This is a genomic window from Bacillus sp. TH17 (genome assembly GCF_016651125.1).
In the GTDB taxonomy this organism is placed as follows: Bacteria; Bacillota; Bacilli; order Bacillales; family Bacillaceae_G; genus Bacillus_A; species Bacillus_A mycoides.
In genome coordinates, this window is the sequence record NZ_JAEKEN010000003.1 from 115,344 (window position 1) to 230,686 (window position 115,343).

The 115,343-nt window shown below is 33.9% G+C and carries 70 protein-coding genes, 14 pseudogenes and 3 riboswitches (2 of these 87 cut by a window edge); of the genes and pseudogenes, 18 read left to right on the forward strand and 66 right to left on the reverse strand.

The annotated features are described in order from the left end of the window. Positions 1-654 carry the 5' portion of a WD40/YVTN/BNR-like repeat-containing protein gene (locus tag JFT95_RS27305; protein ID WP_307838417.1) on the reverse strand. It extends 831 nt beyond the left edge of the window, so only the first 654 of its 1,485 coding nucleotides appear in the window; the start codon lies at positions 652-654; its stop codon lies off the left edge, out of view. Between the two features lie 262 nt (positions 655-916). Here JFT95_RS27305 and JFT95_RS30175 point away from each other — a divergent pair. Further along, positions 917-1,003, forward strand: a pseudogene (locus tag JFT95_RS30175) (DUF4878 domain-containing protein); the annotation flags it as partial. Between the two features lie 181 nt (positions 1,004-1,184). On the opposite strand, the gene JFT95_RS27310 reads toward JFT95_RS30175, so the two are convergent. The 3 genes and pseudogenes from JFT95_RS27310 to mgtE form a co-directional block, all read right to left on the reverse strand. Further along, positions 1,185-2,078, reverse strand: coding sequence for a cation diffusion facilitator family transporter (locus JFT95_RS27310; RefSeq protein WP_078204001.1), 894 nt, complete (start codon positions 2,076-2,078; stop codon positions 1,185-1,187). A gap of 823 nt (positions 2,079-2,901) precedes the next feature. Further along, positions 2,902-3,998: pseudogene (locus JFT95_RS27315) on the reverse strand (phosphodiester glycosidase family protein). Between the two features lie 159 nt (positions 3,999-4,157). Next, positions 4,158-5,486: a magnesium transporter gene (gene mgtE, locus JFT95_RS27320; RefSeq protein WP_201053790.1), complete on the reverse strand. Its 1,329-nt coding sequence runs from the start codon at positions 5,484-5,486 to the stop codon at positions 4,158-4,160. 277 nt (positions 5,487-5,763) lie between these two features. Continuing rightward, a riboswitch (M-box (ykoK) riboswitch) is annotated at positions 5,764-5,931 on the reverse strand. Between the two features lie 520 nt (positions 5,932-6,451). After that, positions 6,452-6,628, forward strand: a riboswitch (M-box (ykoK) riboswitch). A 188-nt stretch (positions 6,629-6,816) separates the two neighbouring features. Between mgtE and JFT95_RS27325 the strand changes: the two are divergent. Continuing rightward, positions 6,817-7,943: pseudogene (locus JFT95_RS27325) on the forward strand (FtsW/RodA/SpoVE family cell cycle protein). Between the two features lie 242 nt (positions 7,944-8,185). Here JFT95_RS27325 and JFT95_RS27330 read toward each other — a convergent pair. The 6 genes from JFT95_RS27330 to JFT95_RS27355 form a co-directional block, all read right to left on the reverse strand. Next, complete coding sequence (locus JFT95_RS27330; protein ID WP_201053792.1) at positions 8,186-9,223, reverse strand: serine hydrolase domain-containing protein; 1,038 nt, start codon at positions 9,221-9,223, stop codon at positions 8,186-8,188. A 171-nt stretch (positions 9,224-9,394) separates the two neighbouring features. Continuing rightward, a complete protein-coding gene (locus JFT95_RS27335; RefSeq protein ID WP_201053795.1) occupies positions 9,395-10,381 on the reverse strand; it encodes a choloylglycine hydrolase family protein in 987 nt (328 codons plus the stop codon). 107 nt (positions 10,382-10,488) lie between these two features. After that, positions 10,489-12,021, reverse strand: coding sequence for an alpha/beta hydrolase (locus JFT95_RS27340; RefSeq protein ID WP_201053796.1), 1,533 nt, complete (start codon positions 12,019-12,021; stop codon positions 10,489-10,491). 973 nt (positions 12,022-12,994) lie between these two features. Further along, the gene (locus JFT95_RS27345) at positions 12,995-13,774 is read right to left on the reverse strand and encodes an alpha/beta fold hydrolase (protein ID WP_061675668.1); all 780 of its coding nucleotides are present in this window, start codon (positions 13,772-13,774) and stop codon (positions 12,995-12,997) included. 432 nt (positions 13,775-14,206) lie between these two features. Beyond that, entirely contained in the window at positions 14,207-14,698 is a 492-nt protein-coding gene (locus JFT95_RS27350; protein WP_016127973.1) for an MgtC/SapB family protein, read from the reverse strand. A 25-nt stretch (positions 14,699-14,723) separates the two neighbouring features. Continuing rightward, on the reverse strand, positions 14,724-16,220 hold the full coding sequence (locus JFT95_RS27355; protein WP_080448148.1) for an amino acid permease: 1,497 nt from the start codon (positions 16,218-16,220) through the stop codon (positions 14,724-14,726). 89 nt (positions 16,221-16,309) lie between these two features. After that, positions 16,310-16,455, reverse strand: a riboswitch (cyclic di-AMP (ydaO/yuaA leader). A 197-nt stretch (positions 16,456-16,652) separates the two neighbouring features. Here JFT95_RS27355 and JFT95_RS27360 point away from each other — a divergent pair. The 4 genes and pseudogenes from JFT95_RS27360 to JFT95_RS27370 form a co-directional block, all read left to right on the forward strand. Then, positions 16,653-17,102 (forward strand): annotated as a pseudogene (locus tag JFT95_RS27360) (LysE/ArgO family amino acid transporter); the annotation flags it as partial. Positions 17,103-17,243: 141 nt separating this feature from the next. Beyond that, positions 17,244-17,540 (forward strand): hypothetical protein, encoded by a 297-nt coding sequence (locus tag JFT95_RS30260; RefSeq protein ID WP_061675669.1) that lies wholly within the window; start codon positions 17,244-17,246, stop codon positions 17,538-17,540. A gap of 172 nt (positions 17,541-17,712) precedes the next feature. After that, positions 17,713-17,925: a DUF1093 domain-containing protein gene (locus JFT95_RS27365; protein WP_201053797.1), complete on the forward strand. Its 213-nt coding sequence runs from the start codon at positions 17,713-17,715 to the stop codon at positions 17,923-17,925. Between the two features lie 4 nt (positions 17,926-17,929). Next, positions 17,930-18,079 carry a hypothetical protein gene (locus JFT95_RS27370; RefSeq protein ID WP_201053798.1) on the forward strand — a complete coding sequence of 50 codons (150 nt, stop codon included), beginning with the start codon at positions 17,930-17,932 and terminating at the stop codon, positions 18,077-18,079. A 124-nt stretch (positions 18,080-18,203) separates the two neighbouring features. Here JFT95_RS27370 and JFT95_RS27375 read toward each other — a convergent pair whose 3' ends face one another. From JFT95_RS27375 to JFT95_RS27390, 4 genes are all read right to left on the reverse strand, one after another. Then, entirely contained in the window at positions 18,204-18,701 is a 498-nt protein-coding gene (locus JFT95_RS27375; protein ID WP_201053799.1) for a DM13 domain-containing protein, read from the reverse strand. Between the two features lie 76 nt (positions 18,702-18,777). Further along, positions 18,778-19,857, reverse strand: coding sequence for a sensor histidine kinase (locus JFT95_RS27380; protein ID WP_033728918.1), 1,080 nt, complete (start codon positions 19,855-19,857; stop codon positions 18,778-18,780). Then, positions 19,854-20,567, reverse strand: a complete 714-nt coding sequence (locus JFT95_RS27385; RefSeq protein ID WP_033728919.1) for a response regulator transcription factor — start codon at positions 20,565-20,567, stop codon at positions 19,854-19,856. The genes JFT95_RS27380 and JFT95_RS27385 overlap by 4 nt, the downstream gene beginning before the upstream one ends. A 533-nt stretch (positions 20,568-21,100) precedes the next feature. Further along, a complete protein-coding gene (locus JFT95_RS27390; protein ID WP_201053800.1) occupies positions 21,101-23,305 on the reverse strand; it encodes an N-acetylmuramoyl-L-alanine amidase family protein in 2,205 nt (734 codons plus the stop codon). 874 nt (positions 23,306-24,179) lie between these two features. Between JFT95_RS27390 and JFT95_RS27395 the strand changes: the two genes are divergently transcribed. Then, on the forward strand, positions 24,180-24,773 hold the full coding sequence (locus tag JFT95_RS27395) for a TasA family protein (protein WP_033707526.1): 594 nt from the start codon (positions 24,180-24,182) through the stop codon (positions 24,771-24,773). Between the two features lie 341 nt (positions 24,774-25,114). Here JFT95_RS27395 and JFT95_RS30055 read toward each other — a convergent pair whose 3' ends face one another. From JFT95_RS30055 to JFT95_RS27425, 7 genes and pseudogenes are all read right to left on the reverse strand, one after another. Beyond that, a complete protein-coding gene (locus JFT95_RS30055; protein WP_033728921.1) occupies positions 25,115-25,369 on the reverse strand; it encodes a SunI/YnzG family protein in 255 nt (84 codons plus the stop codon). Between the two features lie 501 nt (positions 25,370-25,870). Further along, positions 25,871-26,017: a hypothetical protein gene (locus tag JFT95_RS27400; protein ID WP_002144117.1), complete on the reverse strand. Its 147-nt coding sequence runs from the start codon at positions 26,015-26,017 to the stop codon at positions 25,871-25,873. Between the two features lie 283 nt (positions 26,018-26,300). Further along, positions 26,301-27,143 carry an arylamine N-acetyltransferase family protein gene (locus JFT95_RS27405; protein WP_061676092.1) on the reverse strand — a complete coding sequence of 281 codons (843 nt, stop codon included), beginning with the start codon at positions 27,141-27,143 and terminating at the stop codon, positions 26,301-26,303. Positions 27,144-27,412: 269 nt separating this feature from the next. Continuing rightward, the gene (locus JFT95_RS27410) at positions 27,413-29,143 is read right to left on the reverse strand and encodes a methyl-accepting chemotaxis protein (RefSeq protein ID WP_078204014.1); all 1,731 of its coding nucleotides are present in this window, start codon (positions 29,141-29,143) and stop codon (positions 27,413-27,415) included. 437 nt (positions 29,144-29,580) lie between these two features. Continuing rightward, on the reverse strand, positions 29,581-30,402 hold the full coding sequence (locus JFT95_RS27415) for a peptidoglycan-N-acetylglucosamine deacetylase (protein ID WP_078204015.1): 822 nt from the start codon (positions 30,400-30,402) through the stop codon (positions 29,581-29,583). 73 nt (positions 30,403-30,475) lie between these two features. Then, a complete protein-coding gene (locus JFT95_RS27420) occupies positions 30,476-30,982 on the reverse strand; it encodes a DUF3902 family protein (RefSeq protein ID WP_061676089.1) in 507 nt (168 codons plus the stop codon). 54 nt (positions 30,983-31,036) lie between these two features. Further along, a pseudogene (locus tag JFT95_RS27425) lies at positions 31,037-31,712 on the reverse strand (D-serine ammonia-lyase); the annotation flags it as partial. Positions 31,713-31,909: 197 nt separating this feature from the next. Between JFT95_RS27425 and JFT95_RS27430 the strand changes: the two are divergent. Then, the gene (locus tag JFT95_RS27430) at positions 31,910-32,464 is read left to right on the forward strand and encodes a helix-turn-helix domain-containing protein (RefSeq protein ID WP_061676088.1); all 555 of its coding nucleotides are present in this window, start codon (positions 31,910-31,912) and stop codon (positions 32,462-32,464) included. A 149-nt stretch (positions 32,465-32,613) separates the two neighbouring features. Here the strand turns inward: JFT95_RS27430 and JFT95_RS27435 are convergent, their stop codons facing one another. Further along, positions 32,614-34,041: an S-layer homology domain-containing protein gene (locus tag JFT95_RS27435; RefSeq protein WP_201053810.1), complete on the reverse strand. Its 1,428-nt coding sequence runs from the start codon at positions 34,039-34,041 to the stop codon at positions 32,614-32,616. Between the two features lie 637 nt (positions 34,042-34,678). Here JFT95_RS27435 and JFT95_RS27440 point away from each other — a divergent pair. Beyond that, positions 34,679-35,788, forward strand: a pseudogene (locus JFT95_RS27440) (S-layer homology domain-containing protein); the annotation flags it as partial. A gap of 552 nt (positions 35,789-36,340) precedes the next feature. Here the strand turns inward: JFT95_RS27440 and JFT95_RS30185 are convergent. Together JFT95_RS30185 and JFT95_RS27445 are read right to left on the reverse strand one after the other, a co-directional pair. Then, positions 36,341-36,549: pseudogene (locus tag JFT95_RS30185) on the reverse strand (hypothetical protein). Positions 36,550-37,530: 981 nt separating this feature from the next. Then, positions 37,531-37,830, reverse strand: a complete 300-nt coding sequence (locus JFT95_RS27445) for an ArsR/SmtB family transcription factor (protein ID WP_078204203.1) — start codon at positions 37,828-37,830, stop codon at positions 37,531-37,533. Between the two features lie 569 nt (positions 37,831-38,399). On the opposite strand from JFT95_RS27445, the gene JFT95_RS27450 reads away from it, so the two are divergent. Continuing rightward, positions 38,400-38,780 carry a DUF4878 domain-containing protein gene (locus JFT95_RS27450; protein ID WP_201053812.1) on the forward strand — a complete coding sequence of 127 codons (381 nt, stop codon included), beginning with the start codon at positions 38,400-38,402 and terminating at the stop codon, positions 38,778-38,780. A gap of 38 nt (positions 38,781-38,818) precedes the next feature. Here the strand turns inward: JFT95_RS27450 and JFT95_RS27455 are convergent, their stop codons facing one another. From JFT95_RS27455 to JFT95_RS27470, 4 genes and pseudogenes are all read right to left on the reverse strand, one after another. Further along, positions 38,819-39,271, reverse strand: coding sequence for an SMI1/KNR4 family protein (locus JFT95_RS27455; RefSeq protein WP_201053814.1), 453 nt, complete (start codon positions 39,269-39,271; stop codon positions 38,819-38,821). A gap of 14 nt (positions 39,272-39,285) precedes the next feature. Further along, positions 39,286-39,477 (reverse strand): annotated as a pseudogene (locus JFT95_RS27460) (HNH endonuclease); the annotation flags it as partial. A 535-nt stretch (positions 39,478-40,012) separates the two neighbouring features. Further along, entirely contained in the window at positions 40,013-40,525 is a 513-nt protein-coding gene (locus JFT95_RS27465) for a helix-turn-helix domain-containing protein (protein ID WP_078205078.1), read from the reverse strand. 21 nt (positions 40,526-40,546) lie between these two features. Beyond that, positions 40,547-40,897, reverse strand: coding sequence for a zinc-finger domain-containing protein (locus tag JFT95_RS27470; protein ID WP_033707514.1), 351 nt, complete (start codon positions 40,895-40,897; stop codon positions 40,547-40,549). A 230-nt stretch (positions 40,898-41,127) separates the two neighbouring features. Between JFT95_RS27470 and JFT95_RS27475 the strand changes: the two genes are divergently transcribed. Beyond that, on the forward strand, positions 41,128-42,171 hold the full coding sequence (locus tag JFT95_RS27475) for a tyrosine-type recombinase/integrase (RefSeq protein WP_016119246.1): 1,044 nt from the start codon (positions 41,128-41,130) through the stop codon (positions 42,169-42,171). A gap of 219 nt (positions 42,172-42,390) precedes the next feature. On the opposite strand, the gene JFT95_RS27480 is transcribed toward JFT95_RS27475, so the two are convergent. The 6 genes and pseudogenes from JFT95_RS27480 to JFT95_RS27505 all read right to left on the reverse strand — a co-directional run bounded on the left by JFT95_RS27480 (position 42,391) and on the right by JFT95_RS27505 (position 45,522). Next, entirely contained in the window at positions 42,391-42,678 is a 288-nt protein-coding gene (locus JFT95_RS27480) for a transposase (protein WP_201053816.1), read from the reverse strand. Between the two features lie 124 nt (positions 42,679-42,802). Further along, positions 42,803-43,081, reverse strand: coding sequence for an AbrB/MazE/SpoVT family DNA-binding domain-containing protein (locus tag JFT95_RS27485; protein ID WP_201053817.1), 279 nt, complete (start codon positions 43,079-43,081; stop codon positions 42,803-42,805). Between the two features lie 262 nt (positions 43,082-43,343). Beyond that, positions 43,344-43,783 (reverse strand): annotated as a pseudogene (locus JFT95_RS27490) (hypothetical protein). 146 nt (positions 43,784-43,929) lie between these two features. After that, positions 43,930-44,166: a hypothetical protein gene (locus JFT95_RS27495; RefSeq protein WP_016119241.1), complete on the reverse strand. Its 237-nt coding sequence runs from the start codon at positions 44,164-44,166 to the stop codon at positions 43,930-43,932. Continuing rightward, the gene (locus JFT95_RS27500; protein ID WP_201053818.1) at positions 44,141-45,277 is read right to left on the reverse strand and encodes a homing endonuclease associated repeat-containing protein; all 1,137 of its coding nucleotides are present in this window, start codon (positions 45,275-45,277) and stop codon (positions 44,141-44,143) included. The genes JFT95_RS27495 and JFT95_RS27500 overlap by 26 nt, the downstream gene beginning before the upstream one ends. Before the next feature lie 74 nt (positions 45,278-45,351). After that, positions 45,352-45,522, reverse strand: coding sequence for a hypothetical protein (locus tag JFT95_RS27505; protein WP_201053819.1), 171 nt, complete (start codon positions 45,520-45,522; stop codon positions 45,352-45,354). Between the two features lie 472 nt (positions 45,523-45,994). Between JFT95_RS27505 and JFT95_RS27510 the strand changes: the two are divergent. Both JFT95_RS27510 and JFT95_RS27515 read left to right on the forward strand, forming a co-directional pair. Next, positions 45,995-46,264: pseudogene (locus tag JFT95_RS27510) on the forward strand (Y-family DNA polymerase); the annotation flags it as partial. A 1,744-nt stretch (positions 46,265-48,008) separates the two neighbouring features. Then, complete coding sequence (locus tag JFT95_RS27515) at positions 48,009-48,338, forward strand: Lrp/AsnC family transcriptional regulator (RefSeq protein WP_201053820.1); 330 nt, start codon at positions 48,009-48,011, stop codon at positions 48,336-48,338. 176 nt (positions 48,339-48,514) lie between these two features. Here JFT95_RS27515 and JFT95_RS27520 read toward each other — a convergent pair. The 10 genes and pseudogenes from JFT95_RS27520 to JFT95_RS27565 all read right to left on the reverse strand — a co-directional run. Then, positions 48,515-48,686: pseudogene (locus JFT95_RS27520) on the reverse strand (RNA-guided endonuclease TnpB family protein); the annotation flags it as partial. 536 nt (positions 48,687-49,222) lie between these two features. After that, positions 49,223-50,440: an MFS transporter gene (locus tag JFT95_RS27525; protein WP_002191540.1), complete on the reverse strand. Its 1,218-nt coding sequence runs from the start codon at positions 50,438-50,440 to the stop codon at positions 49,223-49,225. A 144-nt stretch (positions 50,441-50,584) separates the two neighbouring features. Continuing rightward, a complete protein-coding gene (locus JFT95_RS27530; protein ID WP_201053821.1) occupies positions 50,585-51,040 on the reverse strand; it encodes a GNAT family N-acetyltransferase in 456 nt (151 codons plus the stop codon). A 14-nt stretch (positions 51,041-51,054) separates the two neighbouring features. Further along, a complete protein-coding gene (locus JFT95_RS27535; RefSeq protein ID WP_307838420.1) occupies positions 51,055-52,116 on the reverse strand; it encodes an NAD(P)/FAD-dependent oxidoreductase in 1,062 nt (353 codons plus the stop codon). Further along, on the reverse strand, positions 52,094-53,002 hold the full coding sequence (locus JFT95_RS27540) for a branched-chain amino acid ABC transporter substrate-binding protein (RefSeq protein ID WP_201053822.1): 909 nt from the start codon (positions 53,000-53,002) through the stop codon (positions 52,094-52,096). The genes JFT95_RS27535 and JFT95_RS27540 overlap by 23 nt, the downstream gene beginning before the upstream one ends. A 66-nt stretch (positions 53,003-53,068) precedes the next feature. Beyond that, entirely contained in the window at positions 53,069-55,084 is a 2,016-nt protein-coding gene (locus tag JFT95_RS27545) for a class I tRNA ligase family protein (protein WP_201053824.1), read from the reverse strand. Between the two features lie 16 nt (positions 55,085-55,100). After that, positions 55,101-56,390, reverse strand: coding sequence for a lysine N(6)-hydroxylase/L-ornithine N(5)-oxygenase family protein (locus JFT95_RS27550; protein WP_201053825.1), 1,290 nt, complete (start codon positions 56,388-56,390; stop codon positions 55,101-55,103). A gap of 82 nt (positions 56,391-56,472) precedes the next feature. Further along, entirely contained in the window at positions 56,473-57,381 is a 909-nt protein-coding gene (gene rocF / locus JFT95_RS27555) for an arginase (RefSeq protein WP_016102640.1), read from the reverse strand. Between the two features lie 142 nt (positions 57,382-57,523). Further along, positions 57,524-58,798 carry an ATP-grasp domain-containing protein gene (locus tag JFT95_RS27560; RefSeq protein ID WP_201053826.1) on the reverse strand — a complete coding sequence of 425 codons (1,275 nt, stop codon included), beginning with the start codon at positions 58,796-58,798 and terminating at the stop codon, positions 57,524-57,526. A 395-nt stretch (positions 58,799-59,193) separates the two neighbouring features. Beyond that, positions 59,194-59,541, reverse strand: a complete 348-nt coding sequence (locus JFT95_RS27565) for a cupin domain-containing protein (protein WP_078205060.1) — start codon at positions 59,539-59,541, stop codon at positions 59,194-59,196. Positions 59,542-60,349: 808 nt separating this feature from the next. On the opposite strand from JFT95_RS27565, the gene JFT95_RS27570 reads away from it, so the two are divergent. After that, positions 60,350-60,946: an SCO family protein gene (locus JFT95_RS27570; RefSeq protein WP_201053827.1), complete on the forward strand. Its 597-nt coding sequence runs from the start codon at positions 60,350-60,352 to the stop codon at positions 60,944-60,946. Positions 60,947-61,190: 244 nt separating this feature from the next. Here the strand turns inward: JFT95_RS27570 and JFT95_RS29720 are convergent. The 11 genes and pseudogenes from JFT95_RS29720 to JFT95_RS30190 form a co-directional block, all read right to left on the reverse strand. After that, positions 61,191-61,328: pseudogene (locus JFT95_RS29720) on the reverse strand (RNA-guided endonuclease TnpB family protein); the annotation flags it as partial. 224 nt (positions 61,329-61,552) lie between these two features. Next, complete coding sequence (locus JFT95_RS27575) at positions 61,553-63,916, reverse strand: putative mucin/carbohydrate-binding domain-containing protein (RefSeq protein WP_201053828.1); 2,364 nt, start codon at positions 63,914-63,916, stop codon at positions 61,553-61,555. Between the two features lie 498 nt (positions 63,917-64,414). After that, complete coding sequence (locus JFT95_RS27580) at positions 64,415-64,900, reverse strand: DUF4879 domain-containing protein (protein ID WP_201053829.1); 486 nt, start codon at positions 64,898-64,900, stop codon at positions 64,415-64,417. 258 nt (positions 64,901-65,158) lie between these two features. Then, a pseudogene (locus JFT95_RS27585) lies at positions 65,159-65,779 on the reverse strand (SDR family oxidoreductase); the annotation flags it as partial. 535 nt (positions 65,780-66,314) lie between these two features. Next, positions 66,315-67,037, reverse strand: coding sequence for a thioesterase II family protein (locus JFT95_RS27590; protein WP_201053831.1), 723 nt, complete (start codon positions 67,035-67,037; stop codon positions 66,315-66,317). A gap of 16 nt (positions 67,038-67,053) precedes the next feature. Further along, positions 67,054-67,728, reverse strand: a complete 675-nt coding sequence (locus tag JFT95_RS27595) for a 4'-phosphopantetheinyl transferase family protein (protein WP_043314397.1) — start codon at positions 67,726-67,728, stop codon at positions 67,054-67,056. Between the two features lie 422 nt (positions 67,729-68,150). After that, complete coding sequence (locus JFT95_RS27600; RefSeq protein ID WP_201053833.1) at positions 68,151-83,060, reverse strand: non-ribosomal peptide synthetase; 14,910 nt, start codon at positions 83,058-83,060, stop codon at positions 68,151-68,153. Next, positions 83,057-89,527 (reverse strand): non-ribosomal peptide synthetase, encoded by a 6,471-nt coding sequence (locus JFT95_RS27605; RefSeq protein WP_201053834.1) that lies wholly within the window; start codon positions 89,525-89,527, stop codon positions 83,057-83,059. The genes JFT95_RS27600 and JFT95_RS27605 overlap by 4 nt, the downstream gene beginning before the upstream one ends. 2 nt (positions 89,528-89,529) lie before the next feature. Further along, positions 89,530-94,086: a non-ribosomal peptide synthetase gene (locus JFT95_RS27610; protein WP_201053835.1), complete on the reverse strand. Its 4,557-nt coding sequence runs from the start codon at positions 94,084-94,086 to the stop codon at positions 89,530-89,532. A 14-nt stretch (positions 94,087-94,100) separates the two neighbouring features. Beyond that, a complete protein-coding gene (locus tag JFT95_RS27615) occupies positions 94,101-95,363 on the reverse strand; it encodes an MFS transporter (RefSeq protein WP_078205050.1) in 1,263 nt (420 codons plus the stop codon). A 22-nt stretch (positions 95,364-95,385) separates the two neighbouring features. Beyond that, positions 95,386-95,517, reverse strand: coding sequence for a DnaB-like helicase N-terminal domain-containing protein (locus JFT95_RS30190; protein ID WP_374101555.1), 132 nt, complete (start codon positions 95,515-95,517; stop codon positions 95,386-95,388). 550 nt (positions 95,518-96,067) lie between these two features. On the opposite strand from JFT95_RS30190, the gene JFT95_RS27625 reads away from it, so the two are divergent. Further along, a complete protein-coding gene (locus JFT95_RS27625) occupies positions 96,068-97,240 on the forward strand; it encodes a serine hydrolase domain-containing protein (protein WP_061675370.1) in 1,173 nt (390 codons plus the stop codon). Positions 97,241-98,078: 838 nt separating this feature from the next. Here JFT95_RS27625 and JFT95_RS27630 read toward each other — a convergent pair. Both JFT95_RS27630 and JFT95_RS29725 read right to left on the reverse strand, forming a co-directional pair. Further along, positions 98,079-98,771, reverse strand: coding sequence for an IS6 family transposase (locus tag JFT95_RS27630; RefSeq protein ID WP_201053837.1), 693 nt, complete (start codon positions 98,769-98,771; stop codon positions 98,079-98,081). A gap of 184 nt (positions 98,772-98,955) precedes the next feature. Beyond that, positions 98,956-99,159 carry a hypothetical protein gene (locus JFT95_RS29725; RefSeq protein ID WP_080448057.1) on the reverse strand — a complete coding sequence of 68 codons (204 nt, stop codon included), beginning with the start codon at positions 99,157-99,159 and terminating at the stop codon, positions 98,956-98,958. A gap of 798 nt (positions 99,160-99,957) precedes the next feature. On the opposite strand from JFT95_RS29725, the gene JFT95_RS27635 reads away from it, so the two are divergent. Continuing rightward, positions 99,958-100,296 (forward strand): hypothetical protein, encoded by a 339-nt coding sequence (locus JFT95_RS27635; protein ID WP_078205932.1) that lies wholly within the window; start codon positions 99,958-99,960, stop codon positions 100,294-100,296. A 227-nt stretch (positions 100,297-100,523) separates the two neighbouring features. Here JFT95_RS27635 and JFT95_RS27640 read toward each other — a convergent pair whose 3' ends face one another. The 8 genes from JFT95_RS27640 to JFT95_RS27675 all read right to left on the reverse strand — a co-directional run bounded on the left by JFT95_RS27640 (position 100,524) and on the right by JFT95_RS27675 (position 112,263). Continuing rightward, positions 100,524-102,770, reverse strand: coding sequence for a putative mucin/carbohydrate-binding domain-containing protein (locus tag JFT95_RS27640; protein ID WP_201053838.1), 2,247 nt, complete (start codon positions 102,768-102,770; stop codon positions 100,524-100,526). Positions 102,771-103,008: 238 nt separating this feature from the next. Then, positions 103,009-105,000 carry a DUF3472 domain-containing protein gene (locus JFT95_RS27645; protein ID WP_201053840.1) on the reverse strand — a complete coding sequence of 664 codons (1,992 nt, stop codon included), beginning with the start codon at positions 104,998-105,000 and terminating at the stop codon, positions 103,009-103,011. Between the two features lie 140 nt (positions 105,001-105,140). Next, positions 105,141-107,387 carry a M60 family metallopeptidase gene (locus JFT95_RS27650; protein WP_201053842.1) on the reverse strand — a complete coding sequence of 749 codons (2,247 nt, stop codon included), beginning with the start codon at positions 107,385-107,387 and terminating at the stop codon, positions 105,141-105,143. Positions 107,388-108,163: 776 nt separating this feature from the next. Continuing rightward, positions 108,164-108,352 (reverse strand): RNA chaperone Hfq, encoded by a 189-nt coding sequence (gene hfq, locus JFT95_RS27655; RefSeq protein WP_002203963.1) that lies wholly within the window; start codon positions 108,350-108,352, stop codon positions 108,164-108,166. Positions 108,353-108,391: 39 nt separating this feature from the next. After that, positions 108,392-108,715 (reverse strand): hypothetical protein, encoded by a 324-nt coding sequence (locus JFT95_RS27660; RefSeq protein ID WP_002069661.1) that lies wholly within the window; start codon positions 108,713-108,715, stop codon positions 108,392-108,394. Between the two features lie 248 nt (positions 108,716-108,963). Further along, the gene (locus JFT95_RS27665; protein WP_002069660.1) at positions 108,964-109,242 is read right to left on the reverse strand and encodes an AbrB/MazE/SpoVT family DNA-binding domain-containing protein; all 279 of its coding nucleotides are present in this window, start codon (positions 109,240-109,242) and stop codon (positions 108,964-108,966) included. Positions 109,243-109,574: 332 nt separating this feature from the next. Beyond that, on the reverse strand, positions 109,575-110,996 hold the full coding sequence (locus JFT95_RS27670; RefSeq protein WP_201038269.1) for an MBL fold metallo-hydrolase: 1,422 nt from the start codon (positions 110,994-110,996) through the stop codon (positions 109,575-109,577). Between the two features lie 67 nt (positions 110,997-111,063). Next, positions 111,064-112,263, reverse strand: coding sequence for an FAD/NAD(P)-binding oxidoreductase (locus tag JFT95_RS27675; RefSeq protein ID WP_000849944.1), 1,200 nt, complete (start codon positions 112,261-112,263; stop codon positions 111,064-111,066). A 675-nt stretch (positions 112,264-112,938) separates the two neighbouring features. Here JFT95_RS27675 and JFT95_RS27680 point away from each other — a divergent pair. Further along, the gene (locus JFT95_RS27680; protein WP_201053844.1) at positions 112,939-113,424 is read left to right on the forward strand and encodes a transposase; all 486 of its coding nucleotides are present in this window, start codon (positions 112,939-112,941) and stop codon (positions 113,422-113,424) included. Positions 113,425-113,968: 544 nt separating this feature from the next. Here JFT95_RS27680 and JFT95_RS30265 read toward each other — a convergent pair. Continuing rightward, positions 113,969-114,076 (reverse strand): annotated as a pseudogene (locus tag JFT95_RS30265) (DUF2306 domain-containing protein); the annotation flags it as partial. 177 nt (positions 114,077-114,253) lie between these two features. On the opposite strand from JFT95_RS30265, the gene JFT95_RS27685 reads away from it, so the two are divergent. Continuing rightward, positions 114,254-115,343: the 5' portion of a spore germination protein gene (locus JFT95_RS27685; RefSeq protein WP_201053846.1), read on the forward strand. Its footprint extends 419 nt past the window's final position; 1,090 of the gene's 1,509 nt are visible here — the first part of the coding sequence; the start codon lies at positions 114,254-114,256; its stop codon lies beyond the right edge, outside the window.

Here is a 115,343-nt window from a genome sequence, read left to right on the forward strand (position 1 = left end):
ATCATCATCATAATCAGGCTTTGCATATCCGTCTCGTATTATAGTAATATCTTCTGATTTCTTCTCATTATAAGAGATTAAATAAGTTTCTTCTTTCCCATCAACATTTTTCCCATAAACAAATGTATCAAACGCTGTGATTGTTCCATCTGAATGAAATGTAAGATCAAAATCAGTTGCCATATACAATTTCTTTGGCAAAGGATATTTTTTATTTATATCTTCAAAAATACCTTCTACTCCAGATTCATATATATTATTATGTTTAAGTTTAACTGACCTTTCATGTTTTAACCTTTCTATAAACCATGCCAATTTGCCATTGTAATTTATTGCACTTTTATAAATCTGCATCCCATAAAATGATGTAATTGCAACAATAATGATAATAGAAATGGATCTCCATGCTATTGAATTAGTTAATTTTTTAGTTTCATATTCTCTATTTTTTATCACCCGCATTGTAGTAAATGTAGTCATGGATATAAAAAGTACTATACATAATAACAAAATATAAATATTATAATTCATCCTTCCGTACTTACAGTATAAGGCTAACTCATAACAAAAAATCCCGTATACAATTATTAGTATTGGATTTGTTACTAATGACAGAAGTATCCTTTTTGCATTTTCCTTAAATATAGAAATCACTCCTAATTACATGAATTACTGATATTAAGTATACTTTATTGTAAAGTAACAAAAAGCTATTTAATCTTGCCGCCAAAAATACAATAGACATCTGTCTATGTAAATGGCAGATGTCTATTAAAGCCGTTTAAAAATCTAGTTGTTTCATAGACAATGGATTTTTGAGTGAATACTAAAGTTGCTTCATTTGAGAGACAAATATTGAAAATGAACCCTCATATATTAATTCATTCCACTCAATGATATTTATCTTTCAGATTTTGTTGATGCTTTGTATAAAAAAGATTCAAAGGTAATTGTAATTGAATTAGAGAAAATACGCGAAGGTTGGGAAATTAGTAAATCATAGATAAAAGCGTCCTATATTTTAATAGGACGTTTTTTCTTCTATAAATAATGTATTTGAGATGTATTGTACTCATAACTATAAATGTTTTTTAATTATGGACATTATACAAGTCGACCAATTCTCCAATATCTAAAAAGGACGGTTTAACTACTTACTTATATCTATCTATAATTCAATAAACCTACTTCTCCTCATACCATGGGTTTAAATGAATTAGTACTTCATATATTTCTGGGTTCTGATTTATAATAGTAGTTTTTATATCCCTACAAATATCATGTCCTTGCTGGATGCTTAAATGTGCCGGAACACTAATTCTAATATCAATTAATACATAGTGACCATGATCACGTGCGCGCATTCTATCAATTCTTTTTACAAAAGGATGGGCCTGAATTATTCTCTTATATTCACTACATTTCTCGGTAGGAATACCACCTTCCATTAATATATATATTGATTCTTTCCCCATACTAATCGCTAACTTTAATACGAAAAAGGAAACGATAATACCAGCTAAAGGATCCCCATATGCTGCATATGGAATGGAATAGATATTGTTTATCAAAGCAATACCAATTCCAATTACAGCTGCAATTGAGGCATAAACATCAGCAAGATGATCATAAGCAGTTGCTATAAGCCCTTTGCTGCTTGTTTTTCGACCAATTCGTATTGTGTATACATATAAAATTTGCTTCCATATTAATGAAATAATCGCTGCTATAAAAGCAATTATATGGGGTTCTGTCGCTGGTTCAAATAATGACTTTATTGATTCATAAGCCATAAATAAAGCCGCTAAAATTAAAATCACAGCTACAATTCCTGATGATATAACTTCTGCTTTACCATGTCCATAAGGATGATCTTCATCAGCTGGCTGGTTTGAAATTTTCATTGATCCCAATGAGGTTACGGATGCTACAACATCGGCAGCATTATGAATCCCGTCGGCTAATAATACCTGACTTTTGAAAAGTAAACCGACTATAATTTTGATGAGAGTCAGAAATATATTGCTAATTACACTAATCCATGCTGCCAATAAGGACGTTTTTTGGTTAGCATTCATAGTTATCCCCACCTTAACTTTACTCTTGTTTCAAAATATTATTGTTTAATTCAATTGTGTAGTTATAAGTCTATGTCTCATCATTTTAATTTCTTTCATACATTACCCAATAATAAGTGTGTGGGTCTATACAAACATTTTCTCCTATCAGTAAAGGTTTAAAGCATAACTTACTTTGTTCTTTTATCCTTATTTGTTATGAAGTGTAAAAAGAGTGACACAAAATGCCATGCTTTTTTATTCCTTTTACGTTTAGTATTGGAGTTACTTTAACATCCTTAAAATAGTAATTATGATTGAATAAAAAGACGAGAGTTGGAAATTAGGAAATCATAGAAAAAACGATCTATAAGATGTAATACTGAACCTAAAATAATTAAAGATAAATAAGATATACTACACGACGACGCATGTTGTTTAACAATGTAGTTTTAAGGTGTATTATCCCTTTGCTTGATACACCTATTGTTTATGTTTTTTATCACCCTTTTATCATTACAAACATCAAAGCGACTAATGTGTTGCTTTGATGTTTGATGAAATGTTTTCAGGTATGATTACTAATTCATTCTGCGCATTAATCTTTACTCATCTGATCACAACAATTATTTTTACAGGTTGTCCATTTCACATAGCTGTAGCAAATACTATAAGATTAAAAGCATATAATTGAATATGAGTGTAAACTGTATACATTATTTATCCTTCTTTTAACTTCTTGGAGATTTTCCATATGATTGAGTATCTCTTTACGCTTTTCTTTAATTACACTCTTTGTATGTTAGTTTTTAAACTTTAATTAATCCTTCATTTATTTAAGAATTCATAAATCAGTTGAAATATTTGCATCAAATTCAACTGATTTTTTAGTATCTATTTTTTCCCATCTATTGTCACCCTTATTTCTTGTTTTTGGTTTGCTGTTACCATCCAAGCATTCGGTAAATAACGATCTTCATGGGATAATGTAGAAGGTGAATTTATAACCTTTCCTCCTAAATATAGCGTAGCAGAAGAACCTCCATCCATAGCCATCGCATTTATTGCTCCTTTTTCATATAGAATATCTTGACACTCTTTTAACGTAGCTCCTATGCTATGTGTCTGCCTACCGTCAATCACTAGAAACATTATTGTGCCATCTTCTTTTTGTGCCATAATACTTCGCGGAGCAGAGCCCCAACCACCGTCTCCTTCTGTAATCATTTTTTCTCCATTAACAATTAACTGTGGCATAAATCCTGCTGCTGAAACGACTTGTTTATCCAAAAGTTGTTGGGTAGAATAATTCCCTGTTATCATTTGTCCAAACTTTGTTAAGCCCGTAATAATTGTAGGGGTATTTTTATCTATATTTGTATCAATTGCTTTCCCATTTTCTATTACTATTCCAGTTGCAATATTTCCTCCACCCCTTCCTGTTTCATCAGCAAATCCACTTGCATTCACAGCAACAAGTGCATGATTACGTTTTGCCATTACACTAATTTTTTCTCCCCTGTTAGCTCCTTGTGTTCCTTGATGGCTAACAAGTTTAACACTAAAGGGATTGCTAATGGTAACTAACTTTCCTTCGAAAAGAAAACGACTATCTTTATTACTTTTAATTGTTTCTACATCAATTTCTAATGGCTGATTTTTTAATTCTTCTAATCTTTTTCCTGCTATTTTTTTATAAATATGCTCATCACTGTTTGACCATTTCGGATGATTAATTCTATCTTGCAGTTTATCTAGTTCCTTTTGGGATAGAAATGTATATTTCGCATATTGTGGATGCTGAGAAGTTAGTATACTCCCAGCCATTGTTATACGAAGCTCTCGGCCATAGCTAGTACCAAATAATATTCCTATGCCAATAAGCATGAATATAGACAACAGAAGCAAAATTCGTTTGAAGATTTTTCTTAGATGTTTCATAGTTTATCCTCCAGCATTAATTACATTTAATAAATCCATTAAAATATTATTTATCTAAAGACATAGGTGTTTGATTTCCTCATTCCTGAATTCTCCACTAGATTTTAGCAATCAAGGCAAAATACTTATTCCACATTTCGCTTTTACTTCAGTGTATATTTACAAATTTAATAACGTTTTTGCAACCATGAAATAAATTACTAATCCTGTTCCGTCAACAAATGTTGTAATAAACGGACCAGAAACAACTGCAGGATCTAATTTTAATTTTCTCAGAATCAAGGGTAAAACAGCTGCAACAAGAGAGGCCCAAATAACAATAAATAATAAAGTAATTGCTACAACTTGTGCAACTTCTGTTCCAACCCCTAACATATAAGCACGAGTGAGCCCAGCTACCCCAAGTGCAAGTCCGAGAAGCATGCCAATTGCAAACTCCTTTTTCATTACACGGAAAATGTCTTTAAATTTCACCTCTCCAATACCAATTGCACGAGTAATTGTTGCTACAACCTGTGTTCCTGTATTTCCTCCAGTACCTACTAATAACGGTACAAAGAAAGCTAAGGCAACTACTGTTTCGATTTCGTCTTCAAAATACTTTAGTACTGTACCTGTATATGCTTCAGCAACAAAAAGAAGCAATAACCATGGTAGACGTTTGAAGAAAATGCTCCAAATACTAGATTCAAAGTAAGATTGATTTAACGGTTCACTTCCGCCTAACTTTTGGATATCTTCTGTAGCTTCTGCTTCCATAACATTCATTACGTCATCAAATGTTATAATACCAATCATTTCATTATTTGCTGTTATTACGGGTAATGCTGCTAAATTATAATTCAGTAGCTTTTTTACAACTTCTTGCTGATCAACTTCAGCGTGTACTGAAATTACCTCTTGAATCATGATAGTAGATAATATCTCTTCATCTGCTGCTAGTAATAACTCATGTATGGAAACGATTCCCTTAAGATAACCATGACTATCAAGAACATAGATATAAGATATTGATTCTACATTTTCAGAATGCTCCCTAATGTACTTCAATGTCATTTTTACTGACCAATTCCCACTAACTGCAACAAAATCACTTGTGACAAGACTTCCTGCCGTTTCAGGTTTGAAAGCCATTAATTTTTTTACATTATGTTTTGTAATTTTATTTAAATACGCCATTAATTTAGCTTGTTTTTCCGGATGAACCTCTAAAAGTAGATTTACTGTTTTATCAATCGGTTGTAAATCTAGTAACTTTTTAGCTTTGTTTTCAGATAAGTGAATTAAGATATTATATTTTTCTTCTGTACTCAAATGTTGAAGAATTTTTGAGCTTTTTAATACAGGAATCTTATCTAGTAATATGACTTGATCTTCAATTGAAAACCGTTTTACTTCTTGCGCAACATCATACGACGGATGACGTAAAACTTTCTCTGCATCCAAATTATTTTGGGTTACAAGTAATTCATTTAATAATTTCTTCATGTTAACTCCTCCTTATATTGCTAAGGGAGACTCTAGAGTTTCATGAGTGGTTTTGTGTTATTTTATCTGTCTAAAATTTTTATTAGAGCATTAATAGTTACATTGCAATCAATTTATTATTTAGAACTACCTCCTTTTTGAATATAGACAAGATAAAAATAAATAACATTAAACAAAAAAACCTTTACTCAAAAAGGAGTAAAGGTTTTTTACAATACAAATAAATGATTATTAAGACAGCTCTGCAAAAATCCCAGAGGTGCCTTTCTATCAAATCGTATACCACTCCCTCGTTGAGTTTTAGCACTGTATAGCATAGGTTTTTATAACCAGCTACATTAAAAAGGGCCTTAATCCGACCGTTCCTGTTGACCCATTGGCGTCTCTCGACATTTTTGGGCAGCAGCGTTTCTCTATACAGGAGCCTCACCTAACAAAGATTATTGAATTACTTCAAAATTTAAACCAGAATTTAATATTTGTCAACTAACTTTCGATTCGATTCATAATAAATTCTTTTTTAGAGAAATGTAATTCGACTCTATTGTAAATTTGAAATTCAACTTAAAAGATATAAAATTTATATACAATTAGTTCGAAGAAACGTTATAAAATATATGAAATTTCGTATAGGAAACTTATTGTTTATGATTAATTTGTAACTTTATAGCAGGAGTTGAATTATTAGTCATACCGTACTTCAAAAGAACATTCTTCAAAAATCTTATTTTATGATTAAAATCTTCGTTACTGTTTATCAAATTTATATGGTTAAACTACTTAATCAAATTATACACTACAGGCCGAAAATAAGTATCTATATGAGATGATTAAATACATTTTCTTGCATTATTTCTCAAAATTCATAAAACAATAAAGAATATAAAATTAGCAATATGCTTACTTGACAAGCAAAAAAAAAGTATTTATGCTGGCTACACGAAACAAATACATAAAATTTATATTGCTAAACCTGTTAGGTGAGGCTCCTATACAAACACAGGCTATTGCCCAAAAATGTCGAAAGACGCCAATGGGTAGAACAGGAATTGTCGGATTAAGGCTCTTCTTAAGATAGCTAAGTAATCAATTTCCATTACTTTACGTTGTATAGTGCCAAAGCTCTACTAGGGGGAGGAAAGCTTTATTTAGTCATGCCAATTTAAATCCCCCCTAGTATGTAACTAGGGGGGATTTTTGCGTAAGAAAACAGGGGGTAAGCTATAGAATCTTTCAAAACAAAAATACTATTTAGTAGTTGATGAGAACAAGATTCTACTCATTAGCAAATGTAATATTAAGTGTTAATGTAAATCAGGAGGATATTAAAATGAAAAAAATATTAAAACTCGATTATCTATTGCTCCTCCCTCTATTCATAACATGTACTTTAGGTATTATCATGATGTATAGCGCGAGCTCCATTGTTGCTGTTCAACATTACGGTTATAACAGTAGGCATTTTGTTGATTCTCAATTAACAAAGCTATTTTTAGGAACAATAGGGTTAATAGTTTGCGCTATTCTCCCATATGAAATATGGAAAAAACGAATAGTCTCTATCTGTATTATGGTTGGGGGAATTTTTTTATTAATTATGGTTTTGTGGAAAGGAAAAGTGGTAAATAATGCTCAATCATGGATCTTTGGAATACAGCCAGCTGAATTTCTTAAATTAGGAACAATACTTGTAACAGCCCGTTTTTTTGCATTACGACAAGAACAAGCTAAAAATATTTGGAGTGGTAGCGGAAAACTTTTATTTTTTTAGCTGCAATTTTTTTCCTAATCTATAAACAGCCAAACTTAGGATCTGCACTTTTAATATTAGGTATAGGTTTTAGCATATTTCTTTGCTCAGGAATAAATATAAATCTATTAATCAAAAGAACTATAATCGGTTCTATTTTGTGGTTACCTATTTTATATCTTTTGATTCAATATAGTTTGTCAGAAGTTCAAAAGACACGTATTACTACAATTTTCAATCCCTTTGTTGATGCGCAAGGAAATGGATACCAGCTTGTAAATTCTTTTATTGCCATTGGCTCTGGAGGAATTACTGGTCGTGGATTCGGAAATAGTATTCAAAAAACCGGTTATCTTCCAGAACCACATACTGATTTTATAATGGCAATAGTTTCTGAAGAACTAGGATTTTTTGGTGTATTTATAATACTGGCTGGAGTTGCGACTATAGTACTTCGCTCCTTAAAAATTGCACAATTATGTGAAGATCCATTCGGCAGTTTTATAGCAATTGGTATAGGTTGTATGATTGGTATGCAATCTGTTGTTAATTTAGGGGGTATTACAGGACTATTTCCTCTTACAGGTACACCATTTCCATTTGTGAGTTTTGGAGGAAGTTCTTTAATGGTTAACTTAATAGCAATAGGAATATTACTTAATATTTCAATTTTCAATAAAATAAAGTTTATTAATTATAATATATAATTTTTCATATGTAATTCTATTTTTTATAATTATTTTTTAAAAATTATAAAATTCAACCTCATTGAGCAATCTATATTCAAAGAATTTCTAATTAAGTTTTTAATTGTATGAATATTCATATTCATTTTAATATAAAAAAAGGCAGGCATTAATATGTGCTTGCCTTCCGTTCTCAAAATCAATTACACCTACAACAACGTGGGGTAAACCAAATCCAAATACTGACTTCTACGCTCTATTTTTTACTTTTCTAAAACAATTTCTGCTATTTCATTAGCATATTTTTTAGAGTCAAATGCATCATAATTACTTAGTACCACAACAGAAAAATATTCTTTTGGAAACCGCATGAAGTGTGAACGATAACCTGCCCAGCTTCCTGAATGTTCCAAGTATCGATAGTTAAAGTCTTCTGCAAGCCTTAGCCCAAAAGCATAATCTTCATTGTGAATAATCGTTTCCCCAGTTGGAGAAATTTTCGGACCTATTTCGTTCATTCTTGTAACAAGTTCTTTTCCACCAACGGTACCTGTAGTTAAATTCTCTCCCCACTTTACCAGGTCTTCAACTGTTGAATGCACTGCCCCATCCCCTGTATGTTCCCAAGGGCTTTCATAGATTTTAAATGTTCCTTGCTCATTCTTCGAATATCCACTAGTAATTGGTATAGTAGTTGGGTAGTAATCTACAATTGTTGTGTCCCTCATATTTAAAGGGTCAAAAATGCGCTCCTTTGTAAACTGACGTAGAGACTTGCCACTTACCTTCTCTACCACTTGTGATAATAAAAAATACCCTGTATTGCTATACTCAAATTTTGTTCCAACTGGGAACCTTGCAATTTGATGACCACTAAGGTGTTCTAGCGATTCTTCCACAGTTAATGTATCAGTAAATTTAATATTTGCTGCTTCAGCCAATTCTATATAATCAACTAGTCCACCAGTGTGGTGAATTAGGTGTCTCAATGTTACAGGTTCAGCATATGCTCCTATAGAAGGGACAAACTTTACAATTGAATCATCTAAACTCAATTTCTCCTCTTGTTCTAAGAGTAATATAGAAAACGCTGTAAATTGTTTAGAAACCGAGGCAATATTAAAAACATTTTTAGTGGTTATGGTTATATTTTCCTCTATAGAAGCTATGCCAACTGCACCTTTATAAGTTACTCCGCTATCGAAACTAGCGATATATGCAAAGCCAGGGGCTTTTGATGAAAATTTGTTAAATAATTGTTTAATGGATATATGTGTCTTTTCATTATATGTATTATTCATCTCAATCACGTACCCTTCGCTTAAAATGATTAGAAATATAATAAAAAATACTATATATAAAAAAATATCAGCGTGAATATAAGTGTTTAAAAGTCATAGCATGAGTCGTATCGTCTATTATAAAAAGCAAACTTAATTAAGTTTGCTTTTTTAATGTTATTCCAAATCTAATTAGTTTTGATAAAATATCTTTTGTTTACGCTGAAATGGATATGTTTTAATTTCATCTGTATCTAAATTTTCATGAAATAGATGTATGGCTATAATTTTTCTACAATCATAGGTATGGTAATAATATGTACCAGACTCCATACACATTGCGCTCGTATAAATGGTATTATCTAATGTACCTTCTTCCGTTATTACTCCACCTTTTGGAACCTCACAATTTGATAAGATATGAAAAATGGCCGATATACCCTCTTCTTCGTTATCTATACCTTGAATATTTTGTTTGCCATATGCTGCCCGAACAAACCTTGATGGTGGGGTGAAATCCCCAGGGAGTCCCATCGAACCTGAACCTTGTCCAAAAGCACTTAATGGTACATCCCCCCATTGGGTTAGCGCATATGGCTGCGATTTAAGACCTATATATTGTCTTAAATTTTGTAAATGCCAGTTAAACTCAGGACTATTGGTCATTACCCCAAGAGGATTATCATATATTTTTAGTCCTTCAGTTGTCGGCTCTAATACAATACATTCTCCCCATTTATCCGCTAAAATCCAATGTAGCGGTGGAGTAACTCCTAAAACAGGTAATGGTACATCCAAAAAGGAAATACTATCTACAGATTTCTTTAACTCTTCGACAGAATTGAATTGTGTGAGACTCCATGCCACAAAATCAAATGGAGCCAGATTCGTTTTATTGTCGTCTATACTGTTACTATAAGTAGCGAATCCTGGAAAATAGAGTGTTGCACATGTCATACCTGATTCATTTACTCCGTCCGCCAGAATAATCCTTCCTTGATGGTTAATCCCCATCCCGACAACAGCTTGTTTCGTCTCGATGGTTTCATCAGTTATATTGTTCCATTGATAACTTCGAGGAACTATTATTACTTCTTGATTGAAATCTAATGTAAAATCCATCGTTCTTGCAAAAAGATGCTGACCGTTTTTTGTCTGTAATGTCAAACTAGTACACATAAAGAACACCCCTTTATTTAGTTTATTTAAACAAAAACCCATTTAATTTCTATCCTTAAGTTGATAGGCATGTATGATGACCTCTATAAAAAATATGGTTGCTAATTTTATTTTGATCTTCCTTGCACCCAAGCAGCAATATCATTTATAACATACTCAGGGATATTAGCAGGACTATAATATTCATCCGGTTTACTTATTTCCCCATCACCTTCTGTAAAGAAGTGATTTAACTTTGGATATAGTCGATAATCAACGTTATCTCGTTCTTTTAATTGTTCTTTCCAAAGAGGAATTTCGATTTTTGATTGAACTTGATAGTCTCTTTCTCCTTGAATAATAAGAAGCGGTGTCTTTTGTTCTTTTGACATTTCTGCTGCTTTAATTTTACGAATAGAATCCCAAAATACTGCTGATCCTAAATAAAAATCTTTTGGAGGATTCTGACTAGAGAAATTGGGATCATTTAATAATTCAAATTGCGATTTGTAAAATTTATATTCATCCGATTTCATTGCTCCAATAGAAAAAAGATACTCGAATTGATCTAAAACAACATCTTGGATTGTACGGGCTGGTCCTCCCATCACAATTGCTCCAGCTATATTTTGATTTTGGTCTTTTTCAATCATTTTCGGAAGCATCAGTCCACCTTGACTATGACCAAGAATATAAATTTGATTCTTATTTATCATAGGTTCATTTTGAAGAAAATGAGTCACAAGAAGAGCATCATCTGTTGTCTCTTTATCAACTGTATAAAAAGGACTGTATTGTGTTTTCAATCCATGTTCATAAGTTCGTTTATTATAGCGAAGGACAGCAATTCCTTTCGAGGCAAGACCTTCAGCTAAATCGCGAAATGGTTTTAAAGCAAACGCTGTTTCATCCTGATCGGTTGCTCCAGATCCTTGCACAAGAATAACCGCTGGGAAAGGACCCTTACCTTTTGGAACAGACAATGTTCCTGGTAATGGAAATGCACCACTTCCAACTACTACTTCTTTATCAACAAATGATTCAGGCTTACTATATGATGGACGCTCTGCAACAGGACTAAACGACATGCTGAGTTGAAAATCGTCTATTTTTCCAGATGGATCTAGTTTAATTAGTAAAGGTACAGTAAATTGTTCAAAAACTAATTTAACTTCTACATTCGCATGCACGGAATTTGTCTCTTTTTGTATTACCTCTCCAATTCCTAGAAAAGAACCTGCTTGTAATTGCAATGGGAGTCCCTCCCAATAGCCCTTCAGCCATTCTTCCGATATTATTTTCTGTAATGACCTTGAGGTTAAATCAAATGCAGATTTATAATCTTCACTATTCATATGGCGAATAAATAAAAGAGTAGTAGATATAATAGGATTTTCATCATCAATATTGTCTACTTTTTTTATATTTGTGTTTGTTTCCTTTAATGTCGGAATAAATTGATGGTTAAACGGATTATTATATGTATTGGGATATACACTTGTTTTCAATACATCCATATTCCGTTCCTCATACAGACTTGAAGCAATCGCGAAATTTTTAGGTAAAGTTACTTCCTCCGCATATGAAACTGAAGGAATCGTTATTGTACAAATTGCACTGACAAGTAATAACTTATTACCTATTCTTTTTTTCTTGCCCATATTTATTGATTCTCCCTTCAAAATTTAAAATTTTTAATACAGTATGCCAAATACTATAAGGGAAATAAAAATTATCAAAGAGATTAATAATCTACTTTACGATTCCCCCTAACAAATTAAAAAACTATTATAAACAAACTTCAATAAAAAATGCCTTCCCCCTCTTTTTATAACTCGATTTTTTGATTAGATGGATGTTATCTAAAACAGAATTATTTATTGCATGTGCTTCGTGCTGATTAAATCTATAGTCGATCGTCAGCAGACAATCGACTATAGATTCTTATAATTATTGTTTTCGTTAAATGAGAATTTAACGAACACTTGGGTGATATGAGTTAATCCCCCTTTCTATCTCACATGTAAATGTAAAAGGACATGAAACTCCAAACTATTTAGACAAGAAAGTCTAAACTTTCGCTTTTAGATATTGGTTGGGACAAGAAACTCTAAAACTAAATTTTATAGATTTACAGAACTAACCCCATTTAATCTTGTTTAAGATGCTCCCATTCTTACCTAATGACTTATACCATCATTCTTGTTAATTCATTCATATAAATGTAATGATTCAAATGGATTATGGGAATTACATTATCTTGAAGGAAAACTTTCCCCCCCAACAATTCATATATGATTCAAAAGGTCTATGTATTTTTGAAGTCCTTCAAAATGTTATCTTGATCATTTCGACACATTGATTTTTATAGAAATATACCTACTTCAAAAGGCGTATTGTAGCATATAAAAAGAAGAATCCAAAATGGACTCTTCTTTTATAAATTTAAATGGGTAAGATTTAGATATGTCAGAGCATTCCTCAAATCATTCTGTAAGTAAGTCCCAGAGTGGCACCTCATTCCCTAAATCGTTTCCGTACCCCAATTACAGCAAATATTTTACTGTCCGTAAAGCGTACTCGATTATTACGCTATCGTCCCTCCGTTTTTTTGAATTTAGGTCAAAGTTTTAACTAAATAAATTGTGCCAATAGTTGGTTAAATTTCTCGCGTTCTTCCCAGAAAAGGCCATGACCACTATATTGAAACGGAACAAGCTGTGAATTTCTTATTTTTTCATTTAGTTCTTGAGCTTGTGCAAAGGGAATAACTTTGTCATGAATGCCATGAACGATTAAAGTAGGAACATTAATTTTCGGAAGATCCGCATGTAGCTGCTCATCTCTTAATGTAGTTATAATAGCAGCTGTCGACCAACTTGCTGCTTGTAGTCCCATTTGCAAAAACCAGTCCGAAAATGGTTTAGTTATATACTGAAAGAAAAAGCCATCTGTTACGTCCTGCATCATTTTAGGTCGATCATTTAAGGTTTCTTTAAGATAGTTATTAGCAGTTTCTGCGGTAAATCCAGTTGGAGCGGCCGCATCAATAAGAACAAGCTTTGATACCCTAAAACCATTGTGACGAGACATATATCGAATTGCGATAGACCCACCGGTAGAGTGACCAACAAGAGTAAAATTGTTTATTTGAAGTGTACCAACTACTGTGCGGATATCATCTGCAAGTCTGTTAAAAGTATAGCCGTTCATTGGTTTATCCGAATTGCCAAATCCCCTCCAGTCTATACCAATACAGCGATAGCCCATAGTAGGAAGAATATTAAACTGATATTCAAACTGTTTATGGCTTAACGGCCAGCCATGTAAAAATACGAGGGTCTTATTTCCCCCAGGGTTAATATCTTCTACATATAAATTCACACCTGACTCTACGGTAACAAAGTATCCCATGAAGATTCCTCCCTAGTTAATATAGTTACAACAATAGATATTCATTTTGGTTAACATAAATGAGTACCAATTCAAGTTATAGGCCAGGGAATCGAAACGGGACGGGCTTTATTGAACTAAACGTGTGTTCGAAAAGGTTTACCTTTTGAAAGGAATAAAACAAAAAGGAACCGGCTATGGTTCCTTTTTGTTTTGCATAATTTTTTATGAAATAACTCATTTTCTTAAAAAATATTTTTCAACGTCTTTGAAAATTGAAATTAGATCTTGAAATTGGCTTGATGACTGTAATTGTTCTTTGATTACTTTGTAGAAAGTATTTTTCATCAGTTCAAATATTGAATAAATTGCCCACTAATTATTTCTCTATTTGCCCATCTGGAATAGGTCTCTTTTATTATTATTGATAACGTTCTTAAAATTAGCTTCTCTTTAACAATCTTTTTTCTCTGATGATTTATGTTTTACTCTATAAGAGAGAGCGGTAACTTGTTGGGAATATTTAAAACCTTTTTCAGATTTTTCGGAAACCCATTTTGAAACAGGTCTTAGTAAACTATTTATGCTGACAATAAGAATGGTTCCTGTTATAGCTATAAGTAAATAGCCGCTACCTGCTAATGTTCCTACAGCCGCAGAACACCATAAGGTTGCTGCGGTATCCAGTCCTCGAACTGTCAATCCATCTTTCATAATAACTCCAGCACCTAAAAAACCAATCCCGCTTACAATTTGAGAAGCTATTCTTGTAGGTGTATTATCAGTTGGAGTGAGTACACTTAATAGTACAAAAAGTGCAGCACCAACGGAAACAAGTACATTTGTACGTAATCCAGCAATGCAATTGTGCCATTGACGTTCTAAACCAATTATTGCTCCAACAAGTATTGCTACAAGTAACCTGAGTAGAATGTCTAGTTCCATATTTCTGTCTCCTTAATTTCCATCCTTAATGATCATCATGCTCTAAATTGACTTGTTGTAATGGAATCACCTTTGTTTTTTTTATAATTTTATAGCCGAACCAAAATACAAGAAACAGCAGTAAACCAATATAAGTAGCAAGTACTTCATACCAATCGACATGTGACCCTATAATGACTGAATAATTCTGTCCTAAAATAATAATAGTACATATTACAAAAGCTAAAATAGGACCGATAGGATACCACTTTGCTTGATACGGGAGCTTATTTAAATTCTTTCCTTGATGTAAAAAAGCCTGTCGAAAACGATAATGGCTTATAGCAATCCCTAACCATGCAATAAATCCACAAAGTCCCGAAGCATTCAAAAGCCATATAAACGCTTGCCCTTCTCCAAATAAAGAAGCTGCAAACGCTACGATTGCCACAGCCGTTGTCATAAGTAATGCATTAATAGGAACACCTTGTTTATTTACTTTTTTTAAACACTTTGGAGCTTTCCCTTCTCTTGCCATTACCCATAACATTCGGGTTGCAACATACATTCCAGAATTACCAGCTGATAGAACTGATACCAAGATAACTGCATTCATAATAGAAGCTGCAAATGCGAATCCAATTTTCTCAAATACTAGTGTGAAGGGACTCATTGTAATATTACTAATATCATTGTTAACTAGATTCGGATCTGTGTAGGGAACTATGACTCCAATTACGCAAATGGTAAGTATGTAAAATAAGAGAATTCTCCAAAAGATTTGCCGCACAGCTTTTGGAATATGCTTTTCAGGAGCTTTACTTTCTCCAGCTACAATTCCGACCATTTCTGTACCTTGAAAGGAAAACCCCGCAATCATAAACACACTAAAAATAGAAAGAAAACCTCCATGAAAGGGTGCATCTCCAATTGTTAGATTGTGAAATCCAATGGGATTTCCTTTGAAAATTCCAAATATCGTGGCTATTCCTAACATAATAAACACGACTATAGTAATAACTTTTACAAGTGAAAGCCAAAACTCCATTTCTCCATAATGTTTCACTGAAAGAATATTAATTCCAAACATAAACAGGATGAATAACGCACTCCAAAGAATAGATGGACTGTATGGAAACCAATATTTCATAAGAATAGCTCCTGATGAAATTTCAACTGCAAGAGTAATAGTCCAGCTAAACCAGTAATTCCAACCAATCGCAAAACCAAATGCAGGATCTACAAATTTAGAAGCATACGTACTAAAAGAACCAGATGTAGGCATATACGCTGCCATCTCTCCCAAGCTGGTCATCAACAGGTAAACAATACACCCCATCAACAAATAAGCTATAATTGCTCCACCAGGTCCTGCTGTATGAATCGTATTTCCGCTTGCTATAAATAACCCAGTCCCAATGCTTCCACCTATAGAAATCATTGTTAAATGTCTCATCCCTAATTCTCTTCTTAATTCAGAAGGCTGGGAATTAGAAGGGAAAGAAAAAAGTGGATTTTTCGTTTTTATGGGTGTCTCTTTCAAGTGTCTCATCCTTTTTTTGAATTATTTTCCAGAAAAAGAGTATAAAAAAAGACACCAAAGTTCACCCAGTGTTTTTAAAAGTCACCATAGTATCCCCTCTCGAAACGCTTACGAGGTTAGCTGTCGGATTAGGGCCTTGAGAGTAGCCCTACCTTCATTTAAGAAGGATTCACCCCAAGTGCAATCGCACAAAATTTGGTTCCCCCGCTCCATATGGATTCAGCGAATAGTGATATGAATTTATGTACAATATATTACTCCTATGCCCTCTTGTTTGTAAACAAGAAAATAAACGTTTTTTCAGGGGTGGATTTTTCGCGCTGTACACTTTATTTATAATTTGAATTCTTAAATTAAGTTACATACTTTAAAAAAAGTGAGCATTACAAGTATAGTAATGCATGAAGAAGAGTTTGAATTAAATAAAAATACTGTGCCACATTTTTATTGAGTCTATTATCTACTATCGTTTTACAATTTGAATGGCTACGACTTAGCCTAATGATTGCTGGAATTTTGTTTTTACTTTACATGGGATACGTTATTTGGAGGTCTGAGTCAACTACAAATAAAACGAATAAAGCATTACCAATCCGTCAACAAATCATCTTTGCTTTATCGGTTTCTTTATTAAACCCACATGCCCTCTTAGATATAGTTGGTGTTATTGGGACAAGTGCATTAAAATATGTCGGAACGGAACAAGTTATTTTTACAATCACATGTATTACAGTATCTTGGATTTGGTTCTTTGGATTAACGCTCGCAGGTACAGTCATGAAGAAACTAGATGGTACAGGAGGTTTAATGAACATATTCAACAAATGCTCCGCCCTATTTATCTGGGGAACTGCCATTTATCTTTTTATTGGATTAACATAACGTACAGGGAACCGGTTAAAGTGTTTGGCCTTATAGTATAAAATACGATTCCGCTAGGAATCTACTAGTATCCGTGTTCTTCTTCATATATTTGGGCCAGAACCATAAATATATATGATTTTAATTAAAAAAGAGGGTATTATGGTGGGGAAAAATAGGATAGGTACATTTATATCGATTTTAATACCAGTTTTATTGATTGTATTCAATGTTAACTTTATATACAAACTTACTCTAACTGTACTTCCAGGACTCTCTATTTTTTTACCTATATTTCTTTGTCCAATTGGATTTCTCTTAGCCATTTTGTCTCATATAGTAGATAAAAATACTGGAGCAAAGATCGGGATAATATTAAATGTGGTAGTATTTTTGATTCCTTTTATTTGGATGATATATTGCTCATACGACCATCATGCGCTAGATTCATCAGTATAGTCTTGAATTAAATGAGAGAGTATGGCGTCAGTTTAAACCAACCAATGATTCTTGGTGAGTTGATGAGACGTATGTGAAAATTAGAGGTCAATGGATGTAAATAGATACTTTCGTTTTAGTATCAGTAATAGTATATAAAATATCAAAACTGAAAGAATGTTAAAGGTGAAAAATGAAAAAAATAATAGCAATCGTATCGATTTTTTTGGTGGGAATTATTGCGTGGAGTATTGCTGATAAAGAAGATTCATTTGGTATTAAAAGCTGGATGACATCAGAATATTATGTTCAAATTAATGGAGATGGGCAAGAAAAAACGACTGAAGTTGATGATGGTACAAAAGTTAAAGACACTTGGTATACATTGAAAGCGTATAATGCATAAGGGAATGAAAAAATTACGGGTGAATGCATATCTCCGTGTTGAAGTAGGTGGGAAATATAAAGATGAAGCTTATTATGGAATTGATAGATATGAAGAAGTAAAACCTGAAGATATACCAAAAAAAGCAAAAGAAAAGTTGGATAAAAAAAACTAATTACATAGAGGTCACCATACAGTGGTCTGCCCCCCATTTGTCAATTCAAATGGGGCAGACCTATTTTTTTCGTTAGCTTGATAGCGATGGGGCATGTACACACCCCACATTTTTATGTTCTTTCTTACTTTTCAAAATAAGCCGCACCAAAGTTTTCATTAAATCTCTTACACCATATAGAAACCGAACCATATGTACTTATATCTATCCCTTCAGGAATTTCATAGTTTTGGTCTCCTTTGTTTCCCTTTAACTTTCCTAATTCAATATACCGATGGTTGTTAACGTCTTCATTATCTTTCAAACGATTCGTAGGAACTAATACAACTCGAACATCTGGCCCGTTAGAAGTTGAAAAATTGGAAAGTCGTAAAATACGTTTTCCATTCGCTAATTGATGGATTGTTGCTGTTCCAGTTGTTTCATGGACACCATTTTGAAACTGACCTTCACTTATTACTCGTTCTTGTTGTTGTTTTGTTTCGTTTGATTGTATTTCTGTTTGTGGCAATGCTTCATTCACTTGCTTATCAATAAATAATTTCTCGGGGCGGAACAAAGACCATAAAATTCCTCCGACAATTATAAAACCTCCTATAATCAATACATGTTTTCTTTTCATAAAATAAAAAACCTCCTGTAACATACTGTATAGTAGTATGTTAACAAGGAAGTCTTTCATTTCTATAATATAAGTATTACAAAAGTCTTTCAGCGGTCTTATTTTTTTCTGATGTGATGGGAAGAGTAAACCAAAATTCACTTCCCTGTTTGCCATCTAAGCGATTTCTCACCCCAATTTCTCCTTTATGCATTTCAATCAATGATTTTGCAATGGCTAATCCGAGTCCGGATCCACCAGATTGTGAACTTCTTGATTTATCCGTTCTAAAAAAACGCTCAAATATGCGTAATTGGTCATTTGGAGTAATTCCTTCTCCTTCATCGCGCAAAATGAATTGGACTTGTTGCTTTTTTTTATTTTCCTTTACAATCAATTCGATTGTTCCAGAAACAGGGGAATACCGAATCGCATTATCTAACAAATTACTGATGACCCGTGCTATTTTACACGGCATAATTAAAAGTCGAGGTAATGTATCAGGAACCTGCAATTGTAAATCGATCTGTTTGTTTGCTAATAAGAAAGAATGTGACTCTAGTACATCTAAAAGAATTTTGTCCATATGTGTAAAACTTGGATGAAAATCTACTTGTCCAATTTCTAACTTTGAAAGGTCAAATAAGTCATTAATTAATCCACTTAATCGATTTATTTCTTTTAAGGTCGTCTCTAAGTACTGCTTTCTCGTTTCAGGATCTTCAATTAAGTTATCTTGTAATGCTTCTATCATCAATTGTATGCTAGCCATAGGCGTTCGTAAGTCGTGTGAAATATTCGTAATCAGCTCCTTACGTGCCTTTTCCCCTTCTTCTAACTTAGTAAACCCTTCTTCTAAATTTTTAGCCATCCGTTGAAAGGCTGTTGTTAATTCTTTAAACTCCCGTGGTTCTTTTCCAATTATGTACATCGTTTCAAATTGTCTATCGCTAAATTGTTTCGTTAGTTCAATTAAATTTTGAATGGACCTCATGATAGGGCGTGTCATTAACCAGTAAATAAACGTTGAAATAATCAGTCCGACAACCGCAATTACTGTTAATAGCCGTGTTTGTTCTGGTTCAAGTAACATTTGCGTTTCACTATACCATATAGCAATTACCAAGATACTGGTACTTAATAAATTCATCAATAACAATTGAATACGTAAACTCATGCTTCATTTCCTCCATTTGGCTCAAAGCGATATCCTATTCCCCAAACCGTATGAATCCAACGATTCTTTGTCGTATGCTTTTCCAGCTTGTCACGTAAACGACTCACTAACACGGTTACTGTGTTTGTACCCCCTTCATGTTCAAAATCCCAAATAAGTTCAAGAAGTTGCGAACGGGAAAACACTTGTTTTGGATGCTGTGCCATGACATAAAGTACCTCGAATTCTTTCACAGTTAATTCCACGTTATTTTCACAAACGAGTACACACCTTGTCTTTGGATAAATTTTTAAATCTGGAAATTCTATCACTTCTGATAGATATTCTTTTGCTTGTATCGTTACCTGGCTGCCTCTTCTTAATATAATTTGAACCCTTAATACTAATTCACGAGGTGAAAATGGTTTTGTTACATAATCATCTGCACCCATTGTTAAGCCTAAAATTCGATTTCTTTCCTCTCCCTTAGCAGTTAACATAATAATAGGAACATTTGATTGTTGACGAATTTCCTCGCATAATTCCCATCCATCTTTTTTGGGCATCATCAAATCTAAAATAATCAAATCTGGTTGATATTGATGAAATACATCCCAGCCTTCCATTCCATTGATAGCTGTATATACTTCATATCCTTCTCTCTCTAGGTACCGTTTGCATACTTCTCGAATGTTTTCTTCATCTTCTACGATTAAAATTCTTTTTTTCATATATAATCCTCTCTTCTTTTTTACCAATCACAAAAGAAATGTTTCTCTTATTTACTTTAATCTAATAAATCTATGGAATCTGGATATACAGTTGCTATAACTGACAGTACTGCTAGGTTAGAATCCATTGCCCTGGTCTTATATTCACTAAAAATTATTAAAAGTGATTCTATAATACAGATGGTCATTTTAACATTTTGCTACTTGTATGACTAGATAAGTTCTGTTTATGTACCATCCTAAAAGAATAATTACGGGGGGGGGGTGTTTAGTTTGTGGCGCATGGAATAGAGGTAACAATTGTATAGAAAGATTTGTTATATTTAAAAGCCTATATATGTACCTCCTATCCATATGGACAGGAGGTACATATATAGCATCATTCTTTACTTAATACTTTCTAACTTCCGCTGATGATTCATACCTGGTGAAGTTGTATTCTCAAGTTTTAAGATAAACTCAGCAGAAATAATTAGGTTGAGGGATTTCATTTCGAAAATCATATTTATAAAAAATAGACTCTCTTTGGATCATTAATAACCTTTGTGTCCATGACTGTCAAATTTATAAGTCTTTCCATTAAGTTCAACTGTAGCGTTTTGATAAATTGAGCCATCTTCTTTGGCATAATAAGTAAAGTATCCGAAATAAGGGAAATGGTACCCACCACCAACATTGAACCATCCTTTCTTAGCTGCTCCAGAATCATCGAAATAATACCATTTACCATTGATTTCTTGCCAACCCGTTTGCATTTTACCCTTATTGTCATAATAGTAAAGCTTACCTTCTATTTGGTGCAACCCTGTCAGCAGAGCTTGTCCGTCATTATTAAAATAGTAAGTTTTTCCGTCAATGGTTTGATGGCCATCGAAAGTAGAGTGTTTGCCTTTTTCAAAATGATAATTTTTCCCATCGATTACCTTCCAACCTGAATAAGCAGCTCCATCCTCTAAGCTATAATATTGGATTGATAGGGGGGAACCAAGTTTTACACTGACTCCTGGATTTATTACAGAACCTGTTAGCTCGAAGGCCACTTGTTTGCCGTTAAGAGTTACAGTAGTTGGAGTACTTAGTGCTTTTCCATTCAGATCGGTAGCTCTTTCAAGTACGCCTTTGTCGGAAAAGTGAAGAATGACATGTTGATCATCTAGACGCAGTTGATTTTTATTAACACTGAAATCTTTAAAGTAGTAAAGCTTACCTTCTATTTCTTGCAGACCTTCTTTAACAAACACTCCAGAAGCATCAGAATATTGCTCACCTTTCCAGGCTGATCGTTGCAGAACACCAGAATCATTGAAGTGATAGTTCTTACCCTCAATCTGTGCATTAGATGAATTTGGCAACGCCATCTCGTTAGACTCCGGATTAAAATGATACGTATTGCCCTTAATTTCCTGCCAACCCTTCAAGAGAACTCCTGAAGCATCTGTATAATAGTAGCTGTTACTTCGGTTTACCCAACTATTCGTTATCAATTTTCCAGAGGAATCGTATGCTGTCCATATAGAGGTATCACTTTTATCATGTTCGAACTTTACTCCTTCATATTTCTGTTTCTCATGTTCTTTACCAGGGTACCAGTCAATTAACCAGTTGTTAACTTCATCATTGTTTATTGCAGTGAAACTAATTTCAGATTTGTAACTCCAATCTGTACCGAATTTATGACCATAAGCATTACCAGCCAGACGTACTCCATTCTTGTTTACCAAATGAAACTGCCATTTATTATTATATGAAGCGGGGGCTGAGACAAGTTCAAACAATTCATCAGCACCAAACGAATCTGAATATTGGACCCCTCTATTGTCTTCTCTCCCTGAAAGATATTTTGACCCTGCTTTCACCAATACTTTATTGGTCCCTTTTTTATAGGGGATAATTTTATAAGGTTCACCGTGATTTAGTATACTATCTGGTAGTGTAATAGGTGTCTCTAGGGTATTGGTAATCTCAGCAAATACATTAGTTGATCGGTCATTAAAATCTGCTTGAGCTTTAGGATTATTCGTAACATAATTAGAAAGAACTTCTCTACCTACTGGATGTGAAGTCAATGTTGCTACCTTCTTTTGTTCATCTGTTAAGTAAGAAAAGCGGTCCACCCCTAAACCTTTAAAACCGTCAAGAGAATCTGCTCCAAATTTCTTCTTATAAAATTCGTCAACAAGTACTTTATTTTCACCGGATGTTTTTTCTACGTATATGGTGATACCTTGATTAAGCGCAACCCCGGTTTTTCCTTCATCCAATTGCGCCTTTGTAATGTAAAGAAGATCGTGCTCTGATACAGATTCTGCAAAGGGTTTCAAATCTACAATTGTACCGGGTTCTGTAATCTTAAGCTGTTGCCCCGATTTTAAGTCTTTCATCTCACTTTTTCCATCTGGATAAAGTACTTTAATCGTTCTAGTGAAATTGGAATCTCCTTTCGTATGATGCATAGAAATATTAAATTCCCCAGATTTAAAGTTAGGAGCTCTGTAAGACACATTCTCTGCATAGGGGCCAGTGTAATTAGATAAGTCAGGCTCCCCTACAGATATCCCAAGCTTTTCATAAATATCAGCTACAATACCTAATGAAGTAATAGTCACATCCAACACCGTGGCTAAACCTGCGCTAGCTTTGTTCTCTGCAACAGGGGCTAAAGAAAAAAGAATACCTAATGCAGCTGTGGCAGGAATTAATTTCTTACCCATTCTAATTGTTTTAAAGTTTTTTTTCATTTTTGTTTTCCTCTCTTAGTAGAATTTAGTTCAGATTGCTTTAACACAATGCTGTTCCTCACTCTCTACTTGTACTTTTTATTAACGACTGATATAACATCAATATCAGTAAGTTCATCTTAGTTTAAAAATCTTTCATTTCTCTTTCACAAATGTTACAAAAGTCTTTCATAAATCTTTTTTTATTTTATGTATATATTATGTTGCTTTTATGGTGGGTAGTTTGAGTGAAACTAATTGGGGTCTTATCAACAAAATGCGGTTGTACAAGTACATGAAACTCCATACCATTTAGACAAGAAAATCTAAACTAAATTTTTATAGATTTAAAGAACTATACCCATTTAATCTTGAGTGAAAAACTCCCATTCTTACCTAATAACCTATACCATCATGCTTACTAATTTATTCATATAAAGATAATGATTTTAAGTGGATTATGGGAGTTACATTAGTTTGAGGGAAAGCTTTTTTCCCGACAATTCATATATGATTCAAAAGGTCTATGTATTTTTGAAGTCCTTCAAAATGTTATCTCGAACCTTTCGACACATTGATTTTTATAGAAATTCCACCACTTCAAAAGGCGTACCTTTTGAAGTATTAGAATACTCCTGAAGAAATAAATAATTCTAATCATAAAGGGCAGTTAATATTAATTTGTTTTTGGCAGAGGTTTTGATAATTATAAATCCAACTTTTCTATTTTTGGGACGTTTAATTTACAGAAGATAGATAATAACATAATTTTCTCAATAAGGAATTTTCTGCTTTAAATATAATTTTTTCACAATTTATGGTATATCTGTATTGAGGGGACCTTTTCGGTTGATTAGGGAGAAAGATTATAAAAATGATATGGGAGGAACAAAAAATGTCATTGAAAAAGAAATTAGGTGTTGGAGTGGTTTCAGCCGCTCTTGGTTTATCTTTAATTGGTGGGGGAACATATGCATATTTTAGCGATCAAGTGGTGACAAATAATTCATTTGCTGCAGGTACATTGGATTTAGCTATGCAACCAACTACTTCACTTAACTTAGAAAATTTAAAACCAGGGGACAAAATATTAAAGAAATTCAATTTAAAAAATAGTGGTACATTAGATATTAAAGATATCATGATGAAAATAGACTATACTGTAAACGATTTAAAACAAAATAACACTACAGAAGATTTCGGTAAACATATTAAAGTACAATTTCTTTGGGATTGGGATCCTGCAAAAAGCCCTGCATACGAGACAACCCTTGCAGAACTAAAATCACAAAGCCCAGAGATTGCCTCCAAAAAAGTATTTCATTCTAAGTGGACTGAAACAGGAGGATTAAAACCTGGGAAAATGGATTGGTTTTGGATTAAGTTTATATTTGAAGACAACGGAACAGATCAAAACGTGTTCCAAGGAGATAGTATTGCTCTAAAAATGGAATTCCAAGCCAATCAAACAGATGGACAAGAAAGATAAAGTATTTATATTCAGGATTAATTTATATCTTTTGTTATTTATGAAGAATTGAATTTTAACTTCACATTTAATTAGTATTTGCTATTTTTACAAAGTACCCATTTTCTTGTCTCGATATATGGACAAGAAAATGGGTACTAAATGAAATGTATCTGTAGATAATTCAGCATTTTACACTTTAAAATCAGTTCCTACTTTCATGACTTTTTACAAACGACATGAATCTCTAAACTATTTCGAGAAGAAAGTACAAAATTTATTTACTGTCTATTTATCAACGTTTGTTAATGAGATTTTAGTTTAGACTTACATGCCGTTCTACACTTCTTATTAGAACTGTATTACTCAATATTAATTTCTTCTAAGATTATAGATGGATTAACAACAAATATAATGAAGTTTAAGTTTGTAGTATGTACTAGTATTCTATTCTTCGAGGAAGATGGAGTTCCAATATAAACAACATGATCGAGCTTATTATAAGGAACGTCATTCGTAGATATAGTAATTATATCTTTTAAAGGGATGGTAATCTCTGCTGATTGCCATGCAATCATTATACTATCTTGGGACTTTGTTATGCTAATTATTGACATTTTATATCAATCCTTTATTAATTTTAGATAAATAATTAACCAATTACCTAAATTATTTTAAATTAAACCATCTATCATGATATAAGGATTTTAAGAATTTGTGCTTATGTATGCAAAATTACATGTACAAACTCCTTATTTTCATAAAAATACACTATATTAAATACGATTTGACTACTATTAATCAATTTCGTTTCTTTTCAATTTAACAGTAATTAATTGAAAAAAAGCTGCTATTCTATTAGCGAATCAAATAAGGCATAAATTGATGAAAACAAAATCTTTGTAGACAATAGTGTGGGATTTTTTGACACATCTGCTCAATGAAAATAAAAAAGACCATTGTATTTTATAAAAGTTACAATAGTCTTTTTTTAAAATCTTATATCATCATATTTGATATTTATTATTTCTCTTTTCCTTTTTCCTCAATAATAAATTTTGAAACTAATTTCGATAAAGCTTCTACTTTTTATTTTGTTAGATTGATTCGATATCTCCTCAATTGATACTTAAGCCTATTATTACATTTATACCTTCTACTTTAAGAGTCTTACTTAGATTATCAATAAATATAGCATAAATGGAAAATAAGATACCCATAATTCCACCAGTAAGCCCTAATATGTATTCTGTTGTTCTTCTCAAGATTAACACTCCTTAAAATACAATATTATTCTATTAAAAGTAAAATACAAATCAGTTACTTTTATAGCTATATTGATTTATAATTTTATGAACGAAAAAAGCACTCTTTCGAGTGCTTTTTCTAATACTGCATAAAAAATTATGCTTTTCCACTCTTAAAACATATTGTAAATAAAGTATACTAACTATCTCAATTGAAATTATATAAAGGTATAAAAATGTAATTTTATTTAAACAAATCTATTTTTAAACGACAAAGAAATTTTATATGAGTTAGTTTAAGCTAGCCTCTTTCTAAAATTTTATCGAGGTATTTATCTAGAGAAATATTAAATACTTCTTTAAGAATCTGCTGATATTCTTCTTCATTTATAGTTCGTTTACTTTTTTGACCTTTTCTTGTTTCTGTAAAACTTTTTTTAGTAAGTGAAATATGTCCATCTTCAATTAATTTGCAGACAATGTATCCTTTGTTAAAAGGTGATTCGGGGTGCTCTACAATAATATTTTGTATAGCATTTACTTTGTTTGTATCTATTTCATCTAATGAAAATGCAAACCCAGTGCACCATGTATTAGTAGGTTCAGAATTAAGGAATTGGGCACTCTCCCCATTTTCTCCTTTTTTCATTTCTAGTAGGTAAGTTCCTTTTTCAGTATTCTGTTTACGAATACGATATTTTCCCGTTTGAGATGAGATCACTTCACCGCTAAATGGAACTGGGTGTAATGGAAGATGTGAGGCAAGTCCCCCATCTATGATGTATTTTTGATTATTATAATTTAAAATAATAATCACATGTCCATCGTCAGGCTTCCACTTATCACCACCTAAATCGTAGACCGTACCAGATATGCGATAGACATCAAATCCACAATCAAGTAAAAAATAATATAATACGGTATTGAGCTCGTAACATAGTCCTCCGCGTTGAGTTAATAGTAATTTTTCTTGAACATTCTTTCTAGTAATTTTCCGGATATTTTTGTTCATAACGTCTAAATTTTCATAAGGTATTACATATGCCATTTGCTGAAGAATTTCATGTAAATTTTCAAAGCTTACATCTTCTTTCGGAGATATCTGTAACCGTGAGAAAAAACTTTTTTGTAATTCAGTTAACACTGTGCATCACCTTCCATTTATAGAAAATTTAACCATTATCTATAATGGTACACTAAATAAATATATAATCAAGTGTAATAAAATAAAATCAAGTTCTTTATGGTATGTTTTTATATAAGACATAACATAAAGCTATTTATTATATGAAAATTTATCCAAAAACAAATTTCACGTTCCTTGAGGAAGGAGTCTTCTTGGCTAAAATGATAAAAAAGTACAGGCCTTTAATTGATTAAGGACCTGTACTTTTTTGTCATATTTGATATATTTTATTTCTCGTTTTTTTGCTCTTCAATAATAAATTTTGAAACTAATGCTGACAATGCTTCTACTTTTTCTTTTATTTTGTTAGATTGATTCGATATCTCCTCAATTGAGGCTGCTTGTGATTGGATTGAATGTACAGTTTGAGTTGTTTCCTTAGCTACTTGTGTTGCAGTTTCAGAAACACTCGACATAGAGGCATTTACTTCTTCTGTACCGGCAGACATTTCTTCTGTCGCTGCAGATACTTCTTGAATTTGGCTAGTGATTTTATTAATAGCCACCATAATAGATGAGAATGCTTGATCTGCTTTATTAGCAGTTTCTTTTCCTTCCGAAGCTTTTTGTTGGCCTTTTTGCATTGCATCAACTGTATCTTTTGTATCTCTTTGAATTAATTGTATTAAATTATTGATTTCATTTGCGGATTTTTTAGACTTCTCAGCTAAATCCCCCACTTCTGCTGCCACCACCGCAAATCCTTTTCCATTTTCTCCAGCACGTGCAGCTTCAATTGAGGCGTTTAAGGCAAGAAGGTTTGTTTGTTCAGCAATATTAGTGATAGCATCCAGAGCTTTATCAATTTGCTGCGTACGTGTAACAAGCCTATCTATTACTTTGGATGTTTCTTCAACAACCTCATGAATACTATTCATTTGAAGTATAGATTGTTTTATCACTTCACTACCAGAATTGACTTGTTCTGTTGTTGTGACAGCCACTTCTGTAACCATTGCTGAAGATTCAGCTACTGTTTGAACTCCATTCGCAATTTCTTCCATTGATGATGAACTTTCTTGGATACTAGTAACTTGTCCTTCTATTTTTTCATCGACCTCAGATATAGTTTGAACAACCTCTCTTGATATATGAGATGCTCGTTTAGTATCTTGCAACATCCCATTGGTAGAAGAAATAACCTCTTGTGTTGTGATTTTTACTTCTCCAATTAATTGTTGCAAGTTATCCAGCATACTATTAAAAGACTTCACAATGCTTCCCAATTCATTATTTGATTTATAAGAAGTGCGTATTGTTAAGTCACCTTCAGATACTCGCTCCATATCTCTTTCTAATAATACAATTGGTTGTTTGATTGCACTTTTAATGATATAACCAATAAAAATGACTATTGCAATTGCTATAATGGAGATACTAATAAACAGCATCATGGTATTTGTTGCACTGTCAGTATTATTTTTTTGTAATTGATCTGCATTATTATTATTAAATTGGATAAGTTCACGAATTGCCTGAATTGACTTTTTCATATTAGGATCAACCTCTTTTAGGTAATAAGCATATGCTTCTTCATTATTAGATTGTCCCAAATCTTGTACTTTCTTCAGTTGTGTTCTTAATTCTTTAAATGTTGTATAAAATGTTGTATACAATTCTTTTTCTTTATTAGAACTAACTCTAGTCTCAAACTTCTTTAATAACTGATCAGTTTCTGTACGAGCTACATCTATTTCTGTCAAAAGCTCTTTTATTCTTTTTTCATCTTTTGATAGAATAGTTTCCTTTACATTCATATTGATAAGATAATAATTAGACTCTATTGCTCCTATCCACTGAATTGGTAATAAACTATCTTCATACATAGTAGTAGAAGCATACTCACCTTTTTTAAGACCCCAAAATCCTAGTATAGATAATATTATACAAGCGACACTTGCTATAACTACCAATACGTTTAATGTTGTGCCAATTTTACTGTTTTTTAAAAACGACAATTAAATCCTCCTCATTGTTATATATTGATTAAATGATAATTATATAAAAATAAACGACAAAATGCGACATTTAATTATTTATATCCATTGGAAAATCCGTAAAAGCTTTTCTAAAATAACGTAACTATTTATTTTAGAATTGATACATGTTTTAGGTTTAATCAATTTCTGTAGTGATAATGTAGTAGTTAGATCTGAATTTAACTACTATTTGCATGGTGTAAGTTAATCTCCCTCCAAGTAATAGTGTAACATCCATGTGTATACATGGTCTTTTTCACACTGTCTACCTAAAGGGGATAATATCAACTTAAATTAAATTAATAAAAAAATAGCCAGTTAAAAGAGCGTGTTTTCATTTATTAACTAAACACGCTCTTACATATATTTAAACCCTATATCATTTATTCCATTCTATAATTAATACATATTCTTTTTTATATCCGGTTATCATGCCAGAAGTTTATTGGAAAATGATTATTCTCATCATAAGCTTCAAATTCATAACCTTTTTCTTTTAATCCTTTTATAATTGCTGGAACTGCCGCGACAGATTGTGGATGAATATCATGCATTAAAACAATTTCTTTTGAAGACGTCGCACCTGCTAATACATTTTGAACAGTTTTTGCAGCTGCTACATCAACGGGTAATTTATTGTATTTCCAATCTAAAGAATCAATTGTCCAATCCCAAACTTTTAAATTATTCACGACCACTTCATTTCGAAGTAATTCATTTAAGCCAGGCATTGATCCATATGGTGGGCGTGTTAATTTCGGTGCGTTTCCAATAACATTTCTAATTAAAGATTGATCCTCTTTCATTTCCTTAACATATTCCTTATTGGTGTATAACTTTTTAAAATCATGTGTCATGCTATGCATGCCAACATAATGGTTCTCTACATGCTCTCGTTTCACTAAATCTGGGAACCTTTTCACATTATCACCAATTAAAAAGAATGTTGCTTTTACATTATTTTTCTTTAATACATCTAATAGGTTAGCTGTATATTTTCCTGGTCCATCATCAAAAGTTAAATATACAACTTTTCTTTCTTTACCATCAAAACGACTAGGTATCGATTTTTTTAATTCATTTTTAGGTAGACTGCTCACTTGTTGAACACTGTTTACCTCTTTCGCATTTACCAGCTTAGGGTTCGTAATAGATTGAAACATGTAATAACCTATTGATACTAATATAATGGCAAATAATACACTTATAATTCGCTTTTTCTTAAGCTTAATTCTCATTCTATAATTCTTCTTTCTAATTTATTAACTGAGTTCATGTTGGATTATCTACTTTTATACTATTTAAATGCTACTACCATCCTGCACTTGCATTCATACCAGTTGCCATAAAAGTAATAAATAACGGCCAAAATAACGGCCATAGCGTAAGAAGTATATTTAGAAGTATAAGTATACTATATACCCCAGGGAAATTATGATTTTTACGATTTACAAATACTAAAATCACTAATAATATTATGGGTATTAAATATAAAAATAGCATTAGAAACCAATACCATGTCATTAAAGTAAGACTCAATGGTCCTAATATCTCGTGTACAACTCCGAATGATATTCCTAATACTCCAAAACTAAAGGTTGTAATTATTGTTTTTAGAAGCACTTTAGCGAATTTTGAGTCGTACGTTTTTCTGCTATATAGACCTATCACAATATACAACGATAGATATGCCATTAATACACCTATCCAAATCAATAGCCAGTCTGCATCTAACATAAAGAAGACAAACAGCGACCAACACACCCCTACTATTGAAAAAACAAGGGAAATAATTATATTTTTTAAAACTGGTTTCATGTTCATTTCACATCCTTTAAAAACTTAAGAATACATTATTAGCTTGTATTCTTCTTTTTCTACCGCTTTACTATAGTCTGTTGTATATTCAATAACAGTAATGCCTTTACTTCTAAGTAGATTCTTTTTCCACGTTTTCGCATCAGTTGACATATGGACAGTTACATTGAATCCTAACTTTACACTCATAATTCCAATGCTTAACCCTAAATTTCCGGTCGAACCTACTGCAATTGAATAATTTGAAAAGAATGTTCTAAACCTGTCACTATCTAATACGGAATAATCATCTTGTTTAGTTAATAAATGATGTTTCAAAGCTAAATCTTCGGCGTGTTTTAATACCTCATATACTCCGCCTCTTGCTTTAATAGATCCTGAAATGGGAAGATGACTATTACATTTTAGTAATAATTGTCCTGGTATTTCCTCTTTATATTCTTCTTGCAGATATTGTTTCATGGAATTAATATTTACTAGTGGCGATTCAATAATGCCATTCGCCTCTTGTGTTTCAGGAAAAACTTTTGCATTATTATGGAGCAAATCGTTTTAATCGATCTTCTGCATCTATAACATCCACTCTAGTTAAAGTACTAGCTAGAATAAAAGATTCAAAATCTGTCTTACTTGGGTTAAGCAAAAAAACTTCCTCGGTTTCAATTAATTTTTGAAAAAATGGATACTTCTTTCTCAAATTCTCTTTTGTTTCATTTGCAATTTCTCTCAGTCATAAACCCCCTTGTAAATATAATCAATCCATTTCAATCACTTCACGTCTTATTTAATATTCTTACAACGATATAAATGTTTGAAAATTAATCATAATTTATTATAATTAAGTATATATTAACAACATATTAAGTATAAGTAAATAAAATTAATTTTGATTTAATAAATTTCACTCATTTAAAGGGGATTATGTATATGAACAATATTAATGTTGGTCAAAAAATTATGGGATTTAGAAAAGGTGCAGGATTAACTAGTAAACGTTTAGCTGAATTAGCTGATATAACACCTTCCATGTTAAGTCAGATTGAGAAAGGGATCACGAATCCATCATTACAAACACTAAAATTAATTTCTGTAGCATTAAATATTCCTTTATTTAATTTTTTCTTGGAAGATACCAATACAGAAGAATTAGTTGTAAGAGCGGAACAAAGAAAACAAATAACCTTCCCTGAAAGCGGTAATGTTTCGTATGAGTTATTATCTCCTAATTTAGATGGATCACTGGAATTGGCTTTAATGAATCTGCTACCTCAAACCGCTTCATCTATGGAGCCTGTGGCACATAAAGGTGAAGAAATAGCATTTATTATGGAAGGACAAGTAAAACTATATCTAAATGATGAGGTTCTACTTCTTAATCCAGGTGATAGTGTTAAAATCCCACCATACGCAAAACATAAATGGGAAAACACTTCTTTACACAAAGTCACTGTTATATTTGGAGTAACCCCACCATCTTTTTAATTTTAAATACTAGCGCATAAAAGTTAGAGGAAATAATTCTCTAACTTTTTTGTATACATAACTATATTTAAAAAAAGTAAAAAACTTGTCTCATAATTATATGGGATTATAATCTAAACGATTAAGAGTAGTGAGAGAGACCTTTCTAATTACATACTTAAATTACTTTTTAATGCCCAGTATTTTTCTCCATGAGTTTCAAAAGAGAATTCTATCCATCCATTTGGATCTTCACGATAAATAAAGATGTTTGTTCCAGGAGTTACTGTACCAACTTTATTTTCATCGACTGCTACATCTGATTTACTTTTAATTTTTAAATGAAATGGATAAGGTACATGATAGTAAGCGGCTGATGATACAATATTTGCGCTCGAACCATCTTCATACATTTTATACGGTATTTCATTAGATAACGCTTCGACATCTAATGTTTCAGGGTTCTTCGGTAATTTTTTTGCATGTGTATAGTCTTTTGCACGGAACGGTTTAATACGCCCCATAATACCTGCAATTTTGTTAGCCCATCCTTTATCTGATGCATATTTCACGTTCATACCAGCTAACGTTGGTCCGTTATAATGCATACCATCTTCTTCTAAATATCTTTCTCGCACATAATTAGCATTATAAGCAATACTGTCGCTGTAGGTTGGTAAATATTTTGCATATTTAAACGGATCTCCATCATATGCACGTAATCCGAATAGATTATGTTTTTGATATGCAATTTCTGATTTTCCATATCCAGATTCTAAAATTGCATGAGCGGCTAAATATAGAGCATTTACACCATATTTATTTTGTGCGTTGATAAAGTCTTTCCCATGTCCAACTAATGGACTATCTGAATGGTATTGTGCAATAAAACTATCAATTTCTTGGGCAGTAATATTAGAAGCCACTGTTAAGTTTAAATCTTCATATGATGTAGCAGTAATGATTTCTTTGTCTTCTAAACCATTGTTTTGATTTTGTTGCAACATATCAGTTTTAGCAGTAAGTTGAGCGGCTTCAGCTCGTGTTATGAATCTATTTGGTTGCCAACCGTTATCAGTCCCAACTGAGATTTTTAAGTTAATTAAAATATTGGCGAATTTTTCACCCCAATGTCCTTTTAAATCCTCAAATTTACTTTGGCCATTATCATTTGTTGTACTCTGTAGTTTATAAGCATTTACTAGCATTGTCGCCATAGCAGCACGTGTAACTTTTCCAGTTGGATTGAAGATGCCATTCCCTTCTCCTTTAATGATGCCAGCTTTTTCAGCAGCAGCAATATAGGGAGTAGCCCAATGGTTTTGTGAATCTGTAAAGGAAGGTTTTGCATAGAAGTCAATTTTCGTACCCAAAACCCTTGTCATAATAGTCGCCGCAGAAGCTCTGTCTAATGAATCATTTGACCCAAAAATCCCATCTGGGTAGCCACTTAATACTTGTTTATCTACTAAATAATTTACAGATTCCTCTGCCCACTTTGGAACATCAGGAAATTTTTGAGTATCTGCAAATATATTAGATGAGTAGGATAGTAGACTTCCTGCAATAATTCCTGTAGCAATTAACTTGGATTTCATAAAATATTCTCCTTCTAAATCTTAATTTCTATCCATTCTCATGCATTTAATTTACATTATTCCTTTATTAAGAAATAAGAATAAAAAATTGCAATGAATGTTGGTTTGTTTATTGAATAATTAACCATATTTTTAATGGAAAATATATATAAGGAATTGTGTAAACAAAAGCTCTTTATTCAACAGAGTATATAGAGAAAAAGTTCTCTATCAATATACATCTCTTAAAATTTTATAAGCGTAACATACATTTAGTTCAATGATTGTAGTTATTTACATATAAGTGTCAATGAATAAATATAAGTTTATATTCAACTTTTTTATTAAATTCAAGTTGGTTTTGTATTCTTGTTAAACTAGTAAATACACTTGAGAATTAATATCAATTCATTATAATTAAGTATACATTAATAAGTCAATACATTATTAAATTTTAATAAATAAAATTAATTTATATTGATTTTTTATGTAAATATTATACATTTATGTTAAAGTTATTCATTGACACTCGTGCATATAAGTAACTATAATCGTTACACCAAATTGAATAGATGTCAGCATCATCACAAACATATAAATATAAAAATAAAAAAACTCAATTTGGTAATACAATAGATTGGTAGAGGTGTATATTTTTATGAAGCGCAAATTAATCACAACAGGTCTCCTCGCGGGGGCTATATTATCCTATTCTTCTAGTATTTTTGCGGATACTCAAAAGTTTCCTGATGTTCCAAAGTGGGCAGAGGAATCTGTAAATTATTTAGTAGATAAACAAGCTATATCAGGTTTACCAGATGGTACCTTTGGCTCAAACGCTACGTTAGATCGAGCTTCCGCCGCAACAATTATAACAAAAGCCTTAGGGATAAAAATTGATACAAAAGCCAAACCTTCTTTTACAGATACCCAAGACCACTGGGCTACTCCCTATATTGCTGCTGCTGAAAAAACTGGCATTATTAAAGGTGAAGGGAATGGACTCTTCAATCCATCCGGAAAAGTTACTCGTGCTGCCATGGCTACTATGCTAGTAAATGCTTATAAACTACAGAGTACAACAAATGATAATGGCCAAAGTAAATTTGAAGATTTAAAAGGACATTGGGGAGAAAAATATGCCAATATTTTGATTGACTTAAAAATTTCCGCTGGTACTGATAATGGTTGGCAACCAAATAGAGTGATAACACGTGTTGAAGCTGTTCAACTTACTGCTAAAACTGATATGTTGTCTAGAGAGATGAATAGTGAATTAAAAGAAAAAGACTATACAAATACTAATACTCTTCTAAATCAGCATCAAAAGCGTTCGGGTAAAGTAATTGAAAAAACAGAAGAAGGTTTAGTGGTTTCTGGTGAAAATTCAAGTGTATACGCTATCGTTTCTTCCCCTGAGGTCCTTAGAGATATTCAGATTGGGGATACCGTTACCATTTATGCACCTATTTTTATAGGATCAATACCAGGTCAACCAGATACAGCTAAATATGCAATTGTTCAAAAAGAAAATGAAGAAAACGTGTTAAAAAACCAATATATAATGCACACTGGAAATGTAATCAATAAAACAAAGGACACTATCCAAATTTCTAGTGAAGGCCTGACCGTTACTGCTGTTGTTTCTTCGGAAGTGCTTGAGAATATTCAAGTTGGGGATACGGTTACTATGTATGGTGCAGATTTTATGAGAAATCCATCAAATGATGAATTATCTGCTAAAGCTCCAATCATTGAAAAGTTGGCAAAATAAATATTAGGTTTCCAATGGGAAAATCCCCATACTAATAAGTATATAGATGCTATTTCTCTAATATCTATGGTTGTGTTAGTTATTTAAAATTGATATAAATTTGCTTTGTCTAAAGCTAAAAATAAGAGGCTTCTTACAATTAAGAAGCTTCTTGTCTTTTGTATAAGTGAATGGGATTTATAATTATTAAAATGGAACATTTTATCCCCTATAAATCTATTTATTTAGAATAATTTCATGGATATTTTATTATAAGCTAAGTAGTTTAAGGTTTCTTGTCCCTAGTTCAAAAAGTTTAGACTTTCATGAGATTTTAGTTTAGAGTTTTATGTCTTTCTACAACAAGGATGTACAAAGACATGAAAGTGGGAACTATTTAGACAAGAAAGTCTAAACTTTCATTTTTGGAATTTGATTGGGACAAGAAAATCCAAACTAAAATTTTATAGATTTACATAACTAAATACATGTAATTTTGTGTGAACGTATAGGTTTAAATACTACGTTACTTTTATTTATAAAGAAAAGACACCCTAAGGTGCCTTTCTACTCTGTAACAAATTTAAATACATAGTACATAAAAAATAGACAAGATAGATATGCTAGTCTGCCAGCGATCGATTCTCTCATAAATTTCATAAGTATGACTTTGACAAGCAATGATAAGAATAACGGTATAAACAGTACCATAGCAAGTTTGATCGCTATGTCATTTATTGTTGGATTAAATGGTTCGAATTAATTATAATATTCACTTACCTTTCTTTTAACTATTTATTTATATACTACAATTATATAAAAAATAGTTAAAGGATACCATAAGGTTCCTTCCTACAACTGAACCATCTTAATTTTAAAGAATTCCCCGAAAGAATTCTCCTTCCTCAAGCGTGTGAAGGGCGTATCCCAACGGTAGGTCGGAGATGAATTTCGGTTTGGCATAGCCAAAAACTTTTGATAAACTAGCTATATGAAGTTCTTTGATAACTTGATATATGAGGTTGCAGGAAGAAAATAGAGTGCGAAAACCAAGCCATTCGGTTCCTGCGTAAAATATCAACCGTACCAAAAGAGCGTCCAAGCGTTGGACATCTAGGGGTGGAACACCCCGAAGTAACGCTCAGGGAGACGAAAGGGTACTTTCGTCGTGGAACTGAGAAGCTCCCACTTCAAGCTTTGCTAAGTGGCGAGTAGTTCACGCGGTTCTGGTGCAAATATAGGACACATTTCAAGGAACAATCAGGATTCCTACCGGAATTGTTCTTTTTTATCATATGCATGGCTTCTACTCCTATATGATATTACCCTATATAACAAAAAAAGCACCGCTATGGATGCTTTAGCCTACATATTCTTCAATTTTACTAAAGATACCATTAATAGCAGGTACTACGCATGCAGATGCTACAATTGCAGAAATAAGTTTAACAAAAAATAAGCTTACAGTCATATTAACACCCCCTGCTCTAATAATAAGCAGGAAACATTACGTGAATTTTAAAATCTTATTATATTAATATTTTTTGTTTATCTTTGTTACAAAGATAAACACGTTCATTAAAGAGCGTGTTTTAATACTGCTACTAACTCATTTATACTTTTCATTTCTTCAATGAAGTCTTCATGTCTTGAATATAGCCAAGATGTTATACTATAACGTTTTTATGTTTTTTATAAAATAAAAAATAGGTGAATTGTAATCCCTGTTTGGGTGTACATTCACCTATTTTTTCAATTTAATTAGCATGACCCAGTATTTGTATGATTTTATCAGCTTTGGAGCTTTGAATATAATAGTACATCTCTAACCCTTTTCTTTCAGCTTTCAGTGCTTTCCCTTTCATTTTGGATAAATGTTGCGATACTGTTGATTGTGGAATATCCAAAATATTAGTTAATTGTGTTACATTTAATTTCTTGCTCTTAGCCAATTCACTAACAATTTGTAGACGTATTGGATGAGCCATAACTTTTAATAGTTCAACATTTTCTTCAGAAACTAAAACTTGTACATTATCATTATTAAATTTGTTCATAATACAACCTCGCATTCAATTTATATTTTATTCAAATTTTCAATGTATATTCCTAATATTATTATATTAAAATCCTCTGTGCGTTTAACTATGAATTAATTATATAATTTCAACTTGTGCTATGTGCGGAGTTAATATGTGTTTGTCGTGAAGTTTTTTAGATGTGTTTAGTAATTAAAAAAGCTACAAAGAAATTTTATCTCTTTGTAGCTTTGAATTAATGAATTATGCAGTATAAAAATACTAGTGCCATCAATATACCCATTTTTAAAGTAAAGATAAGTGAATCCGATTTTATGATTTTAAAAATGAATGTGTCTGTTATACCCCTATAACGCTGACTGATCAGAGCATGCTCTGACATTATTATTATACTAGTGTATAAAATTGAAATCAAAATTATAGTAATAGGTAGATTTCCCCTACTTCCCTTCACTTTTAATACCTTTAATATCATAAAAATAATATCTAAAAATATATAGTTTACAGTTTTAATTATTATATACTTATACAAGTAATTTAGCCCTTTTTAAGAGTTAAAATTACGTTATATATAAGGAGTGGTTTGAATGAAGAACAAATTTACACGTATGATCATGTTAATGGTGGTAATGGCCTTATCAGTTACAGCACTTGCAGCATGTGGAAATAATCGTGATCCCGAAGAAGTTGCTACAGCGTATTTCGAAGATGCAAAAGAAGGAAATGTAAAAGATTTTGGAGAGTTATTCACTCCTGAAGCGAAGAAAATCGTTGCTTTTGTGGGCGGAAATGCAGAACTAATCAAATCCGTTAGCAAGGATCTTAAAAGCTATAAAATTCGAAAAATCGAAGAGAAAAATGAAATTGCTACAGTAACTGTTGATGCTGTATATAAAGGTAATCCTAAAAAAGTAATCGTAATTGAACTAGAGAAAACGGATGATGGTTGGAAAATTAGTAAATCATAAAAAAACGGTCTAGAATTCTAGGCCGTTTTTTAGTTTCCTCAATCTTCTTCTTCGAAATCACGTAGACTAGCAAGTAATTCTGTAAGTGTTGAGCAAACAGGATATATTGCTTCCTCTATGTCTTCTTCCTCATGATCCCAGAATACGATTGTTGGTGAATCAGTGTTGTTTCGATAATTAAAGCATAGAAGATTGCCGAATGGATCTCTAGCAAAAGGATATATTTTGTCAGGTAATCTATCTTTCGTATTATTATATATTTCTAGAAATGAATATTTTCTATCAGAATCTAAGGTTAAAAGATTATTAAGTGAATTTTCATCTTGATTTGGAATATTAAATGTATCTGGCGTTGGATATCCACCATCATATTCTTGTACACACTCAAGAAAATCATTAGGAAATTTAATATTTAAGTATTGTTCTAATTGTTTAATTTGGTCATCTGTTACTCTTTTTTCATTTACATTAATCCATGTAATGTGACTCATGGCTAAGTACCTCCCTATTTATCGCTATCTTTTCCCCAAATTTTATATCCACCTGTATGACCAGTATCATGATGAGTCTGATAATCTACAAGTTGCATCCTTCCAGTGTCTTGATGATGATGCCATGTATAATGCTCTGGAGTTTTTCCTATTTTAAATAATTGAATTTCTTCATCCGTAAATTTTAAAGCCAATTCAGTCTTTTCATAATCTATTAGTTTAGGATTTTGAAAATACTTTAGTTTACTATAATCTAAATATGTATACTATATTTCTTGTTTTTTCATAATTTATTATAGTTTGATATGCTGTTTTTTATTATGTAAATTTCAAATAAAGCTTGTATGCTTTTTGATGTACTCCGCGATATATGTCTGCCCGAACTCTCTAGCATTCTCATAGGCCTACCAAGTTCCAAATGAAGTCTTTGTATTTATAATCCTGGGATCCTTACCTCTCATTTCTTTCTTTACACTTTTTTCAACTTAAATAAAACGCTCTTAAAATTATCTGTTATCTTTCCCTCTATTTTCTATATTATATATATAGACCCTTTTTTGTAATTACAATGAATTTTTTACGGAACGGAACTAAAAAAACGACCTCTCAAATTCATCTGTAAACAACATTGTCATCTTAGGTAATGTATTTAGACCTGATAGTTAAAAAGCCTCTTAAAAATAAAAATAGACCACTTATAACGTTTTTGTGTTTTTTAGAGGTCTATTCTCACTAGAATTTCTATTCTTCTATGTCTTCTTTTACTTCTGCGGATAAAATGTCTTCAGCAAACTTCTTGTAGCCATTATATCCTTTCTTTGCAGCCTTTTTCTTTATTGCTTCTACTACCTTTTCATCAAGATATAGACTTAAATGCTGCTTTTTTTCTTTCGACTCCTCTTTTGTTCTATTTTCAATTCTTTCTTTGAAAATTTCCAGATCATTTTTTAAGTACAATCGTTCAGTAGATTTCCCTTTAGCAATCTCTTTAAAGGGCAATATCCCATCTTTAGCTGCATTATGAACGTAAGTCTTAGATTTATTTAGAAATTCAGCCGCTTCTTTTAATGTTAAAGAGTCTTTGTATAATTCCTCTAACCTTTTTACATCTTCTTGCTCAAAACGATATCCACCATCTGCTTTCCAGGTATCCAGATTGATAGGTTCGATGTGTTTATACTTAATTAAATAGCCTAATTGATTTTTTGTTAAACCTACCCTATCGCATACCTCTTCTAAAGATAAATAGTCCATTTCTCACCTCATCCGAAACTTTCATTCTAGCTGTTGTTTAAATTTTCTTAGTTGATACTTTGTTAAACCTGTTTCTTTTACTACATCTGTGATTGAGTACTCCTTATACTGCAGATACTTAAATGGATTTTCCATATAACGTTCTCGTACCTTATTAAATGTACTCTTTTTGGATAAAGAATTCAATTTCTCTCCTTTTTCTCGGATGGAATCGAAAATGGGACAACCTTTGCAATGTTTATAGTTTCTTTGTTTTGCCTGTTCTTGCTCATCTGTACAATTCACTGATAGGTTGTTCAGAGGGCAAATTGAACAATGGGTATCTTCTAAATTATAGATTTCATGTAAAATCTTCCGACGAAGATTAGTCAAAAAAATCTCCTCCTACCGCACTTGGATTGAAATGTACAAAAAAATAAATTAAACATTTCCATTATACATCATCTAAACAGAAACGTTAAATATTAAGGTAAAAATATATATTTAAACATTTCATTTTATACCACAATAAATAATGCATTTATTGTGGTATAATTAGAATCATAAAAATTTATATAAAATATAAGTGTGTTATTTCATTTTATTTAAGGGTGTGTTTACATTTGAATATTATAAATTACGGACATAGTAACCAACTGGTACAATCAAAATCAGATTTTTTTGATAGCAGTCATTTTGAAAAAATTATGGGTATGGGCATCCGAAATATTGACTATTCTAAATTAAGTGAAGAATCATTGGTTTATTTATTTCTACACGATGAACCTTCTTTAACGAAAAAAAGAAGTGAACGAACAAAAAAGATTTATCTGCATGATCTGTCTCATTTTCTTCGCTACATAAAAGAAACAGTCGGAACCATTCACGATTTATCCCATAATGAGATGGAAATCTACTTCTATCAACTAAGTAAGAAGTATGCTGCCACTACATTACGTCGAAAGAAAACGGTAGTCCAGCAGTTTCTAAAGTACGTTTATGATAACAATGGTCTCTCAGATGACTATAGTAGTCGTCTCAAAAAAGTATCTGTAAAAAAAGAAGAGCTGGTCAACCGTGACCTCTTTCCTGAAGAAGTGAATGAAATTCTAGATACACTCAAAAAAACAAATTTCTTTATGTATTCCTTGTTTTTCCTTCTTACGACTACTGGACTCCGGATTGAAGAAGTTGCAAATGCAAAATGGGCTGACCTTGCATTTCATCCTTCTTTAAATGTCTATCTCCTACGTGTAGTTGGAAAAGGAAATAAAACTAGAGAAGTTCGTATCTTTGAGGATGTACTCGATGATATCTGTCGTCTTCGTCAATTGCGTAAACAAACAACTGAATTGAATCCCTCTAGCATATCTGCTTTTCTACCTAAAGCGGATGGCTCTCATTATAGAGCCGACTATTTATCAAAATATGTAGCAGAAAAAATTGAAGAAACAAACTTACCATTTCTACGTTACCGAAAAGATAGAATTACTCCCCATACTTGCAGGCACTTCTTTGCAAATCATTTGATGGGAAAAGGTGTCGAGCTTAAGAAAATACGTGACTATTTAGGGCATGAATCTATTATGACGACGGAACGTTATTTAAGGGAACGTACAAGACGTCAAAACTTGGCCACAATAGATATAGGAAATTCATTATTTTAGTAAGTATATATAATAAGAAGAATCTCGATTTGATGTATCGTTTTTAGGGCTTAAAATTTGAATTCAGTTCTAGTTGTTGATTTGTGAATATTTCACAAATATTTCCCGAATTCCAAAATCGATATCTAGGAAATATCCCTAAAAACAACAAATGCGATTGCCTCTATTGAGACAATCTTTCTCGCTTTGGATATAGCTGACATACCTCCTTTTACATTCCTAAGAGCTTTTTAACATCTCATTCTCCGCTTCTAATCGTTTAATCTTAGCTTCTGGATTTTCGGATGTCGTTCTTGGTCTACCTAAACCTGGCCCTTTCGCTTTCCCACGTTTTTCTTCTAGCCCTTTGATACCTTCAGCTTCAAAGTGTTTCACCCAATGACTTACAACTGAGTGATGAATGCCTAATTCTTTCTCAACCGTTTTATAGCTCATGCCTTCTTTTAAGTATAAATCTAAAGCTTTTTTCTTAAATTCTACATCGTAAGTGACTCTAATTTTGCTCATAGAAAAAAATCCCCTCCATAGTAAACAGGTTAATGTGCTTTCTTTTTCCTGTCTACTATAAGGGGATCATATAATATAGATGTTTTTTTCTTTAATTTGATGTAATGTACTAAGTAGAATGATCTTAATTAACTAAGTGTTGCTGGATTTCCTTAATTAAATGTTCAGCCCCTTCAGTACTAAGAACGATTTGACCATTAGCTAATGAAATATTTTTTTCTGAAATATCACCAGTTATTGTACAAGCATTATATGACTTGTATTTTTGTAATATTATCATCTCACCGTCAACAAATATTTCTATAGGATCTTTTTCTGCAATTCCTAATGTTCTTCTTAACTCTTTCGGAAGAACAATACGCCCTAATTCATCTATTTTACGTGTAACACCTGTTGATTTCATGTTATACCACCCTTTTATTTTTAATAAATTTTCATATATCTAGCTTTAGATCACATATGAACAAGCGTATTAAATGATGTTTACTTGGTATCATCTGCATTTAATACTACAATTTTATCTACAAGATTAATAGCTTTATCCAATGTTAAAACCGTAGCCTAACTTAATAGATATTGTCTTTGAATCTCATCAATTTGTTTTCCTGTTTCACGATAATCCATATATCGTTATATCGATATATAACACTCCCCTCTTGCTACAATTATATATCTAAATTCCTATTATCATCTTTTATTTCGTTTTCTCTTCCTTTAGCTTCTAACATGAATTTTGCATAAGTCATTAACTTTTCTAGTTCATCTTTCGTTGCGTTATAATCTTTGATATAACGTTCTTTTCTTCCTGGACTCATATATATTTTTTTTTCATTTCGTTTATTGTTTCTATATTCATGATTTTTTGTTTTCCTTTTAGCTCACAAAAGAGTTTTAAATGTATAGCTAGCCCTATGCTCCAAAGAGCCAAACCGATAATGAATGATAGTAACAGACGTCCTGATAGCGAATTATCAAGGATTATGAAATAAATAAAATAAATAATTGAGATGACCCACAAAAATGGATTGTAGTACTTTTGTATTTTTTTATATTTTTTTATTTTCATTTCGCGTTGTTTTTTTCTCATTTCAAGAGTTTCTAACATGTATAATCTCCTTTTAAATAGGTAACAGAGGTCCTTCATACGAAATGCTCGTTTTCATACGTTATCTTTCCATGCTAGTACGCCGCAATTTTTCCTAAAGTTGAATATCTTATATTCAAGACCATTATTATAGTGAAATCTAGCCTCTACTTTGATTCCTTTACTTGTGACCAATCACATTTTAGCCTATTTTCTTTAGCCCAGTTCTCTATCTGTTCTTGTGTCCATCCTTTTCTTGTTCCTATTTCCACATACGGATTCGGAAGTGCACCGAGTATTTTTGTACGATCATTTCTTTTTTTTAGCCATACTGATAATGCAGTAGGATTACCTGAAAAAACCACTTTGCTGATTTCTCTATTCCCGTAGGCTTTGATTGTCATGCATAATCTCCTTCTCTATTTCTTCCCATATTTCATTTATCTTAGTTGTTTGGAAATATCGCATGAGGGTGCTAGCACATAATCCAAAATCTTTTAAACGACGTATTGGAATACGTCCCCCATTCAATTTATATACACGTTTTAATTTTTCTGCTAATCCTTGCTTGCTATAAGCTTTGCGAGTACCGTACGTTGAAACAAGTCCTGCTCTTTTCTGTAATTCAAGCATACCACCAAATCGTAGAGCAAAGACATCTGCATTATATATATTATGAGATTCATTTAATTGTTTTGTTGTGGCTGCTTGTCCTAAACAATTAGAAAAATCAACATACATTTGAAGTAATTCTTCATCAGTTGCTTTCACAACTTCTGGTGTCTTATTCATTGGTGTGATACCAGCTGCTATTAACGCGTTATTATAGTTCTGGAACATGTTTGTAAAGATATGCCGACTATACCCTAACTGTTCAAGATTCTTTTGGGAAGGTGCTTTCCCAAATTCCGTATGTAATTCTTGTAGTATTTGAATGAGTTCTTCTCTTGTATATTGAAATCCACACAAATTATCTTTAGAAATTCCAGATAACAAAAGTATGCGATTCCAACGCCTATTAAAATGAGTTTCATAATACGTTACGGATGGTACTACATCCTTGTTCCTTTGGGACATAAATACATTCTTTTTTGTTGTTCCAAGACGCATTATTTCATTCTTAAGTAATTGTAGTAGCTCATTACCACTTTGTGTGTAGACAGTCCCGTCAAAAGGCTCATAACCTAATGAAATAATGAAATCTCTATACCCCATATGAAGATAACGCTTAATTACTTTGGAATCTGGTAATATTTTGTCGGTATTTAAATCATTTGTTGTCGGTATTCTTTTATTCTCATGAATCCACGTATGAAATATCTCAGTAATTGATTCTGCTGTAAAAGTTCTCTGTTTTAGATGCTCAAAACCAGCCGCTGCAAGGGCATTATTCCAACTCCCAAATATTTTTTTAATAGGCGTTTGTTGTTTAATATCTCTTTTGGTTGGAATCTTTCCTAATTCTTTTGCTTTATACTGAATAATCAAGATTAGCGCTTCTTTTGTATATTGCATTCTTCACTCACCTACATGAAAGAATATTATCTACTTGTTAAGACAGCTTCTCTTATTCCTTGTTCGATGGCATTCTATACTTTAATTACACCGTAGTAATGTAACTCTTTTTTTGAAAGACTATTGGTTACATTTTCAAGATGAAAATCTAGTTCATTATCATATTCATCTATGTTTTTGCTATGACTCCCCTCACACATTTCAATTGCAACATATTCCTTTACGATTTCTTCTAAATTTTTCATTCCTACTCACTCTATAATTATATTTATATATTAACAATAACAAATACGTAGACCATTGTCTACGTATTTGTTTCTTGAGGTAGCATCACATTGCTATCCAGCTAGTATTCATATTTACTTTCATAAGACAAATTGTATTTTACTGCATCTCAAGAATAATAGGAGAACTAGAAATTATAGGGACAAATAGTTTAAGTACGCCCCGACATATATTAATTATAATATATGCATAACTTCATAAAAAAATTCTATGCATTTATGTTATACTAGTATTAACCAAGAAGCATCCAACAAATCTTGATTAATCTTTACATTTTCTTTAGAGCTATATCAACATATAAAGAAAGACACTCTTATAGGAGTGTCTTTCTTTATGCAAAAAATACTTTTAAACAAAAAAAACTCTTCGTAAAAGAACGCAAGTTCGTATATAATAGGAACAAACATTTTTTAATTTTAGGGAGGAATCACAGTGTATGACTATTCAATCCTACCGAATAGGATCATCTTATGTGTTGATTTACGAAGTTTTTACGCTTCAGTGAGCTGCATCAAAATGGGATTAGACCCAATGCATACAAAATTGGCTGTAGTCGGTGATGTGAACAGGAACGGCTCAATTGTATTGGCTGCAACTCCACCACTTAAAGCGTTGGGCGTCATGAAGATGGCAAGGAATTTTCAGATTCCTTGTAGAAAAGACATTCTAGTGGTAAATCCAATTATGAGTACTTACAATAAATTCAATTAAATAAAAAAACAGGGTTTACCTATATAAATTGTAATTAGATAATATATGTAATGGTGACAGTATTATTTGTTACAGGAAGCAAGTGCTCTTTTATTTATTATAAAATGGAATTATTATTATTTATTTCTCAATATTTAATATATTGAATTAAATTCTCTTTATTAGTATTATAATGAAGACAGTTTGTTTCTAATGCTTTAGTTTAAGGACCTGTTTTAATACATCAGGTCCTTCTTAATTTTCTCACTAATAAAATAATGTTTTTTAACTTCTTATTTTTTAACTAGATAGCATATTTTATTGTATAAAGACTTTCCACCCATAGAAATTTACCTTTTTTAAGAGTATGCTTATATGCTTGTTCTTCCCACTTGCTATGAAATAATGGTTTTGTTTCATTTTTTTATACACCTAAATTTCCATAAACATCCCCATTTATTTCAAACTCATTCAAGTCTTTAATAAGATACAGCTTTAATAAGCTAGCAAATCCCTCAGTCTTAAATACCAAACATGGATATAACCAATCATAGTACCTTCAATTATTTATGTATTTTCACTTTCTACTTGAATACTACCCGAATCAACTCTTTATAGATCCAATTTAATTTTTTCATAGGTTTGCATACCAAATGAACTCTACCTGGTTTCAATTTTTAAAATTATGCTATACGATTGTGAAACATAGAAAAATTTTACACAACACCTAAGATATCAAGGCTATCTCTTTCTCATTTCTTTAGAATTTCCGTCCGTTTTTCTATAAGAAATTAAACAGCTGTGTTAATAGCCTTATTAATTCTTTAGTTTCTTTTATCAGAGATACACTTGATTAAGATACACACTAGCTAAATGTTTTAATACTTGAAAATGGATATTGGAGAATTTGAAATAACTGGGGTTTTATAAACTTTTTTAAAAGTAATAAATGATTATAATAATCATTTTGACTAGTAATCTAAATTATAAATAAAAAGAGAAGAACCCACCATAGTTCTTCTCTTTTTATTTATAATTTAGGGCTTTCATATCCACCGATATGAATAGAAGTAAATTAATGGATGAATAATTTACTAATAGAATTATAACATAATAAGCAAAAGCTTTTATATGCAATATTACATATAAAAATTCAATTTTCAAACACCCGCATTTTATAAAATATTTAAATTAAATATCTTAAATACGAATTATTGGTATTTGGGATATTATAAACTAACATAACAATTCACTTAGTTGCTTTTTGATAATTAAACAGATAATAAAAAAGCAACTCGGATTGGGGTTCGAGTTGCTTTTTTAAATAATGCTTATATATGTATTATAACATTTTGCGTAATAAATCCAATACTAATAGACCTAATATTCATATTTCTCAATATTTTCAGTTTCATATTACTGCTCTTTAGCGTTGGGAAAACTATTGTATTTACCAAAAATCCATTAAAATTTCTTCAATAATATGCCTCTTAATGAATGATAGAATGTTATACTATTTCATAAGTATAATTGCTTTTACAATTTGTTGAAAATATATACTCAATAACTTTTGATCATCCAATGCTCTTTTCATAATATAAATTCCTCCTTTAAAAGTTTTTTATCACACAATATTTTATATCTATATCTGAATACCTTTATAATACTAAACCCTAATTCAACTTTCCATTTCATCTGTAATGGAAAAGGATTATTTTTTTCTATTTGAAACTAATTTGAAAGGATTTTTTATCAAATGAAAAATACCGTTATTCAAACTAAATCCGCTCACATGATTGGAACGGAAAATAGCGTTAAGGAAACAACTACAAATTCTTTACAAGCAATATTAGAAATAAAAGTTAAAGAAGGACAATATCAGGAATTTATGGATTGTATTCAACTTGAAACAAATATTGAATTTTGTTATAGAGTTACAGGAAAGACTGACTTTATTGCTAAAATAATAATAGCTGATTTGAAAGAATTAGAAGAATTTGTTGATAATTATAGTTCTGTGGCTCAAATAGTGTCTAATCTTATAATTTTCAAAACAAATACTAATTATGATTTAGCAGAGAATTAAAGTTATAAGCGACTTTTCATAATAATAAATACCACAACTAAAAACTACACTCCTAACAATTGGGGTGTAGTTTTTTGATAATATAAATTAAGTTTAAGTCACCACTCTAAAACATAATATAAATACATTACTCCAAAAAATGCATAGTAATATTTAAATATAATGGAGTTATAACAATTTTTGGAAAAACGAACAAGAACAAGTTTCGACAATTTAATTTTGTTTCCCACAACGGTACTGTTTTCATTTGTTTGTTTTGGGTTGTAAGATTGTATGATGTTCTTCTTAAATTTAAAACACAGGGCACTGTTTTATTTTTTTGAAAAAGCGTGTATAAGCTTCGGCAAGTTTGCCAAAACGGGTACAGCCAATCGTTTTTTGATCAAGAGTTGCTTGTATTTAATTTGGATATATACGAAATTTATATTCTTTATTAATCATCATTCATTTCACCCTTCTTTAAATATGAACCCACCCTAAAGCGAACGGACGCTCTATATGTAGTGAAATAATAATAACAAACTAGCCAGTAACACTTTATGTATGTCAAACAATTTAAATGGCTTCCTACCATCCCTTGTTCGAAGCCAATTCATCTTCCACCTACTTACCCTTGTGGAAGGATTCTTCTTAGCAAAAACAATATATATAACGACGTAAAATGAGCTAATACTCTCATGTTTATATAAAGAATTATCGCGGATATTGTTTCATTTGAATTGGAAACAGGAAAATATATTGACTATTTTAATTATAATTACAGCCGAATTAAAAGAAATGAGTACTGTATAATACAGTACTCATTTCTACATAGTTATTTATACATTGTTTCTACATTATAAAATTCACTTCATTAGCTGTTCTTTTCATTTAATACGCTGCTATTAAAATGATTTTGGAGCAACTTCTTGTTGTAAAACTTCTATTTTTTTTCTATGATTTAGTTCGTTTAGATAAATTACCATCATAGTAGCAGCAACAATCGTACCTATTACTCCAAACAGATGGCCTGCATTCATAATCCCAATCCATTGAATAGGTAATGCTAACGTTAAAGGTAAAGCAGCTTTGGTAAACTGGAATGCTAGTGTAGATCGACTAGACCAAATAACCGTTTCTTCTTTTGTTTTAATAAAGTCAAACATCACAGTTCTTTGGTTGATACGTGAACGATTAAAAACAAAACCAAGCATAAATGAAACGGCAATTGCTAAATACCAGGAATGCACTAATCCTAAAGTAATATCAAAAACAGCAATTAATATAAAAATTGACCTTGGAATAAATTTTTCAAATTTCCCAACAAGTGTAGCTAATAAAGCCCCTAAACCTGCTGCAGCACTAACAAATCCATACTGCATAGGATCCCAACGATATACATCGTGAAATAAAATTGGTACTAAAAAATTAAATGAAGCAAGTTGTATTGTTAAAACAGCAATACCAGTAATTGTAATCCACAATATTTTTGAATTATCTATTGGATTTATTTTTTCAATATGATTTGATACAGGTTTTTTATTTTGCTGAACCTCTTTACTTTTTAATAGAGGCATCAGAAGAGGTAAAAATACCCCAATACCTAATGAGAATGCTAAACCATAAAGTACATTATTAAATCCACCTACATTCATCATAAATCCTGCTATTGCGTTCCCACCAAATGCTCCAATTTGTATTGCAGTTTGTAACATATTTGAAGCCTTTCCTGCTGGAATTTCTCCTGATAATACCATTTGAGACATATATGTTTCCAAACTTTGCGTAGATAAAAATAAAATAATAGAAAAAACACCTGCAAAAATATATAAAGTAAAAACATTAATGTGCTCACTATTTAAAAGACTTATTATAATCAGAATAATGCCGATGCAACGGACACCAGAGAAAATTAACAATGGACTTTTTGTTAACCACATCTTAAGACTTTTCGAATATTTTTGCATAAAGAATGGTAACAAACTCATTAATGTTAATATAATTCCTAAATGAGTAACTGATCCCCCTTTATCCAAAATTGTCCAGGTTAGAGTTACTGTTAACATACCTTCCCCACAAAGAGTCAGCGCCAATAGTACTATAAATATAAATTGAATTGGCATTATACATTCCTTCTTTCTTATATCGGTTGTTTGACCTTAAATTTGTTTTAACTTGTTTAAAGAAAGGGATTTGGAAAATACATAACAAAATTGCACATTGAAAATATTTTGTTATATCCGGCCTAAATACTATTAGATTGTTATTTAAATACTGTAAACAATCCAATCACTCTTATTTGCCTTTTGTTTTTTATAGAAGTTTTGAGCAACCATATTATCTTTTGCGGTAACCCATTCCATATATGCATAATTATTGTCTTGGACGTACTTTTTACAAGTATTAAATAACATATCCCCAACACCCAATTTTCTATAATTAGGGATAACAAATAAATCATTCAAGATCATTGCTCTTCCCATACTTAACGTACTGAAAGTGGTATATAAAGTAGCAAATCCTATTGGCTCTTTATTAACCGTACAAACGTAGAATAATCCCAAATCTCTATTTTTTATTATAGTATTAACTAATTCATCTAAAGAACTTTTTTCATGCACCGGTTTTTCATAGAATTCCATATACATTCTAATTAAATTGATAACAGTCTCTCTATCATCATAAGTCGCTTCAAAAACTTCAATATTCTCGAGATTGTTCATAGTCTTTTCTCCCCCTATACTCCAGTAATCATTTTTGCTATTCTCTTACCAATACCAGGAGCTAACTTTACTCCACCACCACTCCAGCCAGTTGCAACGATTAAACCTTCTGCTTGTGGAAATTGTTCTATAATTCCTCGATTATCTGATGTATATGCATCAAAGCTTCTTCTTCCACCTATAAATAAGTTTTGATTTATATATGGCAATCTACTTTTTGAATTTTGAAGCATTTTTTCTAAGTCATTTGGGTTAATTGACATTTTTTTGTCCGGGTCAATATCATACTTATCTACTGGATATCCTACTAGAGAAGTACCTAGATTATCAGGTCTGCCATATAATCCAGTACTATCATCTATAAAAATTGGATGGTCTTTTTGCCCTATTCCATCAAAGAAATGAATTTGAATAATTTTACTTCTTACTGGAATTTTAATACCTATAGTATCTAATATATTTCCACTCCAGGCTCCAGCTGCCACAACAATATGTTTACAATATATAGTCCCATAGGAGGTTTTAACTCCTACAACACAGTTATTATCCATTAAAATTTCTTTCACTTCGATTCCTTCACAAGCTAATGCACCTTTAGTTTTAGATGTTTCAATCCATGTATTCGTGGCTAACGATGGGCTAATGTACCCTGCTTGTTCCTCGTAAGCCACACAGGTGTTTTTAGGCAAATTTATAAATTCAAATTCTTTCTTTAATACTTCAGATGAAAGGATAGTAATTTTATGTCCAGAATTTTTAAGTTCTCCAATTTGCTTTTCCATTTTTATATGTTGTGTTTCACTTTCAACATATAACATTCCAGTCTGCTTAAATTTAACCTCTTCACTAATACTAAAAAAATCATTTATTCCTTCTTTCGCTATTTCAGTTAGATAGGGATCATTATGATAGACCCTTATAAAACCTCCTGATTGGCCTGTTGATCCACTACTAAAGGAATTTTTCTCTAATAAAATTGTATTTGTAATATTTTGCTTGGTTAAATAATACTGTATAGCTGCACCAATAATGCCGCCCCCAATAATAACTACATCAGCTGAATGTTTTATGATAATTCACCTCAACAAAAGATTTATCAATAACTTGTGCAATTATCCATGAAGCTCCTAAACGATCTCCATTGTTTGAAAATTTAATTGTAGAATTACCTCTCGCTAATTCATTGATTAAATTTTCTACATTAGATTCAATACAATCTAATAGATACGAAGCTGCAAGAAATGATGTTTCTACATAATCTTCTTTTGCCTTTATGGTAAAAGCATCATTAGAATAGTCTTTAGCTAATTCTATAAATTCATCTACATAAGAATCATCTGAAGCTATAAAAATCCCTTTATACCCTCTCATCCTTAGTTCCTTTAGGTAAGTTGCAGAGTTAAAATGTGTCCCGGCAAAGAATATTGCATCGCTATACTTATTATTTTCACTATTAAAATCTTCAATTCTAGTAACTTCTTTAAATAAAGAATTTGCATTTTGATACAGCAAATCTGCTAGGCTTTTTCCGTAAAATGTTTCATCAGAAACCGCCGCAATCGTTTGAATATCTTTAGTTTTCAAAAAATTAATAACAGTTTCAGTTTGTACCAAATCATTAGAACAAAACCTAAATACTAATTCTTCGTTATTAAGCGTAACGTCTAAATTAGTTGATGCAGGAACTAAGAATGGGATTTTCGCCTTGGAATAAAACGGTATTGCTTTTAAAGCACATGCACTATTAAAGTGTCCAATTACAGCAACAACGTCTGATTCAATCATTTTTTTAGAGATATCTTTGATGGTATTTGGATCTCCTTTATCATCTTGATAAATCCATTCGATGTTACCAGCATAATTTAGCTTCGCACGATTTACACCCTCAATTAACATTTGACCGTATACAGACCTAGGACCTGAAAAAGGGCCTACTACTCCAATTTTTAGTTTCTCTTTCATAATTTGAGCTCCCTATATATTTTTTATTAGGAAATATAAGGAGGTAAGTACTACCTCCTTATATTATCAAATATTCTGAAGATAAAAACTGTCGTTTGTTTTTGAAAAATAATTCTTTTGAAGATTTACTTTCTGTCCAGCATGCAAAAAGTTTACTTCTTCATCCAACTGCATGTCAATATTAAATCCCAAATCCCCCCATAGCATTTTACCAAATGTAGGCATGATTGGGCTAGAAAATAATGCTAAAATTTTTGCAGTATATAATTCTAGTGCAATAGCAGTATTTCTTCTTTGTTGATTATTCTTTAATACCGTTAAAAACTCTTCTCCCGCCGAGAATTTCTTAACAATTCTAACTAATTCATTTAATAATCTAACTACCTTTTGGGGTGAAAATGTATTTGGTTCATATGCATTCATAATTTCATTCATAATTCGATTTACATGTTGATAATACATTAAATAGTTACCTGATAATGTCTCTAATTCTGGAGCACCATTTGGAAACTCTGCTTCTAACTTGCATTTTAAATCATATAACCAAGATTCCCATTCTTGGTTTAAGTTCGTATCTACAATATGATTAAATTCTTCCATAGTGAAGTTTGTTTCAACTGTTTCCGGCCTACTATAAGATAAATAATACCTTACAACATCATGTGAAGCATTTTCTAATAATTCTTTGCCCCATACAGCATGTCCCCTGCTTGTTGAAAACTTAAGACCCTCTAGTTGATAAAATTCATTCGTTATCATTGTTTTAGGAAGAGTTATATCTTCACTATATGCTAGCCAAATAGCTGGGAAAAGCACTGAATGGAAATAACCATTATCATATCCAAAGAAATTAATGATAGTTGTATCTTGATTATTCCAAAAATCTCTTAACGTATACGAAAGATTTTTATCCTGAATTAATTCGTTTGTTGCAGATAAATATCCAGGTGCCATTTCAAACCATACATATATAGTTTGATTTTCATATCCTTCTACTGGAACTGGAATTCCCCAATCAGATACATGTGAAATAGGAATATCAGGCAAATCCTCATCTAGCATTCTCTCACATAATGCCGTTAAATGTGGCCCTATTTTTAATTCTTTATAGTATTGTTTTAATTGTGTTTTATAATTACTTAATGGGAAAAATAGTTGTTTAATTTTAGATTTCTCTGGTTCGCTGCCACAACATTTACAGGTTGGGTTTAATAAATCAATACATAAATTAGGTCTACCACATTTTTCACAAGCATTACCATCTGATAATTCATTACAATGTGGGCAATTACCTCTCACATAAGCTTCATAAAGGTGCTTATCGCATTGCTTACAGAATAGAATGTCGACTTCTTTTTCTACTAATTTACCTTCATTCCACAGTTTTTCAAAAAACTCTTTGACAAACTCAATATGGAATGTTGAAAAATGAGGTTTTACAAAAATATCCGGATTAATTTCTGCTAGTCTTAATGTTTTTTCAATTTCATTAGCAAAATGATCGGCCGTTTCTCTAGGAGATTTTTCTAATTGTCCCGCCTTAAACGGCACATAGCTTTGATGATCATCCGCCCCACTCATATAAAAGACTTCATTTCCTTTAAGTTTTAAATATCTAGTTAAAATGTCAGCTCCTGTATATGGACCAGATAGGTGCCCCACATGTAAATCACCATTCGGTGTTGGTGGTGTGGCCGTTATTAAATATTTCTTTTTACCTGAATCTAACTTCTTGCTATTTTTTTTACTAAAAGCATTTTCCCACCATATGGTGAAGAATATCAAATTTTCATCTGATGTATTTTTCAAACTATGTTCTTCAAATGGTGGAATAAAGATGGCATCCCCTTGCGTAACAGGTTCTTCTTTTTTACCCACTTTAACTATTCCTTCACCCTTAAAGATAATAAAAGTTTCAACTTCATGATGTCCATGAATTTTAGAAATTTCTCCAGGCTCTATGATTCCCCACATTGCACCAAATGGTGAATCATACAATTTATTAGAATGCGGAAATAATCGTTGACACATAATATCATATTCATTTGTAAAAATCTGTGGATTTATCTTTTCAATATGCATTTTTAGACCCCCTATATTATGAAACTACGTTTTTAGTTTTTTCTTCTGTTAATGAATTATATTCTTGTACGGTTTTTAAAATTTCATTTGATCGAATTGATAAATTAGATAATAAAGTGTCACTAAGTCCATGAGTACTTTCATTTACACCCTGCAAATAAATTCCAGGTTTAAATTTATCCGTTGTTTCTAAACGATAATTTCGGGAAACTTCAATATTATCTGAAATGTATGATTTAAGGTTTTTTAATAAAGGATGATTCTTTTTACTTTCGTACCCAGTAGCAAGAATTACAGCATCAGCTTCAATAACAATTTCTGTATGTTTAACTATGTCTTTGTAATAAACAACAGCTTTATCAGACAGTGTTTTTATCTCAGTTAATTCTAAAAATGGCTTTATTCTAAAACGGTCTTCTCCATGGAATTTTTGGTTATATAAAGCTTTATTAATTTGACTAATTAAACTTCCATCCGCAGCTGCATAATTAGTATCACTGTGGTGTTTTAATAAAGCATCTCGATTTTTTTCTGGTAAAGAATAAATAAAATCAATCATATTAGCATCAAATATACGATTAACAAGCTTACTTTCATTTACAGCTTTATATGAGAAAGGTCTCATTGTTGCAGTGATATCTGATTTCGGATAATTATTGATTAGATGGAAAAATAATTCAGCTGAACTTTGTCCTGATCCTACAACTAAAAACTTATGAGCATCATCTTGTTTGAAATTATTAATTTTATTTTTAAATTGACTAGAGTGAAATACTCTACTATTATTCATTTCAATATTTACTGGAGTTCTTGGTGTTCCACCCGTAGCCAAAACAATATTTTTAGTAATATAGCTCTCTAATTGATTAGTTTCTGTATTTTGCACAATAACTTCTAATAATTCAACAGAATTTTCAGACATAACAGGGTCTACTGAAACTACCGATCTACTATAATAAACGTGTTCTTCTAATTGAGAGGCAACCCAGGACATATAATCATTGTATTCAAGTCTTGAAGGATAAAACTCTGAGAGATTAATAAAATCGCTTAGTCTCTCATTTTCATGTAAATAATTTAAAAATGAGAATTTACTTTTAGGATTTTTTAGAGTTACAAGGTCTTTCAAAAAGGAAATTTGAATATTTGTATTATCTAAAAGCATTCCAGGATGCCATTGATAGTGCGTTTTTTCTTCCAGAAAGATTCTTTCCATTGAACTATTTTCTTCTTCTATAGCAGTTGCTAAAGCTAGGTTAGCTGGCCCAAATCCAATTCCAATAACGTCATAGATTTTATTATTCATTTGACTCGTCCTTTTCGTTTTTTAAAATTCTCGTATATAATTTTAGTTTTTTATATTTTTAAAATTAATTTCAGAAAACATTTTATTTAGACATAGTAACCTTCTTACTTAAAAGTCCAGTAATAAGTTCAATTGTTGTGTTGACAGTAATATTATCTTTATCTAATATAGGGTTTATTTCCGTGAACTCTGCCGCTATTAGGTTTGTATTATTTTTTAACATATCAATTGCCTCTTTTGTATCATCTAAACTTAAACCATGTGGAACAGCTAATCCTCCTCCAGGAGCAAATTCAGGATCTAAAGCATCTAAATCAAATGTTAGATGAACTGCATCTGTATTATTATTGAGAATCTTAATCGCCTTTTCCATAATGGATTTTATTCCATGCTTTCTCACATCGTCTGCTGTAAAAATTGTTACTCCTAAATTTTTGAGAAACTCTTCTTCCCCCGGGTCTAAATCACGAATTCCTATTTGTACGATATTCTTTGGATTAATTTTAGTTTCTTTCTCTAGAAAATCTTTAAATTTTTCGTTACCGTATCCTAAGAGAATTGCTAAAGACATCCCATGAATATTACCAGAAATCGATGTTTCAAATGTATTTGCATCCCCATGAGCATCAAACCAAATTACTCCTAATCGTTGTGTTTTTCTAAGAATTCCAGTTACAGTCCCAATTGCAATACTATGATCTCCACCTAAAACTAATGGGAAATGCCCTTTTTCCAATTCGTTCTCAACTGTTGAAGCAATATTTTTACATATATCAATTACTTCATTTGAAAACTCTTGTTTGACAATTCCATAATTTTCATTATTGGTTGAAGGAAGAGAAATGTCTCCTAGATCAACAAAATCAATTCCGATTTCAGTTAATTGTTTCGACATACCGCCATATCTTACAACATATGGTCCAAGGTCAACCCCTCCTATACTAGCTCCGAAGTAAGTAGGTGCTCCCAAAATAGATACTCTTTTATTCATAGTGTTTTCCACTCCATTTCTATAATTATACACATTGGATTACTTGGTTATAATTTGGTACTATTCAATAATTTATCGATAAATCTAGCGGTTATATTCCTCATTTAAACAAGGAATATAACAACCAGATTTACTAAAGTTTTTATGCATGAACTGGAATTTCTAATTCTATATCTAATTGATTATCTAATTCTCTAGCTCTTTTGCGCAATTTTTCTACATCAGATTTATCTTTATATGGTGCTCTTAATGAAAGTAATCCCGTTATATCAAATCCTTTTGGAGCATGATATACTTCAGATCCTACTTTAGCTACAGGATAGTAAGCCTTATACTCTGGCTGTTCAGCAACAATTCCCAATTCATTTTTCTTTATTATTCCAGATCTATATACAAATTTAATACAAGTACAAGATTTTGGTGTTGTAGATCTAGTTAAGAAGAATTCCAAAATATCCCCTTTACAATCTAATAAACCAAGAATATTAACGGCTACTAAATCAATACCATGTACATCACGTATATTACGATAAACATGTCCACCACTGATTCTAGTACTAAATTCTACAACTTTAAAATTCCCTTGCGTATCTCGGCGTAGTTCTACATTAAATAAACTGTTTTCAATAGCTAATTTTCCACATATTTCTTTAGCAATATTAACAACTATGTCTTCATCTACACCAACATACGGTAAAGTGTATTCATCTTCCTCGAAATATGGACCCATCATTTTATTTTTATTGTGAATTCCACCAAGGTAAAATTCTCCATTTAAAACGACTCCATCAACTGTAATTTCTTCCCCAGTCAGAAATTCTTCTACTAATGCCACACATTGTTGTGTTTGGTTAAAATAGAATCCTTTATTTGTTTTAGAAAGATTAATAATTTTTTCTAATGAATTATTCAATTCTCCTAAACTGTTAACTAAATATACAGATTCACTGCTAGCGGCCATAGTAGGCTTAATGATTACAGGGAAAGGAATATTTTTTATTTCTTTCTCTGCATCCTCTATAGAATTAATTTTTGCAAATTTAGGACTAGCAATAGAATTCTTTAACATAAACTCTCTCTGCTTTGATTTATCTCGAGATGTCGTAGCAGCTTCAACAGATAACGCCTTATTTTCAAAGCGTTCATTAATTTTAGCAGTTAAGACAATATCAGTTTCTTGCCAAGTCACAAAAAAACTAATTCCTATATCTTTTCCTTTTGTAAAAATATAATCTTCAGCATCTATTTCAGAAGCCTCTTCAAGTACAATTACTTCTTTAAAGCGCGCATCCATTGTTTTACTTGGTACACTCGTAAACAAGTAAAGTTCATCAGATATTCTTCCAGCGGTTTCAATATGATCACCATGAATGCTATAACCTTTTCTCATGATGATTCCAATTTTTTTATTTTTCATATGTAATCTCCTTTTCTTCTCTGTATATGTTGATATCACGTTGTAATCGTATACTAAAACTTTTGATTGTTCAATAGATTAGAAATATTTAGAAATATTTTTCCGTAAATATATTTTTATGTAAAAAATACCAAAAAATTTCAAATTGAAAGTCATACAACTAGATATTTTTACTTGAAAAAAACAAACAAAAATTCATTAAAACGCCGTAAAGTTTACCTTTTTTAAACATAAATTTACTAATTTTAACATTTATGTTTTTTTCTATTAATTATTATTTATTGATAAAATTTATTTTTCTTTAATGGAATAACATAACTGCCTATAATTAGTTGTTGTCTAATTTAAACAAACTTGATAAAAAGACATTTATTTTTACCTTTTTTATTATGCAATTATCGTTGTAATTTAAAATCTTTTTCGCAAGAGTATTCAGCAGGTGCAAAGAAAACAAGTACCGTGAGATCTTCTTTAATAGTATGAAATCTATGTTTCATGTTAGCCTTTACATAAATAATAGAACCAGATTCAACAAAAATATTTTCACTCTCTACTTCAAGTTGTGCTCTGCCATTGATAATATAATATACTTCATCTTCTGTATGTGGTTGTTGCATATCTAAAGATCCTGCTTTCAATTCATAAATTCCCATACTTAAATCTGTTTCATGCAAAAATTCATAATAATTTTTGTCAATGTTTCTTTTTTCTCTTAAAATCTGAGTAAGTTGATAATTTTTCACTTGTATCCTCCTAATGTTATAAAATTCTAGAATCAATTAACTAATTTAACTTAATAAAAGGAATATATCAGGTATAATCTAAATTTCTTCACATGTGTCTGAAAAATTAATTAAAGATATATAAACTGCAAGCATAACAAAAAGAGATAGAAATAATCCTATCTCTTTTCTACATAAGGGACATGCTTACAGATTATCCTTTCATTTCAAATTTTATTTTAATAGGAGAAATCTTAATATTCAATCTCTAAAATATTTTCTCAATATGTATAATTTAATCTTTAAATTATACTATAGTTAACTCTATTTTTAATACGTTATCCAAATGTATGATGTTTTTTCACTCTTATGAAGGGTAATAATTCAAGAATCATACTGAGATGGATCTATTATTAGCATAGTCAACAAGTCCTTGAATGACCTATCTATTTTTCCTTACATACCATACTTCTTATCAGATATAGAGGTTTGTATAAAAAATTACTAAATAATATCTCCTTGTTTTACTTCACCTTTTATTATGAATCGTGAAATAAAGAGGCAATGTATGTAATAATGACACATCTAACAATCTTAATTATAAGTGGTCTTGTGAACTATAAACATCAAAAAGGAAGCTATATGCATACTAGTATTATTATAAATATTAATATAAATATTATGGAACATGATGGTTCATTCGGCTGTGTTAAGATTAATTCGATAGCTATCAAAAATAAAATTTAACCAAAGTAAATACTACCGAGTGTTGGGTAGTTCATATAACCATTCCGTAAAATCTATAAAAATTGAAAGGAGATAAATACATATGAAAAAAATGAATTTCATTAGATCACTTATACTTATATTCACAGTTATAGCTCTAGGAGCATGCAAGAATGCAGAACTCAACAATTCACTAAATTGGGATGTGCAAAAGTTCTCATTTACAGATCAAAATGGGAAGCAATTTGGATCAGCTGAGTTAAAAGATAAAATTTGGATAGCTGATTTCTTCTTTACAAGTTGCCAAACAGTTTGTCCACCTATGACAGCAAATATGGCAAAACTCCAGAGAATGTTGAATACGGACGGGATTAAAGATGTAGAATTTGTATCATTTAGTGTTGATCCTGAATTAGACACACCAGAAAAGATAACAGAATTTATGAAGATCTATGAAATGGATGGAAGTAGGACTCATTTCCTCACGGGATATAAAAGAGCAGATATTGAAAAGTTTGCTAAAGAAAACTTCCAATCACTTGTAACTAAGCCAGAAAATGATACACAAGTTATACACGGCACAAGTTTTTATCTGATTGACAAAAATGGGAAGGTTCTAAAAAAATATTCAGGTGTCGAAAATATTCCTTATGATGAAATTATTCAAGATATAAAAAAATCCGATAAAGAATTCCATTAAGTCAATATTTAGAGGAAAATGAAAGTGAATTTTCTATAACATTTAAGACTGGGTTTGTAATAATTTTCTCAATATAGATAATCTTATTGATTATGGTTTTAATAGTGAACTACCCGCCACTTAACGTCCTAACGGACTGTTTGAAGTGGCGGCTTCTCGGTTAGTCGTTACTTTTGATAGCTAACGAATTAGTCTTAAGACAGCCGAGCTAAGTCCCTTGTTCCAAAGCTTATTTTATTGCTATTTAAGCTAACGCGAACAGGCGTATTACTTCATTTTTGATATTGATAGCTGAGAGATTTACACCTCATACACAAGAATATATTCGTTCAGACAATGACATAATTTTTACATTTCCACAACGGTTACATGTTTTTAGAGAAATAGGCTAATCCTTTTCCAGCTTCTTTATGAGTATCACTCCAAAGGGCGAGGACATGGTTAAAGACAAAGCGACTTCACCTTAACATGGTATATCTACAGTATATAAAAAAACGTAGGCTTACGCCTACTGCCATTCATTTCACACCTTCACATTTTTGTGGAAGGAGTCTCCTGTCAGAAAACGATAAAAAAGTTGAGGACCCCCCCAACTTTTCGATACATCTATTGTCTTATTAATCCTGTATAGGTAACCTGATATGTTCTTTTCTTACCTATATATTCCTGTTTTCCATTCTCAAGGTTAGTTAAAGTCGCTCGTGCTTTTTCCTTTACTGCTTCCCCTTCTATATGAGTAAATTCTATATAATCTCCTACTTTTATAAGTACTGTTTGGGTTTCAGCATTTTGTTGTCTATTTCCCACGATTTCCTTATTGTACATAACGCTCCCGGATGAGTTCTGGACTTTAATAATTGCATATGTACTATTAAAGTAAGAATGCGGTACGCCAGCTTCTAATTTGATTTTCAGCTCTTCTGCTGTTTTATTATAATCTACTTTTGCAATTTCTCTATCACTATATCCTTTTAATGACCATGCAAATTGTTTTCCGTCTAAAATTGTTGTCTCTGGCATTTTTTCTACTTTTTTTAAGCCCTCTGTTGTAACCTGATACCTTGCTGTCTTTCCAATAGTCTCATTTTTGTTATTTTCAAGATTCGTTAATGTTGCGCGTGTCTTTTCATTTACTGCGTCTCCTTCTATATGAGTTAATTCAATGTAATCTCCCACTTTTACAGACACAGTTTGGGTTTCGGCATTTTGTTGTCTATTCCCCACGATTTCCTTATTGTATATAACGCTACCGGATGAGTTTTGGACCTTAATACTTGCATATGTGTTATTGAAGTAAGAATGCGGTACACCAGCTTCTAATTTAATTTTCAGCTCTTCTGCCACTTTATTATAATCCACTTTTGCAATTTCTCGATCACTATATCCTTTTAGGGACCATGCAAATTGATTTCCGTCTAAAATTGTTGTTTCTGGCATTTTTTCTACTTTCTTCAAGCCTTCTTTTGTGACTTCATACATTACTTTTTTTCCAAAGCTTTCTTCTTTACTGTTGTCTACATTTGTGAAAGTAGCTCTATGCACACCTTCTAGATGTGTTAACTCAATATAATCGCCTACTTTGACTGGAACTTTTTGCGATTCAGCATTTTGTTGTTTGTTTCCATAAATATCTTTATTGTATACTACTTTTCCTGATGCATTTTGTACTTTAATACTCGCATATGTTTCATTAAAATAATGATGCGGTACGCCTGCTTTTAAGTCAATTTGCATTTCTTCTTTCGACTTATTGAAATTGATTTTAGCAAACTCGAAATCACTAATTCCTTTTAGGGACCATGCAAATTGATTCCCTACTAAAATATCAGAATTTCCATTTGTAATTCCTACTTTTTTCTCTACAGTTCGATCAAATATATCTGTTAATGTAATTTTAGCATAAGCTGTTTGAGGCAATTGCATAGTTTGACTTACCTCAGTTTGATAGGACTTAATATTGTCGATTACTTTCAAAGCTTGTCCCGTTAACTTTTCATTGTCATAGATTTCAATTTTCCCTTTAAACTGGGGAGTACTTTGTTCTTTCAATTTCCAAGACACATTTAATTTTTCATTTTCGAAACGAATATTTTGAATATCAAAATCCAAATTTCCCATTTCTGGTTGACTAGGCTGATTTATATTAAAAGTCTTTCCAGTACCAATCGTTGATTGCGTATTTCCTCCTGCCTTAACCCATACATATTCTGAAGTTGCTCCTCCATCGTATTGATAAGAAGTATCATCTTGCCCGGAAATACGCTGAGTATTCCAAGAATTCCATTGTTTATCTGAAACTTTTCTGCTATATCCATTTTTAAGACGTGCTTCTCTTACATCTTGTCCATTACCAGCCCAGTCCTCTTGAAACATCGATAGACCATAGTTGAATGCAACATTCGCAACTGGATGATCCATAATAGCAACTAACTTCCATTGATTTAATTTACTATCTTTTATCCACTGGCCAAACTTTGTATGGCCATCTTCTTGCCAAGAACGTAGAGTCATTCGATACCATTCACTATCTTTCCAATTATAAGTTGTTTGAACCTTCAGACCTGTTCCTTCTCCCCCAAATCTACTGGCTTCTGAAGTCGGCGATAAATATTCAGCTTTTATTGCTTGGTTTGATGCTATTGGATCCCAAAGCGCAAAGTGAAGGGTACGTTTACCGAATTGATCAAAACCACTTTGTTGTTGGAAGCCCGCATAACCACCACCCTCTCCCCCCTGATTCCAGTTATGCACAGCCCAATACGTATAAGGTGCTGTTTGGACTGGTGACCAGTCTATGCTAATAATATCTGAAGCAGCAGTATTTTGTGGTGTTACATAAACTGATGGGGCATGAGATCGGATTGCTGCCTCTGTACTAGAAATTGGTGCTCCATACATTGACAACATGGTACAAGCCGTTGAAACCATAACAATTTTTTTTATTTTTCCCCTTGTTTTTACTTTAAACATAACTTCCTATCTCCTTTTAAATTATTTTTGTTACATTGAATAATAACTCTATATATCCCTTTAAACAAATTACGTAATAAAGTAACATTAGCTTTAAAAACTAGATATATTTAATGTTTTTTTCACTTCTATTACTAATCAAATTATAGTATTTTGTATTAAAATCGTATGATTTAGGACTAAATATAAAGTGGAAATTTTATAAAATTTCATAAATATGTATTTTTAGATATTTATGATGAAAGACCCACTAAATAACTTAATTGATTTTATGAAAGATTTCCTTCCTTTATTAATCACACTATTAAACTCAGAGTTGTTTACTAGAAAAATATTATGTAAACTTTTGATTTGCCGATTAGAAAAAATAGTTTATCAATTTGCTGATATCTTATCATTAGCTAGAAAGAGCCCACTTAAAAACGTAGACTCCTTTAGGTATCTAAACATTACATATATTGCAAACATAAAAAAATAAAATCGAATTCTTCTGTTAGTTTATTTAATATTTAATGAAGTAGATAATGTATTCCAAGGTGCATTTGTAGATGTATTTTGATATTTAAATTGACCATTTTGCTGTCCCGAAGCATCCCATTTATATTCCCATCCATCAACTGTTCTATCACCATTTATATCAATCATCTTAGAATCTACTTTTTTTAGTTTTTGACCACTCATTTGTGCAATTGGATTTCTACCATATCCCATTTCATTTGTATAAATGTATAAATAGCTCCCTCCGTGATCTTTAACTGTACTTAAATTATTAGGACCAATAAATTCAACCCCGCCTAATTGAGATTCAACTTTTACCACATTTAATGATGTTAATGGTGGTGCAGGTGCTGCAGAAACATCAGTCGCTAAGCCTACTGTTGCTCCCACTACTAATGATGAAACTCCTAAAATCATTCTTTTTAGCATACTCTCATCCCCTTTCGATTTAATACAAATTGATTCTATCATACTAATTTCATACATTTCCTTCCCTTTAAAAGAGTTAACAAAAAGTATCTATTTACATATGAAATTGTGCATATTCATTGCTTTTTACCATTTATACTTACCATAAATCATACTAAAGCATAATTAGTTCTCTACCCTGATTGACTTACCACATTTGGACCCATCTCAAGGTGGCTATTCTAAGAGCTAAAAAATGGTACATAGTTCACTGGTTTAACAAATAATAATAGAATTGAAAAGCCACCTTAATTTAAGTTGTCTTTTCCTCTAGCATTATAAGCAAGATCCACCACTTGCATCAATTAACTCACCAGTTATCCAACGACTGTCTGATGATGAAAGAAAACCTACAATATCAGCTATATCATTAGGTTCTCCCCACCTATTAAAGGTCGATAAACCTGCAGCATATATTTGTCCATCTCGGTTGCCCAATGTCTCAGCGTTCATTTCTGTATTAATTATGCCTGGGAGAATTGCATTTACTGTAATACCACGAGCACCAAGTTGTTGTGCTAAAGTATGAGTGAGTGTATTTATTGCCCCCTTAGATATACTGTAGGCAAAAATACTTGGGGAGGCTACCCGTGTGACAAAAGACGAAATATTGATAATCCGTCCTCCATCTTTTAAACGTGACAAAGCCTTTTGAATAATGAAAAATGGAGCTTTCACATTAATATTCATAACTTCATCAATAGACTCCTCTGTAGATTCCTCTAACGTTAAAATCTGCCCAATTCCAGCGTTGTTTACAAGGATATCAAATGTAGTATCACCTATATATTTTTGAAGAGATTGATCCATCATTGAATACAATTTATTAATGCCGTTAAAGGTACTTAAGTCTGCACTGATTGCAAATGCAGAACCGCCATCTTGTTTAATTTTATTCATCTCATCATCCCCTTGTTTAAAATTCTACTTAGTTATATCACAAGATACCCTTTGAAATGTTGCTCTCTAATTTGATATCCATAAAACAAAAAGGCCGACTCATAAGTATAAGAGCCGGCCTTTTCACTTCACATATACAGTAGCTTTACATACAGGTTCCCTAACTGTTATGTACCTTGTGTCAAGTATAATGGTGTATTACCCAAATAATTAGCAATTCTTTCTTCCAGCCACGTAAGTCGATTACTGTCAATATGAGAAAGCACGACATGTTTAAATTCAAAAATGCTTGAATTTAATTTAGAAGATCATTTTTCTGTTAATAAAATAAAATGAGATAAGAAAACTTCACCTACAGGTAAAGCCTAAATAAACTAAAGTTAATTCATATATTTTGCTAGAATTGCATCATTACCTACCTTTGAACATTTCGTTGAGGCTTCTATGACTCCATTCAATGATATTCCAGCAGTACCTGTATTTTTCACCTTTAATTTTTGGTTTCTCAGCCATGATTGTACTTAGAAAAACTCTAAAAACTAGTTGAAAATCTTTTAGAATCTAACTTTCTTATAATTCTATTTGCTATTTCTTCAATATTTTCATTTAGAAAAAAATGATTACCTTTAAAAGAGTGAAAAGTACACGTTTTACTTGTGTATTGCTCCCATTTTATTACTTGATTATATGTAGTAAATTCATCATTTTCCCCATTTAATATAAGAAAATCAATATCACATGCTTGCATATTATTGTCATGAATATATGTCTCAACAATTTTAAAATCTGCTCTTAGAATTGGGAGGAAAATTCCCATTAATTCTTCTGATTGAAGTACCCCGGACGGTGTACCTCCCATTGCAATAACTTCTCTTTTAAATTGTTCGTTAGAAAGATTATGTCGGATATTTTTCATTTTACTATTTGGGTGGTTTCTACCGGACAAAACAAGAAATTCAGGCAATACGTTTTTAGAATCTTGTATTTTTCTGGCTACTTCATAGGCAATCAAACTTCCCATGCTATGCCCATATAGAATATAGGGCGAATGCTCTATCTGCTTAACTATACTAGTGTAGACATCATTTACGGCCTCTTCCATACTTTGGTACAAGCTTTCTTCAATTCTATATCCTCTACCAGCTAACTCTATTGGGACTACTTCAATATATGGATTAAAGTAATTTTTCCATTTTGCGTAATTAAACGCAGATCCCCCAGCATGTGGAAAGCAAAAAAGTTTAGTCTTCTGCATTGATTTTCTCCTTACTTTAAAATTTGTTTATATTTTGGCAAATTGTATAAATATCTTTAATTATTATATCCTGCGGAAATTCTTCCCTTGTTGCACAAGCAGATATCTTATAATTCGGCTCAATGCTATATTGTCTAAAGTAAAAGTCTTTAGGTATATTCTTGTATGAAATTAAAGTTCGTGACTCTTTTTTTATAGAAAATGAATTTAACGGGATATAAAGCCCTTTTCCAATCGTTTTTATATAGCTTTCTTTTAATGTCCATATATCATAAAAATAATTAATTTGTTCATCAGAATTCATACTAGATATATCATAAAATTCTTCATCTGAAAAAAACTCATTTGCTAATTTAAGAGCCTCTATTTCTGAAACTTTCTCTATATCAATCCCTACATTAGAATTAGCAGTGCCACAAACCACCCATTCTCCTGAATGTGAAATATTAAAATGAAAGTCAGAAAAGTTTTCAACAAAAGGTTTTCCATACTCATTATATATAAATCTAATTTCTTCATTACTAATTTTATACTTTTGGCAGACTAGAGATCGGATTAACAAATCTCCTATTAAAGTCCTATTAATATCACATAAATTTAATAACCGCTTCATTCGTTCTCTCTTCTCATTTGAAATCAAGTTACTAAATTGATTAAACAAATGATTTCCAATATTCTTTGGTATTTTCACAGCATGAATTTGTATGATAAATCACTTCCTTTTTAAAAGGATGGCTTCCTATGTATACGTTATAGAAATTCAATTTCATTTTCTAACTTGCATCTATTCAAGTGCAAATATAATAGAAAAGGTGCATATTAACATATCAATGAAAATATACACCTTTCCTCAGCAATATCATCAAAGCATTCGCTTCTGGTACAAAAACTTCAGATAATTTACAGCATACTATGAACAACTCATATATGTTTCTATGTCCCTATCAAGCAATTTTTCATTAGCCCCTTAAAAAGTAATGCTCTTGATATATACATAATCTCCTACACTTGATGTGCAGTTATTGGACTGCTCTCTTTATTTACACTACTACTCACAAATAACGACTTTAATAATAACAATGTTCGTTTATAAAGTTGCCTATTTTGTGCTCTCTACTCTTCAGTTAGTGAAAGGGACGTCTCTTTTATTCCTTCTAATTCATTTAGTAGATACTTAGCTAACTTTTCAACTGCGGGGGAAGCTACTATTTCTTCGTGTGATCCAGGGACCGAATACATATTCACTCTTCCTTTTAATAAAGGCTTCCAATCCGTAAACAATTCTTTACCTTCCTCAGCACTAAAGTAAATGACTTCCCCAAAATATGGTGTTAAATCATGCTCTGCCATTAAATTCAGACATTTCCTGTGAGCATTGATAATTTGCTTCAAATTCGTAAGATTTGCATCAGGCGGGAGCACTCCTTCCACAATTAATTGCTCAACAAGCATGTCCTGTTGATGAACAAGCTCTTCTTCCTGCTCCACTAACTCTATATTGATGAAATGCTCCAATATATAAGATAGCATTTCATCCTCTGTCTTGTAATCCCGTTCTGAAGGCACCTTGGTATCCAATAGTACCAACACCTCAACTTCTTCTCCCTGGTTCCGTAGCATAGTTGCGATTTCATAGGCGATGGCACCGCCTAGAGACCATCCTCCCAGACGATACGGCCCCTCTGGCTGAGCCCGCTTCATTTCCTCGATGTAGAGTTGAACTACTTCCGATAAAATCAACCCGTTCATTCCTTCTTTCTCTACGAGAGGATTCTGTAGACCATAAAATGAGCAGTGATCCTTGAGTAACCTTGCTAGCTGAATGTAACAGAGTACATTACCCATAAACGGGTGAACACAGAAGAAAGGTCTTTTCTCTGATTCTTGTAATGGAACCAGAACCGATAATGATTCTTCCATACGATGATTCTCACGGATGAGACAAGCGATTCCTTCCACTGTCGGGTTCTTAATTAGTGCGGGTACCTTAATCTCTTTTCCAAATTTCTCTCTGACCTTTGAAATCAATTTGATTACAAGGAGAGAGTGACCTCCTATATTGAAGAAATCATCGTTTACATGGATATCTTCTAACTGTAGCAAATCCTGCCAGATTGTAATCAGCTGATACTCGATTTCATCCCGTGGGATGATTGGTGTAGAAAAGGTACTTTCTCTTTGAATCGTTAAGCTGTTCAGTGCCTTTCGATCAACCTTCCCATTTGTTGTAAGGGGAATCGCATCAACCTCAATAAAATGTGCAGGAATCATATAATTCGGTACTTGCCTCTTGAGATGCTCACGCCATTCATGCATACTTCCTTTACCCACCACATAGGCAACCATTCTCCGATCTCCTGGTTGGTCCTCTCTTATCAAGACTACCGCCTCTTTCACCGATGGATGACTTTCTAAATTCGCTTCAATCTCTCCAAGCTCAATCCGGAATCCTCGAATTTTCACTTGATTATCGATTCTTCCCAGATAATCCAAATGGCCATCAGCTAAATAGCGGACTAAATCTCCCGTCCGGTATAACCGTTCCCCTTCATTAAATGGATGAGGAATAAAACGTTCTAACGTTAGCTCTGGACGATTCAAGTATCCTCTCGCTAGGCCTGCTCCACCGATATAAAGTTCACCCGTTACACCAACTGGAACAGGTAACAACTTCTCATCCAATACATAGGTTTGAACATTTGGCAACGGACGCCCAATGGTTACTCTCTTACTATCTTTTTTGATACAATAGCATGTCGCATCAACCGTACATTCCGTAGGACCATATACATTATAAAAATGGATATGGTCATTCTCTACTAGTTGTTCCCACAGTGATGGCATAATTGCTTCTCCACCGACCAGTACCTTGCTTGGAACATGAACACTATCGTTTGTTTCTAACAACCCCTCATCTATGAGTAACTGGAGTAGTGAAGGTGTTATATCGAACATTTCCAACTTATTCTCCCGAATATAAGATACAAACTTTTGAGGATCACTGCGAACTTCTGTTGAAATAATATATAAACTAGAACCATACAAAAGCATTTGTAATTGTTTAACGGATGAATCAAAGGCGATTGAGGCATTTAGACCAACGCGCATGTTATCATGTGCCCGATGTGAAAAAACCTCTTTCTGTAAACCATAGGATAGATTTAATACCGAATGATGCTGCACCATAACCCCTTTTGGATTCCCGGTCGAACCTGAAGTGTAGATAACATACGCCAAGTTTTCTCCTGTTACTTTACATATTGGTGAAAGGGTGTTTTCTTGCGAAATCATTGCTTGATCTCGGTCCAAACAAACTGTTTCAACTTCTTCAGGTATCCAACCTTGTGATACTTCGTTCGTAACCAATATTTGAATTCCTGTGTCCTCCAGAATATATCGTAGGTGACTTTCTGGATACGATGGATCCAGCGGAACATAGGCTGATCCAGCTTTCAAGATTCCCATGAGACCGACAATCATCTCAACTGAACGTTGGAAACAAAGCCCGACCAATGACTCCGTCCCAATCCCACATTTCTGAAGATAATGGGCCAATTGGTTTGCTTTCTCATTCAGCTCTCGATACGTCAACCGCTGATTTTCATCCACCACTGCCACCGCATCAGGTGTACGATCCACTTGATCTTCAAAAAGTTTGTGGATCACACTTTCACGTGGATACGCTGCTGCATTATCATTCCATTCTTCCAGTAGTTGTTTCTGTTCTATTTCCGTAACATACACCAGCTCCGACAGAGTTTGATCAACGTTCTCGATCATTTGCTTTAACACCTGGCTTAAATGCCCCAGCATCCGTTCAATAGTGAGACCATTAAACTTGCTACGATCATACTTCAACTTTAACAACAACTGGCTTTCTGGGACAACTGTCAATCCTAATGGATAATGAGTTTGCTCTATTCCTTCCAACTCACCAATTCCTAGATTTCCTGAGGACTCCTCTTTCACTGGGTAGTTTTCAAACACATACAAGCTATGGAACAGCGGGGTTCCTCTAGGAACTTCACTCCATCCTTGAATCTCTGTCAAAGAAGCATATTCATATTGTCTTCTTTCTATCTCTTCCTCTTGTATCTTCTGCAACCAATCCATTATTTTTATATTATCTATCAACTGAATTCGCGTCGGTGATGTGGTAATAAAAGGACCTACAATGTTTTCAACATCAATAATCTCCGTAGGGCGTCCTGAGCTAGTTACACCATAGACAATTTCATCTTCTCCACTATACCGGCTCATGAGATACGCCCACGCACCTTGAATTACTGTATTCAAAGTGAGCCTATTGCGCTTCGCCCAGTTTTGTAACGCTTGGGTTTGCTCTTCTGATAAATAAGTTACCTTCTCTGTGTAACCTTTTTCTTGCTCTTTACTTTCTAAGCCCAGCAGGGTTGGAGCTGTAAAACCTTTAAGTTTCTCTCTCCAGAATTGCTCCGCCTGCTCCTGATTCTGTTCTCTTAGCCATTGAATATATTTCTTGTATGGCGATGAATTAGGTAAATGCACGGCTTCTCCATTCATTCTCTTCTGGTACACTGTAAGCAATTCGTTAAAGACCAGTGGTAGGCTCCATCCATCCAACAGAATATGGTGATGTGTCCAAACAATTCGATATTCTTCCTCACCTTCTTGAATGACAGTCACCCGCATCAATGGCGCTTTATCAAAAAGAAAGGCTTGTTTTCGATCCAATGCCAAAAAGGCTTTTCTTTTCTCTTCTTTTTCTTCAGCAGTCAGCGTACGCCAATCTTCTACATTCACCTTAAATGGAACACTCTCATACACCACTTGTAAAGGCTCCTCAACTTCATTCCAAAGGAAAGCTGAGCGGAAAATTTCATGCCGCTGAATTACCGATTTCCACGCCTGTTCGAAAGTAGCAATATCCAATTCTCCTCTAATCATGAAACTTAATTGCACTATATACGGCGCTACATGTTCCTCCCCTTGGTCATGCAATGTATGGAAAATCATTCCTTCTTGCAAAGGCGATAGTGGATATAAATCGGTAATCGGATAATTATTTCCACGATTCATCTTGGTTAATACTTTTGTCAAACTGGCTTGGTCAAGATTAGCCATCACAAAATCTGAAACGGTCAGTGCAGATTCTCCATCCGCAGATTGAATCAATTTACTTAGTTGATGGAGCATATTCTCTGCAATACTTTGAATCGTTGATTTCGCATATTGTCCTACATTGTATACCCAAGTGAACTGAAGCTTCCCATCCGTTACCATTCCAATTACATCAATTAAATGCAGTCGCTTGGAACCAGAAGCATGATCTAAGCGCTTAAATCCGTTCTCCGGAATAAGCATTGCATCGTCAGAAAACATTTGGTCAAATTGTCCAAGATAGTTAAAACTAATAGACGGTGTATGTTGAGACCCCCATTTCTCACACATTGTTGTGTTCAGATACCGCAAAATTCCATGGTCAACACCCTTATTAGGAATTTTACGCACTTGTTCTTTAACTAATTTTAATGCTGCAATTGGCGTGTCGGCACCGGTAATATTTAAGTGAACAGGATAAATACTTGTAAACCACCCCACAGTTCTAGATAGGTCAACGTCTTCGATAATCTCTTCCCGACCATGCCCCTCCAAATCCACGGTCAGCGCCGGATGACCTGTCCATGCTGCCGTAGCCTGTACCAATGCTGTCAATAGTACCTCATTGATTTGGACACGATGAGTGCTTGAAATTTCTTTCAATAACGTACGGGTCTCTTTCTCATCCAGCACCACGGTAATCTCCTCGGTTCCTGTGTTTGCTGGAACTTCGAGGGTGGTATCCACTGGTAGCATAGCCACTTCTTGTTCGGATTGCTGCTCCCAATAATCACGCACTTCTTGCACAATCCCAGCTTCAGCGTAATGATGCAATTTCTCCGACCACGCTTTAAAGGATGTACTCTTTATAGGTAATTGGATCATCTGATCCTGGCTCGCTTGATTATACGCCGTTTGCAGATCCTCCAGTAAAATCCGCCAAGAAACACCATCGACTGCTAAGTGATGAATCACCCAGAATAATCGGCCGGCTCTTTTCTCACCTTCATCAAAATACACCATTCTCATTAGCGGTCCTGCGTGTAAGTGCAAGCTTGCTTGTGCAGTGTCAATCTCCGTTTGAATCACTTGATGCCATTCTGCTTGCGGCACTTCTTCTAATGAAATAACGGTCAGCGTCGATTGTTCTTCGATTCCTCCGTTCCGCTGTTTCCAAGCTCCATTCGGTAACCGTTCATATCTTAAACGCAAGGCATCATGATGGATTAGAAGGGTACGCACAGCTTTCTCCAGTAATACTATATCCAGTCGCTCTTTTGTTCTAAAAAACATGGATTGATTCCAATGGTGTGGTTTTGGATGATCTTGTGCAAAAAACCATTGTTGGATTGGTGTAAGGATCAGTTCTCCAGTTACAACTCCCTGCTCTGCTTGTACACCCCGTTCTTCATTGACTACTTGCGCCAACTCAGCAATCGTTTGGTGTTCAAACATTTGCTTTGGCGTCAATTGCAAACCTGCTTGCTTCGCACGAGAGACAATCTGAATGCTGAGAATCGAGTCTCCACCAATTTCAAAGAAGTTATCATGGATTCCCACCTTTTTAATCCCTAATACTTGCTTCCAAATGGTGGCCAGTGTTTCTTCGTTACCATTCCGCGTGGCAACACATTCACTTTCGATTTTCCTCTCCTCTGGTACAGGTAAGGCCTTACGATCAACTTTTCCGTTAGCAGTTAGTGGAATGGCTTCCATCATCACAAATCCTGAAGGAACCATATGGCTTGGTAGTTCCGCCTTGAGATAATCTCTCCACTCGCCTACATTCCCATCACCCACGACATATGCCACCAACCGTTTATCACCCGGCTGATCTTCTCGAACAATTACAACAGCCTCTTTTATGGAGACATGTGCGTTTAAAGCAGATTCAATTTCTCCGAGCTCAATTCGGAAACCACGGATTTTCACCTGGTGATCAATCCGCCCAAGATAATCCAGATTTCCATCAGGTAAGTATCTCGCTAAGTCTCCTGTCCGATATAATCGCGCTCCTGGGTCACTACTGAATGGATGAGGAATGAAACGCTCTGCAGTCAATTCGGGTCTGTTTAAATATCCACGTGCAAGTCCTGCTCCACCAATATATAGTTCGCCAGCTACGCCAATAGGCACAGGTTGTTGACAAGCGTCTAGTACATACACTTCTAAATCTGGAATCTGTTTTCCTATATTACTTCTTGAAGCATACTGCACATCATCTTGAGTAATTGGATAATACGTAACATGAACGGTAGTTTCTGTAATTCCATACATATTAATTAACTGTGGTTTCTGCCCTCCATACCTTTGAAACCATGGTACCAAGCTGGTAGGATCGAGTGCTTCCCCACCAAATATGACATAGCGCAGATGCAAGTCTTTCTTCTCATCTTCTTGTTCACACACTTGTATCAATTGTCGAAATGCGGATGGTGTCTGATTAAGAACCGTAACCTTTTCCTTTACTAACAGTTGATAGAAATCCTTGGGCGATCGACTAATCCAGTAAGGAACAACAATCAATCTTCCGCCATGGAGTAATGCCCCCCAAATCTCCCATACCGAGAAGTCAAACGCATAAGAATGGAAAAGCGTCCAAGTATCTTTTTCATCAAACTGATACCAACATTCCGTCGATTTAAATAAACGAATCACATTGTGATGCTCTACCATAACTCCCTTCGGATTCCCTGTTGATCCCGAAGTATAGATTACATACGCCAAGTTTTCTCCTGTCACTTCACATATTGGTGAAAGGGTGCTTTCTCGCGAAATCATCGCTTTATCCCGATCCAAACAAACTGTTTTGATTTCTTCAGTTATCCAACCTTCTAATGCTTCGTTCGTGACCAATACTTGAACCCCTGTGTCCTCCAGAATATATCGTAGGCGACTTTCTGGATACGATGGATCCAATGGAACATAGGCTGCCCCAGCTTTCAAGATCCCCATGAGACCGACAATCATCTCAACTGAACGCTGGAAGCAGAGACCAACCAATGACTCGCTCCCAATCCCACATTTCTGGAGATAATGTGCCAATTGGTTTGCTTTTTCATTCAGCTCTCGATAGGTTAACTGCTGTTTTTCATCTACCACTGCCACCGCGTCAGGTGTACGATTTACTTGCTCTTCATACAGCTGATGAATCCCAAATTCCTGTGGATATGCTACAGCATTATTATTCCACTCTTCTAACTGTTTTTGCTGTAATCCTGACAGTATCGGCAACTTAGCTAATGATTTATCAGGATGTTCCACGATTAAATTCAACCAGTTTCCAAAATTTTCGGCTATGGATTCAATAGTTAAACTGTCAAATAAATCAGTCCTATAAACAAAAGTAAGCAATAAGCCCTCTTCCACTTCTGCGGCAGTTAAACTTAAATCAAATTTGGCGATTGAAGCGTGGCTGTCCATTACTTCTATACTTCGTCCATGTAGCTGTGGTAGCTCTTGTCCCGTATTTTGCAAAGTAAACATGGTTTGGAAAATCGGAGAATGACTTGTACTTCGTTCAGGTTGGATAACCTCCACAATTTTCTCAAACGGAACATCTTGGTACTCATATGCCTTCAATGCTTTTATCCGCACTTGAGACAACAACTCTTTAAATGCCGGTGCGCCACTTAAATCAGCCCGATAGACTAACGTATTGACAAAGAAACCAATCAATCCTTCAATCTCTCGATAATTTCGATTCGCAATTGGGCTTCCAACAAGAATATCTGATTGTCCTGTATAACGGGCAAGGAAACTTTGATAAGATGCCAATAAGGTCATGAAAAGCGTTGCCCCTTCTTGACGACTAAGTTCGTTTAATTTATCCAGTAATGAGCGTGACAACAACACATTATGAGTTAATCCATGGTGGGTTTGTACCGGAGGACGGGGACGATCCATCGGCAACATTAAGACTGGTAACTCACCAGACAGTTCTTCCTTCCAATATGCAAGCTGTTGGTTTAGTACTTCATCTATCAACCATTCTCTTTGCCACTGAGCAAAATCGGCATATTGAACTGGTAGTGATGCAAGGTCTGCTGGTTTTTCACCAATCGCCTCCTCATAAAATGCCATCCATTCTTGGAGCAAGATTTCCATCGACCATCCATCCGAGATAATATGATGCATATTACACAGAAGAACCCATTCTTCTTCTGAAATTTTCACGATTTGTCCACGGAACAATGGCCCTTGCTCTAAGTCAAATGGGGATTCGACTTCAGTTTGAATCCATTGCTCCACTTCTCTTTCTCTCTCTTCTGGAGAAATCTTAGTTAAGTCAATTTGTGGAAGGGAACGGAAAGTATACGGTTGAATCTTCTGCACAGGATGACCGTCCACTTCATGAAATACTGTCCGCAATGATTCATGACGCTCTATCAACTGATTCCATCCCAACTCCAATGCTTCTAGTAACCAATGTCCTGTAAGACGGCATACCATCGGCATATTATAAAGTGCACTATTAGGTGTAAATTGATCGATAAACCATAAGCGCTGTTGAGCATAAGAAAGTGGAATGGCATTTCCTCGTTCCATCGGCATCAATGGTGGAATTTCTCGTTTTTTGCCTCCCTTACGTAACTGATCTAATCGCTTCGCCAGTGCCTCGACCGTTGAATATTCGAACAGTTCACGTACCGGTAATTTGATTTGAAAGACTTCTTGCAAGCGTGAGACCACTTGTGTAGCAAGTAGAGAATGACCACCAAGTTCAAAGAAAGAATCCTGAACACCTATATTTTCTATTCCTAGCACTTGACTCCACACTGAAGCGATAAGTTCTTCTAGCGGAGTTCGTGCGTGAACGGTATTTTCCGTAGATAATTTGCTAGGTATTGGCAATGCCTTTAAATCAAGTTTTCCATTCGGTGTAAGTGGTAAAAATTCCATCTCAATAAAGTTTGTTGGGACCATATAATTTGGTAAATGTGTTTGTAGATGCTCTCGCCATTCTTGGACACTTCCTTCACCAACTACATAAGCTACTAATCTCTTGTCGCCTGGATCATCCTCTCGTACCAATACAACCGCTTCTTTCACAGAAGAATGTGCCTGCAAGACTGCTTCTATTTCTCCCAATTCAATCCGGAAACCACGAATTTTCACTTGGTCATCTATACGACCATGGAACTGGAGAGCACCATCAGAAAGATAACTTGCTTTGTCTCCGGTGTAATAGAGACGTTCTCCTGACTTGAATGGATGCGAAATAAATTTTTCCTTTGTAAGGTCCGGACGATTAGCATATCCACGAGCAAGACTCTTCCCTCCAATATAGAGATCTCCAATCACACCACTTGGTACTAGCTGAAGATGAGAATCTAACACATAAACTTCTGTATTCGCAATCGGTCGACCAATCGATGGCGTACCTGTTGTCACTCCTACAGGTACATAACAATCCGTGGTAACAACGGTATTTTCCGATGGACCATACTGATTGATTACCGCAAAAGGAATATCGTTAGATGGATACTGCGTTAATTGATCCCCGCCGGTAATGATAAAACGAAGATCCGTTTTACCTGGCCAAGATAATTTCAGGAGTCTTTCCAGAATAGGCGTAGGTGCAAAACTAGCTGTTATTCGCGAATCAATGAGCCAGTCTCTTAGTGCTTCTGGATTAATTCTCAGTTCCTCTGTTGACAAGTAGAGTGCTGCACCAGCAGTTAGATACGGCCAAATCTCCTGAACAGCCGAATCAAAAGCAATCCCTGCAATCTGAGTCGCACGATCCTCTGCTGTAATACGATAAACTTCTTGATGCCAAGAAACCATATTCATTAATGAGCGATATTCAATCATGACACCCTTTGGCTTTCCTGTAGAACCAGAGGTATAGACAATGTAAGCTAAGTTCTCTGGATTTATCTGCCGTGTAGGTGCGATTACGCTTTCCACTGTTAACTCTTCTAGCCTCACAATTTCGACCTGTTCGAAAAGGCCTTCTTGTCCTTCCGCCGTCACTACAAATTGAATTCCTGCATCTTCAATCATGTATTCTAACCTTGATTTTGGATACAACGGATCTAAAACGACATAAGCTCCACCAGCTTTTAATATGCCTAGTAAACTTACCATGAGCTCAGCCGACCTCGGAAGATAAACTCCCACGACTGACTCTGGAGCAACTCCTTTTCGCTGTAAAACATTTGCCAACTGATTTGCTTGTGCATCCAGTTCACCGTAAGTCCAATCTTTTGTTTGATCAACTACCGCAATCGCTTCAGGACGCTTTGCTACTTGTTCCTCAAATCTGTCGCAAATAAGACCCTGTGGGGGCATTTCCATTACAGTGTCATTCCATGTTTCTAATAACAAAGTACGCTCAGGTTCCGATAGCATGCTCAGACTATGCAACGGATTTTGCGGGTAATGGGAAACTTCGTGTAGCCATTTCTCAAAGTGCCCTGCCATCCGTTCAATAGTTGTGGCATTGAATAAATCCTTATTGTATTCAAAAGTAAAACGTACTCCCTCTTCCGTCTCAGCTACCATTACACTTAAATCAAACTTTGCGATTGGACTATGGCTTTCTATCATTTCAATACTTCTACCAGATAACACCGGGAACTCTTGTTTCATATTTTGCAAGATGAACATAGTCTGGAAGATTGGCGAATGACTTGTACTCCGCTCTGGTTGTACAACTTCTACAATTTTTTCAAAAGGGATATCTTGATATTCATACGCCTTCAATGCCTTTTGACGAACCTGAGACAGAACATCCTGAAATGTCGGTCTACCACTCAGATTAGCCCGATAAACCAACGTGTTGACAAAGAAACCAATAAGTCCTTCAATTTCTCTATAATTTCGATTAGCAATTGGACTTCCGACCAGAATATCTTCTTGTCCCGTATAACGTGATAGAAAACTTTGATATGCAGCCAACAGCGTCATGAAGAGTGTAGCCCCTTCTTGGCGACTAAATTCGTTCAATTTGTCATGTAGCGCGCTTGGCAGAACCAGAGTGTATGTCGACCCGTCATGAGTTTGTATTGCGGGACGCGGGCGATCCATAGGAAGTTGGAGTACAGGAAGCTCTCCAGACAATTCTTCCTTCCAATATTGGAGTTGTTGATCAAGCACTTCCGCCTTCAACCATCCTTTTTGCCACTGAGCGAAGTCGGCATACTGAACCGGTAATGGTTCAAGTTCTGCTACCTTTCCATCCGTAGTTTTCTCATAGAATGCCATCCATTCTTCAAGTAGGACTCCCATTGACCATCCATCTGAAATGATATGATGTAGAGTACAAAGGAGAATCCATTCTTCCTCTCCCACTTGCAAAATACTTGTCCTGATCAGTGGACCCTCGCCTAAATCAAATGGCATTTCTGTTTCTTTTTGAATCAAACGTTTAACTTCTTCTTCTCGGTCTTCTGGAGAAAGCATAGTTAAATCCGTTTTCGGAATTAATCGAAAAGCATACGGTTCAATTTGCTGCACGGGCTGACCGTTCACTTCATGAAAGACCGTCCGCAATGATTCATGACGCTCTATGAGCTGATTCCATCCCTTTTCCAATGCCTCAGGTAGCCAACTCCCTGTAAGGCGGCATACCATTGGCATATTGTAAAGGGCGCTATTAGGTGTAAATTGATCGATAAACCATAAGCGCTGTTGGGCATAAGAGAGCGGAATAGTTTCCCCTCTTTCCATCGGCATTAGTGGCGGAATCTCTCGTTTTCTATCTCCTTTACGTAACTGATCTAATCGCTTTGCCAGTGACTCCACCGTTGCATACTCAAATAGTTCACGTACCGGTAATTCGATTTGAAAGATTTCTTGTAAGCGTGAAACTACTTGAGTAGCTAGCAGCGAGTGACCACCAATCTCAAAAAAAGAATCCTGAACACTTATATTTTTTATACCTAACACTTGGCCCCATACGGAAACAATGAGCTCCTCTACTGGTGTTCGTGATGAAGTAGTAATATCTTCACTTATGAACTGTGCCTCCAATTCCAATAAAGCTTTCCGATTCACCTTACCATTTGGAGTGAGTGGCATCCCTTCAACTTGGAAGAAGTATGCCGGAACCATATAATGTGGCAATTGCTTCTTAAGATATTCACGCCACTCTCCAGTATCCCCTTCACCCACTACATAAGCTACTAACTGCTTATCTCCTGGTCGATCTTCCTTCACCAACACGACAGCCTCTTTTACAGATGAGTGATCATGTAAAGCTGCTTCGATTTCTCCCAGTTCAATTCGGAATCCTCTGATTTTGACTTGGTTATCCATTCTTCCAATATACTCCAAGTTACGATCATTCATATATCTCACCAGGTCACCCGTTCGATATAATCGTTCCCCTTCCTTAAAGGGATGCGGAATAAAACGCTCAGTAGTTAACTCTGGTCGATTGAAGTAGCCACGTGCCAATCCTACTCCTCCAAGGTAAAGTTCCCCCGCCACACCAATCGGTACCACCTGTTGATGTTGATCTAACACATACAACTCTGTATTATCAATTGGACGACCAATTGGAATAAGCATAGGTTCTTTTTCTAAATCACAATTATAATAAGTCACATCCACAGTCGCTTCGGTAGGACCATACAAGTTAATTAACTTTGTTTGCTGAACATCGTAAAATACCCCCTTAAAGCGGCGAACCTGTTCAGTATTTAATGCTTCTCCACTAGTAAAAACCTGATTTAAAGACGCTACATCCCTTTTCGAATTATATTGTTCCATATAATCCAAGAAAGTAGATAACATCGACGGAACAAAGTGAATGGTGTTCACACGATATCGTTCGATATACTCCTCAATCACCGCAGGATCTTTCTCTCCTCCTGGTGGAAGCAAACAAACACGTGCTCCTACAAATGACCACCAAAATAATTCCCAGACAGAAACATCAAACGAAAACGGTGTCTTTTGTAGAATTGTATCCTCCTCAGATAATGGATATTTTTTCTGCATCCACTGTAGGCGGTTGATAACCGAATGGTGTTCAATCATTACTCCCTTCGGATTTCCCGTCGAACCCGAAGTGTATATGATATAGGCTAAGTTATTTGCAGTTACTCCACTTACCGGAGCCAAATTACTCTCTTTAGAAATCATTACTTGATCCCGGTCTAAACAAATTGCTTGAATATCTTTAGGTAACCAGTCCTGTAGTGCCTCGTTTGTTAACAGCACTTGAATTTGTGAATTCTCTAAAATGTATCTCAGGCGGTTTTCGGGATAACTTGGGTCCAGTGGGACATAAGCCCCTCCTGCTTTCAAAATCCCAAAGAGACCAATAATCATATCAGGAGAGCGTTCAACACATATACCAACCAATGATTCAGGTCCTATACCTCGTTTTTGTAGATAATGTGCCAATTGGTTCGATTTTTCATTGAGTTCTTGATACGTTAACTTTCCACCCTCATAAACTACCGCCACTGCATCAGGTGTACGTGCCACTTGCTGCTCAAATAGCTCATGAATCATACACTCATGACCATAAACTATGTCAGTATCATTCCATTCTTCTAGGAGTTGTTTCTGCTCTGTGTCCGATAACATTGACAGCTTTGTATATGATTCATCTGGATGATACGCGATTTCATTTAACCAGTTCTCAAAATGGCCTGCCATACGTGCAACGGTACTACTATCAAATAAATCCGTGTTGTATTCAAATGAGACAAATAGACCTTCTTCCACTTCGTAGGCAGTTAAACTCAGATCAAATTTTACAATAGACATATTACTTTCTACCATTTCGATACTTCTACCAGACAAATCTAGTCGTTCTTGTTTTATATTCTGTAGTGTAAACATGGTCTGAAAGATAGGAGAATGACTCATACTTCGTTCAGGTTGCACAGCTTCTACCACTTTTTCAAATGGTATATCTTGATATTCGTAAGCTTTTAACGCCTTTTTCTTTGTTTGGTTCAAAATCTCCCGAAAAGTAGGGGTGCCACTCAAATCTGATCGGTAAACCAACGTATTAACAAAGAAACCGATTAATCCTTCTACTCCCTTATGATTCCGATTTGCAATCGGACTTCCGACTAGAATATCTTTTTGCCCCGTATAACGAGCAAGAAAGCTCTGGTATGCAGCCATTAAAGTCATAAATAAGGTAGATCCTTCTTGTCGACTTATATCCTTTAATTGATTGAGTAATCTATAAGGAAAAATCACGTGATGCGTATCCCCAGCGTAAGTTTGCGTAACCGGTCGAGGTCGGTCCACTGGCAGTTGTAATATAGGAAGCTCCCCAGACAATTCTTCCTCCCAATACGTAAGTTGACGATTTAACACATCACCTTGCAACCACTCCTTTTGCCACTTCGCAAAGTCTGCATATTGAATGGATAGTGAACTTAATTTAGCAGGATTCCCGCCCGTTTCTTCTTCATAGAAAGTAAGTATTTCATTCATGAGTATACCGATGGACCAAGCATCAGAAATAATATGATGCATCGTACATAGTAATAACCATTCATCCTTCCCTAATTGAACAAGCTGATTACGAATTAAAGGGCCATTCATTAAATCAAATGGTTCTTGCGCTTCTCTCGCAATTAAACTATCTACCTCTTTTTCTTTTACTTCTAGAGGAAGTTGCGAGTAATCCCTTACAGGTAATGCTCTAGGAAGGAATTCGACAATTTGTTGTACAGGTTGTTCTCCTACTTCTTTAAAAACGGTTCGTAATGATTCATGACGTTCAATGAGTCGATTGAATCCCTTTTCTAATGCTTCAGGAATCCAATTTCCTTTTAGAAGCCATACCGTTGGAATATTATATAAAGAACTGTTTGGGTTAAATCTGTCCATAAACCACAAACGTTGTTGTGCATAAGACAACGGAAGTGCTTCTTTATTCTCCTTTTTTTGCATTTTCTTCTGAAGCCAAGCTCTTTTCTCAGGAGAAAGTGAACTCAGCTTTGCATGTAAATCACTTCTCATTTTTTTACCCCTTCCTCAACTAAATTACTCTCGAATATTCCTTGTGCTTCTTCCTCTGATAGCTCTTCTAATTGCTTAAGTAGTTCAAGTAATTCTTCATCATTACTCACTTCTGCTTCTTTTTGAATATAGTCTTGAAGACTTACATTCTCCTTACTATCATTCTGTATTTCTTGATTTTTGTTATAGAACAATTGATCAATCTGTTTTGCCAATTGTTGCACCGTATGAAACGTAAATAGATCATGCAATGGTAACTCGATTCCAAAAGCCTCTTTAAGATTGGAAACAGCTTGTGTAGCAAGTAATGAATGCCCACCTATTTCAAAAAACGAATCCTGCACTCCAATATTTTCTACACCTAAAACTTGATGCCATATTGAAACGATTGTTTTTTCCGTAGGTGTACGGGGAGCAATATACCCCCTCACTATCTCCTGTCTCTCTGGTACTGGTAAGGCCTTCCTATCAATCTTTCCATTTGGAGTGAGTGGAAATGCATTCAATCCGACAAAATAGGCTGGAATCATGTAATTTGGTAGCTGGTCCTTGAGATAATCACGCCACTTATGAGCATCCCCATCTCCCACAACATAGGCAATCAAACGTGGATCACCAAGATAATCTTCCCGCACCATCACAAGAACTTCGTTAACTAATGTATGCTTTTGCAATGTCGCTTCAATTTCTCCTAGTTCAATCCGGAACCCACGAATTTTTACCTGATGATCGATTCGGCCAAGATACTCCAAATTCCCATCTGGCAGATACCTTACTAGGTCTCCAGTCCGGTATACTCGCTCTCCTTCTTTAAACGGATGCGGTATAAAACAATCTTGCGTTAAGTCAGGACGGTTTAAGTATCCACGTGCTAATCCTGATCCACCAATGTAAAGCTCACCAACTACACCAATTGGAACCATTTTTTGTTCAGCACTCAGTACATATACTTCTGCATTGAAGACTGGTTTACCAATTGGTGGTACCCTATACATGACACCCTTTTCTAATTCCATATATGTGGAATACGTAGTATCTTCGGACGGTCCATATAGGTTGTACACCTTCTCAATCGTACTTCTCTCGTATAAATCATGAACGAGTGAATATGGTAATGGTTCTCCAGCCAAATTCATCACCTTTACCGAAGAAGGAATTGTTTTTGCGCGAACCAGTTCCTTCGCTGCCGATGGCACAGTATTGACCAAAGTCACACCCTTGGTAGACAACTTGTCTAGATGTAGAGCATTTTCAGCGACAATCACCTTACCACCCATCGTTAAGGGAACAAACACTTCAAAAACGGATAGATCAAAGGATAGCGAAGTTGAAGCTAATACTCCCGCTAATTCCTTTTGGGAATATGTGTGATGCGCCCAATGAATCATTGTTACTGTATTCCTGTGCTCAATCATTACCCCCTTTGGATTTCCAGTGGAACCTGAAGTATAGATAATATAGGCTAAATTATCGCCCGTCACTTCACTGGTACACACTGTAGTTACTTCTTGTTCTATTTCTTCTCGATCACGATCAATACAAATCACGGCAACGGATTTAGTTATAACCATTTTTTGTTGTAACTTTTCCTGTGTCACCAGTACCTTTATTTGAGCATCCTCTAAAATGTATTGCAGTCGACTTTCCGGATACGCTGGATCAATTGGGACATATGCTCCTCCTGCCTTCATAATTCCTAAGAGGCCGACAATCATCTCGGATGAACGTGTAACGCAAATCCCAACCAATGATTCGCATGCAACACCATTTTTCTGTAAATAATGTGCCAGCTGATTCGAGCGTTCGTCCAACTCTCGATATGTTAGTTCTTCATCTTCGCACACTACTGCAATTGCTTCTGGTGTTTTTTTCACTTGTTCTTCAAACAATGTATGAATCGTGCTTTCTTGTATATCTACAACACCTGATTCATTCCATTCCTCTAGTAATTGCTTATATTCTGCTTTCGATAACATATTCAGTTCAGATAATAAATATTTTGGATGAGAGACAATTTGATTTAACCAATGTTCAAAATGACTTGCCATGCGTTCAATGGTTGTATCATTAAACAAATCAGTATTGTATTCAAAGGTTAGCGATAATCCTTCTTCCGTCTCAGAAGCAAATAAACTCAAATCAAATTTCGCAACAGAAGCATGACTTTCCATGAGTTCCATGTTTCTTTCAGATAGCTGAGGAAACGCTTGTTTCGTATTCTGTAAAGTAAACATGGTTTGAAATATCGGTGAATGACTTGTATTCCGTTCCGGTTTTACAGATTCCACCACTTTCTCAAATGGAATGTCCTGATACTCGTAGGCTTTTAGTGCTTTTTTTCGTACCTGCGACAAAAGTTCTTGGAACGTCGGATTTTCACTGAAATCTGCTCGATAAACCAACGTATTTGCAAAGAAACCTATTAATCCCTCAATCTCTTTAACATTTCGATTTGCAATTGGGCTTCCAACCAAGATGTCGTCTTGTCCTGTATAACGAGAAAGGAAGCTTTGATACGCTGCCATCAATGTCATAAATAAAGTGCATCCTTCTTGCAGACTTAAATCTTTGAGCTTTTCCTGTAGGGAATTCGCCACCGTTAAGGACTGACTTACACCACGGTGGGTTTGAACCGCAGGTCGAGGACGATCCATCGGTAATTGTAAAACCGGTAGCTCCCCAGATAATTCTTCCTTCCAATATTGAAGGTGCTGATCCAAATTCTCTTCTTTTTGCCATTCCTTCTGCCACATGACAAAGTCTGCATATTGGATAGATAACTCCTTCAATTCCACCGGTTTTCCGCTTAGTGCTCCTTCATAAAAAGCCATCCATTCTTCAAGTAAGATTCCCATTGACCATCCATCTGAAATAATATGATGCATCGTACAAAGGAGAACCCATTCTTCCCTGTCCACTTTCAATATTCGTGCTCGAATTAGAGGACCTTGTCCAAAATGAAATGGTTCCTCCGCTTCGTTTTGAATGAGCCGTTTCATTTCTCTTTCCCTATCTTCTAAAGAGAGATCTGTTAGATCCGTTTGAGAGATATGTCTGAATACATGAGATTGAACCTGTTGAAAAGGTTCACCCTCTTGTTTTAGAATTATCGTTCGTAATGATTCATGACGCTCAAACAACTGATTCCATCCGGATTCCAATGCTTCAATTGACCATTTACCTGTTAAGCGACACGCTGCATGAATATTGTACATCACACTATTTGGCATTAATTGTTCAATAAACCATAGACGTTTCTGCGCATAGGAAAGTGGAATAGCTTCTTCTCGTGTCATAGGTACAAGGGGTGGAACCTCTCGTTTTTTATCTTCTTTGCGCAACTGATCTACTCGTTTCGCTAATGCTTCCACTGTATCGTGCTTGAAAAGTTCACGTAATGGGATTTTGATTTGGAACAATTCTTGCAATCGAGAGACGATTTGAGTAGCAAGTAGTGAGTGCCCACCACTTTCAAAGAAGGAATCCTGAATACCAATATTTTCCACCCCTAACACTTGACCCCAAACCGAGGCAATAAGCTCTTCCGATGGCGTCCGAGGTAGAACATTTAAATCTCCAATAGCTTGCTCATCAGGTGCTGGCAAGGCCTTTCGGTCAATTTTCCCATTCGGAGTAAGCGGGAAGTGTTCTAACTCTACAAAGTGAGCTGGAATCATATGATTCGGTAATTGGTTTTGTAAATACTCTCTCCACTCTTGGGTATTTCCATCGCTTATTACATATGCAACCAATCGTTGATCACCTGGACGGTCTTCTCTAACTAATACGACAGCCTCTTTAATAAACGAACATTTTTCTAAAGTCGCTTCAATTTCTCCTAATTCAATCCTAAAACCACGCATTTTGACTTGATGGTCCATTCTACCTATAAATTCTATATTTCCATCAGTTAGATATCTTACTGAATCTCCTGTTCGATATAGTCGTTCCCCCAATCGAAATGGATGCGAAACGAATTTTTCAGCAGTAAGATTCGGACGATTTAAGTATCCACGTGCTAAACCAGCACCACCAATATATAACTCACCCTCAATTCCTATTGATTGCAAGCGTTGATTTTGGTCTAATACATATAATTGCGTGTTCTGTATTGGCTGCCCAATAGAAACAAATTCTTGATTAGGCTGAATATCAAATGCATTTACATAAATAGTGGCTTCAGTTGGTCCATAAAAGTTGGTTAATTTCACTTGTCCACTATAATTCCATTTCTGTTGAAATCGTCTAACTAACCCTGAACTTAGTTCTTCTCCACCAGAAAATACATGGCGTACGGACGAACAATTCATGTTCAATTCAATATGATTGAAGTGATCTAAGAAAACAGATAACATCGAAGGTACAAATTGAACTATAGTAACCTGATGTTTTTTAATCACTTCAGCTATAATAGAAGGATCTTTTTCTCCACCTCGAGGTAGGAAAGATACACTTGCTCCAACGTGAATACCCCAAAATAACTCCCAAACAGATACATCAAATGAGAATGGGGTTTTCTGCAAGACCACATCCTTTTCAGAAAGTGGATATTTATGTTGCATCCATTCTAGGTAATTGATTACTGAATGATGCTCAATCATCACTCCCTTTGGATTACCTGTAGATCCTGAAGTATACATAACATACGCTAAACTTCTCCCTGTTACACCACTTATACATGGGATTGATTCTTCTTTTTTAATTGCAGTATAATCTTTATTCATACAAATCGTTTCAACATCTTCAGATATATATAAATTTTTTGAATTTTCTCCCGTCACTAGTACTTCGATTCCAGCATCCTCTAATATATAACGAAGCCGACTCTCTGGATAAGTAGGATCAAGTGGAACATACGCCCCTCCTGATTTTAGAATACCTAATAACGCTATCATCATTTGTAATGAACGTTCCATATATACCCCGACTAGAGACTCTGAACCTACACCACGCTTTTGTAAATAATGTGCTAGCTGATTCGCACGCTCATCCAACTCTCTATAGGTAATTTGTTCATTTTCGTACATAGCTGCGATTGCTTCTGGATTTTTCTTGACTTGCTCCTCAAACACCGTATGAATCATGCCTTCAGCTGAATATTTCACTTGAGTATTATTCCATTCCTCTAGTAACTGTGTCTGCTCTTCCACTGCTAAATGAGTAATTTTAAAGAGTTTTGAATCTAAGCTCTTCGTCATCTGAATTAATATTTGCAATAAGTGACCCTGAATCCGATTTATTGTTTCTTCATTAAAATAGCTTCGATCATACATCAACTTTAAAGTAATTTTCTTACCGGGCATTACAATGAGTGTTAAAGGATAATTTGTTTGTTCCGCGCTTTTAACATCTAGTAATCTTAAATCATCATTTCTCTTACCTTGAATTGGATAATTTTCAAACACATACAAGGTATGAAATAAGGAACTATTCCGCGGAACCTCACTCCACCCTTGAATATCAACCAACGAATTATGCTCATATTGTCTTCGTTCCATTTCTTTCATCTGTATTTTACGAAGCCAATCTACTACTGATGTATCATCCGTTAATCGAATTCTAGTAGGTAATGTGTTAATAAATAGACCTACCATATTCTCTGCTCCTATCAAATCAGTAGGACGTCCAGAGCTAGTTATGCCAAATACGATGTCACTTTCACCGCTATACCTACTCATCAAATAGGCCCATGCGCCTTGTACTAACGTATTCAATGTTAATCGACTATTTCGTACCCACTCTTGTAAATTCTCAGTGAGTTCCTCAGATACCTGATAAACACACTCTCCATAGCCCTTCTCCTGTTCTTGATCCTTTCTTTCCATCGCTAATGGCGTAGGTGCATAAAACCCCTTTAATTCTTCTGTCCAAAATTCCTCTGCTTGACTTTGATCTTGTTTATTTATCCACTGGATATATTTTTTATAAGGAAGAGATTTAGGAAGATTCAACAATTCTCCCTTTATCATCTTGAGATAAACTTCCATCACTTCACTAAAGACCAATGACACACTCCACCCATCTAGCAAAATATGATGATGTGTCCAAATGATTCTCGTTTCCTCTTCTGCTTCTTTAATCGCAGTGACTCTCATCAACGGTGCTTCATCCAATAAAAATCCTTTTCTACGATCTGCAGTCAAAAACTGGTGTAATTTCTTCTCCCTCTCCTCATGCGAATGGGCACTCCAATCCTCTTGATGAATAGTAAAAGGAAGGCGTTGGTAAACTGCTTGCAGAGGTTTTTCTACTTCCTCCCACACAAATACTGAGCGTAGAACTTCATGTCGATGAATAACATATTCCCAAGCCGTTTCAAAAGTAGCAACATCCAATTGCCCCCCGAGCAAGAAGCCTACTTGTACAATGTAGGAAAAAGAATGTTCATCATCTTGATCGTATAAAGTATGAAACAATATTCCTTTTTGCAAAGGTGATAATCCATATATATCTATAACGTCTCCCATCTTTACACCCTCTTCTTTGTTAATTTAAGTAATACTTTGCTCAAGCTTTCTTCCGTAAGATCCTCAGCATCAGCAAAATCTGATACTGTAAAAGCTGACTCTGTTGTTGGTTTATTTATAAGTTGACGAAGATGCCTCAACATACCATCTGCTATCGCTTGAATTTTTAATCTAGAAAACTGTTCTCTACTATATATCCAAACAAAATGTAACTTCTCATCTTTTACCATACCGATAACCTCAATTAGATGAGATGGCTTGGAATCTGGAGCATGATCTAAAAATGTAAACCCTGTCTCTTGCATAAACAAAGATTCTTTTGAAAACACTTGATCAAATTGGCCCAAATAGTTAAAGCTTATTGAAGGCTTTTGCTGATAAAACGGAAGTAATTCTTTTTTCAAGTAACGTAAAATACCATAATCAACTCCGCGATTCGGAATTTGACGCAATTGATCTTTTACAGCCTTTAATCCTTCAATAGGTGTTTTAGTTCCTTGAAAATTCAGATGAACAGGATAAATACTCGTGAACCAGCCCACTGTCCGTGATAGATCAATACCTTCAACCATCTCTTCTCTCCCGTGTCCTTCTAGATGAATAGAAACCGTTTGCTGATTTGTAAAATCGACGATAGCTTGTCCTAATGCCGCCAATAGTACCTCATTTATCCTTGTCTTATGAGTCACTGGAACTTCTTGTAACAATGCATGTGTTTCTTCTACTCCTAAAGTCCTCGTCACTTGATCAATCGATTCTTCTGTTGTTTCTTGCATTGGATAGTCCATTGGAATTTTCATCGTTTCTTTTTCTACCCGTTCATTCCAATAATCTTGTACTTCTTTTGAAATACCCGAATCACTGTATGCCTGCAGGCGTTCCGACCACTCTTTAAAAGATGTACTTTTCGCAGGTAGGCGAACTCCTTGACCTTGTTTCATCTGGTTATATACCACCTGTAAATCTTCCAATAGAATTCTCCACGATACTCCATCTACTACTAAATGATGAATCACCCAGAATATTCGATCATTTCCAGACAAGGTGTCCTCAAAGTAAACTACTCTCATTAACGGACCTGTAACTAAATTGAAACTAGTTTGAGTAATGTTCATCTCTTCTTGTATTACTTTATTCCACGCTTGTTCATTAGCTTTGTTCCGTTTTACCACATGAAGTACAGAATGCTCATCAGTCCCTTCATTTCTCTGCCTCCACGTTCCATTTGGTAACTGTTCGTACCGGAAACGTAAAGCATCATGATGTTTTAGTAAGTTTAAGATCGCTCCTTCTAGTAACTTCACGTCCAATCTCTCTTTTACTCTTAAAAGCATTGATTGATTCCAATGCTCCGGACGTGAATGTTCTTGCTCGAAGAACCAGTACTGAATTGGAGTAAGGGGCACTTCTCCTGTCACAATTCCCTGCTCCGCTTGCACTCCCTGCGTTTCTATAGCCACTTGTGCCAACTCGGCAATGGTTGGGCATTCAAACATTTGCTTTGGAGTAAGTTTTAACCCCACTTGACTTGCTTGAGATATGATTTGAATACTGAGAATCGAGTCACCACCAATTTCAAAGAAATTATCATAGATTCCCACCTTTTTAACACCTAACACATGCTTCCAGATGGTAGCCAGTATCTGTTCGTTACTATTCCGAGGGGCAACAGCTTCACTTTTAATCTGCCTTTCCTCCGGCACAGGTAAGGCCTCACGATCAACTTTACCGTTAGCTGTAAGTGGAATAGCTTCCATCGTCACAAATCCCGAAGGGACCATATAGCTCGGTAGTTTCGCTTTAAGGTACTCTCTCCACGCACCTACATTTCCATCTCCTACAACATATGCTACTAATCGTTTATCACCCGGTTGATCTTCTCTTACAATTACAACTGCCTCTTTTATAGATGCATATGCATTTAAAGTAGACTCAATCTCCCCAATCTCAATTCGGAAACCACGTATTTTAACCTGATGATCAATTCTTCCACGATAATCCAGATTCCCATCCGGCAAATACCTCGCTAAGTCTCCTGTCCGGTATAATCTTGCTTTCGAATCACTACTAAATGGATGAGATATAAAGCGCTCTGCTGTTAATTCAGGTCTATTTAAATACCCACGTGCAAGCCCTGCCCCGCCAATATAAAGCTCACCATCTACACCTATAGGAACAGGTTGTTGATAGGCGTCTAGTATATACACTTCTAAATCTGGAATTCGTTTTCCGATATTACTTCTTGAAGCATGCTGCACATCATCTAGAGTAATTGGATAATATGTAACATGAACTGTAGTTTCTGTAATTCCATACATGTTAATTAACTGCGGTTCTTTCTCACCATACCTTTGAAACCATGGTAACAAGCTAATAGGTTCTAACGCTTCTCCACCAAATATCACATAACGCAGCTGCAAGTTTTTATTCTCATCTTCTTGTTCACACACCTGTATTAATTGTCGAAATGCGGAAGGCGTCTGATTTAGAACCGTGACTTCTTCCTCTACCAATAGTTGATAGAAATCCTTAGGCGATCGACTAATCCAGTAAGGAACAACAACCAGTTTTCCACCATACAATAATGCTCCCCAAATTTCCCATACTGAGAAATCAAATGCATAAGAATGAAAAAGCGTCCAAGTATCTTTTTCATTAAACTGATACCAACATTCCGTTGATTTAAATAAACGAATAACATTGTGATGCTCTACCATGACGCCCTTCGGATTCCCTGTTGATCCCGAAGTATAGATTACGTAAGCTAGGTGTTGAGGATTTACATTAGAAATCGGTAAAGTCTTACTTTCTTGCTCAATCTCATCTCGATCACGATCCAGGCAAATCGATTTAATATTTTCTGGTAACCATTTCAATTCTTTTAAACTTTCTTGCGTTACGAATAACTGAATGCCAGCATCCTCTAAAATATATTGAAGTCGCTGCTCTGGATATGTTGGATCAAGTGGAACATAGGCTCCACCAGCCTTCAAAATCCCTAAAATACCTACAATCATTTCTAGAGAACGTTCAACACACAGCCCAACTAAAGTATCAGGTCCTACTCCTTTTTTCTGCAGATAATGAGCTAACTGATTTGCACGTTCATTTAGCTCCCTATAAGTAACTTTTCCTTTTTCATACGTAACTGCAATAGAATTTGGATAAATCATCGCTTGCTTTTCGAACAATTCATGAATAGTTACTTGAGCTGGAAAATCAAGCTTAGGATTGTTGAACTCTACTAAACTTTTTCTTTTATCTTCTTCTGAAATAATTTCAATCTCAGAAACCTTTTGCTTTGGGTTTTTAAATGTATTTTCTATTATTGCTAACATGGTTTTAAAAAAGCGGTTTATCTCTTCTTTAGAAAATAGCTCTTTACGATAGTCAATATGTACTTGTAAAGAGTCTATATCAGTCAAATTCTCAATATGTACTGCAAAATCTTGCATTTCTTCACCATTTGGAATCCAAAGTGAGTCACCACTTTCATCACGATCTCTATAATCAATCGTAGTTCCGAAAAGTCTAACATTGCTGTTATTCTCTTTATTAATCTGCTTTAATAACAAATCAAATGGGTATTTCTGATGTCGTAATGATTTACTTTGTTTTCTGGACACCCTACCAATAAATGAAAGTACTTCTTCTTCTGGATCCATATCCATTCTTAGAGGAACCGTACTCACCATCATTCCAATTAATTCCCGTTCCATTTTAGTCATACGATTGCCATAAGCCATTCCTAATGCAATATCAAGCGATGAGGTCCACCGATACATAGACAATGAGAAAGCAGCAACAAAAAGAGAATATACACTTAATTTGTAATCTTCAGAAAATAACTCTATCTTTTTCTTCAAATGCTCCGATAATATAAACGTTTCACGTGATGCTTTGGTACTAACTTGGTACGTATTATAAGGCTTCAATCCCGTCACAGATGGAATTGTTTTAAATTCCTCTAACCAGAATTTTTGATCTTTTTGAAAGCGAATACTATTCAAGTATGTTTGTTCATTGGCCAGAAATTGAACATATGAATTTCTAATTTCGCCTTCCTCAGTCTCGTTATGCATCTCATAATAATATTTTGCAATCTGACTGGTAAATATTTGGATTGATAAACCATCCATGATAATATGATGAACATTCCCAAAGACTGCACATTCATTATCGTTTAATTTTATTAAAGCGAAATAGTATAAATCTGAATTAAATAATGTAAACGTTTCTTTTGTTTTCTGCTCAATCCATTTCTCAAGCAAATCTGAATCCTCCACGGAACTGAAATCGAAAAACTCAAATTCTTGTTCTTCATGTTTAATAAAATATTGTTCAGGTTCCTGATGCCCATTTTCTTTTAATCTGATGCAAAGACCATCATTTTCACTAATAACACGATTCACAACTCGATTTAATTTTGAATAATCCATTTTTCTATGAAGTTTAAACAAAAACCTTAAATTACATATCCCTTTACCGGAATGAATAACTTCTGTATACCATATTCTCCTCTGTGGATGACTTAACGGATAACATTCCTCATTGGCCATAAAAAATCTTCCCTTCAAAAATTATTTACTCTTACAGGTTCTTGTTTATGTGTAACCCATAAATATTTCTGTAGTGCAACCCCAATTACTGCAATGATGATGAGCCCAATACCCACATAAAAATAGAGTTCAATTACTCCGAAGAAGTGAACCAGTGGACCGCTCATAGCAGGAGAAATAATGAGGGCTGCATTTGCTAAACTGCTTTGAATCCCAAATACTCTTCCGACCTGTTCTTGATGAGATTCTATTTGTAGAATGACTTGATTGGATACAAACATAAGTCCACTTCCAATACCAGCTATAAAACTGATCAGATAGGCAAAAATGAGGGATGCATCAGGACTTATCAGAGTTATCAGACTGATTCCTCCAAAGCCAATTCCCATTAAAGCAATACCTCCACATATTATCCAACCATATTGAAAATGTTTTAATTTCTGAGTTAAGAATGCGCCAATTATTCCCCCAAGACCAATAATAGAAATGATGTATCCCATTTTACTCTTATCATTTGGGAACAAGCTCTTAAATAAAGTAGGGAACTGTGAGTCTACTAATTGTAATACTGCCATAGCTATTGTAAAGAAAATCATGGTTGATAATATCATCCGATTGGATAATACATAACCCCAGCCTTGTAACCAAGCAGTCCAAGTACTTTGCTGTTTCTTTTCTATATGTTCTCTTGACAGAGATTCCTGTAACCTTATTGTGGGCAACAGAACCAAAGCAGCTAGTAAACAGCATATTGCCCTTATAATCAGACAAAACTCTGGCTGAAACCAGCTCAGCAACATTCCTCCTATAAGTGGGCCCAGTATCTTGGTTCCTTGCTCAACTATCCCATTGATACTTACTGCTTTGGTAAGCAGATCAGGAGAAACAATCTGTCGTGTTAGTGTTTGCTGTGCAGGATAGTAAAAAACGGTGAAAATGGAACGAACCATTAATGCTAACAAAAGCCAATGAATATTTTGGACAAATAAAAGAACAATTGTTAATAAACCAACCATTAGATTACAAAACATCATAATTGGAATTTTTCTAAAGCGATCAGCAATCACGCCTGCCCATGAACTAAATATAATCCCAGGAAGTGCATACGCAACAGGAATTAATCCAATCATGATGGGGTCTACTTCCCATTCAAAACTAACAATGGTCATAATGGCTAACATGTCAATAAATACTCCGAGCATAAGCAGTGAATATGCAGAGAAAACTTGTAAATAAATTGTATTTCCCCATAGACTTTTTGATTCGGTAGTTTTCATAAAAACGAGCTCCTTAAGTTTACTAAATAGAGACGATAGAAACTAATTGGGTGGAATAAGAGACTTCTCCCGCCTCTTCAACCCTATTCTTTTTTTGCAGTTCGTTTGTGATGGTAATGAAATCAATAGCTTGCTTAGACTTTCTCAAAGACACTAACGCTCTAAAAGTGAGATATTGACTAACAATTAAATCATAACACTCCTATTAATGGGATTATTTTCTAAAAATAATATAGAAAACAATGAATATTCCGATTATTATTTTCTGAAAACCAGAAATATTTCTATAAAACAACTAAATTAAGATTAAATCGTATCGCAGATTTTAAATAATATTAATAAATAGAATCTATTTTGAACGTAAGAAATTTGTAAGGAATGGGTAAGGAAAAAGAGAGTTTCATTGTATAGGATAAAAATATTACGAGGCGTGAAAGGCGGAACAGATATGACTTATATATGAAAAACAAACTAGTAACAAAAGTGTTTCAAGGAAAAGAAGTAATTTCTGTGGTTTACAAACATGTGGAAAAAGAGAGATTTACCGTTTGTTAGGGCAGAATGGCGTTGGTAAAATAATACTTATGAAGATGATTACAAATTCAATGTTGACCTTTTGTAATCGGTGAAGATGATAGCTGTGTGGTTAGTATGAAACAGTAAGCAACCACCTATACAATATGAATAGAGGAGAGGAATGCCTTATGAAAACACGTAGTCAAATTACATGTGCAAGTCTTGCCATTTTAATAGCTGGGAGTTCCCTGCTATACACAACACCAACATCAATTGTAACAGCAGAGTCCACTGAAAATGTATCTAGTTCGTCACACACAAGCACTCAACGAGATCGTAATTCCGTCAAACAAGCAATGCGAGATACATTGCATCTTGGATTCCCGGGGATACTTGTTAAAACCTATGAGGGTGGAAAAACGTGGGGTTATGCCGCTGGGGTAGCGAATCTGAGCACCAAGAAACCAATGAAAACAGATTTTCGCTTTCGTATTGCCAGCGTAACGAAGACGTTCACCGCAACGGTTGTACTTCAATTAGCTGGAGAGAATCGCCTGAATCTAGACGATTCCATCGAAAAATGGTTGCCTGGTGTTATTCAAGGAAACGGATATGATGCTAAACAGATTACTATCCGGCAGATATTGAACCATACAAGTGGTATCGCTGAATACTCAAGGACAAAAGAAGCTGATTTTTTTAAGAATAGAAATAAATCGTTTACTGCTGAAGATCTAGTGAAGTTGGGACTTTCGCTGCCCCCAGACTTTGCCCCAGGAAAGGGCTGGTCTTATTCAAACACAGGATACGTATTACTGGGTATCCTTATCGAAAAAGTAACTGGAAACAGCTATGCGGAAGAGATTGAAAATCGAATTATTGAACCACTTGAATTGTCAAATACATTTCTACCTGGCAATTCAAGCGTTATTCCAGGCACCAACCATGCCCGTGGATATTTCCAACCAGACGGAGCAAGTGAGCTAAAAGACATTACGTATTATAATCCAAGTATAGGTAGCTCGGCTGGAGATATGATTTCTACTGCTGACGACTTAAACAAATTCTTCTCTTACTTACTCAGTGGTAAATTACTGAAGGAACAGCAACTAAAACAAATGCTTACTACAGTTCCTACAGGAAGTGCTGAAATCGTCGGATATGGTCTTGGAATCTATGAAACTAGGCTTCCAAACGGTGTCTCGATATGGGGGCACTCAGGTGGCATTCCAGGGTTTAGTACTTTTGCTGGAGGTACACTTGGAGGTAAGCATACGTTAGCTGTCAATTTTAACAGTTTAGGAAAAGCTGACAATCCTGATCCTTTTAAAAATATTTTACTTGCTGAATTTAGCAAGTAGGAAAAAAGGAAAAATTTATCGTAGTTTTCATAGTTAAAAATATACTTTTCTGGTTCAAGAGCCCTAATTTATTTTCAAGAAAAATTTGGGGCTTTTTTTTGTTTTGGTGGCGTTTATTCTTCTTAAGTTGATGGATGTACGGTGCTACCCCATGCCCATCAACTTAAGAAGTTGGTTGTTCCCCAAAATGAAAAAATGAATTGAACTTTCATAAATAACTGTAGGGATATAAAATTTTCGTTTTGGGGGTTATTTCAAAATCTTAGGTTGATGGGTATGTGGTAGGGCCCTGTATTTGACTCTTTTTCTACACCTAGATATTCTAGTGTTCGTTCTAACACAAGTGCAGCCTGTTGATGTGTGAGTGTGCCATGTTGGTTAAACTTAGTAGCCGAAACACCTCGGATAATTCCTGCATCGTATAGGGCTTGTACATCATAATGCCGGCTGCGAACGTATTTACACCGAGAAGATGAGTGGGGCAAAAGATGATTGCCCAGAACTGGTATGCTAGCTGTTCTTGCAGAGTTTGAGCGTGATATTATTCGTGGAAAGCCTCTTCGTAAAGATCATACGTAAATACAAACAAAACCAGCAAAACACCTCTTCTGTGTCGTACTGGTTTTGTTGAAGTCCATCTAGAATTGTAGCTAGTTCAACGTGATTGCAAATTCCGAGTTCGGCGCGCCAGCAAATACAACCGTTCCGTTCTTCGGCAGTTTTACTTTGTTATTGCCGCTCACAACGGTAAAATTGACACATACTCCCTTCTCATGATTCTGGTGCAAAAATAAAATATAGGAGAATAAAGCACATATATTCCTAACGGAATCGTATCTTATGCTGCAAGTCCAAACAATTGATGGATGAATTCTTTCTGATTTTGGACAGACTGGTCCCGTAAATCAAGCTGCTCTTTTTTAATCATATGCATGGCTTCTACTCCAGAAAGAATGGATGTAGCTGTGTCAAACATAGAACGGATTCGCTTCTTTATAAAGCGATGATCTTGTTCTACTATGTTATTCAAGTACTTTTGTTGTCTAAATTGCATACCATCAGGTATTCTTTTTTCTTTTTTCAACTGTTCAATTGCTATAGGATAAGCCGGGTTCTTATCGACTGTTATAACACGTGGCTTTGAAACATGAAAAGACCGCAAAGCTTTCTTGAAAAAGCGCTTTGCAGCCTTCTGGTCTCTTGTTTTGTTTAGGAAAAAATCAATTGTGTTTCCTTTCGAATCAACAGCACGATACAGATACATCCATTGACCTTTTACTTTGATATATGTTTCATCGACTCTCCAAGAGTCATTTGTTTGTTTGAGGTGACGGCGGATTCGTTTGTCCAATTCAGGACCATACTGATGAACCCAACGCATAATCGTTGTATGAGAAATGGATAAACCCCGTTCTTCTAGCATTTCCACCAAATCACGAAAACTGAGGTTGTACCGTAGGTAACATCTTACCGTTAACAAAATAATATCAGGCTGATAATGCTTCCATTTGAATACATTTTCCTTTTCCATACCAATCACGCACCCTTTTTAAAGTCATAGTAACAGTATGTCCAAGATTTATAGATTCATTGCAATTGTCCTTAAGTTTTTGCACCAGAACCAACGAACGCGTTTTGAGAGAGTATCTCCATGTTTTAAATACCTTCGTTGCCTTAAAGAAGCTGTTCTTTATTCAAGAATAGCTTCTGGTTGTTTAATAATTTTTATCCAAGAACAAAAGTAGATAACTACCTGCACAAAGAAAAAATGCAACTCGGGTTATGATATAAATTGAAAATTCAAATGAAGTTAGTATTCTTTCTCTCTTAATCTTTTTAAAATGCCTGTAATAATAAAATGAACATAAGAGTAGTATTATTGCTGATAATTGGAATGTATTTTCCAATAGATTAACCAAAAAATCAACTCCTCACAATGACGGTAGAATATGTCCTATTACAATAATCCACTCGTAAAATCCTGCTTATTTCTAATCTAGTCCTAAAATAAGCACAATATAATAAAACAAATGAAATTACAAATATTGTTCGTTTAGACCAGATCTTAAGTATTAGGGCGATTATCCCTAAAATTAAACTGCTAATGCTTAAGGCTAATTCGATGTATGCAACCGCATATATACTAAACTGCTGCGAAAATAAACTTTTGAATAGAAGTTTACTTTCCAATAATCATTAAAACGGACGTATACGTCATATGTATCAAGCCTTTCTTTTTTGGTGTAAAAATTGTTTTATCACATTAAGAGCATCCTACACAAGGATTCTCTTAATGTGATAAGGAGTTAGATATGAGTGAATAAGGAACAACGTAGGGTTGTCCCTATACTTGTCCTTATCAAAAGGTGACATAATAACAGCACTCGTTTCCGCGAGTACTTTGGTAAAAAAGGGATTAGATGAAATATAACTTGTTTTATACTATATGCTTGTCTCCTTTAAAGTGTGAAAATGAAAAAGAGCACTCTCCTTAAGTGCTCTCTCGCAAAGAATATCGGTAATTATATTTGCAACCGTTCTATATAAGTGTATGCCTCTGAATTATCTTTATGTCTGAAATTGTTATTATATAATCCATTACGGCAGGTGATATTTCGTATAAAAAAGAGCAACCATACATCACTTGCTCTCATACTGTTTACTTTTAATATATATTATTATATTTTAGTAAACAAAACTACTAAAGGAGGAAATCTATGATTAACGCAATAGGTATAGCTTTCATTATTTCCTACGATTTGGCTAATACAGATAGTTTTCAAATCGAACAAAGTAATGCGCTTATTGAATCCATCAGTTCTCGAAAAATGATAAATAATGAAGGAAAGCCTGTATTAGAAATAGCATGTAAATATAACATTCTAATGAATGAAGATACTGAATGCATAACTATTAATGATTACACAGGAAAGATATCACCTTTTCTTCGTTCAATAGTAGGACCAGGTCTTGTCATAACTGAAAATTATTATTTAAACCATGTTGATAAGCCCACTAAGCATATAAAAGAAATTATAAAGGAACTTTTAGAATAATAAGGGCAACCATGCATTCGGTGCCCTTTCGTCAAATGTCTATGTTATTACTATAAATCATTTTTTCAATAGGTAACATTCACGGAACCCAACATTGGAAAACCACTTTATTTTATTGGCTGTAATTTCCGTTTTGGAGGCACTTCAAAATGTTAGCTTAATGGGAATGAGGGAAACCCCATAATTACCCTCAACATTTGGGCGTAGTTTCAATATATATTAGACCCCTATGTTAGTGGCTTCCATAATGCCAAAGCGAATATCCAATTTGAGTCACCATTTCCTTGATGATTTTGAACAGCTTCATACACTTTCCCTTGATGTTCTACTTTGTCGCCCTTTGTATATGCCTTCCTCGGATCCCATTTTTCATAAGATACATTTTGATCTTTTGTTTTTATCAGAAGAATGTTACTTTGATTTGATGTATTTCCAGCTGTATCTACAGCCTTCACTGCATATTTATATTCCTTATTAACTTTTAGGTTTTGATCAGTAAACGTCGTTCCTTGTACCGTTTGAATCAATTGTCCATCACGTAATACCTGATATTCTTTTACACCTACATTATCTGAAGAAGGATTCCATTTTAGCTCTACACTGTTAGAAGTAACATTGCTTGCATATAATCCTTGTGGCTGTGTTGGAGCCTCTGTATCTGGCTTAGGATTAACAATTTGATTTACTTTCTTCAGGCCATCCTTTGTAACCTCATACATTACCTTTTTATCAAAGCTTTCGTGCTTATTATTATCTAAATTTATTAACGTTGCTCTCTCTTCACCTTCTAGGTGTGTAAGTTCAATAAAATCGCCCACTTTTACTGGGACTGTTTTTGATTCAGCATTTTGCTGTTTATTCCCATAAACCTCTTTGTTATAGACCAATTTACCTGATGTGTTTTGCACTTTAATACTTGCATATGTGCCATCAAAGTAATGGTGTGGTACACCTGCTTTTAGGTCAATTTGCATTTCTTCTGTTGATTTATTTAAATTTACTTTTGCGAATTCAAAATCTCCAATCCCTTTCAGTGACCATGAAAACTGTTTTCCTTCCAAGATATCATCTGTATTTGGTACATGGCTTTTTATTTGAGTAAGAAGATCCATCATCGGTCGCGGTTCATTCGCAAAAACAGAAATGATACTGTTATTTAATTCTTTCCACTCAGCATCTGTTACATTTGGATTTTGTAACATAAGAGAAACGTAATCTTTCCATACTAAAAAATTGATTGGTAAAATATTGGTGGATATTTTATAAATTGCAATTTTATTATCTGCTGAAGTGATCGCTTTCGCTAACCAGCGTAATCGCTCTGATTGATCTAGTTTTACTGGGTCACGTTCAGCATTTTCAAATAGTAGCATATACGGTACTTGATTTGTCGGGCTATTATCTGACCAAGGAATAACAGTTGCATCATGACGGCTCGATTCACCCCATCCGGATATATCATTTCCTAAATTCCAAGAAGATGGTTTGTTATTCCATATGAGTGCACAATGTCCAGGTTGTCCAACAGGCATAGCTGCCACTCCAAAGGCTTGGCTTACTTGCGTACCAAACTTCGAAATATTACCGCATACCCCGCCAAATCTGTAAATGGAAGAAAGATTCCAACCTAAACCGTAGAATGCATCATTTCCAGCGTGAATGCTAACTCCATCTTTGTTATGGGTTACATAATTAATCAAATATGCACTTTCCCCTACCTTATCTTGATTTTTAAGTTCTGGATGTTCCGTATTAATCATATTCCTTGCCCAGGTTAAATCTTCTTCTGGTGACCAAGTATTCACTACTAACCTTAAATGCCAAACATCATATGTTCTAAAGCAAGGAAGTAACTCATTATTTTGATCTGCTGATTTATAATGTTGGTACCTTGTTAATGGATTAATAGGTTGATTGTTTGTCCAATATTTTATAGGTTCAGCATGAGCTAACGATGTAGCTATCGCTAGTTTTAAATACAATCCTTCGTGAGAATTTGCATCCGCATTCCAGATTGTATTCCATATCTCAAGTGCATTTACAGGATTTTTTCCAGTTGGACTACCACCTTCAAGATAGGTATTCATGACACCTGTATTTTTCATAGCCCAGCCAAGAAATTTCTGATGGTTAGCATCTTTTTTAGCAAATGTAGCCATTGTTGCAGCACCTGTTTGTGATATGAATTGCCACTGAGCCAAAGCTGCTGCAAATACTGGGTCTGCAAGCTTCTTTTTCAAGTTCTCTTCAGTCATACCCCCAACATTTCCATTCAAATATGCTGTGAGATTATTCAAATGAGCTTCAAAATTACCATTTGTAATTGCTTGATCCGTCTGTTGGTTCAATGTTTCTAAAGTGAATGTTTCTTGATTGAATGATATTGTTTCAGCTGAAACCTTTGTATGCGGAATCGTAGCAATACTTCCTAAAATAATCGGCATTGTTAATAATAAAGATGAAATCCTTTTCAAAATAATTCCCCCTTTTTTGTTTTTGACCTTTGACTGCTGCATGATTCTCGTTTATATAAAATAATTTCCATACTTAAAGGCATGAGGAATTAAACAGCCAACATGAATATAATTTGGTAGTTTCCTAACCTTTCGCAACTGGCTGACATAGTGGAATGCACCTTAGTCCCTATAACTTTCACTAATTTTACCTTTATCGAATTTCATTTTATAACGTGGTATTCCCACGCCCATCAACTTAAAAATTCAAAGTAAGTGGTTTCCATAACGATAAGGCAAATATCCAATTCGGATCACCATTTCCTTGATGATTTTGAACAGCTTCATACACTTTCCCTTGATGTTCTACTTTGTCGCCCTTTGTATATGCCTTCCTCGGATCCCATTTTTCATAAGATACATTTTGATCTTTTGTTTTTATCAGAAGAATGTTACTTTGATTTGATGTATTCCCAGCTGCATCTACAGCCTTCACTGCATATTTATATTCCTTGTTAGCTGTTAAGTTTTGATCAGTAAACATCGTTCCTTGTACCGTTTGAATTAGTTGTCCATCACGTAATACCTGATATTCTTTTACACCTACATTATCTGTAGAAGAATTCCATTTTAGCTCTACACTGTTAGAAGTAACGTTACTTGCATATAATCCTTGTGGTTGTGTGGGAGCTTCTGTATCTGGTTTCGGATTAACAATTTTATCTACTTTCTTCAATCCCTCTTTTGTAATCTCATAGACCGCTTTATTCCCAAAACTTTCCTGAATGTTCTTTTCCATATTTGTAATAGTAGCTCGGTTCGCACCTTCTAAATGTGTGAATTCGATAAAATCGCCTACTTTTACCGGAACTTTGGCTTGCTCAGCATTTTGTTGCTTATTTCCATAAATCTCTTTGTTATATACTACTTTACCTGATGTGTTTTGCACTTTAATACTTGCATATGTACTATCAAAGTAGTTATGTGGTACACCTGCTTTTAAATCAATTTGCATTTCTTCTGTTGATTTATTTAAATTTACTTTCGCAAATTCAAAATCTCCAATCCCTTTTAGCGACCATGCAAATTCGTTACCTTCTAAAATGTTTGGAGATTCATTTTTGATTTGTACCTTTTTCTCAACAGTTTGATCAAATAAATCTGTTAATATAATTTTTGCATAAGCATTTGTAGATAATAGTATAGATTGACTAATCTCACTTTGATAAGATTTAATATTATCAATTATCTCGATTGGTTGTCCTGTCATATTTTCATCATTATAAATTTCAATTTTACCTTTAAATTGTGGTGTGCTATTTTCTTTTAGTTTCCAGGATACATTTAATTTTTCATTTTCATAATATATAGATTGTATATCAAAATCTAGTTTTCCTATTTCAGGTTGAGTAGGTTGATTTAGTGTGAATATTTTTCCTGTTCCAATGGTAGATTGAGTATTACCTCCTGCTTTGACCCATACATATTCTGAAGTCGCTCCTCCATCATATTGATAAGAAGTATCATGCTGTCCAGAAATACTTTGATTATTCCAAGAATTCCATTGTTTATCTAATAACTTTCGACTATAACCATTTTTTAGGCGTGCTTCTCGAACATCCTGTCCATTACCAGCCCAGTCTTCTTGAAACATTCCTAATCCATGATTAAATGCAACATTAGCAACCGGAAAGTCCATAATTGCAATTAGATGCCATTTATTCTTTGTTACATCTTTCATCCATTGTCCAAATTTAGTATGACCATTTTCTTGCCATGAACGCATTGTCATTCTGTACCAATTGTGGTCTTTCCAACCATAAGTTGTTTGAACCTTCAGTCCTGTTCCTTCTCCTCCAAAGAGTCCAGCTTGTGAATTCGGAGATAAGTATTCGGCCTTTATTGCTTCTTTAGAGGCAATTGGATCCCATAAGGCAAAATGTAAAGTACGCTTTCCTTTTTCATCAGACCCACTTTGTTGTTGAAAACCAGCATATCCTCCAGCTTCACCACCTGCATTCCAGTTGTGTACAGCCCAATACGTATAAGGTGCAGTCTGAACTGGTGACCAGTCTATACTAATAATATCTGAGGAAGCTGTATTTTGTGGACTCACATAAACTGAAGGAGCAGCTGAACGTGTTACTGCTTTAGTGTGCGAAATAGACGTTCCAAACATAGAAAACATGCTACATGCTGCGGTAATTATAATAACTTTATTAAATCTTTTTTTCGTTTTCTGACTAATCACTAATCTACTTCCTTTTCTAATTTTTATTATTAAATAATAACTTAGTAGAGAAATCTATCAAAATTCAAGCAACATCCAGTAATTCTTTAAAATACTGCCCCAATCTATGATGTTCTATATTCACATCTGATTCTTACATATTAATTGATTGTAAGTGGTTTCCATAAAGATAACGCAAATATCCAATTCGGGTCACCATTTCCTTGATGATTTTGAACAGCCTCATACACCTTCCCTTGATGTTCTACTTTGTCTCCCTTTGTATATGCCTTCTTCGGATTCCATTTTTCATAAGATACATTTTGATCTTTTGTTTTTATCGGAAGAATGTTACTTTGAATTGATGTATTTCCAGCTGCATCTACAGCCTTCACTGCATATTTATATTCCTTGTTAGCTGTTAAATTTTGATCAGTAAACATCGTTCCTTGTACCGTTTGAATTAGTTGTCCATCACGTAATACCTGATATTCTTTTACACCTACATTATCTGTAGAAGAATTCCATTTTAGCTCTACACTGTTAGAAGTAACGTTACTTGCATATAATCCTTGTGGTTGTGTGGGAGCTTCTGTATCTGGTTTCGGATTAACAATTTTATCTACTTTCTTCAATCCCTCTTTTGTAATCTCATAGACCGCTTTATTCCCAAAACTTTCCTGAATGTTTTTTTCCATATTTGTAATAGTAGCTCGGTTCGCACCTTCTAAATGTGTGAATTCAATAAAATTGCCTACTTTTACCGGAACTTTTGCTTGCTCAGCATTTTGTTGCTTATTTCCATAAATCTCTTTGTTATATACCACTTTACCTGATGTGTTTTGCACTTTAATACTTGCATATGTACTATCAAAGTAGTTATGTGGTACACCTGCTTTTAGATTAATTTGCATTTCTTCTGTTGATTTATTTAAATTTACTTTCACAAATTCAAAATCACCAATCCCTTTCATCGACCATGCAAACTGGTTTCCTTCTAAAATATTCGAAAAATTCGGTGTATCCGGTTTAACCGGATTAGAATCTGTACTTTTCCAAATTTCAGCCGTTAAATTTGGATACCCTAGTGCCGCTACTTTTTGGATTGTATCATTATTTGGGCGTAATCCCCATTTCTCAAAAAACGGAATTAAATTTTGTTTTGCTGCCTTTGATGCTGAAATCATAAATAATTGTTTTTTCGTTTCATCAGTTTGTGGAATCTCATTTGAAGGCATGTCTCTATACAGCTGATGCAACTTAGGATAGAAGTCTTCTCCGTACGCTAGTTGTAATTGCCAAAGCATTACAACTTTAACAAAAAGGTCACTAATGTCATCATAATTTTTATTAGGTTGTTCTAAGTATTGAAATGCCTTAGTATAAGCGCCCTCTTGTTGCAATCTAAAAGGTTGATTAGATGTAAATGCTTTTTCTACAGCAAGGCTGTAAAGATTGACTTGTACCTCTGTCATATTTTTAAAGTTCCAAGGCGTTTGTTGTCTCATATGTCCTGCCTCATGCCAAGGTCCCCATCCATCATTTGTAAATTTATTAATGTCTAATACATGTTGGATTGCATCTCCTACATATGCAGTTCTGTGAGGATATGCATACATATAATAATCCAGAGAATGGTTATCCTCCACATAATGCAGATAATGTTTATCTACTTGTTCTTCAGATAATCCAGATATTTTATCTTGAATTCTAGTAGCCTCATCCATTTTTTTTAAGAGTTGTACAGGATCTGTGTTAGAGTCTATCAAATATTTTTTAACACGAACTGGGCTAGCAGTAATCAATACGCGCTCCCCTTTTAATTCCACCGCATGTGCATTTGGATATTGATTGAGCATATTTATTAAATCTTGTTTCGTATGCTTTCCAAGTTCAAAGAGAGGAGTAGCCGTTCCGCCTGTTATTACTGTTGTTTGAATGGTACCACCTTGTTGTTTATTATAAAAATAAATCATTCCTCCATTTGGAGATTGAATTGTGTTTGTACCTGGATTTAAAGTAAATGATTTAATTTTGGAATCTTCCCTCCAAGAAGCATCGAACGAGAAAGTTCCAATATATGCTTGTATACTTTGATTTCCTTGTACCTGAATTGTTATTTGTTCATTTGGCTTAGCATATAACCCTGTTGGCTCGTATGCACTAAAATTTCTTTCCCTTCTTTCAATATTTTGAAGTTGGGAGACATCTCCTTTTCCTGGAACTGCAAATACTCGATTTTCCACATTAACAGAATTTTCATTCTGTAACGTTGTAGATACTTTCTTTTGCTGTGCTTGTTCTTCCGCAAAGACTTCTAATGAAGGCGTTATTCCAGTAGCAAACATAGATAATGTGGCAGTTATCATCACTAAATTTTTTGTTTTTTGTTGCTGTCCCCTTTTCATAATATCCCTCCGCTATATTTCCAAATACTTATATATTCATATTATCTATTGACACATATTTACACAATTTAACATAAATATACTCATTTATATAAGATAATGAACATATTTCAATTCACTTGATAAGAAGAATAATCAACTGAATGTATGAGAAAAAGAAGGATTTTAATACGTTTATTATTAAAAACGTATCAAAATCTTTAAAAATGTCAAAATATTAATACATTATGTTTTGGTACAAAAACTTCCAAGCAGTTGTAACTAATCACCTAAACCCGGATATACCAGTACTTTTAAAAGAACGTAATCCTAATTGGGGTCACCATATCATTTCGATAAATTTGTACGCTAAGAAATTTATAAAGGTTGTAGATGTTTAATAAACGTTTAAAAATATTTTATAACACATCTTTAAACATGATAATCCTTGACTATATAAGTAATGTCTTTAAAGGTATACTTCTATAAAAATTTTTGAGGGAAATGAATAAGTTGTGATAAACCTAATTAAATAAATGATTTGAAAGTAAACTAAACGGCTAAAAGTTTACTTTCATTTTTATTAAAAAAAGAACATGTAGAAATTACTACATGTTCTTTTTGAGTTGATGGCAATATTACAACTTGTTTATATTAGTTTGCTACTTTCATACTTTTGTAAAACTCGTTTTCACTATATGGTGCCCCTAATATCCTGTTTACATTTGTACATATTAACAGATTGGTATTGCATAGATCGTAAAATTTGCCTAGGTAGAGCTAAATACTTTATGGTATTACTTAATGATTGTAGAGATGGCTTGTTTGTATACCAGTTGTTGTTTACCATGAACCATCATTAAGACAGTAAATTTATCTGTTGCAAGGATCTGCCCACGTACTGGAACGCCATTCTTTAAAAATACAGTAACTTCCCCTTTTTTCTCTTTCAATTGTTCATACATATCTTCTTGTAAATTAAACATGAAATGCGCCCCCTGGTTTGTTTGTATTTACTTTTCTTCTCATACCTGCTGCTTTTCACTGTTGGATATATGTGATTCCCATTCACTTTCTATTTTTCTAAACCATTTTCCTATTTTGCTTAGATAATATCTTTTTACTTCACCATAAAGAATCCAAATTTCACGTTCCTGCATTTGAATCATCACTTCATGAAGAATCTCATCATGTTCATACTTTCTAGGTTTTCTATGATGTGTTTTTAAAAACTGTGTATATTCTCTACGTAACCAATTAGAAATATGTTCTTTTTGTTTTCGCTTGAGATGTGACCATTTTTTATTTGTTTGAAGGATTTTTCCATTTACTTTTTTGTGGTTTTTCATCGAAACTCATCTCCTTTTACTAGCAAAACGAATATATAACTATCGTATCACATTTAAATTGAAATACTGCTTTAGGGACATATTTCGCAAGAAATCTATGCAAAATAAACAATACATGATCCATTTAGCGGATTAATTCAACATAAAAGTAAATGTAGACTATTTGTGTGGTGTTTTATCTTTTATTAATTATTACGGTACGTGAAATTATAATGTTAAACCTAAAAAAGCCCCTTGAAAGGAGCTTCTTATTTTACAAGGTATTGTTCTATTTCTTTTATTAATAATTCTGCACCTTCTGGACTTAATGCTATCTTACCATTTGCTAATGATATGTTACGATTTGACACTTCTTCTGTTAACGCACAAACACCACCCGGCTGATACCTCTGTAAAATAATGTCTTCACCTTCTACAAAGATCTCTAATGGTGATTTTTCTTTCATACCTAGCGTATTTCTAAGTTCCTTTGGAATTACCACACGCCCTAATTCATCTATTTTTCTAGTTACTCCGGTTGCTTTCATCTAATATCTTTCCCCATTTCATTATCAATTGTACCCAAGTTATTCTTTACTATTGTAACAAGCTTTTCCCATACATGAAAATTTATTTGCATTTACAAAAGAACAAGTAAAATAAATAGAGGATTTTTGGCACGATAACAAGATAAGTAATTGAAATGAAGCAGTTCGTCAGCTCGTAGAGAAAGCGTTACGTCTTAAATAATGACTATCCTTTTTATTACCCCTGATTTCTCCCTGTTAATCAAAACTTCCACTGCAGCATCTGCAATATCCCGACAGTCAATAAAAGATGAATGTTGAAAAAAGAAAAAGACATTTTATACTCTTTTAAATTACTTATAGTATGGTAATCCAGACTTTCCCCATGCAAGGAATCCTCCTTTTAAATTGACTACACCCTTTAAACCAGCTCTTTGCAAAATACTAGCAGCTATAGCAGAACGTAAACCCGTCCGGCATTGTAAAACTATAGGACAACCTGTAGGAACTTGATCTAGCTGCTCAAATAAATTACCTAAAGCAATATGTATTGCATCCTGAAGGTGTCCTTCATCCCATTCTTTTTTACTACGCACATCGATAACCTTAACACTTCCATCCTTTATTAACGGATATAATTCATCTGATGTTTTTTCCTTATAACTCTCTAAACTATGGAATCTTTGAATTACTTTTGAAGGTGCAAAAGCAATAATATTATCTAAGCCAATAGACTCAAAGTCTCTAATAACTTCCTCCACATTAACTTTTTCCATATCTAAAATGATTAATGTTTCTTTTTTATAGTCTAATAACCACCCACACCAAGTTGAAAAAGAATTGTTATACGGAATATTAATGGATTTTTCAATGTGACCCGCAGCAAAACACTCTACATCCCTTATATCAACAATTTGCTGAACTTTTTTAGTGATTTCTTGGAACTCTTCAAATGTATTAATGCTAATAATATCTCTCTTCTTACGAATTGGTGGACCCAATTTATTTAAATACTTCATTAATGAAAAATACTTCGGAGGATCTGGCTGTCCCGTCAATAGAGTAGATATAAAATTACTTTCTTCATTACACTGAAATGCCCAATTGAGCATCTTTTCATAACCTAATGTAGAAGTTGGAATTGCCCCTAATGCTTTTCCACATGCACTTCCTGCACCATGCGATGGCCAGATTTGTAAATAATCAGGTAGTTTTTTTATTTTTTGTATAGAATCAAATAGTTGCTTTGCTCCTTTTTTAGTAGTGTCTTTAATACCAACAGCTGTTTCTAATAAGTCTGGTCTTCCTACATCGCCTACAAATACAAAATCACCCGTGAATATTCCAATAGGTTGTTCATTTGTATAATTATTCTGGCTCGTGTCAGTTACTAAAAAAGAAATGCTTTCAGGTGTGTGGCCTGGAGTATGAATTACTTTAAATTTTATATGACCAATTTTAAATTCAGTTCCCTCTCTGACAAGATGGTATTGAATCTCATTAAGATACTGATATTTCCAATCACAATCACCTTCATCAGATACATATAAATTTGCTTTATAAAGATGAGAAAGTTCTCTAGCCCCAGAAAGAAAATCAGCATGAATATGTGTCTCAGCCGCAGCAATTATTTCCATTCCCTCTTTCCTAGCATATTCTATATATTGTTCTATACAACGGCTTGGATCAATTACAATTGCTACTCCTTCCTTCTGACAACCAACTAAATAGGAAGCATGTGCTAATTTTTCATCATAAAAATATTTTAAGAGCATGGCTATTCCCTCCTATTTCTTATTTCCTATTACTTTTCAGATTTTAAAACAACTTTTTATCTTTCCTCTATAAAATTCCTTTCAACATAAAATTCCAATACATATATGGCAACATATATCTTTTTAGCAAAAACATGCTATACCGTTCTTCCGCTTGATTAAACGGAAACGTTTCTTGAGGCTCATGTTCATAGTTAAATTCAGCTAGTATAAGACTTTTATACCCTGTAACAATTGGACAAGATGTATACCCATCATATTTAGCCTGCATATCTCTTCCATTCAGTACGTCCATAATATTTTGTTTTAAGACAGGTACTTGTTTTCGAATTGCCGCTCCAGTTTTAGATGTGGGTAAATTTGTACAATCCCCTAGTCCAAAAATATTTTTATAACGTACATGCTGCAAAGTATAAGGGTCTATATCAACCCAACCTTGATGATCGCTTATTTCACTATCTTTTATAAAACTAGGCGGTCCCATTGGTGGAACAACATGTAACATGCTATATGACACACTTTCTTTTTTTAGTGTTTGCGTATCCTCAAAAATAGCTTCTCTCTTTTCGGCAATAATTTCTACTAAATTTTTATTATAATTCGTTATAATTTGCTTTCTTTTTAACACCTTATCTAGTGTATCTGCATAACGTGGAACCTGAAATATGTTAGGGTTTGCAGAATAAAACATAACTTCGCTATTCTTTCTTACTTCACTATTACAAAAATGCTCCTCGGCTAGGTACATAATTTTTTGTGGGGCACCACCGCATTTAATAGGGGTGTTTGGGTGGGTAAAAACAGCATTTCCTCCTTTAAATCTTTCAATTTCTCTCCAAGTAGAATCAACATATTTATAGGAATAGTTACTACAAACACCATTAGTCCCAATAGATTCTTTCAACCCTTTAATACCACCCCAATTTATTTGTATACCGGCTGCTACAATAAGAATTTCATACTCAAGCATAGTTTCATCATCTAAAAGAATCTTATTTTCAGATGGGAACAACTTAACAACACGTTTAGGAATCCAGATCGCACCATTAGGAACAAGTGATTCTTGATCACGCATCGTAGACTCCTTTGAAACAATTCCACCACCCACTAAACTCCACAGAGGTTGAAAATAATGTTTTTTAGATGGATCAATAATCGCTATACTTTCTTTAAATAGGGATACATTACGTAATAAATGTGCAGTAAAGGACAGTCCCGCAGTCCCGGCACCAATTACAATGATTTTATAACTATCTTTAGTCTTCATTATCCTCTTCCTATCTAAACTTAACTGTTATGAAAAATAGTTATTAGCCTTTTTTAATCGCATTAACATAATTGTAAGTTAAAATCTTGTCATTTTTATCTGATTAAAATGAATTTTTTGTTAATTTTAGCCATTAACATTATTATATGCATGAAATCCTTACATTACTTCTATATTTCGTTTAAAACACAAAAAACTTATGTGTTTCAATGTCGCACTGTATCGAACCTCTCTTACATTGTATTTCTAAAGACGATGGGGGTTTCTTGTTCGAAAAGAGCGATAGGGTTACTCAATCCGCATCCATATATGTTTTATTCTTTTTCTTTACTAAATTTGAACTACTTAATTATCTATGAATACCGTATAAACAGAAAATTAGTCACCAAAAACAAGGGCATCAAGCCGTACATGCGAGAACCATTCTATAAAAATCATATATGTAAAAGGAATTTGGACAATTTTATCGAATGGATTTATCTATGAAAACAACACTTTCACATCCAAATCAACCCACAATTGAATCACTTCAAGCTCAAATAGAGGAGCTCACGGCAAAAGTGAGTTGGTATGAAGAACAATTTCGTCTCAGTCAACAAAAACAGTTTGGTACGTCTAACTAAAAAAACCTAATATAACTTATAATATAATTAGTATATATTGGTGATATGATAATTGAACAAGTTAGAAAAATCCTCTAAAGTCTTTGTAATTTTTTTTATTTTGCATGTGATATTACTTATATTTTCTCCAAATAGAATAGTAGGTAGGTCAGCTATCCAAAAAGATGACATAAAATTACACGTATACGCACAAGCCACTACGGGAGCACCTCAAAAAATAAGTAAAAGTGATTTAGCTATATTAAAAGAAAAAATTAAAGATACATATCCTAATATAAAATCTACGGACATTGAGCTTGAAGGTGACACACCGTTCCGTCATGTTGATGATCCAGCTTATATCGGAGAATTTACTGTATACAGAAAAGTTATAGGTACAACACTAAATGAAACATCGAGAGAAAATACAGTTGCAGTTTTAAAAGTTTCATATTGGGACATGCCGATGATTCAATACCTGTTTTATGAAGAGGCTATCGCTTATAATTTTGTTACCTATATTTTTTGTTGCACTTCGCATCCTTTGTTTATGTCCTAAGAAAAGCGACCGCCCGTAATAGGCGGTCTTTTTACGTTTACCTGTAACGCCTGCCTTTCGAGTTCGTCTAACTTTTTTAGGAATGTCAATTCCGCTTCTAAAAACGCAATACGTGCTTCCTTTCCCACGGCGTTCTGTATAAAAGCCTTCCTCACCAATCACAGCTAAGTTAAACCCATTCTCTAAAAAGATTTGGATAGGACCTTTTCCTTGTTGATTTTCTTTTACCGCTCTTACTTTGAAATCTGAACAATAGCTAATCTAACATTCCGACATTTTTAATGCATTTTTATTTTTTTCTAGCTGTTTCATTTGAATTTCGTTAAAAATAATCTTACTCATTCTCCGTACCTCATTTCTATCGTTGGTTCCGGTTTTTTGATAAAAATACAAAAAAAACCGAATCATGGGGCTTTTTTTAAGTGTCCATGATTCGGGGTACAGTTCATATAATTATTAGTCTTGGATTAGTATTAGGTGTATTTTTATAGAAAATCATTGAATTACCTAAGAGTCCTGGTCTCAATATCACATCAGATTTACATCAAAAATGTAAATCAGTATTTTTCTGTTGTTGCTCTTTATTAAGAATTTGTCTTATAAATAATTCGGCAATAATTAAATTTGGCACCCACGCTAACCAAGCAAACAGGTCACCACAAAAATAATGATAAAATGAAATTTTTTGTTTCAAGAAGGCTTTAAAATTTCGTTCTGGGGGTGCCACAAAATTTCAAGTTGATAGCGATGTGTTGCTATCCCAATGAATAAAATTTGATTATATAAAAATAATAAAAACACGACCGTTATACGTAAAGAGGTGTAAATCATGTCTTTAAATGAAAAGAACTTAGAAACCATGGAAAATACCATTGTTGAAACTATCCAGACAAATAATTTACAAGAAATTAAGAATACATTAGAACAGATCTTTGATATTTGTGCCGATTTAGTTGAACATCCATTACAATTAAAAACAAACACGAATATTTTACTATATTATTTTGAAGGCCTTACAGATGGTGTTGCATTAAAAGGAAATGTTGTTACACCATTATTACAAGCAGTGAATGAAGACAGTCAAATATTTAATTCTAATATTATTGCTACTCATACCAAAATAGTATATACGTGGAATGAAATTAAAGAAGGATTACTTGAGGGACAATGTGTACTGTTTATGGAAGGAGAAAAGAGGTCCCTTCTAATAAATACAAAAGGCTGGGCAGAAAGAGCGATTCAAGAACCCATTTCAGAAGTTACTATTAAAGGCTCACATGATGGGTTTATTGAGAATGCCACTAAAAACATAGGTCTCATTCGTAGATATATTCCTTCTACTGAGTTGAAAATCAAAAAATTGACAATCGGAGAACGGGCCACTACTTTTGTATATTTACTTTACTTAGGCGATGTAGCTAACGAAGATGTGGTACAGGAAGTGGAGACAAGAATCTGTAAAATTAAAACTGATACAGTATTGAGCATAGGAGAATTGTCCAACTTTACAAAAGATCAAAATTGGACTCCCTTTCCACAGGCTTATTTAAGTGAACGCCCAGATGCTATTTCTAATCATATTCTTGATGGTAAAGTAGCAGTGTTAATTGATAGATCTCCTGGTGCAATGATCGTTCCAATGAATTTAATTGGATTTTTTCAGACTCCCGATGATTATAATGTACATTGGCTGATTGCATCATCTTTTCGCTTATTACGATTTTTAGGATTTATTATAGCTATATTTTTACCCGCAATATATATTGCAATGGTTTCATTCCACTTTGAAATCATTCCTTTAGATCTATATACTTCTATTGCAACGTCAAGAATTAAAGTCCCTTTCTCGCCTTTACTTGAAGCATTTATTATGGAAATTACATTAGAAATGCTTCGTGAAGCGGGTATTCGTCTACCAC

What these genes read in the sequence shown, in the direction of transcription:
- rocF (WP_016102640.1), bottom strand. Translation starts at nt 57,381, where the DNA reads ATGAATAAAAGAGTATCTATTTTGGGAGCACCTACTTACTTCGGAGCT.
- JFT95_RS27545 (WP_201053824.1), bottom strand. Translation starts at nt 55,084, where the DNA reads ATGCATATTGAAAAGATAAATCCACAGATTTTTACAAATGAATATGAT.
- JFT95_RS27515 (WP_201053820.1), top strand. Translation starts at nt 48,009, where the DNA reads ATGAAAAATACCGTTATTCAAACTAAATCCGCTCACATGATTGGAACG.
- JFT95_RS27365 (WP_201053797.1), top strand. Translation starts at nt 17,713, where the DNA reads ATGAAAAAAATAATAGCAATCGTATCGATTTTTTTGGTGGGAATTATT.
- JFT95_RS27505 (WP_201053819.1), bottom strand. Translation starts at nt 45,522, where the DNA reads ATGAAAAATTTAGAAGAAATCGTAAAGGAATATGTTGCAATTGAAATG.
- JFT95_RS27350 (WP_016127973.1), bottom strand. Translation starts at nt 14,698, where the DNA reads ATGGAACTAGACATTCTACTCAGGTTACTTGTAGCAATACTTGTTGGA.
- JFT95_RS27615 (WP_078205050.1), bottom strand. Translation starts at nt 95,363, where the DNA reads ATGAAAACTACCGAATCAAAAAGTCTATGGGGAAATACAATTTATTTA.
- JFT95_RS27630 (WP_201053837.1), bottom strand. Translation starts at nt 98,771, where the DNA reads ATGGAAAAGGAAAATGTATTCAAATGGAAGCATTATCAGCCTGATATT.
- JFT95_RS27455 (WP_201053814.1), bottom strand. Translation starts at nt 39,271, where the DNA reads ATGAGTCACATTACATGGATTAATGTAAATGAAAAAAGAGTAACAGAT.
- JFT95_RS30055 (WP_033728921.1), bottom strand. Translation starts at nt 25,369, where the DNA reads ATGTCAATAATTAGCATAACAAAGTCCCAAGATAGTATAATGATTGCA.
- JFT95_RS27340 (WP_201053796.1), bottom strand. Translation starts at nt 12,021, where the DNA reads ATGGGCAAGAAAAAAAGAATAGGTAATAAGTTATTACTTGTCAGTGCA.
- JFT95_RS27445 (WP_078204203.1), bottom strand. Translation starts at nt 37,830, where the DNA reads ATGAACAAATTTAATAATGATAATGTACAAGTTTTAGTTTCTGAAGAA.
- JFT95_RS27530 (WP_201053821.1), bottom strand. Translation starts at nt 51,040, where the DNA reads ATGAACAATCTCGAGAATATTGAAGTTTTTGAAGCGACTTATGATGAT.
- JFT95_RS27450 (WP_201053812.1), top strand. Translation starts at nt 38,400, where the DNA reads ATGAAGAACAAATTTACACGTATGATCATGTTAATGGTGGTAATGGCC.
- JFT95_RS27590 (WP_201053831.1), bottom strand. Translation starts at nt 67,037, where the DNA reads ATGCAGAAGACTAAACTTTTTTGCTTTCCACATGCTGGGGGATCTGCG.
- JFT95_RS27385 (WP_033728919.1), bottom strand. Translation starts at nt 20,567, where the DNA reads ATGAAAAAAAGAATTTTAATCGTAGAAGATGAAGAAAACATTCGAGAA.
- mgtE (WP_201053790.1), bottom strand. Translation starts at nt 5,486, where the DNA reads ATGAAGAAATTATTAAATGAATTACTTGTAACCCAAAATAATTTGGAT.
- JFT95_RS27390 (WP_201053800.1), bottom strand. Translation starts at nt 23,305, where the DNA reads ATGAAAAAAAACTTTAAAACAATTAGAATGGGTAAGAAATTAATTCCT.
- JFT95_RS27605 (WP_201053834.1), bottom strand. Translation starts at nt 89,527, where the DNA reads ATGGGAGACGTTATAGATATATATGGATTATCACCTTTGCAAAAAGGA.
- JFT95_RS27430 (WP_061676088.1), top strand. Translation starts at nt 31,910, where the DNA reads ATGAACAATATTAATGTTGGTCAAAAAATTATGGGATTTAGAAAAGGT.
- JFT95_RS27435 (WP_201053810.1), bottom strand. Translation starts at nt 34,041, where the DNA reads ATGAAATCCAAGTTAATTGCTACAGGAATTATTGCAGGAAGTCTACTA.
- JFT95_RS27370 (WP_201053798.1), top strand. Translation starts at nt 17,930, where the DNA reads ATGAAAAAATTACGGGTGAATGCATATCTCCGTGTTGAAGTAGGTGGG.
- JFT95_RS27500 (WP_201053818.1), bottom strand. Translation starts at nt 45,277, where the DNA reads ATGCAATATACAAAAGAAGCGCTAATCTTGATTATTCAGTATAAAGCA.
- JFT95_RS27600 (WP_201053833.1), bottom strand. Translation starts at nt 83,060, where the DNA reads ATGAGAAGTGATTTACATGCAAAGCTGAGTTCACTTTCTCCTGAGAAA.
- JFT95_RS27310 (WP_078204001.1), bottom strand. Translation starts at nt 2,078, where the DNA reads ATGAATGCTAACCAAAAAACGTCCTTATTGGCAGCATGGATTAGTGTA.
- JFT95_RS27635 (WP_078205932.1), top strand. Translation starts at nt 99,958, where the DNA reads ATGATTAACGCAATAGGTATAGCTTTCATTATTTCCTACGATTTGGCT.
- JFT95_RS27345 (WP_061675668.1), bottom strand. Translation starts at nt 13,774, where the DNA reads ATGGGATACTTTGTTACCGTAGAGTCAGGTGTGAATTTATATGTAGAA.
- JFT95_RS27625 (WP_061675370.1), top strand. Translation starts at nt 96,068, where the DNA reads ATGAAAACACGTAGTCAAATTACATGTGCAAGTCTTGCCATTTTAATA.
- JFT95_RS27415 (WP_078204015.1), bottom strand. Translation starts at nt 30,402, where the DNA reads ATGAGAATTAAGCTTAAGAAAAAGCGAATTATAAGTGTATTATTTGCC.
- JFT95_RS27610 (WP_201053835.1), bottom strand. Translation starts at nt 94,086, where the DNA reads ATGGCCAATGAGGAATGTTATCCGTTAAGTCATCCACAGAGGAGAATA.
- JFT95_RS27675 (WP_000849944.1), bottom strand. Translation starts at nt 112,263, where the DNA reads ATGAAGACTAAAGATAGTTATAAAATCATTGTAATTGGTGCCGGGACT.
- JFT95_RS27480 (WP_201053816.1), bottom strand. Translation starts at nt 42,678, where the DNA reads ATGAGCAAAATTAGAGTCACTTACGATGTAGAATTTAAGAAAAAAGCT.
- JFT95_RS27330 (WP_201053792.1), bottom strand. Translation starts at nt 9,223, where the DNA reads ATGAATAATACATATAATGAAAAGACACATATATCCATTAAACAATTA.
- JFT95_RS27650 (WP_201053842.1), bottom strand. Translation starts at nt 107,387, where the DNA reads ATGAAAAGGGGACAGCAACAAAAAACAAAAAATTTAGTGATGATAACT.
- JFT95_RS27580 (WP_201053829.1), bottom strand. Translation starts at nt 64,900, where the DNA reads ATGTATGAAATTAGTATGATAGAATCAATTTGTATTAAATCGAAAGGG.
- JFT95_RS27380 (WP_033728918.1), bottom strand. Translation starts at nt 19,857, where the DNA reads ATGAGTTTACGTATTCAATTGTTATTGATGAATTTATTAAGTACCAGT.
- JFT95_RS27570 (WP_201053827.1), top strand. Translation starts at nt 60,350, where the DNA reads ATGAAAAAAATGAATTTCATTAGATCACTTATACTTATATTCACAGTT.
- JFT95_RS27550 (WP_201053825.1), bottom strand. Translation starts at nt 56,390, where the DNA reads ATGAATAATAAAATCTATGACGTTATTGGAATTGGATTTGGGCCAGCT.
- hfq (WP_002203963.1), bottom strand. Translation starts at nt 108,352, where the DNA reads ATGTTTAATTTACAAGAAGATATGTATGAACAATTGAAAGAGAAAAAA.
- JFT95_RS27495 (WP_016119241.1), bottom strand. Translation starts at nt 44,166, where the DNA reads ATGACAATCAAAGCCTACGGGAATAGAGAAATCAGCAAAGTGGTTTTT.
- JFT95_RS27420 (WP_061676089.1), bottom strand. Translation starts at nt 30,982, where the DNA reads ATGAAACCAGTTTTAAAAAATATAATTATTTCCCTTGTTTTTTCAATA.
- JFT95_RS27335 (WP_201053795.1), bottom strand. Translation starts at nt 10,381, where the DNA reads ATGTGTACTAGTTTGACATTACAGACAAAAAACGGTCAGCATCTTTTT.
- JFT95_RS27375 (WP_201053799.1), bottom strand. Translation starts at nt 18,701, where the DNA reads ATGAAAAGAAAACATGTATTGATTATAGGAGGTTTTATAATTGTCGGA.
- JFT95_RS27540 (WP_201053822.1), bottom strand. Translation starts at nt 53,002, where the DNA reads ATGAAAGAGAAACTAAAAATTGGAGTAGTAGGCCCTTTTTCAGGTCCT.
- JFT95_RS30260 (WP_061675669.1), top strand. Translation starts at nt 17,244, where the DNA reads ATGGTGGGGAAAAATAGGATAGGTACATTTATATCGATTTTAATACCA.
- JFT95_RS27465 (WP_078205078.1), bottom strand. Translation starts at nt 40,525, where the DNA reads ATGGACTATTTATCTTTAGAAGAGGTATGCGATAGGGTAGGTTTAACA.
- JFT95_RS27575 (WP_201053828.1), bottom strand. Translation starts at nt 63,916, where the DNA reads ATGTTTAAAGTAAAAACAAGGGGAAAAATAAAAAAAATTGTTATGGTT.
- JFT95_RS27395 (WP_033707526.1), top strand. Translation starts at nt 24,180, where the DNA reads ATGTCATTGAAAAAGAAATTAGGTGTTGGAGTGGTTTCAGCCGCTCTT.
- JFT95_RS27665 (WP_002069660.1), bottom strand. Translation starts at nt 109,242, where the DNA reads ATGAAAGCAACCGGAGTAACTAGAAAAATAGATGAATTAGGGCGTGTG.
- JFT95_RS27660 (WP_002069661.1), bottom strand. Translation starts at nt 108,715, where the DNA reads ATGAAAAACCACAAAAAAGTAAATGGAAAAATCCTTCAAACAAATAAA.
- JFT95_RS27485 (WP_201053817.1), bottom strand. Translation starts at nt 43,081, where the DNA reads ATGAAATCAACAGGTGTTACACGTAAAATAGATGAATTAGGGCGTATT.
- JFT95_RS27670 (WP_201038269.1), bottom strand. Translation starts at nt 110,996, where the DNA reads ATGCTCTTAAAATATTTTTATGATGAAAAATTAGCACATGCTTCCTAT.
- JFT95_RS27525 (WP_002191540.1), bottom strand. Translation starts at nt 50,440, where the DNA reads ATGCCAATTCAATTTATATTTATAGTACTATTGGCGCTGACTCTTTGT.
- JFT95_RS27560 (WP_201053826.1), bottom strand. Translation starts at nt 58,798, where the DNA reads ATGAAAAATAAAAAAATTGGAATCATCATGAGAAAAGGTTATAGCATT.